At 71.6% G+C, this 113,386-nt stretch carries 103 protein-coding genes (1 of these 103 cut by a window edge); 56 read left to right on the plus strand and 47 right to left on the minus strand.

From position 1 onward, the window contains the following. Positions 1–97: 97 nt before the first annotated feature. The 3 genes from ACYVOM_RS27085 to ACYVOM_RS27095 all read right to left on the minus strand — a co-directional run bounded on the left by ACYVOM_RS27085 (position 98) and on the right by ACYVOM_RS27095 (position 4,177). Positions 98–973, minus strand: coding sequence for a YwqG family protein (locus ACYVOM_RS27085; protein WP_460306335.1), 876 nt, complete (start codon positions 971–973; stop codon positions 98–100). 171 nt (positions 974–1,144) lie between these two features. Further along, a complete protein-coding gene (locus tag ACYVOM_RS27090; RefSeq protein WP_460306336.1) occupies positions 1,145–3,538 on the minus strand; it encodes a HelD family protein in 2,394 nt (797 codons plus the stop codon). A gap of 108 nt (positions 3,539–3,646) precedes the next feature. Then, positions 3,647–4,177 (minus strand): SRPBCC family protein, encoded by a 531-nt coding sequence (locus ACYVOM_RS27095; protein ID WP_460306337.1) that lies wholly within the window; start codon positions 4,175–4,177, stop codon positions 3,647–3,649. A 31-nt stretch (positions 4,178–4,208) separates the two neighbouring features. Between ACYVOM_RS27095 and ACYVOM_RS27100 the strand changes: the two genes are divergently transcribed. Next, the gene (locus ACYVOM_RS27100; protein ID WP_460306338.1) at positions 4,209–4,823 is read left to right on the plus strand and encodes an HD domain-containing protein; all 615 of its coding nucleotides are present in this window, start codon (positions 4,209–4,211) and stop codon (positions 4,821–4,823) included. Here ACYVOM_RS27100 and ACYVOM_RS27105 read toward each other — a convergent pair. From ACYVOM_RS27105 to ACYVOM_RS27115, 3 genes are all read right to left on the minus strand, one after another. Further along, positions 4,735–5,736 carry a glycosyltransferase gene (locus ACYVOM_RS27105; protein WP_460306339.1) on the minus strand — a complete coding sequence of 334 codons (1,002 nt, stop codon included), beginning with the start codon at positions 5,734–5,736 and terminating at the stop codon, positions 4,735–4,737. The two genes, ACYVOM_RS27100 and ACYVOM_RS27105, sit on opposite strands and share 89 nt — an antisense overlap. Positions 5,737–5,932: 196 nt before the next feature. Continuing rightward, the gene (locus tag ACYVOM_RS27110; RefSeq protein WP_460306340.1) at positions 5,933–6,790 is read right to left on the minus strand and encodes a sulfotransferase family protein; all 858 of its coding nucleotides are present in this window, start codon (positions 6,788–6,790) and stop codon (positions 5,933–5,935) included. Positions 6,791–6,900: 110 nt separating this feature from the next. Beyond that, a complete protein-coding gene (locus ACYVOM_RS27115; protein WP_460306341.1) occupies positions 6,901–8,421 on the minus strand; it encodes an arylsulfatase in 1,521 nt (506 codons plus the stop codon). Positions 8,422–8,600: 179 nt separating this feature from the next. Here ACYVOM_RS27115 and ACYVOM_RS27120 point away from each other — a divergent pair, with 179 nt between their 5' ends. Together ACYVOM_RS27120 and ACYVOM_RS27125 are read left to right on the plus strand one after the other, a co-directional pair. Beyond that, on the plus strand, positions 8,601–9,566 hold the full coding sequence (locus ACYVOM_RS27120) for a hypothetical protein (protein ID WP_460306608.1): 966 nt from the start codon (positions 8,601–8,603) through the stop codon (positions 9,564–9,566). Beyond that, positions 9,563–10,705 (plus strand): DUF6716 putative glycosyltransferase, encoded by a 1,143-nt coding sequence (locus ACYVOM_RS27125; RefSeq protein WP_460306342.1) that lies wholly within the window; start codon positions 9,563–9,565, stop codon positions 10,703–10,705. The genes ACYVOM_RS27120 and ACYVOM_RS27125 overlap by 4 nt, the downstream gene beginning before the upstream one ends. Here ACYVOM_RS27125 and ACYVOM_RS27130 read toward each other — a convergent pair. From ACYVOM_RS27130 to ACYVOM_RS27155, 6 genes are read right to left on the minus strand one after another with little or no spacing between them, the layout of a single operon-like run. Continuing rightward, positions 10,660–11,649 carry a glycosyltransferase family 2 protein gene (locus tag ACYVOM_RS27130; RefSeq protein ID WP_460306343.1) on the minus strand — a complete coding sequence of 330 codons (990 nt, stop codon included), beginning with the start codon at positions 11,647–11,649 and terminating at the stop codon, positions 10,660–10,662. The genes ACYVOM_RS27125 and ACYVOM_RS27130 overlap by 46 nt on opposite strands. Next, complete coding sequence (locus ACYVOM_RS27135; protein ID WP_460306344.1) at positions 11,615–12,841, minus strand: hypothetical protein; 1,227 nt, start codon at positions 12,839–12,841, stop codon at positions 11,615–11,617. Before ACYVOM_RS27135 ends, ACYVOM_RS27130 begins: the two co-directional genes overlap by 35 nt. A gap of 4 nt (positions 12,842–12,845) precedes the next feature. Next, positions 12,846–14,213, minus strand: coding sequence for an alpha-2,8-polysialyltransferase family protein (locus ACYVOM_RS27140; protein ID WP_460306345.1), 1,368 nt, complete (start codon positions 14,211–14,213; stop codon positions 12,846–12,848). Next, complete coding sequence (locus ACYVOM_RS27145; RefSeq protein ID WP_460306346.1) at positions 14,210–15,178, minus strand: glycosyltransferase family 2 protein; 969 nt, start codon at positions 15,176–15,178, stop codon at positions 14,210–14,212. Before ACYVOM_RS27145 ends, ACYVOM_RS27140 begins: the two co-directional genes overlap by 4 nt. Beyond that, positions 15,178–16,062: an N-acetylneuraminate synthase family protein gene (locus ACYVOM_RS27150; protein ID WP_460306347.1), complete on the minus strand. Its 885-nt coding sequence runs from the start codon at positions 16,060–16,062 to the stop codon at positions 15,178–15,180. Before ACYVOM_RS27150 ends, ACYVOM_RS27145 begins: the two co-directional genes overlap by 1 nt. 4 nt (positions 16,063–16,066) lie before the next feature. Then, positions 16,067–17,248 (minus strand): cytidylyltransferase domain-containing protein, encoded by a 1,182-nt coding sequence (locus ACYVOM_RS27155; protein ID WP_460306348.1) that lies wholly within the window; start codon positions 17,246–17,248, stop codon positions 16,067–16,069. Positions 17,249–17,486: 238 nt separating this feature from the next. Between ACYVOM_RS27155 and ACYVOM_RS27160 the strand changes: the two genes are divergently transcribed. The 3 genes from ACYVOM_RS27160 (at position 17,487) to ACYVOM_RS27170 (ending at position 24,427) form a co-directional block, all read left to right on the plus strand. Then, complete coding sequence (locus ACYVOM_RS27160; protein WP_460306349.1) at positions 17,487–19,337, plus strand: glycosyltransferase family 2 protein; 1,851 nt, start codon at positions 17,487–17,489, stop codon at positions 19,335–19,337. A 75-nt stretch (positions 19,338–19,412) separates the two neighbouring features. Continuing rightward, positions 19,413–20,909, plus strand: a complete 1,497-nt coding sequence (mptB, locus tag ACYVOM_RS27165; protein WP_460306350.1) for a polyprenol phosphomannose-dependent alpha 1,6 mannosyltransferase MptB — start codon at positions 19,413–19,415, stop codon at positions 20,907–20,909. Positions 20,910–21,034: 125 nt separating this feature from the next. Beyond that, entirely contained in the window at positions 21,035–24,427 is a 3,393-nt protein-coding gene (locus ACYVOM_RS27170) for a CDP-glycerol glycerophosphotransferase family protein (RefSeq protein ID WP_460306351.1), read from the plus strand. Positions 24,428–24,487: 60 nt separating this feature from the next. Here ACYVOM_RS27170 and ACYVOM_RS27175 read toward each other — a convergent pair whose 3' ends face one another. The 6 genes from ACYVOM_RS27175 to ACYVOM_RS27200 form a co-directional block, all read right to left on the minus strand. Continuing rightward, entirely contained in the window at positions 24,488–25,720 is a 1,233-nt protein-coding gene (locus tag ACYVOM_RS27175; protein WP_460306352.1) for a phospholipase D-like domain-containing protein, read from the minus strand. A 94-nt stretch (positions 25,721–25,814) separates the two neighbouring features. Further along, on the minus strand, positions 25,815–27,086 hold the full coding sequence (locus ACYVOM_RS27180; RefSeq protein ID WP_460306353.1) for an FG-GAP repeat domain-containing protein: 1,272 nt from the start codon (positions 27,084–27,086) through the stop codon (positions 25,815–25,817). Between the two features lie 133 nt (positions 27,087–27,219). Further along, the gene (locus ACYVOM_RS27185; protein ID WP_460306354.1) at positions 27,220–29,412 is read right to left on the minus strand and encodes a bifunctional glycosyltransferase/CDP-glycerol:glycerophosphate glycerophosphotransferase; all 2,193 of its coding nucleotides are present in this window, start codon (positions 29,410–29,412) and stop codon (positions 27,220–27,222) included. 188 nt (positions 29,413–29,600) lie between these two features. Beyond that, positions 29,601–30,644, minus strand: coding sequence for an acyltransferase family protein (locus ACYVOM_RS27190; RefSeq protein WP_460306355.1), 1,044 nt, complete (start codon positions 30,642–30,644; stop codon positions 29,601–29,603). A 101-nt stretch (positions 30,645–30,745) separates the two neighbouring features. Further along, the gene (locus ACYVOM_RS27195; protein ID WP_460306356.1) at positions 30,746–32,179 is read right to left on the minus strand and encodes an LCP family protein; all 1,434 of its coding nucleotides are present in this window, start codon (positions 32,177–32,179) and stop codon (positions 30,746–30,748) included. Between the two features lie 17 nt (positions 32,180–32,196). Beyond that, complete coding sequence (locus ACYVOM_RS27200; RefSeq protein WP_460306357.1) at positions 32,197–32,931, minus strand: TIGR03089 family protein; 735 nt, start codon at positions 32,929–32,931, stop codon at positions 32,197–32,199. 121 nt (positions 32,932–33,052) lie between these two features. Between ACYVOM_RS27200 and ACYVOM_RS27205 the strand changes: the two genes are divergently transcribed. Beyond that, a complete protein-coding gene (locus ACYVOM_RS27205) occupies positions 33,053–35,089 on the plus strand; it encodes a hypothetical protein (RefSeq protein WP_460306358.1) in 2,037 nt (678 codons plus the stop codon). Positions 35,090–35,097: 8 nt separating this feature from the next. Here the strand turns inward: ACYVOM_RS27205 and ACYVOM_RS27210 are convergent, their stop codons facing one another. Beyond that, a complete protein-coding gene (locus ACYVOM_RS27210; protein ID WP_460306359.1) occupies positions 35,098–36,636 on the minus strand; it encodes an LCP family protein in 1,539 nt (512 codons plus the stop codon). Between the two features lie 164 nt (positions 36,637–36,800). Here ACYVOM_RS27210 and ACYVOM_RS27215 point away from each other — a divergent pair, with 164 nt between their 5' ends. Further along, positions 36,801–37,709 carry a glycosyltransferase family 2 protein gene (locus tag ACYVOM_RS27215; RefSeq protein ID WP_460306360.1) on the plus strand — a complete coding sequence of 303 codons (909 nt, stop codon included), beginning with the start codon at positions 36,801–36,803 and terminating at the stop codon, positions 37,707–37,709. Positions 37,710–37,719: 10 nt separating this feature from the next. Next, positions 37,720–38,832: a glycosyltransferase family 4 protein gene (locus ACYVOM_RS27220; RefSeq protein WP_460306361.1), complete on the plus strand. Its 1,113-nt coding sequence runs from the start codon at positions 37,720–37,722 to the stop codon at positions 38,830–38,832. 6 nt (positions 38,833–38,838) lie between these two features. On the opposite strand, the gene trxA is transcribed toward ACYVOM_RS27220, so the two are convergent. Further along, positions 38,839–39,162: a thioredoxin gene (gene trxA / locus ACYVOM_RS27225; RefSeq protein WP_460306362.1), complete on the minus strand. Its 324-nt coding sequence runs from the start codon at positions 39,160–39,162 to the stop codon at positions 38,839–38,841. Further along, a complete protein-coding gene (locus tag ACYVOM_RS27230) occupies positions 39,159–40,124 on the minus strand; it encodes a lysylphosphatidylglycerol synthase transmembrane domain-containing protein (protein ID WP_460306363.1) in 966 nt (321 codons plus the stop codon). Before ACYVOM_RS27230 ends, trxA begins: the two co-directional genes overlap by 4 nt. An 87-nt stretch (positions 40,125–40,211) precedes the next feature. Between ACYVOM_RS27230 and manB the strand changes: the two genes are divergently transcribed. From manB to ACYVOM_RS27245, 3 genes are all read left to right on the plus strand, one after another. Next, positions 40,212–41,279, plus strand: coding sequence for a mannose-1-phosphate guanylyltransferase (gene manB, locus ACYVOM_RS27235; protein ID WP_460306364.1), 1,068 nt, complete (start codon positions 40,212–40,214; stop codon positions 41,277–41,279). Then, positions 41,279–42,142, plus strand: a complete 864-nt coding sequence (locus ACYVOM_RS27240; RefSeq protein WP_460306365.1) for a DNA-3-methyladenine glycosylase family protein — start codon at positions 41,279–41,281, stop codon at positions 42,140–42,142. Before manB ends, ACYVOM_RS27240 begins: the two co-directional genes overlap by 1 nt. Before the next feature lie 86 nt (positions 42,143–42,228). After that, on the plus strand, positions 42,229–44,772 hold the full coding sequence (locus ACYVOM_RS27245; protein ID WP_460306366.1) for a bifunctional FO biosynthesis protein CofGH: 2,544 nt from the start codon (positions 42,229–42,231) through the stop codon (positions 44,770–44,772). Between the two features lie 39 nt (positions 44,773–44,811). Here the strand turns inward: ACYVOM_RS27245 and ACYVOM_RS27250 are convergent, their stop codons facing one another. The 4 genes from ACYVOM_RS27250 to ACYVOM_RS27265 form a co-directional block, all read right to left on the minus strand. After that, positions 44,812–45,282: an NUDIX hydrolase gene (locus ACYVOM_RS27250; RefSeq protein ID WP_460306367.1), complete on the minus strand. Its 471-nt coding sequence runs from the start codon at positions 45,280–45,282 to the stop codon at positions 44,812–44,814. A gap of 87 nt (positions 45,283–45,369) precedes the next feature. Next, on the minus strand, positions 45,370–46,143 hold the full coding sequence (locus ACYVOM_RS27255) for an ABC transporter permease (protein WP_460306368.1): 774 nt from the start codon (positions 46,141–46,143) through the stop codon (positions 45,370–45,372). A 44-nt stretch (positions 46,144–46,187) separates the two neighbouring features. Continuing rightward, on the minus strand, positions 46,188–47,117 hold the full coding sequence (locus ACYVOM_RS27260; protein ID WP_460306369.1) for an ATP-binding cassette domain-containing protein: 930 nt from the start codon (positions 47,115–47,117) through the stop codon (positions 46,188–46,190). 29 nt (positions 47,118–47,146) lie between these two features. Next, positions 47,147–47,809 carry a DUF4097 family beta strand repeat-containing protein gene (locus ACYVOM_RS27265; RefSeq protein ID WP_460306370.1) on the minus strand — a complete coding sequence of 221 codons (663 nt, stop codon included), beginning with the start codon at positions 47,807–47,809 and terminating at the stop codon, positions 47,147–47,149. Between the two features lie 266 nt (positions 47,810–48,075). On the opposite strand from ACYVOM_RS27265, the gene ACYVOM_RS27270 reads away from it, so the two are divergent. Together ACYVOM_RS27270 and ACYVOM_RS27275 are read left to right on the plus strand one after the other, a co-directional pair. Continuing rightward, on the plus strand, positions 48,076–49,218 hold the full coding sequence (locus tag ACYVOM_RS27270) for an AAA family ATPase (RefSeq protein ID WP_460306371.1): 1,143 nt from the start codon (positions 48,076–48,078) through the stop codon (positions 49,216–49,218). Between the two features lie 38 nt (positions 49,219–49,256). Beyond that, a complete protein-coding gene (locus ACYVOM_RS27275; protein WP_460306372.1) occupies positions 49,257–50,450 on the plus strand; it encodes an MFS transporter in 1,194 nt (397 codons plus the stop codon). Here the strand turns inward: ACYVOM_RS27275 and ACYVOM_RS27280 are convergent. Together ACYVOM_RS27280 and ACYVOM_RS27285 are read right to left on the minus strand one after the other, a co-directional pair. Further along, positions 50,447–50,698, minus strand: a complete 252-nt coding sequence (locus tag ACYVOM_RS27280; protein ID WP_460306373.1) for a hypothetical protein — start codon at positions 50,696–50,698, stop codon at positions 50,447–50,449. The genes ACYVOM_RS27275 and ACYVOM_RS27280 overlap by 4 nt on opposite strands. A gap of 57 nt (positions 50,699–50,755) precedes the next feature. Further along, entirely contained in the window at positions 50,756–51,763 is a 1,008-nt protein-coding gene (locus ACYVOM_RS27285; protein ID WP_460306374.1) for an LLM class flavin-dependent oxidoreductase, read from the minus strand. Positions 51,764–51,857: 94 nt separating this feature from the next. Between ACYVOM_RS27285 and ACYVOM_RS27290 the strand changes: the two genes are divergently transcribed. Continuing rightward, entirely contained in the window at positions 51,858–52,403 is a 546-nt protein-coding gene (locus tag ACYVOM_RS27290) for a flavin reductase family protein (RefSeq protein ID WP_460306375.1), read from the plus strand. 143 nt (positions 52,404–52,546) lie between these two features. Continuing rightward, a complete protein-coding gene (locus ACYVOM_RS27295; protein WP_460306376.1) occupies positions 52,547–54,058 on the plus strand; it encodes a class I adenylate-forming enzyme family protein in 1,512 nt (503 codons plus the stop codon). Positions 54,059–54,124: 66 nt separating this feature from the next. Here the strand turns inward: ACYVOM_RS27295 and ACYVOM_RS27300 are convergent, their stop codons facing one another. Further along, positions 54,125–54,736: a TetR/AcrR family transcriptional regulator gene (locus ACYVOM_RS27300; RefSeq protein WP_460306377.1), complete on the minus strand. Its 612-nt coding sequence runs from the start codon at positions 54,734–54,736 to the stop codon at positions 54,125–54,127. Positions 54,737–54,911: 175 nt separating this feature from the next. On the opposite strand from ACYVOM_RS27300, the gene ACYVOM_RS27305 reads away from it, so the two are divergent. The 5 genes from ACYVOM_RS27305 (at position 54,912) to ACYVOM_RS27325 (ending at position 59,552) form a co-directional block, all read left to right on the plus strand. Then, positions 54,912–56,294, plus strand: a complete 1,383-nt coding sequence (locus ACYVOM_RS27305) for a 4-hydroxyphenylacetate 3-hydroxylase N-terminal domain-containing protein (RefSeq protein ID WP_460306378.1) — start codon at positions 54,912–54,914, stop codon at positions 56,292–56,294. Positions 56,295–56,296: 2 nt separating this feature from the next. Then, positions 56,297–57,532 carry an acyl-CoA dehydrogenase family protein gene (locus ACYVOM_RS27310; protein WP_460306379.1) on the plus strand — a complete coding sequence of 412 codons (1,236 nt, stop codon included), beginning with the start codon at positions 56,297–56,299 and terminating at the stop codon, positions 57,530–57,532. Then, the gene (locus tag ACYVOM_RS27315; RefSeq protein ID WP_460306380.1) at positions 57,529–58,620 is read left to right on the plus strand and encodes an acyl-CoA dehydrogenase family protein; all 1,092 of its coding nucleotides are present in this window, start codon (positions 57,529–57,531) and stop codon (positions 58,618–58,620) included. Before ACYVOM_RS27310 ends, ACYVOM_RS27315 begins: the two co-directional genes overlap by 4 nt. A 179-nt stretch (positions 58,621–58,799) precedes the next feature. Next, on the plus strand, positions 58,800–59,240 hold the full coding sequence (locus ACYVOM_RS27320) for a DUF6325 family protein (RefSeq protein WP_460306381.1): 441 nt from the start codon (positions 58,800–58,802) through the stop codon (positions 59,238–59,240). 12 nt (positions 59,241–59,252) lie between these two features. Next, positions 59,253–59,552, plus strand: a complete 300-nt coding sequence (locus tag ACYVOM_RS27325; protein WP_460306382.1) for an SHOCT domain-containing protein — start codon at positions 59,253–59,255, stop codon at positions 59,550–59,552. Positions 59,553–59,627: 75 nt separating this feature from the next. Here the strand turns inward: ACYVOM_RS27325 and ACYVOM_RS27330 are convergent, their stop codons facing one another. Both ACYVOM_RS27330 and cofD read right to left on the minus strand, forming a co-directional pair. Then, on the minus strand, positions 59,628–60,899 hold the full coding sequence (locus tag ACYVOM_RS27330) for a coenzyme F420-0:L-glutamate ligase (RefSeq protein WP_460306383.1): 1,272 nt from the start codon (positions 60,897–60,899) through the stop codon (positions 59,628–59,630). After that, positions 60,896–61,855: a 2-phospho-L-lactate transferase gene (cofD, locus tag ACYVOM_RS27335; RefSeq protein WP_460306384.1), complete on the minus strand. Its 960-nt coding sequence runs from the start codon at positions 61,853–61,855 to the stop codon at positions 60,896–60,898. Before cofD ends, ACYVOM_RS27330 begins: the two co-directional genes overlap by 4 nt. Before the next feature lie 77 nt (positions 61,856–61,932). Here cofD and ACYVOM_RS27340 point away from each other — a divergent pair, with 77 nt between their 5' ends. From ACYVOM_RS27340 to ACYVOM_RS27355, 4 genes are all read left to right on the plus strand, one after another. Next, on the plus strand, positions 61,933–62,775 hold the full coding sequence (locus tag ACYVOM_RS27340) for a hypothetical protein (protein ID WP_460306385.1): 843 nt from the start codon (positions 61,933–61,935) through the stop codon (positions 62,773–62,775). Positions 62,776–62,926: 151 nt separating this feature from the next. After that, complete coding sequence (locus ACYVOM_RS27345) at positions 62,927–63,193, plus strand: WhiB family transcriptional regulator (RefSeq protein ID WP_123669020.1); 267 nt, start codon at positions 62,927–62,929, stop codon at positions 63,191–63,193. Between the two features lie 341 nt (positions 63,194–63,534). Then, positions 63,535–66,783: a glycosyltransferase family 2 protein gene (locus tag ACYVOM_RS27350; RefSeq protein WP_460306386.1), complete on the plus strand. Its 3,249-nt coding sequence runs from the start codon at positions 63,535–63,537 to the stop codon at positions 66,781–66,783. After that, positions 66,780–68,447 (plus strand): DUF5719 family protein, encoded by a 1,668-nt coding sequence (locus ACYVOM_RS27355; protein ID WP_460306387.1) that lies wholly within the window; start codon positions 66,780–66,782, stop codon positions 68,445–68,447. Before ACYVOM_RS27350 ends, ACYVOM_RS27355 begins: the two co-directional genes overlap by 4 nt. A 29-nt stretch (positions 68,448–68,476) precedes the next feature. Here the strand turns inward: ACYVOM_RS27355 and ACYVOM_RS27360 are convergent, their stop codons facing one another. Then, on the minus strand, positions 68,477–68,809 hold the full coding sequence (locus tag ACYVOM_RS27360; RefSeq protein WP_460306388.1) for a metallopeptidase family protein: 333 nt from the start codon (positions 68,807–68,809) through the stop codon (positions 68,477–68,479). Positions 68,810–69,319: 510 nt separating this feature from the next. Between ACYVOM_RS27360 and ACYVOM_RS27365 the strand changes: the two genes are divergently transcribed. The 9 genes from ACYVOM_RS27365 to ACYVOM_RS27405 all read left to right on the plus strand — a co-directional run bounded on the left by ACYVOM_RS27365 (position 69,320) and on the right by ACYVOM_RS27405 (position 76,633). Continuing rightward, on the plus strand, positions 69,320–69,682 hold the full coding sequence (locus tag ACYVOM_RS27365; protein ID WP_460306389.1) for a DUF3499 domain-containing protein: 363 nt from the start codon (positions 69,320–69,322) through the stop codon (positions 69,680–69,682). A gap of 118 nt (positions 69,683–69,800) precedes the next feature. Next, positions 69,801–71,159, plus strand: coding sequence for a phosphomannomutase/phosphoglucomutase (locus tag ACYVOM_RS27370; RefSeq protein WP_460306390.1), 1,359 nt, complete (start codon positions 69,801–69,803; stop codon positions 71,157–71,159). Next, the gene (locus tag ACYVOM_RS27375) at positions 71,156–71,329 is read left to right on the plus strand and encodes a Trm112 family protein (RefSeq protein ID WP_460306391.1); all 174 of its coding nucleotides are present in this window, start codon (positions 71,156–71,158) and stop codon (positions 71,327–71,329) included. Before ACYVOM_RS27370 ends, ACYVOM_RS27375 begins: the two co-directional genes overlap by 4 nt. Then, positions 71,326–72,399: an SIS domain-containing protein gene (locus tag ACYVOM_RS27380; RefSeq protein WP_460306392.1), complete on the plus strand. Its 1,074-nt coding sequence runs from the start codon at positions 71,326–71,328 to the stop codon at positions 72,397–72,399. The genes ACYVOM_RS27375 and ACYVOM_RS27380 overlap by 4 nt, the downstream gene beginning before the upstream one ends. Then, positions 72,400–73,377, plus strand: a complete 978-nt coding sequence (locus tag ACYVOM_RS27385; RefSeq protein ID WP_460306393.1) for a cation diffusion facilitator family transporter — start codon at positions 72,400–72,402, stop codon at positions 73,375–73,377. Between the two features lie 271 nt (positions 73,378–73,648). Beyond that, positions 73,649–75,064 (plus strand): sensor histidine kinase, encoded by a 1,416-nt coding sequence (locus ACYVOM_RS27390; RefSeq protein ID WP_460306394.1) that lies wholly within the window; start codon positions 73,649–73,651, stop codon positions 75,062–75,064. A 136-nt stretch (positions 75,065–75,200) separates the two neighbouring features. Further along, positions 75,201–75,866, plus strand: coding sequence for a response regulator transcription factor (locus ACYVOM_RS27395; protein ID WP_460306395.1), 666 nt, complete (start codon positions 75,201–75,203; stop codon positions 75,864–75,866). 81 nt (positions 75,867–75,947) lie between these two features. Beyond that, on the plus strand, positions 75,948–76,310 hold the full coding sequence (locus tag ACYVOM_RS27400; RefSeq protein WP_460306396.1) for a type II toxin-antitoxin system RelE/ParE family toxin: 363 nt from the start codon (positions 75,948–75,950) through the stop codon (positions 76,308–76,310). Then, positions 76,310–76,633, plus strand: a complete 324-nt coding sequence (locus ACYVOM_RS27405; protein ID WP_460306397.1) for a helix-turn-helix domain-containing protein — start codon at positions 76,310–76,312, stop codon at positions 76,631–76,633. Before ACYVOM_RS27400 ends, ACYVOM_RS27405 begins: the two co-directional genes overlap by 1 nt. An 84-nt stretch (positions 76,634–76,717) precedes the next feature. Here the strand turns inward: ACYVOM_RS27405 and ACYVOM_RS27410 are convergent, their stop codons facing one another. After that, entirely contained in the window at positions 76,718–77,053 is a 336-nt protein-coding gene (locus ACYVOM_RS27410) for a MerR family DNA-binding transcriptional regulator (RefSeq protein ID WP_460306398.1), read from the minus strand. Positions 77,054–77,145: 92 nt separating this feature from the next. Here ACYVOM_RS27410 and ahcY (ACYVOM_RS27415) point away from each other — a divergent pair, with 92 nt between their 5' ends. The 6 genes from ahcY (ACYVOM_RS27415) (at position 77,146) to ACYVOM_RS27440 (ending at position 83,200) form a co-directional block, all read left to right on the plus strand. Then, positions 77,146–78,582: an adenosylhomocysteinase gene (gene ahcY / locus ACYVOM_RS27415; protein ID WP_460306399.1), complete on the plus strand. Its 1,437-nt coding sequence runs from the start codon at positions 77,146–77,148 to the stop codon at positions 78,580–78,582. A gap of 23 nt (positions 78,583–78,605) precedes the next feature. Continuing rightward, on the plus strand, positions 78,606–79,865 hold the full coding sequence (ahcY, locus tag ACYVOM_RS27420; protein ID WP_460306400.1) for an adenosylhomocysteinase: 1,260 nt from the start codon (positions 78,606–78,608) through the stop codon (positions 79,863–79,865). Next, complete coding sequence (locus tag ACYVOM_RS27425) at positions 79,866–80,420, plus strand: hypothetical protein (RefSeq protein WP_460306401.1); 555 nt, start codon at positions 79,866–79,868, stop codon at positions 80,418–80,420. 271 nt (positions 80,421–80,691) lie between these two features. Continuing rightward, positions 80,692–81,297: a superoxide dismutase family protein gene (locus ACYVOM_RS27430; protein ID WP_460306402.1), complete on the plus strand. Its 606-nt coding sequence runs from the start codon at positions 80,692–80,694 to the stop codon at positions 81,295–81,297. Between the two features lie 105 nt (positions 81,298–81,402). Then, a complete protein-coding gene (locus ACYVOM_RS27435; protein ID WP_460306403.1) occupies positions 81,403–82,269 on the plus strand; it encodes a hypothetical protein in 867 nt (288 codons plus the stop codon). Then, positions 82,259–83,200: a hypothetical protein gene (locus ACYVOM_RS27440; protein WP_460306404.1), complete on the plus strand. Its 942-nt coding sequence runs from the start codon at positions 82,259–82,261 to the stop codon at positions 83,198–83,200. Before ACYVOM_RS27435 ends, ACYVOM_RS27440 begins: the two co-directional genes overlap by 11 nt. Here the strand turns inward: ACYVOM_RS27440 and ACYVOM_RS27445 are convergent. The 3 genes from ACYVOM_RS27445 to ACYVOM_RS27455 form a co-directional block, all read right to left on the minus strand. Continuing rightward, positions 83,178–83,408, minus strand: a complete 231-nt coding sequence (locus tag ACYVOM_RS27445) for a DUF397 domain-containing protein (RefSeq protein WP_460306609.1) — start codon at positions 83,406–83,408, stop codon at positions 83,178–83,180. The genes ACYVOM_RS27440 and ACYVOM_RS27445 overlap by 23 nt on opposite strands. Before the next feature lie 155 nt (positions 83,409–83,563). After that, on the minus strand, positions 83,564–84,319 hold the full coding sequence (locus tag ACYVOM_RS27450) for a GntR family transcriptional regulator (protein WP_460306405.1): 756 nt from the start codon (positions 84,317–84,319) through the stop codon (positions 83,564–83,566). After that, positions 84,316–84,849, minus strand: coding sequence for a GntR family transcriptional regulator (locus ACYVOM_RS27455; protein ID WP_460306406.1), 534 nt, complete (start codon positions 84,847–84,849; stop codon positions 84,316–84,318). The genes ACYVOM_RS27450 and ACYVOM_RS27455 overlap by 4 nt, the downstream gene beginning before the upstream one ends. Positions 84,850–85,079: 230 nt before the next feature. On the opposite strand from ACYVOM_RS27455, the gene ACYVOM_RS27460 reads away from it, so the two are divergent. Then, a complete protein-coding gene (locus ACYVOM_RS27460) occupies positions 85,080–85,484 on the plus strand; it encodes an ATP-binding protein (protein WP_460306407.1) in 405 nt (134 codons plus the stop codon). A 38-nt stretch (positions 85,485–85,522) separates the two neighbouring features. Here the strand turns inward: ACYVOM_RS27460 and ACYVOM_RS27465 are convergent, their stop codons facing one another. Continuing rightward, on the minus strand, positions 85,523–85,987 hold the full coding sequence (locus ACYVOM_RS27465) for a MarR family winged helix-turn-helix transcriptional regulator (protein WP_460306408.1): 465 nt from the start codon (positions 85,985–85,987) through the stop codon (positions 85,523–85,525). 58 nt (positions 85,988–86,045) lie between these two features. On the opposite strand from ACYVOM_RS27465, the gene ACYVOM_RS27470 reads away from it, so the two are divergent. Together ACYVOM_RS27470 and ACYVOM_RS27475 are read left to right on the plus strand one after the other, a co-directional pair. After that, positions 86,046–86,426 carry a cupin domain-containing protein gene (locus ACYVOM_RS27470; RefSeq protein WP_460306409.1) on the plus strand — a complete coding sequence of 127 codons (381 nt, stop codon included), beginning with the start codon at positions 86,046–86,048 and terminating at the stop codon, positions 86,424–86,426. Between the two features lie 122 nt (positions 86,427–86,548). Beyond that, on the plus strand, positions 86,549–86,959 hold the full coding sequence (locus tag ACYVOM_RS27475; protein WP_460306410.1) for a VOC family protein: 411 nt from the start codon (positions 86,549–86,551) through the stop codon (positions 86,957–86,959). 227 nt (positions 86,960–87,186) lie between these two features. Here the strand turns inward: ACYVOM_RS27475 and ACYVOM_RS27480 are convergent, their stop codons facing one another. Both ACYVOM_RS27480 and ACYVOM_RS27485 read right to left on the minus strand, forming a co-directional pair. Further along, positions 87,187–87,465, minus strand: coding sequence for a hypothetical protein (locus ACYVOM_RS27480; RefSeq protein WP_460306411.1), 279 nt, complete (start codon positions 87,463–87,465; stop codon positions 87,187–87,189). A 292-nt stretch (positions 87,466–87,757) separates the two neighbouring features. After that, on the minus strand, positions 87,758–88,636 hold the full coding sequence (locus tag ACYVOM_RS27485; RefSeq protein ID WP_460306412.1) for a helix-turn-helix domain-containing protein: 879 nt from the start codon (positions 88,634–88,636) through the stop codon (positions 87,758–87,760). A gap of 192 nt (positions 88,637–88,828) precedes the next feature. Here ACYVOM_RS27485 and ACYVOM_RS27490 point away from each other — a divergent pair, with 192 nt between their 5' ends. Next, complete coding sequence (locus tag ACYVOM_RS27490; protein ID WP_460306413.1) at positions 88,829–89,752, plus strand: alpha/beta hydrolase; 924 nt, start codon at positions 88,829–88,831, stop codon at positions 89,750–89,752. Positions 89,753–89,834: 82 nt separating this feature from the next. Here the strand turns inward: ACYVOM_RS27490 and ACYVOM_RS27495 are convergent, their stop codons facing one another. After that, positions 89,835–90,848, minus strand: a complete 1,014-nt coding sequence (locus ACYVOM_RS27495) for an RDD family protein (RefSeq protein ID WP_460306414.1) — start codon at positions 90,846–90,848, stop codon at positions 89,835–89,837. A gap of 44 nt (positions 90,849–90,892) precedes the next feature. Between ACYVOM_RS27495 and ACYVOM_RS27500 the strand changes: the two genes are divergently transcribed. Next, positions 90,893–91,888, plus strand: coding sequence for a stage II sporulation protein M (locus tag ACYVOM_RS27500; protein WP_460306415.1), 996 nt, complete (start codon positions 90,893–90,895; stop codon positions 91,886–91,888). Between the two features lie 77 nt (positions 91,889–91,965). On the opposite strand, the gene ACYVOM_RS27505 is transcribed toward ACYVOM_RS27500, so the two are convergent. The 6 genes from ACYVOM_RS27505 to mtrA form a co-directional block, all read right to left on the minus strand. Then, positions 91,966–92,655 carry a response regulator gene (locus tag ACYVOM_RS27505; protein ID WP_460306416.1) on the minus strand — a complete coding sequence of 230 codons (690 nt, stop codon included), beginning with the start codon at positions 92,653–92,655 and terminating at the stop codon, positions 91,966–91,968. 69 nt (positions 92,656–92,724) lie between these two features. Then, positions 92,725–93,429 (minus strand): ribosome hibernation-promoting factor, HPF/YfiA family, encoded by a 705-nt coding sequence (hpf, locus tag ACYVOM_RS27510; RefSeq protein WP_460306417.1) that lies wholly within the window; start codon positions 93,427–93,429, stop codon positions 92,725–92,727. Positions 93,430–93,923: 494 nt separating this feature from the next. Further along, on the minus strand, positions 93,924–94,859 hold the full coding sequence (locus ACYVOM_RS27515; RefSeq protein WP_460306418.1) for a ComF family protein: 936 nt from the start codon (positions 94,857–94,859) through the stop codon (positions 93,924–93,926). Positions 94,860–94,989: 130 nt separating this feature from the next. Continuing rightward, entirely contained in the window at positions 94,990–96,768 is a 1,779-nt protein-coding gene (locus ACYVOM_RS27520; RefSeq protein WP_460306419.1) for an LpqB family beta-propeller domain-containing protein, read from the minus strand. Continuing rightward, the gene (gene mtrB / locus ACYVOM_RS27525) at positions 96,765–98,342 is read right to left on the minus strand and encodes an MtrAB system histidine kinase MtrB (RefSeq protein ID WP_460306420.1); all 1,578 of its coding nucleotides are present in this window, start codon (positions 98,340–98,342) and stop codon (positions 96,765–96,767) included. The genes ACYVOM_RS27520 and mtrB overlap by 4 nt, the downstream gene beginning before the upstream one ends. Before the next feature lie 23 nt (positions 98,343–98,365). After that, positions 98,366–99,043, minus strand: a complete 678-nt coding sequence (gene mtrA / locus ACYVOM_RS27530; protein ID WP_460306421.1) for an MtrAB system response regulator MtrA — start codon at positions 99,041–99,043, stop codon at positions 98,366–98,368. A gap of 248 nt (positions 99,044–99,291) precedes the next feature. Here mtrA and ACYVOM_RS27535 point away from each other — a divergent pair, with 248 nt between their 5' ends. The 6 genes from ACYVOM_RS27535 (at position 99,292) to secA (ending at position 107,350) form a co-directional block, all read left to right on the plus strand. Next, positions 99,292–100,263, plus strand: a complete 972-nt coding sequence (locus ACYVOM_RS27535) for a hypothetical protein (RefSeq protein WP_460306422.1) — start codon at positions 99,292–99,294, stop codon at positions 100,261–100,263. Then, positions 100,260–100,883, plus strand: a complete 624-nt coding sequence (locus ACYVOM_RS27540; RefSeq protein WP_460306423.1) for a DUF4129 domain-containing protein — start codon at positions 100,260–100,262, stop codon at positions 100,881–100,883. Before ACYVOM_RS27535 ends, ACYVOM_RS27540 begins: the two co-directional genes overlap by 4 nt. Then, the gene (locus tag ACYVOM_RS27545) at positions 100,880–102,040 is read left to right on the plus strand and encodes a DUF4350 domain-containing protein (protein ID WP_460306424.1); all 1,161 of its coding nucleotides are present in this window, start codon (positions 100,880–100,882) and stop codon (positions 102,038–102,040) included. Before ACYVOM_RS27540 ends, ACYVOM_RS27545 begins: the two co-directional genes overlap by 4 nt. Beyond that, complete coding sequence (locus ACYVOM_RS27550) at positions 102,037–103,044, plus strand: AAA family ATPase (protein ID WP_460306425.1); 1,008 nt, start codon at positions 102,037–102,039, stop codon at positions 103,042–103,044. Before ACYVOM_RS27545 ends, ACYVOM_RS27550 begins: the two co-directional genes overlap by 4 nt. Beyond that, positions 103,044–104,336 carry a DUF58 domain-containing protein gene (locus ACYVOM_RS27555; RefSeq protein WP_460306426.1) on the plus strand — a complete coding sequence of 431 codons (1,293 nt, stop codon included), beginning with the start codon at positions 103,044–103,046 and terminating at the stop codon, positions 104,334–104,336. The genes ACYVOM_RS27550 and ACYVOM_RS27555 overlap by 1 nt, the downstream gene beginning before the upstream one ends. 272 nt (positions 104,337–104,608) lie before the next feature. Beyond that, positions 104,609–107,350: a preprotein translocase subunit SecA gene (gene secA, locus ACYVOM_RS27560; RefSeq protein WP_460306427.1), complete on the plus strand. Its 2,742-nt coding sequence runs from the start codon at positions 104,609–104,611 to the stop codon at positions 107,348–107,350. A 61-nt stretch (positions 107,351–107,411) separates the two neighbouring features. Here secA and ACYVOM_RS27565 read toward each other — a convergent pair whose 3' ends face one another. Together ACYVOM_RS27565 and ACYVOM_RS27570 are read right to left on the minus strand one after the other, a co-directional pair. After that, positions 107,412–107,843 carry an Rv3235 family protein gene (locus tag ACYVOM_RS27565; protein ID WP_460306428.1) on the minus strand — a complete coding sequence of 144 codons (432 nt, stop codon included), beginning with the start codon at positions 107,841–107,843 and terminating at the stop codon, positions 107,412–107,414. A 117-nt stretch (positions 107,844–107,960) separates the two neighbouring features. Beyond that, positions 107,961–108,689: a GntR family transcriptional regulator gene (locus ACYVOM_RS27570; RefSeq protein ID WP_460306429.1), complete on the minus strand. Its 729-nt coding sequence runs from the start codon at positions 108,687–108,689 to the stop codon at positions 107,961–107,963. A gap of 197 nt (positions 108,690–108,886) precedes the next feature. Here ACYVOM_RS27570 and ACYVOM_RS27575 point away from each other — a divergent pair, with 197 nt between their 5' ends. From ACYVOM_RS27575 to ACYVOM_RS27595, 5 genes are all read left to right on the plus strand, one after another. Next, complete coding sequence (locus ACYVOM_RS27575; protein ID WP_460306610.1) at positions 108,887–109,918, plus strand: SIS domain-containing protein; 1,032 nt, start codon at positions 108,887–108,889, stop codon at positions 109,916–109,918. Positions 109,919–110,121: 203 nt separating this feature from the next. Beyond that, positions 110,122–110,385, plus strand: a complete 264-nt coding sequence (locus ACYVOM_RS27580) for an HPr family phosphocarrier protein (RefSeq protein WP_460306430.1) — start codon at positions 110,122–110,124, stop codon at positions 110,383–110,385. Beyond that, on the plus strand, positions 110,378–112,051 hold the full coding sequence (gene ptsP / locus ACYVOM_RS27585; protein WP_460306431.1) for a phosphoenolpyruvate--protein phosphotransferase: 1,674 nt from the start codon (positions 110,378–110,380) through the stop codon (positions 112,049–112,051). The genes ACYVOM_RS27580 and ptsP overlap by 8 nt, the downstream gene beginning before the upstream one ends. Before the next feature lie 231 nt (positions 112,052–112,282). Beyond that, the gene (locus ACYVOM_RS27590; protein WP_460306432.1) at positions 112,283–112,864 is read left to right on the plus strand and encodes an RNA polymerase sigma factor; all 582 of its coding nucleotides are present in this window, start codon (positions 112,283–112,285) and stop codon (positions 112,862–112,864) included. Then, positions 112,861–113,386 carry the 5' portion of a hypothetical protein gene (locus tag ACYVOM_RS27595; RefSeq protein ID WP_460306433.1) on the plus strand. 248 nt of this gene lie beyond the right edge of the window, so the window shows 526 of its 774 coding nt (coding positions 1–526); it begins with the start codon at positions 112,861–112,863; its stop codon lies off the right edge, out of view. The genes ACYVOM_RS27590 and ACYVOM_RS27595 overlap by 4 nt, the downstream gene beginning before the upstream one ends.

Genomic DNA, 113,386 nt, shown 5'->3' on the forward strand with positions numbered 1-113,386 from the left:
ACGGGAGACTGTGTGGGAGAGTAGGACACCGCCGCAATATCTGTGAGGAAAGGCCCCGAACTTCGGTTCGGGGCCTTTCCGCATTTCCGGAAGTCGGCTATGAGCAGGCGAAGACGGATTCCATCGGGAGGTCCGGGCAGGTTCGGCAGAGGAACAGGTTGAGTTCCCCCATGTCGCCGAGCATGATGCCGACCGGCTCCCGGTCGGTGCGCGTCGTGGCCTCCTCCCGCGGCTCCCAGGTCCGCCAGGACTCGCCGTCGAATTCGCCGCTGGCGATCGTCAGCAGGTACTCCATGGGATGTCCGGCCGCGCAGTCGGGGCGAAGGACGTCCTGGCATGAGGCCGGCCAGCCGCCCACCTTCCAGCCGGGCGCCGTCGACAGGTGGTAGTGGTAGCTCCACTCGTGGGAAGGGTCGTCCTTGATGCCTCTGACGCGGTCCTGCAGGTCGTCGGGGAGTTCGCTGTAGTCGGGGTACTCGCGCACCCTCTCCGGTGACAGGACGCATGGGACGGGCAGGTAGTCCTCCTCGGCCTGCTCCGTGCGTTCCGGCGGGGAGGTGATCGGGCCGGTCACCGCGGCGGCGTCGCGCCATCGCAGCGTGACGGCGGGCGCGTAGTCCTCCCGGTGGTCGTGAGGGCACCACAGCACCTGCAGGACGTCGGCGCCGTCGGGGAAGGGCAGCTCGGGAACGTCGGCGGCGAAGAGCTGGAGGACGGGGACGAGGGGCACGGGTCGGGTCGGCACGGGCGCGCTGAGCTCCTCGTGCCGGTCCAGGTCCGCGCAGTGCGGCCACGGCTCACCGGCGGGCCACAGGAGGGGGCCGCCCGCGGAGCTCTCATGGACCTCCGGCGTGCCCGGACGCGGATGAAGGCGGACCGTGGTCCGCGCGAGTTCTGCCAGCTCCGGGACCAGTTCCTCGACCGCGACGGGTGGGGGCGGCGTGGTCAGGCGCCGTCCGGTCGTACCGCTCATCAGGTGACTCCTTGATCGGATCTCTCCGGCGATCTCCGCCGGCCCGCCATCCTTGCGGCTCCGACCGACAGAACGGCCGGGGAGATCACGAATGCGGAGATCACGAATGACGAAGGCGCGCTCCCGCATCGCCTGCGGGAACGCGCCTTGTCGGTGCGGAATCTTCGCCGGTCAGGCCTCCAGGAGGATCTTCCAGGCCGGGTCGGTGGTGAGGACGGTGAGGCGCTGGGTGGCCCGGGAGACCGCCACGTAGAGGGTGCGCAGGCCGGTGGGGGACTGGGTGGCGACGGTCTCCGGGGAGACCAGGACCGCGGCGTCGAATTCGAGGCCCTTGGCCTCGAGGACGTCGAGGGTCTGGACGCGGTCGGGGACGTCCCAGGTCTCGCGGGGCCAGCCGAGCGGGAGGATCACGCCGATGGTGCCGTCGACCTGGCCCAGGAGGTCGATGACGGCGTCGCGCGCGGCGTGCAGGAGAGCGGGCTCGCCCAGGTGCTCGTGGAGGCCGATGACGGCGTCGTGGCCGCTCCGCCGGACGGCGCGGGCGGGGACCGCGTCGGGGACTGCCTTGGCGAGGACCCGGGTGGCCACCGAGGCGATCTCGACGGAGTTGCGGTAGTTCGTGGTGAGTTCGTAGGCGTGGTGGGGGCGGCGGGGGGTACGGGAGGCTCCCCCTCGGCGGTTCCGGCCGCCTCGGCGGCTCTGGGGGCCGCGGGAAGGGTCGCGGCCCGGCTGGCCGCCCCTGTCGTTCGGGTCGGCGATGCCGAGGGCCGCGGACATGGCCGAGCGGGACGCCTCAAGGTCCTCCCAGGCGGCCTGGGCGGGGTCCTCCACGACGGTCCAGGTGGCCTGGCGGCCGCGGCGGCCGAGCATGCGCCACTGCATCGGGGACAGGTCCTGGGCCTCGTCCACGACGACGTGTCCGAAGTCGGTGGCCTCCTCGGCCTCGTCGTCGACGCGCCGGGCCCGCTCGGACCGCTCGATGGACGTCGACAGCTCCCGGTACTCCGGCTCCCAGTCGGCGACCTCCTCGCCGGTGAGGATGTTGACGCCGTCGACGACGTACGGGTCGTCCTCGCGGACCTTGCCCACGGGGCGCGGCGGCCGGCCGAGGACGGCGTCGATCTCGTCGAGGAGGGCGACGTCCTGGTACGACCAGTCGTCCTCGCGCGCGAACGACGCGGCGAGGCGGCCGATCTGCGCGGGGGTGAGGTCGCGGCCGGCGGACGCGCGCAGCCGGTCGGGGTCGCCGAGGGAGCGCAGCACCTCGGCGGGGGTGCGGATGGGCCACCAGGCGGTGAGGAAGTCGCCGAACTGGTCGCGGGCGTTGGCGGTGAACTCGCCGCGCTTGATGCCGGGCGCGTCGATGAGGCCGCCGATCTCCACGAACCTGTCCCACAGGGCGTCGAGGAGGGTCTCGGCGACCTTGCGGCGCGCGGTGTTGACGCTGCCGGAGACACGCTGGTGGAGCTGGCGGCGGATCTTGTCGAGGCGGGGCCGGTCGAGCCGGACGACGACGCCGGCGTGCACGACCGTCAGGAGGTCGGGCGCGCCCGGCGGGTGGTCGCCGACGGCGCGGCGCATGATCCCGGCCATCGCGCCCGCGCCCTTGATGCGGCTGAGCTCGGGGGTGTCGTGCCGGGTCGCGGCGACGCCGGGGACGAGGTCGCCGAGGGAGCGCAGCGCGGCCGAGCCCTCGCCGAGGGACGGCAGGACGCGTTCGATGTAGGCGGTGAACCGCTGGTTGGGGCCGACGATGAGGACGCCGCGCCCGCCGAACCTGCGGCGGTGGTGGAAGAGCAGGTAGGCGACGCGGTGCAGCGCGACCGCGGTCTTGCCGGTGCCGGGCCCGCCCCGCACGATCACCGTGCCGTCGGCGGGCGCGCGGATGATGACGTCCTGCTCGCGCTGGATGGTGGCGACGATGTCGCGCATCGCGCCTTCGCGGGTGCGGGCGAGGGACGCGAGGAACGCGCCGTCGCCGACGACGGTGAGGCCGTCGGCGCTGCCGGGCTGCAGGAGGTCGTCCTCGATGTCGATGACGCGGTGGCCGCGCGAGTGCAGGACGCGGCGGCGGATGATGCCGCGCGGGTCCTCGGGGGTGGCCCGGTAGAACGCCTCGGCGGCGGGGGCGCGCCAGTCGACGACGAGGGACTCGTGGTCGCGGGTCCGGACGCCGACCCTGCCGATGTAGAGCGGACCGTTCCGCTCCCCGGCCTTGTCCTCTGCGTCCTCTGCGGCTTCGGCGGACGCGGCGGCGGCAGCGGCGGCCGAGGCCTCGGCGTCGAGGTCGAGCCTGCCGAACACGAGCCCGTCGTCGGCGACGTTGAGCGCCTGGGCGCGCAGGGACGCCTGGTAGACCATGGCGTCCCGGTCGACGAGGGAACTGCGCGTGCCGGCCTGGGACTGCCGGAAGCCCTCCCGGATCATGTGCTCGGCCTCGGCGCGCATCTCGTCGAGGCGGACGTAGGCGGCGTCGACCCGGGTCTGCTCTGCGGCGATCTCCGCGTCCTTGACCTGCCCGGCGACCGGCCCGGACGCGGCGGCGCCCCCGCCCACTTCGCTCATACCGCTCCTGTTGGACTGCCCGGCCTCCGGCCGGGCGATGATCGGGCGCTCGGGATCACGCCGTGTGATTCCTCCGAGTGCGGAGCACTCAAAGGGCATCCATGAAGCCTATGCGGTCGGCGGGGTGTTGGTGGAGGCCTGTCCGGCCGGGGTCTCCAGGGCGGCTTTGATCCCGGTGAGGGTGGCGCGCATGCCCGCGCGGTTGAGGGCGGCGCGGCGCTGCGGCGGGGTGCCGGTGAAGATCCGGCCGAGCAGGGCGACGAGCCCGGCGGTGCGGCTGCCGCGGCGCAGGTCCTGCCAGTACTCGGTGAGGCGGGTGCCGGACCCGACGGGCTCCAGCCGGTAGCCCCAGAGCGCGACCTCCATCCGGAAGGTGGTGACGCGGAAGGCGAAGACCCTGCCGGGGTCGTACACGGAGACCTCGCAGGAGGTGAACCAGACGAACGGGCCGCGCCGGTTGAACCCGACGAACCTGCTCCACTCCTCGACCGGCTCGTCGCGGACCCAGACCTTGAACACCTCCGGCGACCACCGGACGACCTGGCGCGGATCGGACACCGCGGCGAAGACCTCGTCGGGGGAGGCGTCGATCAGCACGCTCTCCTCGGCGACCCACTCGCGTTCGGCCTCAGCACCCATGGGGCGATCCTCCCGCACTACGGTGAATCCCGTGAACACCGACCACCCGCATCCCCGGGAGGTGCCCGGCGCCTGGACGGCCTGGCCGGACGCCGCGCCGGAACTCGCCGAGGCGCTGGACCCGGCGCCCCTGGACGTCGTGCGGCGCGCCGCGGAGGCCGCCGCCCGCTGGCACGGGGACCAGAAGAGGCCGACGGGCGAGCCCTACACGGTCCATCTGTTCGAGGCCCTGGAGGTGGCGTTCGCGGGGGCGGGCGAGCGTGATCCGGAGGTGCTGGCGGCCGTGCTGCTGCACGACGCGGTCGAGGACACCGCGGCGACGGTCGCGGACGTGGAGGACGCGTTCGGGCCGGTCGTCGCCGAGTACGTCGACTGGCTGACCAAGCCCCCGGCGGCGAGCAAGCGGGAGAAGCGGACGGGCAAGGTCGCCTACCTGCGGAGGTTGCGGGAGGCTCCGCCGCAGGTGATCGCGGTGAAGCTGGCGGACCGGGCGAGCAACGTGTCGACCCTGGACCGGATGCCGCTGGACTTCCAGCGCCGCTACTACGCGGAGACGGTCACCTATGTGATGCCGCTCGCGGAGGGCGTGCCGTTCTACCAGCCGTGGTTCGCCGCGTGGGCGCGGCGGTTCGCCCATCTGCGCTGACGGAGGCCGTGCCGGCGCCGTCGGCGGCGGCCTCCAGTGCGGCGAGGAAGGCCGGGGCGGCGTCCGCCCAGGCGAAGCGCCCGGCCGCGGCGCGGTGGCCGCGCAGGGCCATGTCGGCGCGCAGGGCGGCGTCCGCCCGCAGCCGTAGGACCGCCTGAACTGCCGCGGCAGGGTTCGGGACGATCAGGCCCGCGCCCGTCTCCTCCAGCAGGTAGGAGGCCGCGGGGTCGGGTCCGGCGATCACGGGGACGCCGTGCGCCAGGTACTCGAGGACGGGCGTGGGCACCTCGGCGCTGACGGGCCGGGCGGGCCGCAGCGGGCCGAGGGCCGCCGAGGCGCCGGAGATGATCCGCAGCGCCCTGTCGTTCGGCACGAACCCGTACCAGCGCAGGGCCCCTTCGCGGACGGCGTCGCGCAGGAGCGGCCGGACGTCCTCGTCGGCGGGCCCGATGAGTTCGACCGCGATGCCGTGCTCGGCGAGGCCCCGGGCCGTCTCGATGATCTCCGCGACGCCTGCGGGCCGGGTCAGCCTGCCGAGGCGGACGACCCGGGGGTCGTCCGGGGGCCGGGGCGGAGCGGCCGGGACGGGCGTCAGCGTCGGGAAGACGCCGCCGAGGACCGCGGGGACGCCGCGGGGGACGGCCCGGCGCAGTTCCGGGTCGTGCAGCAGGTAGAGGTCGGTGTGTTTCGCGCGCTCGGCCAGGGCCCTTCGGGCGTGCCGCAGCGTGGCGAACCTGTGTGCCCGCAGCGGGACGTCGACGGGGGTGATCTCCCGCCAGGGCGTGGCCCGGTGTGCCCGGAAAGGGGCGATGTACGTGACCTTGTGGCCGCCGTCGAGCAGCGCCCGGATCTGCCGGTGCAGAATCCGCGCGTCCTCGGGGTGGTGGCCGACGGTGCAGACGCAGACCCGCATGGGGCCGCCTCCCGATCTTCCGCGATCCGACGATCTTGCTTGCAGATCCGACGATGTTGCTTACATCGGAATCGTGACCAGGAAGCGTGTACGGAGAGTGAACGGCACAAAGAGTTCTGCGTACGGCTGGAAAAGACCGCGGCCCCGCCTCACTGATCGGGAGGCGGGGCCGCGGCCGTGCGATGCGTCGGTACGACTAGTCCAGGTATCCCCAGGCCTTGACGATGTCGAGGAGCTTGGGGTCGATGGTCTCGATCGTGGGCAGGGGCCGGGCGGCCTGGACCTTGCCGGACTTGATGTTGGCGCTCCAGTCGCCGAAGACCGGCTTGATGGGGCCGTGGTCCTGGGCGCCGTAGTCGACCATGCCGGCCTCCCAGGGCAGGCCCAGGTACTCGCAGATCCGCTTGGTCTCGCGCTCGGGGTCGGCGGTGAGGTCCTCGTACCTGACGGTGACGCCGTCGAGGTTCTGGCGGGCCTCTTCGACACCGGCGACGTAGTTGTAGGTCTCCTGGACCACCGCGTCGAGCTCGGCGCCCTTGCGGCGGTTCATGACCGACTCGACGACCGACTGGGGGTGCCGGAGCAGGAAGATGTACCGGGCCTTCGGCCAGGCGGTGTGGAAACGGCGCCACATCAGGGCGTTGGCCGGCGTCTTGTCGACGATGACCTGGGCCTTGCTGCGCTCCATCTCGTGGTGGAGGATCCGGTCCCACAGCAGGTGTTCGAGTTCCTTGCGGGTGAGGCCGAGGGCGCCCATGACGTCGTCGGAGAACTCACGGCTGGGCTCGACCTTGAGGGTGCGCAGGTGCAGCTCGTGCGGCGCGCGGATCTGCGAGTGGCTGTTGAGGATCACTCGCAGCAGGGTCGATCCCGACCGTTGGGAGGACAGGACGAAGACGGGGGATGGGACGAGGCGCTTGGCTCCGTTTCGGCGGGATGGGACCTCGACGCGCCGCTTGGGCTTGACGCCGGGCGGCCGGAGCGCCTCCGCGAGGTGTTCGGTACGGCGGCGGATTGCCCGCTTGACTGCGGTGCTGCGCTGTGCTTCCTGCATCCCTCATGTCCCGGGTCGTTGGCGGTTCGCACGAGACGATAGCGACGAACCTTGCCAATCTGGACTATTGTTGCTGAATATTAACTGAGAAACAGGCAACCTCAGGTCCATTATGGGGCTCGCCACGACTGCTTGATGTACCGAACGCCGCGGCTGACGATCGCTGGGTGGCTCTTGACGAGGTTTTTCTTCTCCCCGGGGTCCTTGCTGAGGTCGTACAGCTCATAGACCCACCTGCCGTTGGGCGCGCTGTACTCCCGGCCCGGCGCCCACCCGATGAGCTTCCAGTCGCCGAACCGCACGGCCGCCGAGCACTGCCTGCCCCGTCCGTGCTCCAGCGCCCGGTGGGTCTTGGTCGATCCGGCGTGCAGCCGGAGCCAGTACAGGTACTCGTGGGTCGGGGCCCCGCCGGCGCCGTTGAAGACCTTGCGCAGCGAGAGCCCGTCGTTCGCCGGGGCCTTGGCGCCCGCGTAGTCGGCCATCGTCGCCATGAGGTCGATGTGGGTCGTCTGGTGGGTCGTGCGCTTGCGGACGGTCTTGCTCAGCAGCTTGGGCGACCAGACGATGAACGGCACCCGGATGCCGCCCTCGTAGAGGTTGCGCTTGATGCCCTTGAACGGGCCTCCCGCGTTGAAGAAGGCGGGCTCCACGCCGTTCTCCTCGTGGGCGCCGTTGTCGCCCGTGAAGATCACGATGGTGTTCTCGTCGAGGCCGTGCCGCTTGAGCGTGTCGAGCAGGAGGCCGGTGTAGGAGTCGAGCCGGGTGATCTGGGCGGCGTGGGTCTTGTTCGCCGGGTTCCAGGGCTTGCTCCCGTAGGCGCCCAGGTCGCTGATCACCGACGGGGCGTGCGGCAGCGGCAGGGTGAGCAGGAGCAGGAACGGCTCGTCCTTGTTGTTCTCGATGAACTCCAGGGCCCGGTCCATGATCAGGTCGGGGCCGTACAGGGCGCCGTAGTCGTCGAAGTTGCCCGGCAGGCTGACCTTGTTGCGGTTGTTCCACAGGAAGCGCGGATAGTAGCTCTTGGCCGCGTGGTGGGTCATGTACCCGAAGAACTCGCCGAAGCCGCGCGCGTTGGGGTGGCTGCCCTCGTCCCCGGCGTTCCGTCCGAAACCCCACTTGCCGAACAGGCCGGTCTTGTAACCCACGGCCTGGAGCATGTCGCCGATGGTGATGGTCCCCGCCGGAATGGGCAGCTCACCCTCCTTCGGGGGGTTGCGCCGCACGGGGTTGTGCCCGGCGTGCAGGCCGGTCAGCATCGACGCGCGGGAGGGCGCGCAGACGGGTGCGGGCGCGTAGGCGTCGGTGAAGCGCAGACCCTCGTTCGCCATCTGGTCGAGGCGCGGCGTCTGGATCTTCGTCTGCCCGTAGGCGCCGAGCTGGCCCCAGCCGAGGTCGTCGGCGTTGATGATGACGAAGTTCGGCTTGCCGGCCACGGGTCCGCGCTGGGCGACGTCGCCCATGGGCTCTACTTCGGCGAGATCGCCGTGCGGTGAGCTGGGCGGCTGTTCGGGCGCGGCCAGGCGCTCTTTGGGCGCGGCGGACCCGTCGCTCTGCGAAGGCCAGACCGCGCAAGCGGCCGAGCCCGCGGCAAGAACGCCCGCGCCGAACAGGAAGCGACGCCTGTCAGTCAAGAGAAGACTCCTGGGGGAGAGTTGGGGGACCGGAGGCAGCTTAGCGAGATCGACGTCCGTAAAGATTGCTAATCGCTTCGGACAGCTCATGTTGGTCGTCCGTTCATGTGCGTCTGGGAAGGTTTGGGGTGACGTTCGGTCACACTGTGTTGGAACCTGACCAGTATTGATAGGTGGCGATGACGGATCTGGCCTGGGTCGAGTCACCACTCCAGTTGCTGTCGGTGCTGGAGGCTCGGCACGCGGGACTGCTCGGTCCGGTGACGGTGCGGGTCCGCACGGGTTCGCCCGCGCTCGCCGCGACCGCCGCGGAGGCGGCGCGGCTGGGACTGCCCTCGGGAACCGCGCTGGAAGACGCGACCCGCGCTTCGGCCGGCCGCCGGGCCTGGGCGCTCGGCGACGCGTTCTCCGGGCAGGCGCAGTCGGCGCTGCTGACCGGGCGCGCCCCCGGGCGCGTCGTGCTCGTCGACGACGGCCTGGCGACCCTGCATCTGCTCGGTCTCCTGTCCGGGCCGTGGCGGTCGCCGCTGATCCGGGCGCGGGCCAAGGCGGGGCTCGTGCGCCGCGGTCTCGGCGCACTCGCCGGGGCGCGGCTGCGCTCGCTCGCCGAGGCGGGCCGGGTGACGGTCTTCACGGCGCTGCCGGTCCCGTCCGCGGTCATGGCGCGGGCCAGCCGGGTCGGCATCTCGGTCGTCACGCACGACTTCCCGTACCTGCGCTCGCTGCCCGCCGACCCTGCCCCGCCCGAGCGGCTGGTGATGCTCGGCACCTCGCTCGTCGCCAACGGGCTGATCGACCGCGGCGCGTACGTGCGGTGGCTGAACGGGCGGGCCGCGGTGGAGCCGTTCGTCTACCACCCGCACCGGCGCGAGTGCCCGCAGGTGCTCGACACGCTGCGGCAGGACCCCCGGGTACGGGTGCACGAGTCGAAGCTGCCGGTCGAGATGAGCCTGCGCGGCCTGACCTCCTGGCACCGCGTGGTCAGCCTGCCGTCGACGGCCCTGTCGTCGCTGCGAGTCCTGCTGGGCGGGGCGGGACCGGCCATCGAGGGCGTCACCGTCCCGCACGAGTGGTGGACCGACGCGGCGGACCCGTCGCTGCGCACCCATCTCAGCCTTTTCACCGTGGGGCCGGAGTTCGCTTGAGGATCCTCGCCGTCGCCGATTCCGATTCCTATCTCAAGTGGGGCGCCGCGCTGCTGCGCGGGCTCCCGGGCGAGCACCGGCTCGTGGTGGTGCGCTCGCCGATCACGCCGTCGGCGCAGCAGCGGGCCGCCGCGGTGAGCGGGAGCGGCCTCGACGTCCCGCGGGTGGTGTCCGCCCGCGGGTACCGGGCGCTGCTGCGCCGCTTCGATCCGGACGCGGTGCTGCTCGCCTGCACCGGGCCGGTCGTGCGCGCGCTCGCGCCCGCGGTCTCGCGGGGCCGCCGCCGCGTCCTGGCGACAGGGCTGCCCGGTATCTCGATCCCGGCCACCCAGCGCGCTTGGGAGCTGCGGGCCTCCGCCGACCTCTTCGTGGTGCACAGCGGCCGGGAGGTCGAGGAGTTCGCCGCGATCGGCCGGTCGCTGGGGCTGCCCGGCAAGGTCGTCCGGACCACGCTGCCGTTCCTGGGCGGCCTGCCCGAGGCGGGCGCGCCCGATCGCGTCGTGTTCGCGACGCAGGCGAAGGTCCCGGTGCTGAGGTCGGAGCGGGAGGACGTGCTGCACGCGCTCGCCGCGCTGGCGCTCGCCCGGCCGGACCTCAGGGTCGTGGTGAAGCTGCGCGCGCTGCCGGGCGAGGAGCAGACGCACCGCGAGCTGCTGAACTACGCCGACCTGTGGCGGGACCTGCCCTATGACCAGGGCCTGCTGGAGTTCGACGCGGGCCCGATGCGCGCGCACCTGAAGTCGGCCGCCGGGTTCGTCACGGTCAGCTCGACGGCGGCGCTGGAGGCGATCGCCGCGGGGGTGCCGCTGCTCGTCCTGGAGGACTTCGGGGTCTCCGCCGAGATGATCAACCTGGTGTTCGAGGGCAGCGGGGTGCTCGGCACGCTCGACGAACTCGCGCGCGGCTCCTTCAAGAAGCCCGACCCGCGCTGGTGCCGGGAGAACTACTTCCATCCGGCAGACGAGGACGACTGGGCCGACTCCCTCGACGACCTCGTGGCCGCCGCGCCCGGACTGCCGCCGAGGCCGCGGGCCGCGGGCGGCCGCAAGGAGCGGCTGCGCGCCCGGCTGCGGGTGGAGCTGCCGCCTCCCGCCTACCTGGCGCTCATGCGCGTCCGCCGCGTGCTGAGCCGGGGCTGATCGGCGAGGCCCGCCACCCCTTCCAGCAGTTCCCTGCGCTCGGGTCCCCAGCCGTGCAGGACCGAGGCGAGGACGTCGGCGGGCAGCGCGCGCAGGGTCGTGGCCGCCCGCGCGCGCTGGGCGGCCCGCAGCTTCGGGGTGAGGCGGGCCTCCGCAGTGATCTGCCGGGCGATGATGGCGCAGTAGTTGCGGATCGCCTTGTAGCGCATCTCCGGGGGCTCGCCGTCGGCGTCGAGGTCGGCGAGGATCGTGTCGAACGCGTCGAAGAAGTGGAGCTGGCGGGCGTCGCCGATGCGGGTGAGCGAGGTCGTCGTCCCGCGCCGGTAGAAGACGCCGCGCAGGGAGACGACGGCGAAGTCGTCGGCGCGCCGGTAGAGCCGCCAGAACCAGGGCCGGTCCTCGGCGGTGTGCAGCCTCGGGTCGAACTCCAGCAGCGGCCCCAGTGAGCGCCGGTAGATCCCTGCCCAGGTGTAGGGGTAGTCGACCATCGACTTGTCGTGCTGGGGCAGGATCGCGGCGCGCGCCGGCAGCGGCTCGCCGAGCCGCGCCTCGGGCGGGACGCGCAGGATCCGCCGCGCGCCGCGCGCCTCGATGTGGTCGGTCATGACGAAGTCGCAGCCCAGCGCCTCGATGGCGGCGACGAGTTCGGCGAGGTAGCCGGGCCGGATCCAGTCGTCTCCGTCCAGGAAGGTGACGTATGCGCCCGAGGCCTCGGCCAGTCCGGTGTTGCGGGCCGCCGACGGGCCGCCGGGCGTCTCGCGCGTCAGGACCTTCAGGCCGGGGACGCGGGCGCGGCGCAGCAGGTCCGCGGTGGCGTCGGCCGAGCCGTCGTCGACGACGAGGAACTCGAAGCCGGGGCGGGCGTTGGCCGACAGGGAGGCGAGGAGGTCCGGGACGTAGCGGGCCACATCACGGACAGGGCTGATCACCGAGAGGACGGGCATGGCGGGGGAGCGCTCCGAGGTGCAGGACCCGGCGCAGCCGCTGCGCCGTGCCGGGGGCGGGCAGGCCGAGCGCCGCGAGCCCGGAGGCAGGGAAGTACCCGTGCGCGGCGTCGGCTCCGGTGAGGTGCGCGACGGCCGCCGGGCGGAGTTCGGGGAGCTGGCCGGGCCGCAGCGTGTAGGAGAGGGCGTCGAGGAGTGGCTGGAGAGGAGGGCGGGCCGGGGGGACGAGCCGGCCGCCGCGGGTGAGCAGCGGGACGGTCAGGTGGGTGAGGGTCGCGGCGACCCGCTCGGAGGTGGGCACGAGGCGGCGGGTGCCGACCGCGGCGACGGTGGCGCCGCCGATCCGGGCGAGCGCGGTGAGCGTCGCCGAGGCGTGTCCGACGGCGAGGACGGGCCGCGCCGACCAGGGATCGGCGACGGTCCCGACGGCCAGGCCCAGCCGCCGCGCCTCGCGCAGGACCGCCCCGGGCACGGTCTCGCCCGCGCAGCGCAGCGAGGTGATGCCGCGGGCGGCGACGGCCCGCACCGCCGAGGCCAGCATGACCTGCTCGGCCTCGGCCGGGAGCACCCCGCGCGCCGCGAGGTCCTCGGGCAGCAGCAGGGCGCCCTTCGCGGCGGGCGCGGGCGCGTCCGGCGGGCCGAGCAGCGTCTGGAGGGGCGCCGCGGGCACCGGGGTGGAGACGAGGCCGTATTCGCGCAGCAGCAGCGGGGACAGCCCAGGGACGAGGTCGAGGTGGAGCAGCCGCGTGATCCGCGAGCCGACGCCGTCCGGCGGCCTGACCTCGGTCGGCCCGTAGGAGTCGAGGCCCGCCGCGCACACGGTGATGCGGGCCGCGGTGAGGACCGCGCCGAGCGTCGCCAGCGCGGCGGGCGCGTCGACGACGAGCCTGATCGGCCCCGCCAGCGACCAGCGCTGGGTCAGCCAGCGTTCCAGGACGGGCAGGTCCTGGGGGCGGGGCGTCCAGCCGAGGGGGCGCAGCGGGGCGAACTCGGCGTCCCAGTCGAGGACGTCGGTGAAGCGCGCGGCGACGGCGGGGCCGGGCGGGACGGACGCCAGCAGGATCCGGCGGGGCGCCGCGGGCAGCAGCCCGAGGTCGAGCGCCGCGGCGAACGCGGCGGCGCCGAGCCGGGTGGCCGCCGCGCACAGCAGGACCCGCCCGCGTACCGGGCCCGGAGGGTACGCGCCGGACACCGGCTCAGTCCCGACGCGGGTCGACCCGGCGCAGCGCGGCGACCGCGAGTTTGCGGCGGCGGCTCGCCCGGGGCAGCGCCGCGGAGACGAGCGCGCGCTCGGTGGCCGGAAGCCCGCCGGGCAGGCCCAGCGAGGTGAGGCGGCGCCGCTTGAAGTACCGCTGGACGTCCGGCCACTTGTCGGCCAGGTAGGCGGCGGCCGCGGAGCGCAGCTCGGGCCGGGTGCCCGCCTGCATGGCGTACGTGACCGCCGTGACCAGGGGTTCCAGGGCGGGGCCGGGGAACTCCGGTTCGGTGAGCGCGCCGTCCTCGCCGAGCGCCGGCACCGTCGCGTCGACGATGGTGACGGGCACGCGGTTGCTGTTCTCGTAGGGCGCGAGCCTGTCCAGCAGCTCGGCGGTGCCGACCGCCGCCGCGGGGACGCCGTAGTAGCGCGCCGCGGTGATCTGCGCCGTGGAGAAGCAGCCGACGATCAGTGCGGGCCGTACCGCCGCGCACCAGGCCTCGGCCGGTACGGGTTGGTCGACGACCAGGAGCCGCGCGCCGAGGCGCCTGGCCTCGTCCGCCAGGCGTTCGGTCGCACGGACCGGACTGGCCGGATGGGGCTTGAAGAGCACGGTCGTGTGCCCATGGGCCACGACTCCACGCAGCATCGCCACATGAAGGTCATCTTCCTCCTGCGCGGTCAGGATTTCCAGAGCGGCCAGGTACTGACCCACGACCAGTGGCGTGCCTTCGGGGACCGAGCCGCCGCCGGGCGCGGTCAGCGAGGGCCGGACGGCGTCGGTCAGCTCGTCCAGCACCTTGCGGAAGGCCGCGTCGGGGATGGTCGCCGAAGGCACCTCGTACTCGCGTAGCAGGTGCGGGACGAGCCCGGGCACCAGGTCGAGGTGCAGGAGCCGGTCGATCCGGCTGCCGACGCCGGACGGCAGGGCGCTGCGGGTCGGCCCGTAGGACATGAGCCCGTCGGAGTAGACGGTCACCGGCGCGTCGAAGAACAACGCGCACAGGGTCCGGGCGGGCGCGACCGCGACCGACTCGACGACCAGCTCGACGTCCTGCCCGGTGAGGCCCCACCTGTCGCGGAGCCACCGCTCGTACAGCGGCAGCTCCTCCTCGCGGGGCTGCCAGCCCGACGGGTGCAGCGGCGCGATCTCGGCGTTCCAGTCGATGAGCGCGTCGAAACGGTTCCCGATGGCCGCCCACCCGGGCTGCTCGGTGAGCCCGGGGGTGAGTTCGGGAATGGCCGCGTTGTTGCTCACGACGAGGACGCGCCTCGCGTGCCCGTCGCCGAGGAGCCCGGCGTCGAGGGCGGCGGCCAGGGTCAGGGCCCCGAACGGGGTCGAGGCCAGGAGGATCTGCGTAGCGCTCAAGCGTCGATGCCCAACAGGTCGGCGAACAGGTCACGGCGTTCCCCGCCGAGCCCCGGCAGGGCCTCGGCGAGCGAGTCGGGGGGGAACCCCTCGACGGTCTTGCGGGCGCGGCGGCGCAACTCCCGGCGCAGGGCCGGGGTGAGCCTGTCGCGTTCGGTCAGGTGGTGGGCGATCATCGCGCAGTACGTCCGCACGGCCTTGCGGCGCAGCTTCTCGGCCTCCGGATCGGACTCCAGCTCCGCCAGGACGAGGTCGAACGCGTCGAAGAAGTGCATCTGCCGGGCGTCGCCGATGCGGGTGAGCGACCCGGCGACCGCGCGCCGGTAGAAGACCCCCGCCAGGGAGGCGACGGCATAGCTCGACGCCTCCCTGTGCAGCCGCCAGATCCACGGCCGGTCCTCGGCGGTGTGCAGCCGGTCGTGGAACCGGAGCAGGTCGCCGAGGGAGCGCCGGTAGACGCCCGCCCACGCGTACGGGTAGTCGACCATCGACCTGTCGTGCACCGGCAGGATCGCCGCGCGCGGGTCGAGGACCTGCCCGCGGCGGCCCATCGGCGCCCGGTGCAGCACGTGCCGCCGCCCGGTCACCTGGATGTGGTCGACCCGGACGAAGTCGCACCCGAGCCCCTCGATCGTGTCGGCGAGCGCCGTGAAGTACCCGGGCGCGACCCAGTCGTCGCCGTCGAGGAACGTGACGTACTCGCCGCGCGCGGCGTCCAGCCCGGTGTTGCGGGCTCCACTCAGGCCCAGCGGGGACGGGTTGGTGAGCACGGTCAGGCCGGGCACCCCGGATTCGGCGAGCAGCCGCGGCGTGTCGTCGCGGCTGCCGTCGTCGACGGCGAGGAACTCGATGTCCGGGGCGGTGTTGCGGCGCAGGGTGAGCAGCATGTCCCCGACGTAGGCCTGGACGTCCCGCATGGGGATGACGACCGTCAGCCGGGGCGCGCCCGTCTTGCTCGCCGCCATCAGGCGGTGGTGCGCCGCAGCCGCTCGCGCGGCTCGGCCTCGCCGGGGAAGACCCGCTTGACGCCGTCGCCCAGAGCGCTCTCGATCACGCGGATGTCGCGGACGAGGTGCTGGAGGCCGGTCGGCTCCAGGGAGGCGGCGTGGTCGGAGCCCCACATGGTGCGGTCGAGGGTGATGTGCCGTTCGATCGCGCACGCGCCGAGGGTGACGGCCGCGAGGCTGATCTGGAGGCCGCGCTCGTGTCCGGAGTAGCCCACGGGGACACCGTAGCGCTCACGGAGCGTGGTGATGGTGCGCAGGTTCGCCTCTTCGGCGGGCAGCGGGTAGGTGGAGGTCGCGTGCAGGATGACCAGCTTCTCCGTGCCGAGGATCTCGACCGCCGCGTCGATCTCGGCGATTTCCGACATCCCGGTCGAGAGGATGATCGGCTTGCCGGTGGCGGCCAGCGCGCGCAGCAGCTCCCGGTCGGTGATCGACGCGGACGCCACCTTGTGCGTGACGACGTCGAACTCCTCAAGGAAGTCGACCGAAGGCACGTCCCAGGGGGAGGCGAACCACTGGAGGCCGCGCTCGCCGCAGTACTTGGCGATCTCGGCGTACTGCTCGTGGTCGAACTCGACCCGGTGCTTGTACTCCAGGTAGGTCATGTCGCCCCACGGGGTGGAGCGCATCTTCGACTGCTGGTCCAGCGGGACGCAGATCTCCGGGGTCCGCTTCTGGAACTTCACGGCGTTGCAGCCCGCGTTGGCGGCGACGTCGATGAGCTGCCGGCAGATGGACATGTCGCCGTTGTGGTTGATGCCGATCTCGCCGATGACGTAGACGGGCCGGCCGTCGCCGACGTGGAGGTCGCCTATGCGGACCGGGGTGCTGATGGGAGACATGCCGTTATTCCTCGCTCTGGGAAGTCTTGTGGGTGAGGACGAGGTCGCAGACCTCGCGGACCGCGCCCCCTCCGCCCGGACGGGTGAGCACCAGTCGGGCCGCCGCGAGGACGTCCGGGTGCGCGCCGGGCACCGCGACCGGCCAGCCCACGAGGGCCAGGCAGCCGAGGTCGTTCACGTCGTTGCCGACGTAGGCGACGCGGGCGGGGTCCCACCCGGCGTCGCGCAGGTATTTCTCGAGCACGGCCGCCTTGTCGGCGATGCCGTGCAGGACCGGGACGCCGAGTTTCTCGGCGCGGGCCCGGACCACGGGGTTGGTCTCGGTGGAGAGGATCAGGAACGGGACGCCTGCCTTCTTCAGCAGCGAGACCCCCATGCCGTCCTCGCGGGAGACGGTGACGGTCTCGGCGCCGTCCTGGCCGACGCCGGCCTTGTCGTCGGTGTGGACGCCGTCGAAGTCGGTGACGACCGCGTCGACGTCGAGGGGCTCAGGGCCGCCGGCCAGGGGGGCGAGGGCGCGGGCGACGGCGAGGTCGGCGTGGGAGTCGATCTCCACGGCGTGCTCGCGCGGCACGGGCTGGGCGGCGATGGTCCCGAAGAACCGGTGGCCGTGCTCCAGCAGCCCGGTGGTCCGCATCACGTAGAAGGCGCCGGTCTCGCGGTAGTGCGGGGCGCGGTCCTGGCGGCGGGGCCGGAACGCGGCGCTGTGGCCCACTCCGGCCAGTCCCTCGGGGCCTTCGGCCCACTGGAACTCGTGGCATTCCAGGGCCGAGAAGACGGTGTCGGCGGTCCCGTCGAGGACGCGCGTGATGGCGGCGTCGAGGTCGGCGGGGTCGAGGAACGGCGACGTGCACTGGATCAGGACGGTCGCCTCGGGCGTCTCGGGCAGGGCCGCGAGGGCGTGCAGAACGGCGGACTCCGAGGTCGCGGTGTCGCCGGAAAGCTCGTCGGGGCGGTCCACGACGCGGGCTCCGGCGGCCCGGGCGACCTCGGCGATCTCCCGGTCGTCGGTGGAGACCAGCACGGTCCCGACCGTCCGGGCGGCCTGGGCCGCGCGGATCGCCCGGGTGATCAGCGGGACGCCGCCGACCCGGGTGAGGTTCTTGCCGGGGACGCCCTTGGAGCCGCCCCGGGCCGGGATCACGCAGACCGCCCGTCCCGTTTCACGTCCGCTGTGGAGTCGCACACATCTTCCTGTCGTCGCCGCCCGGTGGTCGGGCAGAGGACTCCGACGCTAAGAGGCCGATGTGACGCGCTGTGAGCGCGGAGATGAACGACGAAAGACCGAGGTGTGGACACTCACGCGCCGGGTGCGTACCTTATGTTCGCCTTGACCGGGGCATGATCGTTTAGAGGGAGTTCCCTCGCCAAGGCTCCAGGGTCCGGCTAATGTGCATGTGCTCCCTTGTGACAGGAATTCTCGCGTGTCCCATCCCAAAGCCAGCGTCATCGTGCCGGTCTACAACTGCCGGACGAGCCTGGAGCGCTGCGTCGGATCCGTGTTCGCTCAGAGTCTGAGCGACCTGGAACTGATCTGCGTCGACGACGGTTCGACCGACGGCAGCCTCGACCTGCTCCGGCAGATCACCGACCCCCGCCTGACGGTGATCACCCAGCCCAACTCCGGCGGCCCCGGCGCCCCCCGCAACGCGGGCCTGGACCGGGCGACGGGGGAGTTCGTCCTGTTCCTGGACGCCGACGACTGGCTCGGGCCGCGCGCCCTCGAGCTCATGGTCGCCATGGCCGAGGACAACGACACCGACATCGTGATCGGCAAGTACGTCGGCGTCGGGCGCAAGGTCCCCGTCCGGCTGTTCCGCCAGACGGTCGAGCGCACGACGATCTACGACGACAGGCCCGACCTGTACGCCACCCTGGCGCCGCTCAAGCTGTTCCGGCGCGACCTCATCGGCGACATGCGCTTCCCCGAGGGCCTGCTGTCCCACGAGGACCAGGAGTTCACCGCGCTGGCCTACTTCAAGGCCAAGGCCGTCAGCGTGCTCGCCGACTACGACGCCTACTTCTGGGTGGAGCGCGAGGACGGCAGCAGCATCATGCAGCAGGGCGGCGCCGTCGACGACGCGTTCTTCCCGGTGATCGGCCGGGTGATGCGCCTGGTCGAGGAGCACACCGAGCCGGGCAACGCCCGCAACCGGATGCTGCGGCGGCACTTCCGCGAGGAGATCACCTCCCGCTTCGGCCGCGCCTACCTGGCCGCGTCGCCCGAGAGCCGGGCGGTCACCGAGGCATACGCCCGCGACCTGATGGAGCGGCACCTCGTCCCGGAGATCACCGAGGCGAGCGCCCCCTTCTTCCGCCAGTTGTCCTACTGCCTGCTCAACGGGCGTGCCGACCTGCTGCCCGAACTCGTCGCCTACCGGGTGGCCGTGGAGGCCGAGGAGGCCGTCCCGCCGCTCAAGGTCGTGGACGGGCGCGTCTACCAGGCCACGCCGGGCTTCGGCGAGCTCCCTGACCCCTGCTTCGACGTCTCCGACCGGATCCCGTTCCGGGTCGAGCTGACCCGGGCCGAGTGGGAAGGCTCGGGCCTCGTCCTGGAGGGCGACGTGGAGCTGCCTGGGGGCGCCCCGGCAGGGCTCTCGGTGGTGCTGCGCGACCGGAGCGACGATCCCGTCGAGTTCCTGTTCGCGGTGGCCTCGGAGAAGCCGTTCCGGGTCGTGCTGGACTTCGCCCGGACCACGCTCGCCAAGGGCCGCTGGGACCTCGTGGTGCGCGCCTCGCTGGACGGGGTGCCGGTGGCCGCCCGGCCGTCGCTGGGCGAGCTCGACGTGCCCGGCGACAGGTACGTGCCGGTCGCGGACGGCAAGCCCGTGGTCCGCGGGCACGTCACCGACTACGGCAACCTCAGCGTCGACGCCGGATGGCAGTCCAGGACGCCGGAGTGGCCGGTCTCGGCGCGGGTCGAGGGCGGCGTGCTGGCGGTCGCCGGGAGGATGCCGGCGTCCACCCCCGTCAAGATCGTGGCGAAGCTCCGCGGCGAGGACGACGTGATCGAGGCCCCGGCGCTCTTCAGCGGCGACTCCTTCACCGCGGCCCTGCCGCTCAAGCAGATGCGCGACGGCATCTGGCAGGTCGAGTTCGAGGTGGGCGGGATGCGCGGCGCGTTCCTGCCCGACGGGCTCGCCTCGGGCCGGGTCGGGCTGCGCAGGACCGGGCGGCCGTACCGGACGAACGGCGGGCGCCTCGCGGTGAGCCTCGCCCCGGCGCCGGTGCTGCCGCGGCTGCTCGCCAAGGCGGGACTGCGCGCCAAAGCCTGACTTTCGTGGACCCGACTTCCGAGGGCGGTCCGGGTTCGGGTCCGCGGAAGGGCGTCTGTGCATACCCTTAACGACATGTCCGCAAGATCCCGCTTGTTGGGGAACGTCGGGATCATTGCGGCACTGACCGCGGTGGGCCTCGGCCTGTTCGCCTGCCTGCTCGGCCCGTCGAACACGGTGCCCGAGAGCGGCGGCGGGTGGTCGCTCTCGGCCGATCCGAGTGCGGCCCTGATCGTCGCGCTGACCTTCGGCATGGTCGGCTTCGGCACGGTCGGCGTCTGCCTCTGCCTCCTGGCCCTGCGCCTGGGCTGGCTGCCCGCCCCACGGATGCTCCTGTACGGGGGCCTGCTGGCCGCTCTGGCCTTCGCGCTGGTTCCGGTGGGTGGATCCACCGATGTCCAGAGTTATGCCCTGTACGGACGAATCCTCCTGCTGGGCCATGATCCCTACCAGACGGTGCCGCAGCTCCTGATCGATCTGCGCGATCCCGTCGCGGCCTACGCCCCGCAGGCTTGGCGGCAGACCCCCTCGGTCTACGGGCCGGTCTCGAACGCGATGTTCGCCGGGGCCGCCTGGCTCGGCGGGACGTCCATGTTCGCCATCGTCTCGGTGCTCAAGCTCGCCGCGGCGGGCGCGTTCGCGGCGGTCGCGGTGCTGCTGCACCGGCTGGCCGAGGGCCCGGCGGCCAAGGTCAGGGCGCACGTCCTGTGGACCTGCAACCCGCTGATGCTCTGGGCCTGCGCGGCAGGGGCGCACAACGACGTCTTCGGCGCGGCGTTCATGGTCGCGGCCTTCGCCGTCTTCTTCAGGGCCTCCCAGCGCACCCCTGCGTGGGCGGCGGGCATGTACGCGGGCGCGCTGATCGGGCTCGCCGGCGGCGTCAAGGCCCCGTTCTTCATCGCCGGGCTGGGCCTGGCCTGGGTCGCGCGGCGCTCGGCGCCGACGCTGCTCGGGCTGCTCGGCGGGGTCGCGGCGACCGGGCTCGGCTGCTACCTGATGGCCGGGCCGCGGGCGTTCGAGATCCTCATGGAGAAGTCCTCGGACGCCTCGCCCACCAACCCGTGGCGGTATCTGCCGCGCTGGGGGATCGACACCACCCACTCCCAGATGGCCCAGCTCGGCTACCTCTGCGCCGCGGTGATCGTCGCTGCGCTGCTGTGGAAGCTGACCCCTGCGGCCACCCGGCAGGGGCAGGCCGCGCGGGTCGCGTTCGCGGTGTGCGCCGCGGTGCTCATCGCCTCGCCCGTCCAGCATCCCTGGTACGACCCGCTGATCTTCCCGCTGCTGGCGCTGGCCCCGCGCACCAGGATCGACGGCCTGATGCAGATCCGGCTCGCCGTCGGCTCCCTGGGCTTCCTGCCGGGCGTGCCGCAGTTCCGCGGGAACCCGTGGCCGGACCCGATGCCGTTCGTGCGCGACCCGGTGAACAACTGGTGGACGTCCGCCGCGCTGGGAATGATCATGATCATTGTCGTGATCATGATGATGATTCCGGAGCGAACTACCCGTAAGCGCACCGATGAAACGGATTCCCCAGGCGAAACAGGCGTTCTCGCCGCCGCCGGGAGATGACGGACCTCCCACACGGTGGGATGTCCCGGCATGGGGAATGGCTCACGTCGTACACTCCGCTGACCGAGCAATGACGGATAAGCGCATGACCAGTGAACTGCCACCGAAATATGTGAGAACTCCTGATGATCAGTGTCATCGTGCTCGTCTCGGGCGACGAGCCGGATACGCGTGAGAGCCTGGAGTCGCTGGCACGGCAGACGTACGCCGACTTCGAGGCCCTCGTCGTCCATGACGGCGCCCTCCCCGAAGGCGGACTGCCCGACGAGCGATTCAAGGCGCTGGCCGGATCCGGCCTGAGCCGGGGGGCCGCGCGGGAGCTGGGCGTGAGCTCGGCCCGAGGCGAGTACCTGTTCTTCGTCGACGAGGGGGACCGGACCCCCGCCGATGCGCTGGAACTCCTGCACACCGCGCTCGCCGGGTCCCACGCGGACTTCGCGGCCGGCAACGTCGGCGTCATCACCGAGACCGGCGGGGTCCGCAGGTCCTGGCTGCACAAGGGACCCTTCGCATCGCGCAAACACGCGACGTCCCTCCGCAAGAATCCCGGCCTGCTCAACGACAGGCTGGTGACGGGCAACCTCTTCCGCCGGACGTTCTGGGACGCCGCCGGGCTGCGGTTCCCCGACGCCGACCGCCTCCCCGACCTCGCCCCCGCGGTGCTCGCCTACCAGCTCGCCCAAGCGGTCGAGGTGCTCCCCGAGTTCGCCGTCGAACGCCGCGCCCCCCTCCAGGCGGGCCCCACCACCGACCCGAATGACGCCGCCAGCGCCTTCGCCGCGGTCGCCGCCATCCGCGGCGCACTCGACGGCCGCTGGAAGGCCGCCGACCGCCGTGCCCTTGAGCTGTCCCTGCTCGACCGCGAACTGCGGGTCTTCCTCGACGCGCTCCCCGACGCCGAACCCCAGGACCGCGCCCGGACCGTCGAGCTGGCCGCCGAGTTCGCCGAGACCGTCGAGCCCCGGATCTTCCAGGAACTGGGCACGCTCAGCCGGCTGAAATGGCATCTGGCGTCCCGGCGCCTCGTCACCGAACTGGTGAAGGTCGTCCGGTACGAGCGAGGCGGCACGAACCCGTCGATCGTGCGGGACGGGCTGCGGCGCTACGTCGTCTACCCCTACTGGAAGGACGACGCCCTCGCCATCCCCGCCGCCGTCTACCGGGCGGGCTCCGAGGTGCACCTGCGCGGCCGCGTCGAGGAGATCACCTGGCGCGGCGGGAAGATCGCCGTCTCCGCGCAGGCCGACATCGCCTCGGTGCCGATGCGGCGACGCTGGCGCTCCACCAAGGGCGTCACCCTCCGCCAGGGCAAGCGCAGGATCCGCGTGCGGGCCCGGCAGTCGCTGCGCCGCAAGGCCTGGCGCGGCCTGGAGTTCACCGTGGACCCGGCGCGGCTGCGGCGGCGCGGCGGCTGGAAGGACGGCGTCTGGCAGGTCCGGGCCTGGGTCTTCGCCGACGGCCTCCTGCGCGAAGGGCCCCTGCAGGCCGGATCGACCGGGTCCGGGCTCTACCCGCCGTACGGGTATGTGGCCGACGATGTCCGGATCGTCCCTGAAATGGTCGACAAGAAGCTGCGGCTGCGGGTCGAGACCGTCCAGGCGAAGATCACCGGACTGCGGTGGGACGGCGACGTGCTGGAGGTCACCGGGAGCGCGAAGGGCGCCGGGAAGGGCGCAGGCAAGGGCAAGAAGGGCGGCGGGCGGCTCACGCTCATCCGCCTCGACAAGTCCGTGTCCTTCCCCGTCGAGTTCACCGGGGCCGGCGGCAAGGGCGGGCGGGCCTTCACCGCCCGCATCCCCCTCGCCGAACTCCCCGAGGTGCGGCAGGACACCACCAAGCTCGACGACACCGTCGCCTGGCAGTTCCAACTGGACGGCGTCAAGGTCGTCCTGGCCGAGGAGAGCGAGCCGGAACGGCTCCTCACGGGCGAACGCGAGGCGATCGCCGGGCGCAACGGCTCCGGATACACCCAGCTCAGCCTGCGGACCGCCCGCTACCTGGTGGAACGGGCCGAACTCGACGCGAACGGCGTGCTCACGCTGCGCGGCGCCCACGCCGTCCACCGGGACGGCACCGTCGTCCTGCGGGCGCGCGGCCGCAAACAGGACCTCTCCTTCCCGATGCGGGCCGGCGAGACCGTCATCCCGCTCACCCGGATCACCTCACTCGCCGGCACCCTTCCGCTGCGTGCGGGCAAATGGGACGTCCTGTTCCACGTGGGCGACGCGCGGCCCCTCGCCGTCCGGCTCGCCGACGACGCGGTGCTGCCCGAGGCGGTCGAGGTCGGATACCGGCCCTACGCCGTGGAGAGCCAGGGCGGCAAGGTCGTGCTGGAGGTCGGCAACGACATCCTGCCCGAGGAGCAGGGTGCCTCCGCCAGGATGCGGCAGGAGGCCAGGCTCAAGGTCAAGGAGCAGGGGCTGCGCGACGCCGTCCTGTTCAGCTGCTTCAACGGGCGGCTCTACGCCGACAGCAACAAGGCGATCCACGAGGAGCTGGTCCGCCGCGGCAGCACCCTGGAACAGCTCTGGGTCGTCGGCGACGGGCAGGTCGAACTCCCCCCGACGGCCAAGGCCGTTCGGCTCAACGGGCGCGACTGGCACGAGGCCGTCCACACCTCGCGGTACATCGTCACCAACCACCGGCTCGGCGACTGGTTCCGGCGGCACCCCGACCAGACCGTCCTGCAGACGTGGCACGGCACCCCGCTGAAGAAGATCGGCAGGGACGTCAAGGAAGTCCACTTCGCTTACGCGCCGGGCATGCAGAAGGCCCACGCGGCGACCGTCGGCGAGGCGAAGCTGCCGGAGTGGACGCACCTGGTGTCGCCCAACCCGTTCAGCACCGAGATCCTCCGGCGGGCGTTCAAGTACGAGGGCGAGATCATCGAGGCGGGCTACCCCCGCAACGACGTCCTGTACTCGCCCGACGCCGACGCCATCGCCGCGTCCGTCCGCGAGAAACTGGAGATCCCGGACGGCAAGAAGGTGGTGCTGTACGCGCCGACCTGGCGGGACGACCAGTTCTACGGGCAGGGCAGGTACAAGGCCGACTGGAACATCGACCTCGACGTGTTCGGCCGGGAACTCGGCGACGACCACGTGCTCGTCGCCCGGCTGCACCCGAACGTCGTCGACGGCGCCCCGGACGCCCCGTTCCTGCGGGACGCCTCCCTCTACCCCGACATCGCCGAGCTGTACCTGGCGGCCGACGTCATGGTGAGCGACTACAGCTCGGTGATGTTCGACTTCGCGAACCTCCGCCGACCCATGCTCTTCTACACCTACGACCTCTCCCACTACCGCGACAAGCTCCGCGGCTTCTACTTCGACTTCGAGTCCGAGGCCCCGGGCCCCCTCCTGGAGACCACCGACGCCCTCGTCGAAGCCCTGAAGAACCTGGACGTCGTGGCCGAGAAGTACAGCCCCGCCTACGACGCCTTCCACGCCCGCTTCTGCTCCCTGGAGGACGGCCACGCCGCCTCCCGCGTGGTGGACCGGGTCTTCGGCAAGGACTGACCCCCACAGCAGCGGCAAGGCCCGCCTCCCGGAAGGGAGACGGGCCTTGCCGCGTGAGGGCTACTTGCAGTTCGGGGCGGGGATGGGCCGGCCGAGGAACTGGGCGCGGGCCCGGTTGAAGTTGCAGACGTACTTGGCGTGGACCTTCTTGATGCTGGTCTTGCCGAGGTGCTTGATCTGGAGGATCGCCTCGTCGTCCTGGTGGAGGGAGCCCCAGGTCATGTTGGCGCTGCCGGTCCAGACGAACTTGCCGATCTTGGCGCCGAGCTTGCCGGAGATCAGGGTGTACTTGGAGTGCATGGGGTTCGGGCTGGTGTACTCGCCGAAGTCGTACACCTTGATGCCGGCGTTCCGCAGCGTCGGGATGACCGCGGTGCGGGTGCCGTCGGCCGGGTCGACGGTCGTCATGACCTCGACGATGCAGCCCTTGCGGACCAGGCCTGCCAGAGCGGTGACGACCTCGTCGCGCTTGCTGTTGAACGCGCCCGTGGCGATCCGGATGTGGCTCTTGGCGGTCTTGCCCTTCGGCGTCTTGTAGACGCACTTGACCTGGCGCAGCGTCTTGGCGACCGGGTCGTTGGTCTGCTTGGCCTTGGGGAAGAACTGGACGGCGGACTCGGGGCTGGCGATGACGCCGCCGCGCTTCTTCCAGTAGTTCGCGACGGGCTTGCGGGCCCACAGGTCGTTGAAGTACTGGTCGTAGGCGCGGTAGGTGCCCGCGGCGTTGGCGAGGACGACCGCGTCGTTCCAGTCGGTGGTGGTGCCGCCGGTCGCGTTGAGGTTCTGCGAGGTCTGCACGACGACGTTCGCGGTGCCGCGGGTGTTGCTGAAGAGGAAGAACTTCGTGTGGTTCAGCTTCTCGCCGATGCACGCCCGGGTCTCCGGGCAGGTGATCGCCTTGTCGCCGCCGATCGCGTCGCGGACCCGCTCGAAACCGGTCGGGGCGTAGTCGGGGCCCCAGCGCTTGAGGGAGAACTTGTCGGCGACGATCCGGACGTCGACGCCCCGCCGGTCGGCGGCGATGAGCGCGTCGGCGATGCCGTAGGCGTTGGAGAACCGGTAGACGCTGATCCGGATCTTGCTGCCGGAGCGGGCGCCCTTCACCAGTTTGGTGATGCGGTTCTCGATGTTGCGCGCGCCCTTGTCGGTCATCGGGTTGTTGAACACCACGTGCGACTTGACCCCGCCCGCCGCGGCAGCCTGCGCCGTCGGTAGCGCCACGACCGTCCCGGCCGCCGCCACCGTCGCCAGCACCCCGGCGAGCCCACGTCTGCGGGCCTTGCTCCTCAGCACCCCGAAACCTCCCCAGCCACGTACAAGAACATCAGCGCGTGACATTACCGGATCATCACGATGCTTTCTTGAGAAATTCGGACGTTGGCCACTTTTATTCGTCTGGAGTGAGCAACGAGGCCGTCCATCCCCTTCCGGTGAGGCCCCATCCGGCGGGGGTGAGCTTGCGGGGTCCGGCCGGGGTGAACCGCTTTCCGGCGTTGCGCAGCACGTAGATCCGGCCCTCGCCGGAGGCGGCGGCGACGAGTTCGGGGGAGCGGTCGCCGGAGAGGTCGACGAGCGCGACGGCGGAGCCGAACCGGTCGTCGGCGCGCGGCGTCGCGCCGAGCCCCTTCTGCCCCTGGTGGAAGGCCCGCGCCCGGTTCATCCGGATGCCGTTGCGGTCGGCGTACAGGACCACGACCCGCCCGGACGCGTTCGGCCCGCCTCCGGGCTGGCCGAGGACGAGGTCGTCGCGCCCGTCCCGGTCCACGTCGCCGACGGCGAGGGACGACTGCGGGTGCGCGACGAGCGGTCTGCCGGGGAAGCCGGTCTCCTCACCCGTGATGTAGCGCACGGTGTGCAGGAGGCCGCCGCTGTACCCCTGGAGGATCCGGACGGTGTCGCCCCCGTACAGGAGCGCGATGTCGTCCTGCCCGTCCTTGTTGAAGTCGCCGGTGGCGGCGCTGACCGGGGCCGTCCAGGTGACGTGGTGGTGCTCGCGGATCGGCGTGGCGAAGCCCTTGCGGCCGCCGCGGAGCAGGACGTCGGAGTCCGCCGCGCTCGCGAGGTAGAGGTCGTCGTATCCGTCGCCGGTGACGTCGGCGGCGACGGGCGTCACCGGCTGGGTGGCGGCGGGCAGTCGGGTGGTCGACGCGGGGGCGCCGCGCCTCACGTCGAGGAAGACGCGCGTCTCGGCCCCGGCGGTCGCGGCGAGGTCGGGCCGTCCGTTGCCGTCGAAGTCGCCCACGGCGAGGAGGCGCTGGATCCTGGGCGCCGTGTGCGGCACCCGAAGGTAGGCGCGCCTCTTGGACAGCCCCTTGGCGGACCCGTAGATGACGACCACGCCCTGGGAGGCGTTCCCGGTGGCCGCGAGGTCGGCGTACCCGTCGCGGTCGAAGTCCGCCGACACGGAGGTCTCCGCGGCCGATCCGCCGTCGCGGGTGGCCAGGTGCCGGACCTTCCCGTCGGCGTAGCGCACGGTCACGACGCCGAGTTGCGCGTGGCCCTTGCGCAGTTCGGGCGAGACGACGACGAGGTCGCGCCGCCCGTCACCGTCGAAGTCCCCGGCCTTCGCGGGGCGGGGGGCGGCCGAGGCGGCGCCGGCGGGCAGGACGGAGAGCGCGACGGGCAGGAGAGCGGCGCAGGAAAGGAAGCGAAGACGCACGGGAGCCTTCCTCGTCAGGGGAGAAGGCCGCCGCGGGAAAGACGGAACCCTTCCTCCCGGGGGTGTGCTGCGTGGGACGCTGACCCGGGAGGAAGGGTTCGGACTTTTTTCGCTATTTATGCTTTTCCGGTATCTACCGGACGGGCTTGGGAAGCTGCTGGCCCAGGTAGACGCGGCGGACGACGCGCTCGGCGGCGCTGCCGTTGTCCCACGGACAGTACTTGGCCCGGAACTCGACCCGGTCCTTGGCGGCCGAGCCGCCCCAGGCCGCGCCGGTCAGGAACGCCGAGGTGAGCTCCTCCTCGGTCTGCGCGAACACGCCGGGGGGCTGCTGCGACAGGTCGAAGTTGACGCCGCGGGTGCGCTTGTAGGTGTCCCAGTCGTTCGCGTAGATCACGATCGGCCGGTCCTCCAGGACCGCGTAGTCGAACATGATGGAGGAGTAGTCCGTGATGAGCGCGTCGGAGGCGATCATCAGCTCCTCGACGCTCGGGTAGGCCGAGACGTCGATGATCCGGTCCTCGGGCAGCCCGCGCTTCTTCGGCTTGTAGAAGTAGTGCGCGCGCAGCAGCAGGACGTAGTCCGGGCCGAGGGTCTTGGCGAACTGGACGAGGTCGAACTGCGGCACGAACCGCTTCATGTAGTCGCGGTGGGTCGGCGTGTAGAGGATCGCCTTCACACCCGGCTTGATGCCGAGCTGCTCGCGCAGCCGGGCCTTCTCGGCCTCGGTCGCCCGCACGAGGCGGTCGTTGCGCGGGTAGCCGGTCTCCAGCATCTCGTAGGAGCACGGGAAGCCGCGGTCCCACGCCTCGCTGGACAGCGGGTTGGACGACACCAGGTAGTCCCAGCGGTCCGCCCGCATGATCAGCTCGCGGAAGTCCATGTCCCCGGCCGAGACGGGGAACTCCATCTGGTCGAGGCCCATCTTCTTCAGCGGGGTGCCGTGCTGCGTCATCACGTGGACCTGGCCCTTGCGCTTGACCGGGTCGTCGGTGAAGTTCACGTTGTTGACGAAGTACTTGGCCCGCGCCATGAGGCGGGAGTGGGCGCGGCTGCCCGCGACCACGTACGGGATGCCCTCGGGCATGTCCTTGTGGGAGCCCTTGCGGACCACCCAGACGCCCTTGATGTTGGGCGCGAGCTCCCGCTGCTTCTCGTAGATCGCCGCGGGGTTGCAGGCGTAGCCCCGGTACCAGTACGCCGCGTAGACGGCGAGGTTCGGGTCGAGCGGCATGCGGAGCTGGCCGCGGTAGTACAGGCCCTTGGCCTTGCCCTTGGCGAAGTTGATCCCGCGCCGGGCCAGCCGCTTGGTCTTGCGCAGCTTCTGCTTGGCCGACAGGCGCTGCTCGTTGAGCCGCTTGGAGGTCGCGAACGCCCGGTAGTTGTTCTTCTCGATCAGCTTGTACTTGGCCGCGAGCTGGGCGTCCTCGGGCATGACGTGCGCCTTGGGACGGAAGGTGTTGTAGATCTTCGACATGCCGGCGAAGAACTTCGCGCGGTCCTCCGGCAGCACCCGGTCGCCGCGGCCGAGGATGATCAGGAGGTGCCAGATCGTCCTGTCGAACATCAGCGGACGGTACTGGTCGGTCTCGGGGTGCCGGTCCATGAACGCGAAGATGCGCTCGTACTGGGCGAAGGCGTCGAAGTGCTTCTTGCCGCCGGTGCGCGTGATCGCGCCGCGGCGGCGCTGGCGGTAGATGTAGACGACCTCGTCGAGGAGGCTGAGCTTGTCGGCCGCCATGAGGATCGGGTACGTGACGTTGATGTCCTCGTAGTAGCCGCCGCTGAACTTCAGGCCGAGGTCGACCAGGAACTCCCGGCGGATCGCCTTGTTCCAGGCCGTCATCATCAACTGCAGGACGCTGGGGCGGTCCTTCAGCGCGAAGACGTCGGGGGCCGGGGGCTCGCGGAACAGCTTGTTGATGACGCTGCGCTGCACTTTGCCGTGCCAGTACGAGCGCGCGTAGTCGAAGATGAGGACGTCGGGGCGGGTCTCGTGGAGTCGGTCGTAGACCGAGCCCATGGCCCCGTCGGCGGCGTAGTCGTCGCTGTCGAAGAACCAGACGTACTCGCCCGTCGCGAGCGAGAGGCCCACGTTGCGGGCCTCACCGAGGCCCACGTTCTGTTCGAGGTGGACGACGCGCAGCCGCGGGTCCCGCAGCGCGTACTCGTCCAGAATGGCGCCGCAGCCGTCCGGGGACTTGTCATCAATCGCGATCACTTCGAGGTCGGGGCACCCCGGGTAGAGGATCGAGTCGAGGCACTGGCGGAGGTAACCCTGGACGCCGTGCACGGGCACGATGACACTCAGGAACACGCTGCTCATTCCAGATGAATCCGTTTCCAGCAATGGAGGCTTGGCCGGCGGCAGGCCTGCCGCGAGTCTACCGAGGCGTCGACCATGCCCTGATGATCACGATCACGCGCGCGGCATCCGACGACTCTACAGACTTCCGGACAGCGTCAAGCTACGTTCATCTCGCCGATGGGTACCTGTAATAAGGGTGTTCTGTATCACTTTCGGGTGAAAGCCCAGCTTGCCCGGGGTTCTACCGCCCATCGGAACATCTTCTGGATCGGCGGCGTGCACAGCGCGGTGGCCAGAACCACGCAGAACACGACGGTCGCGGCGAGTCCCCAGGGCGTCTGGAAGACCTCGGCGCCGTCCCAGCCCTGGAACTGCGCGTACTTGATGACGAACCCGTGCAGCAGGTAGGAGAAGATCGTCGCCGCGCCGAGCGCGGTGAACCAGTGGCGCCGCCGCGGCACCACCGCGAGGAACGCGGCGACCAGGACGAGCGCGGCGGCCATCATCGCGAGGCGCATCGCGGTGCCGGTGATCCAGTCGACGTTGAAGGCCTTGTGCGCGTCGCGCCAGTAGAACCAGCGGTAGTCCACCCGGTCCTTGATGAGGAACGCCCCGGCGAGCCCCGCGGCGAGGACCGCGTAGCCGACGGGACGGGCCCCGGGCCGGCGGATCAGGTCGAAGTGCTCGGGGCGCAGGCACAGGCCCAGCACGTAGAACGGGGCGAGCCCGAAGACCCGGTGCATCTCCAGGTCGGTGGCCAGCGGCGCGGTGTAGGCCAGCAGGGAGATCCCCGTCGCGACGGCCAGCGGCCAGCGGATCTGCTGCCAGACCGGGGTGGACAGCCGCCACAGGAACAGGGCGAGCAGGAACCAGGTCAGGTAGATCGGGTCGAGGAGGCTGATCTCCAGGTGCTTCTTGTCGTTGAAGTGCCACTCGAACAGCGAGTAGGCGACCTCGAAGACGACGTAGGGCGCGCCGACCGCCGTCAGGAGGCGCTGGGCCTTGCGGCGGCTGAAGGAGAACGACCGCGAGAAGTATCCGGTGATCACGATGAACAGCGGCATGTGGAACAGGTACAGGAACGTGTAGACGCCCTCGGCGACGCCGTAGGCCCGCATCCCGGCCAGCGCGTGTCCGAGCACCACGAGGACGATCGCCAGGTATTTCGCGTTGTCGAAGAACGGATCGCGTGTCTTCGGCGCGGGAGGTGCCGGTGAGGTGGCCTGTCCCGGTACGGCGGTCTGCGTCAAGGTGAATCCCACATGAGAGCCTGCTGAAAGGTGCATGAGAACCTAGCAGCGCGGCGTCTCCGTGCGTGTCACCGAATTAACCCGGTATTAAGGGTCCGGGGTCAGGTCTTGGCGCAGATGTTGTCGTTGGCCTTGATCTCGCCGTCGAGCTTCTTGGGCAGCTTGGTCTTGGTGACCAGGCCCGTCCAGCCGGGGCCGAGGACCAGGTGGACGGTGCCGGGCGCGACCTTGTCCGACGCGGTCGGCGTGACGCCGGAGACCTGCTTGGCCAGCGTGTTGGCCGCGGCCTCCGCGCCCTCGCCGTACAGGATCTGGGTCTCGGTCGGCAGCTCCTTGGGGTTGCCGACGGACAGGACCTGGAACTCCTTGGCGGTGAGCGCCTCGCCGGTGCGGGCCGCGGCGCCCTCGATGCCGCTGCCGTTCAGGACCTTCACCTTGACCTCGGCGGCCGGGACCGTCGCCGCGGCCTTCTTGTTCAGGTCCTCGATCTCGTTGTCGTTGGCGATCTGCGAGAAGAAGGTGTTGGCGTTCGGCTGGGCGAGCGCGACCCGGTTGGGGTCGGGCGCGTAGGCCGTGTAGGGCACCGTCACGAAGCGGATCTTGTCGACCTTGACGCCCTTGAGCTTCGTGCCCAGGTCGGCCATGGCCGAGATGGAGAAGCCGCTGTCCACCTCGACGGTCTTGGTGACCGACTTCAGCAGGCCGTTCAGCTTCGCCGGGTTGGCCAGGACGCCCTGGCTGAGCGCCTTCTTGGCGACCGAGCCGAGGAACTGCTGCTGGCGTTTGACGCGGCTGAGGTCGGAGCCGTCGCCGAGGCCGTGCCTGGCCCGCACGTACGCCAGGGCGGTCTCGCCCTTGACGGTGTGCTTGCCCTTCTTCAGGGTGAGCTTGCTCTGCGGGTCGTCGACGTCGTTCGGCAGGCAGATCTGGACGCCGCCGATCGCGTCGACCACGCCCTTGAAGCCGGCGAAGTCGACGACGGCGGCGTGGTCGATGTGGATGTTGGTGATCGACTGGATGGTCTTCCAGGTGCACTCGACGCCGCCGATGGCGAACGCCGAGTTGATCATCGCGGTCTGCGGGGCGGAGGTGCCGCCGTCGGGGGTGTCGCAGGCGGGGATGTCGACCATGAGGTCGCGCGGGAAGCTGATGCCGGTGATCGCGCCGCCGCCTGGGGACAGGTGCATGAGGATCGTGGTGTCGGCGCGCGGCGTCTCGTTCGCCAGGCTCGCGCCGTACTTCACGTTGTCCTTGCCCTGCCGGGAGTCTGAGCCGAGCAGGAGGATGTTGACGGCTTCGTTGAGCTTCGGCACCGCGTTGGCGACCTTGTCGTCGATGTCGACGCGGGTGATCCGGTGGTCGAGGTACCTGACGTAGCCATAAGCGGAGATGCTGCCCATGACGAGGACACCGGACAGGGCGATGGAGGTCCAGCCGAGTGCCTTCCAGCCCTTGGAGACCCCCTTGTTCTCCAGGGTCTCCGGCTGCGGCGCCTTGGCGTCGTCGGCGTAGTCGAGATACAGGGGGCTGTTCATGGCTCCACGAGAGTAGGTCACGGAAGACGGCGCACGTTGGCGTACGACGTTTCCAGTCCGGCTACTGCGGTCACGCGCTCCGTTTCGATCCTGTGCGACACCAGATCATCGTCAAGGTTGCGACAAAGTATGACCGATCCTTCGGCGCTGAGAGGGGCCAGCAGGCCGGAGATCAGACTCCGCGCGTCGGTGAACGGGGCGGCCACCAGTACCCGATCATCCGCGTGAACCCTGTTTTCCAGGAGGAATGAGGCTATTTCGGTATCTAGCTGTGATGTGGTGAATGTGGCGTTCGTCACAGTCAGCTTGTCGCCGACGTGGACATACGGAGAGAAACGGTCTCCGTACCCTCTGACCTCCACCGCGTAGTCCGTCACCCACGCGGGCGCGTCCTTGAGCGGACCGCCCATCGCGTCGAGGGAGAGGCCGACGACCTCCTCGGGCCACTCCGGCGCGGAGGCCGGATCGTCGGTGACCCAGACGCCCTCCTCCTCGCGGACCGCGTCCCGGCCGAGGACGACCTCCTGGCCCGCCCACCACGAGGCGAAGATCCACACGACGGTCTGCCAGTGCAGCGGCAGGTCGACGACCACCCGGCCGCCCGGCTGCGCGTCAAGGCCCTCCACCAGCAGGTTCGCGGTCTTGGCGATCCAGTTGTCGAGGGTGCGGCGGGAGAACTCCAGCCGCTCGCCCGTGGCGTCGTCGTAGAACGTCACCAGCGGGCGCTGGGCCGAACCGCGCGTGAGATCCATGGCGGAAGGGTACCGAGGCCGGCGGGGAAGGACTGTCCCTCCTCGACCCGCTGTCGAAAGCCCGCCGCACGGCTCTCAGCCTCACGGCCATCACATGAGGCACCCGTTACCCTGCTGCACCGTGACAACCCGAGCGGTACCGCCCAGCGCGTTGGCGCGCCTCAGCGTCGCGCCCGCCCTGCTCGTGACCGCCTGGCTCGTCATCGGGCTTCCGCTGCTGCTGCTCGGCTCCTTCACGATCGGGCCCGCGCTGGCGCTGTTCCCGTTCGCCGCGGCGGCGGCGCTCATGGTGGGCCTGCGCGGCGCGGTCCGCGCGCCGGCCGCCAAAGAGGCGGCGCGTCCCTGGAGTTGGTGGCCGCCCGTCGGCGTCCTGCTGGTCACCGTGGTCTTTCTCGCGGTGCAGCTGAAGTTCAACTCCGAGCAGCTCATCGTCCGGCGCGACCCCGCCACCTACGCCCAGTTCGCGGCCTGGCTGAACGGCCACGGCTCGCTGCCGGTCTCGACCTCGCTGTGGGCGTTCGGCGGGCCGGACCCTGCCCTGCGGTTCGACAGCCCGGGCTTCTACGCCCAAGGCGACGAGGCGATCTACCCGCAGTTCATGGCCGGACTGCCGATCCTGCTGGCCCTGGGCGGCTGGATCGGCGGGACAAGCGCGCTGCTGGCCATCGCCCCCCTGCTCGGCGCCTGCGCGGTGCTCACCTTCGGCGGCCTCACCGCCCGGCTCGTCGGACCGCTCTGGGCGCCCGTGGGCGCGCTGGCGTTCGCGCTGTGCTGGCCGGTGATGTTCGTGTCCCGCGCCACCTACAGCGAGTCGGCGGCGCTGGTGCTGCTGCTCGGCGGCCTCTGCCTGCTGCACGACGTGCGCGACCTGCGCGAAGGCAGGGCGCGCGCCTTCCTCGCGGGCCTGGCTTTCGGGCTCGTGGTGCTGGTCCGGATCGACGGGCTGCGCGACATCCTCCCGGTGATCGTCTTCGCCGGGGTGCTCTTCGCTCGGCGCAGGCCCACCGGACTGCCGCTGGCCGCGGGCGTGGTCGTCGGCGCGGGCGCGGGGCTGGCCGAGGGCTACGTCCTGTCGGGGCCCTACCTCGACTACCTCAGCGGCTCACTGCTGCCACTGCTCGCGGTGGCCGCCGCGACCGTGCTCGGCACCGCCGCGATGGCGGCGCTGTGGCGGTGGCGGCCCGAGTCGTTCCGGCGCGGCGGCGACTGGGTCGCGCGCGGCAGGATCCCCGACGTCGCCGCGGCCCTGACCGTCCTGCTCATGATCGGCTTCGCGGTCCGGCCCTACGTGCAGACCGTGCGGCGGATCCCCGCCAACGCCGACGACGAGTTCAACTCCCAGTACATCGCCTACATCCAGGAGGCGATCGGCCTCCCCGTCGACGGCACCCGGCAGTACACCGAGCTGTCCCTGCACTGGGTCGCCTGGTACGTCGGAATCCCCGCCCTGATCCTCGCCACCGCCGGCGCGGCGCTGCTGCTGCGCCGGATGCTGCGCCGCGCGTCGCCCGAATGGGTGCTGCCGTACGGGCTGATCGCCCTCACGACAGTGGCGACCCTGCTGCGGCCCGGGATCACCCCCGACCACCCGTGGGCGTCGCGGCGGCTGGTCTCGGTCGTCATCCCGGGGCTGCTGCTGTTCGCGGTGTGGGCCCTGGCGTGGGCGACGCGCAGGGTCCGCCGCACCGGCTACGGCAGGGCCGTGACGTTCCTGTTCGCGCTCACCGGGACCGTGGCGCTGACGTTCCCCATCGGCGCGGCGTCGGCGGGCCTGGTGTTCAAGCCGGTCGACCAGGGCGAGCGCGCCGCGGTCCAGGCGCTGTGCCGGGAACTCGGCCAGGGCGTCACCGTGCTCATCGTCGAGCGGGTCACCGCCGACCGGTTCTCACCCGTGCTCCGCGACACCTGCGGCATCCCGACGGCCCGCGTCCACGGCGCGGCCAAGGCCGACGTGGACCGCGTCGCCGCCCGCGTCCTCGACCGGGAGCGCCGGGTCGTCGTGCTCGGCGCGAACTCCTCGGACGTGGCGGCCTACGGCGAACCCGTCCAGGTCGTCGACCTGCGCACCCGCCAGGACGGCCACGCGCTGGAGTCCCGGCCGCGCTCCACGTGGTCCCTGACCATCACCGTGTGGATGGCGGAGATCGTCGACGGATGAGCGCGGGCTCAGGCGTCGCTCGTGCCGCCGGCCTTGCAGATGTCGTCGGAGGCCTTGACCTCGTCGTCGACCTTGGGGATCGACGCGCCGGCCCCGCCCAGGCCCACGTAGTCGGCGCCGAGGTAGAGGTGGACGGTGCCCGCCTCAAGGGATGCGTCGAGCTTGGGGGTGACGTCGGGCAGCAGCTTGCCGAGCAGGGCCGCCGCGGCCTCGCCGCCGGTGCCGTAGGCGATGACCGTCTTCTTCAGGGCGCCGTTCTCGTAGCTGCCGGTGGAGCCGAGGGACGCCTGGTACTTCTTGGCGGTCAGGTCGGTGACGACCCGGCCCGCGAGCCCCTGCCGGTCGGTGCCGTTGTAGACCTTCACGACGACGTCCGCGGCCTTCACCTTCGGCGTGTCGGCCGCCGCGCCGTCGGCTCCGGCCTGCCCGCCCCCGTCGGCGGCCTCGGTCGCCTTCGGGGTCTTGGTGGTCCTCGGCACCTTGTTGTCGCGACGGATCGCGTCGAAGAGGTCCTGGGCGCTGTCCTGCCAGAACACGACGCCGGCCAGAGCGGGGTCGGACGCCCGCTCTGCCTCCGTGGCGTACCGCCAGGGCACGGTGACGAACTTGATGTTGTCGGGCCGCAGGCCCTTGACCTTGCCGGCGAGGTCGGTGATCTCGGTGGCGTTGAAGCCCTCGTCCGTCTTCAGTGACTTGGTGACCGCGTTGACGAAGGACAGCAGCTTGGGCGGGTCGGCGAGGATGCCCCTGTTCGTCACCTTCTGCACGATCGAGCTCATCAGCTGCTGCTGGCGCTGGATGCGGCCGAGGTCGGTGCCGTCGCCGAGCTTGTAGCGGGTGCGGGCCCAGCCGAGCGCCTGCTTGCCGTTGATCGTCTGCTTGCCGGCCTTGGGGATCACCAGCTGGGCCTTGGGGTCCTCGAAGGCGATCGGCGAGCAGATCTGGACGCCGCCGAGCGCGTTGACGATGTCCTTGAAGCCGGTGAAGTCGACCTTCACATAGTGGTCGATGCGGATCTGGGTGAGGCTCTCGATCGTCGCCCAGGTGCAATAGGCGCCCGCGTAGGCGAAGGCCGAGTTGATCTTGTCGGTACGGGCGCCGACGGCCTTGCCGTCCTTGTCCTTGCACTCGGGGATCGCCACCCAGGAGTCGCGCGGGAAGCTGATCGCGATGGCCTTCTCGCCGCCGGCCGACAGGTGCAGGACGATCGCGGTGTCGGAGCGCTCGCCTTCGGTGTGGCCGTAGTTCCCGTTCTTGCCGGCCCGGGTGTCGGAACCGAGGATGAGGATGTTGACGGAGCTGTCCAGCTTCTCCGGCCGCTTGTCGGGATCGAGGCTTCCGGGATCCTTCTCTCCCACGATGTTGTGCATGAACTTGTAGTAGAACCCGTAGGCCGTGAGGCTGCCGATGACCATGCAGGCCGCGAGCGCGATCGACACCCACTGGACGATCTTCCAGGCCTTGCTCGGCGGCTGTGCGTTCTCATAGGCGCCGCTGATCTCCGGAGTCTCCAGAAAGTCCAGCCCGTAGTCGATTCCGCCGCGCATGACCCCTGCCCGAGTCCGGAGTGTTGCAAGATTGTGCAGCAGTATGGCGGAACTGTGTAGTAGTTGGCGGGATGTCCGGTGTTGTTGTCCCGATTCCATGATCTTCGGTGTTTGTTTGTCCGGATTCCGGGGTGGTGACGCGGGGGTCTGTAGGCTTGGGCGCCGTGAGCCCCGAGCAGCAGCCTGTGCACGTCACCGTCGTCCTGCCCTGCTACAACGAGCAGGACCATGTGGTCGACGAGGTCGAACGCATCACCAAGGCCCTGGACGCGAGCGGCCAGACCTACGAGCTGCTCGCCTTCGACGACTGCTCCACCGACGAGACGCTGGCCCGCCTCCGCGAGGCCGAGCCGCGCTTCCCGCACCTGCGCGTCATCCCGTTCCACCACAACAGCGGGTCCGGCACGATCCGGCGGGTCGGCAGCCAGCAGGCACGGGGCGAGATCGTGGTGTGGACCGACGCCGACATGAGCTACCCCAACGAGCGGATTCCGGAACTCGTCGAGATCCTCGACACCGACCCGACCGTCGACCAGGTCGTCGGCGCGCGGCTGACCGAGGAGGGCTCGCACAAGGTGCTGCGGGTCCCCGCCAAGTGGGCCATCCGCAAGATCGCCGAGCGGCTGTCCGGGTCGCGGATCCCGGACCTGAACTCCGGGCTGCGCGCGTTCCGCAAGGAGGTCGCCCGGCCCTACCTGCGGCTGCTGCCGCCCGGGTTCTCCTGCGTCACCACGATCACCCTGGCGTTCCTGTGCAACCAGCACGGGGTGCGGTACCTGCCCATCGACTACGCCAAGCGCGCGGGCAAGTCCAAGTTCCACTTCACCAAGGACGCCTACCGCTACATCCTCCAGGTGCTGCGGATGATCATGTACTTCAACCCGCTCAAGGTGCTCATGCCGGTCGCGCTGTGGCTGCTCGGCCTCGCAGTCGTCAAGGGCGTGATCGACCAGTTCACGCACAACCTGCTCTACCTGTCGAACAACACGATGCTGATGTTCATGAGCGGGCTGCTCACCGTCTCCCTCGCGCTGCTCGCCGACCTCATCGTCCGCTCCCGCGGCGACGCCTAGGCCGCGCCGGATGCGGATCGCGCTCGTCGGCCCTGCCTTCCCCTACAAGGGCGGCGGAGCCCGGCACACCACGGAGCTGGCCCACCGCCTCGCGGCGGCAGGGCACGAGGTCGTCCTGGAGTCGTGGAAGGCGCAGTACCCGGGGTTCCTGTATCCGGGGCAGCAGACGATCGACGTGCCTGAGGGCGACGTTTTCCCGGCCACCTACCGGAGGCTGTCTTGGCGGCGTCCGGACGGGTGGTACCTGACGGGCAGACGGCTGCGCGCCTACGACCTCGTCGTGTTCGCCGTGCTCTCGTCGGTTCAGGTGCCGGCGTACCTCGGGATCCTGCAGGGGCTGGGACGCGCAGGGCGGCGCAAGGCCGTCGCGCTGTGCCACAACGTCCTGCCGCACGAGCCGAAGCCCTACGACAGGCCGCTCATGCGGGCGCTGCTCCGCCGCGTCGGCGGGGTCCTCACGCACACCCCCGCCCAGGCTGAGCTGGCGCGCGCGCTGACGGACGCGCCCGTCGCCGTCGCCGAACTGGCACCGCACCTGCCCGCACCACGCGGCGCGGAGACGGCCCGGCCCGCGGGCTCTCAAAGCGTTCGTGCACCGGGCCCGGAGAACACGACAGGGGGCGGCGGGCTGCTGTTCTTCGGCATCGTCCGGCCCTACAAGGGCCTGGACGTGCTGCTGCGGGCCCTGCCGGACGGCGTCCGCCTCACGGTGGCGGGGGAGTTCTGGTCGGGCCTTGAGGAGACGCGGGAGCTCATCGCCTCCCTCGGCCTGTCCGCGAGGGTGGACCTCCGTCCGGGGTACCTCCCCGCGGAGGAGATACCGGGCCTGCTGCGCGCCGCCGACGCGCTGGTGCTGCCGTACCGTTCTGCGACGGCCTCGCAGAACGTCCTGATGGCCTTCGAGCACGGCGTCCCGGTCGTCGCGACCCGGGTCGGGGGGTTCCCCGGCCAGATCCGCGAAGGCGTCGACGGCGTGCTCGCCGACCCCGGGGACGCCGCGTCGCTGCGCGCGGCGATCGAGAAGCTGCTGGCCGACCCCGACGGGTTCCGGTCCAGGGTCACGCGCCCCGATCCCGAACCCGTCTGGGCGGCCTACCTCGCCGCGCTGACCTCGGCTGGCTGACCTCGGCTAGAGGTGCGGGTCGATCGCGCTGAGCAGGGCCCGCTTCGGCTTCGCCCCGACGATCTGGGCCACCACCTCGCCGCCCTTGTAGAGGTTCAGCGTCGGCGCGCTGAGGATCCCGTACGAGCGGGCCGTCTCGGTGGCCGCGTCGATGTCGACCTTCACGATCTTGAGCCTGCCGGCGTACTCGGCGGCGATCTGCTCCAGGACGGGGGCGATCATCTTGCAGGGCGGGCACCATTCGGCCCAGAAGTCGACGAGGACGGGAAGGTCGGCTTCCAGTACCTCGGCGGCGAAGTCGATGTCGGTCGCGGTGGACGTAGCGCTCACGAAGTCTCCTCAAGACGGTGATCGTCCTTGGAGACAAGGCCGCCGGGCGCCGGTTGATTCCCGTCCGCCGGGATCGCGTCCGCCTGGATTCCCTCGGGGGCCTTCTGGAGCCGTCCCACGCCCGCCCAGATCAGGTCCGCGAGCGTCAGCACGGCACGGGAGGCGAGGGCGAGGACGAGCGCGTCGGCCCGCCCCATGACGGGCCCGAGGGCGAGGACCAGGGCGGCCTCGCGCGCGCCCAGGCCGCCCGGCGCGAGGATCACCAGGAACCCCACCACGTACGCCAGCGCGTACGCGCCGCCCGCCAGCAGCAGTGACCCCGACGGCGCCAGCAGCCACAGGTGGACCGCGAAGAACACCCAGCCCAGGAGGGTCCAGCCGACCGCAGCGGCCATCGCCCGGGCCGGGACGGCGCTGTCCAGCAGTGGCCTCCGCACGATCCGCAGCGCCAGGTTCAGCGCGCGGGTGACGACCCAGGGGTGCAGGCACGCCAGCAGCACGGGGGTGAGCGCCACCGCCCACCAGTAGGTCGCGAGGGCGTCCGCCGAGGTCAGGGGCAGTGCCGCGGCGGCCGTGAGGCATCCCGTGGCGACGGTCGTGGCCATCGCCAGAATCGTCGCGCTGGCCGACGCGGTGCGCGCCACGCCGTAACCCCTGGCCAGTTCCACCTGGCCCACGAGCGCCCAGACGGACCCCGGCACGTACTTGCCGAGCTGGCCCAGGAACATGATCCTGGTGGTGGCGCGGACCGGCAGGGGGGCTCCGCACCCGGCGAGCAGGGCCCGCCAGCCCAGCATCCAGCAGCCGAGGCCGAGCAGGCCCGCGGCGAGGGCGCCGACCAGAGCAGGGGGCGACATCCGGGACAGGGCGTCGACGATCGACGGCCACTGCGACGCGATGCCGTACAGGCAGCACACCAGCGCCGTCAGAACGAAGATCGACTTGAGCCGGCGGGAGTTCACTCGGCCACCCTATGGGGGAGAAAGCTCCGAGTAGGCTCTGTGATCTGCTCTGGACGGCCGGGTCAGACGCTGTAAGAAAGGTGTGGCGTGGAAGCGATTCTCCTTGTCGGGGGTAAGGGCACGAGGCTGCGGCCGCTGACGATCTCCACCCCCAAGCCGCTGCTGCCCACCGCGGGCGTGCCCTTCCTGGCCCACCAGCTGGCCCGCGCGAGCGCGGCGGGGGTCACCCGGATCGTCTTCGCCACCTCATACCGGTCGGAGATGTTCGAGGCGGCCTTCGGCACCGAGGCGTACGGGCTCGAACTCGTCTACGTCGACGAGAGGCGCCCGCTCGGCACGGGAGGCGCGATCCGCAACGCGGCCCAGGCCCTCATCAGCAAGCCCGACGATCCGGTGCTCGTCCTCAACGGCGACATCCTGTCCGGCCACTCGATCCCCGAGCAGGTCCAGACGCACCTCGCCTCCGAAGCCGCGGTCACCCTCCACCTCACCGAGGTCGACGACCCGTCCCGCTTCGGCGTCGTCCCGACCGCCCCGGACGGCAGGGTCACCGCGTTCCTGGAGAAGACCAACAACCCGATGACGAACCGGATCAACGCCGGCTCCTACGTCTTCCGCCGCGAGGTCATCGACACGATCCCGTTCAACGAGGTCGTCTCGGTCGAACGCGAGACGTTCCCGGGGCTGATCGCGTCCGGCGAGACCGTCATGGGGTTCGTGGACGGGCACTACTGGCTGGACGTCGGCACGCCCTCGGCGTTCGTGCGCGGCTCGTGCGACCTCGTCACGGGGCTGCTGGAGTCGCCCGCGCTGCCCGGAAAGCCGGGTCCGATGCTGGCGCTGGAGGGCGCGCACGTGTCGCCGCGCGCGGTCGTCACCGCGGGCACGGTCGTGGGCTGCGACGCGACGATCGAGGCGGGCTCGACCGTCAGCGGCAGCGTCCTGTTCGACGAGGCGGTCGTCGCCAAGGGCGCGTGGGTGCGCAACTCGGTGCTGGGCCGGGGCGCGCGGGTCGCGTCGGGCGCGATGCTCGACGGGGCGATCCTGGGCGACGGCGCGGTCGTCGGCCCCGGCAACGAACTCGGCGACGGCCTGCGCCTGTGGCCGGGCATCGAGCTGCCGCCGACGGCGGTCCGCTTCTCCAGCGACGTGTAGTGCCCGTTCGCGTCTGGGAGGCGCCGTGGCCGGTAAGGCCGCGGCGCACCTTGGCGGTGTTCCGGCGCGGCCCGCACGACCCCGCCTACCGGGTGACGCCCGACGGCCGCGTCTGGCGCGCCTCGTACACGCCCGACGGCCCCGGCACGCTCGTGGTCGGCGCGTCGGGCGGACGGGCGGAGGCCGAGGCGTTCGGCCCTGGCGCGGACTGGCTGCTGGAGTCGCTGCCCGCGCTGCTCGGCGCCGAGGACGATCCGGACGCGCTCGTGCCCGTCGACGACGTGGTGCGGGACGCGGCCCGGCGCTTCCCCTTCCGGATCGCGAGGTCGAACCGGGTCTTCGAGGCGCTGGCCCCGGCCGTCCTGGAGCAGAAGGTGCCGGGCGCGGAGGCCTGGCGGGCGTGGGGGTACCTGCTGCGGCGGTTCGGGGAGCCCGCGCCGGGCGTGCCGGAGATGCGGGTGCCGCCGCCGCCGGAGGTGTGGCGGTCCATCCCGTCCTGGGAGTGGCACAGGGCGGGCGCGGAGGCGGCGCGGGCGCGGACCATCATCGGGGCGAGCCGGGTGCGGCTCGAAGGGCATCCCGAGCGGCTGCCGCTGCTGCCGGGCGTCGGCCCGTGGACGACGGCCGAGGTGCGCCAGCGCGCGCTGGGCGACCCGGACGCGGTGTCGGTCGGCGACTACAACCTGCCCGGCATCGTCGGCTGGGCGTTCCTCGGCCGCAAGGTGGACGACGCGGGCATGCTCGAACTCCTGGAGCCGTACCGGGGCCAGCGCTACCGCGTGTCGGTGCTGCTGCAGCTCGCCGGGTACTCCCCGCCGCGGCGCGGGCACCGCCTGAGCGTCCGGGACTATCGCCGGTTTTGAGGGACTTTCTTTAAGTTCGCATGACTTTTGGTTCTTGCGGGGGGTCTGCACTGTTCCCACTATGACGCTTGGCATAGAGTGCGGCCATGGAGAGCGCAGTGAGTGAATCCGGGCTGCGCCGCGCACTGGCGCGCGCCCGCGACGGCAAGACCCTGGACCAGGCCGAAGCCGCGGTCCTGCTCCACGCACGGGGCGAAAGCCTCGACGCGCTGCTGACCTACGCCGCCCGGACCCGCGACGCGGGACTGCGCGACGCGGGGCGTCCCGGCGTCATCACCTACAGCCGCAAGGTGTTCATCCCGCTGACGCGGCTGTGCCGCGACCGCTGTGGATACTGTACGTTCGCCACCGCTCCGCACAAGCTCCCGGCCCCGTTCCTCAGCCCCGACGAAGTCCTGGAGATCGCCAGGCAAGGGGCCGCCATGGGCTGCAAGGAAGCGCTGTTCACCCTCGGCGACCGCCCGGAGGACCGCTGGCACCAGGCCCGCGAGTGGCTCGACGAACAGGGCTACGACGACACGCTCTCGTACGTCCGCGCGATGGCCATCCGCGTCCTCGAGGAGACGGGCCTCCTTCCGCACCTCAACCCGGGTGTCCTGTCATGGCGCGACTTCCAGCGGCTCAAGCCCGTCGCGCCGTCCATGGGGATGATGCTGGAGACGACGGCCACCCGGCTGTTCACGGAGAAGGGCGGCCCGCACTACGGCTCGCCCGACAAGGACCCCGCAGTACGGCTGCGCGTCCTGGAGGACGCGGGGCGCTGCAACGTCCCGTTCACCACCGGCATCCTCATCGGCATCGGCGAGACCGTCGAGGAGCGCGCCGACGCGCTGTTCGCGATCCGCCGGACCATGCGCGAGTACGGGGCGATCCAAGAGGTCATCGTCCAGAACTTCCGCGCGAAGCCCGACACGGCCATGCGCGGGACACCGGACGCCGAGCTGGAGGAACTCGCCGCGACGATCGCGGTGGCCCGCCTCGTGCTGGGCCCGAAGGCGCGCATCCAGGCCCCGCCGAACCTCCTCGACGACGAGTACGCGCTGTTCGTGCGCGCCGGCATCGACGACTGGGGCGGCGTCTCGCCGCTGACTCCCGACCACGTCAACCCCGAGCGCCCGTGGCCGCAGATCGAGGAACTCGCCGCGCGGACCGCCGCCGCCGGGTTCACGCTGCGCGAGCGCCTCACGATCTACCCGGAGTACGTGAAGAAGGGCGAGCCGTGGCTCGACCCGCGCCTCCTCGCGCACGTCCGGGCGCTGAGCACCCCCGACGGCCTCGCCGACGAGAACGCGGTCGTCGAAGGCCGCACCTGGCAGGAGCCCGACGGCGGCTTCGCCGAGGCGGGCCGGACCGACCTGCACACCGCGATCGACACCGAAGGCCGCACCGCCGACCGCCGCGACGACTTCGACGAGGTCTACGGCGACTGGGACGCGCTCCGCGAGCGGGTGAAGGCGCCCGAGCGGTTCGACGCCGACGTGAAGGCGGCGCTCACCGCCGCCGAGGCGAACCCGGGCGGGCTGTCCGACACGCACGCCTTGGCCCTCCTGCACGCCGACGGGCCCGAACTCGCCGCCCTGGCGAAGATCGCCGACGACCTGCGCAAGGACGTCAACGGCGACGACGTCACCTACGTGGTGACGCGGAACATCAACTTCACCAACGTCTGCTACACCGGCTGCCGCTTCTGCGCCTTCGCCCAGCGCCGCACCGACGCCGACGCCTACAGCCTCTCCCTCTCCCAGGTCGGCGACCGCGTCGACCAGGCGTGGGAGGCGGGCGCGACCGAGATCTGCATGCAGGGCGGCATCCACCCGGACCTGCCTGGAACGGCCTATTTCGACCTCGCCCGCGAGGTGAAGAAGCGGCAGCCCGACATCCACCTCCACTCCTACAGTCCGATGGAAGTGGTGAACGGCGTCGCCCGTACGGACCTGTCCCTGCGGGAGTGGCTCATCGCCGCGAAGGAGGCGGGCGTCGACTCGCTGCCGGGCACGGCCGCCGAGATCCTCGACGACGACGTCCGCTGGGTCCTGACGAAGGGCAAACTCCCCACCTCGGCCTGGATCGACGTGGTGAAGACGGCCCATTCGGTGGGCCTGCCCACGACGTCGACGATGATGTACGGCCACGTGGACACCCCGGCCCACTGGGTCGCCCACCTGAAGCTCCTGCGCTCCATCCAGGAGGAGACGGGCGGCTTCACCGAGTTCGTCCTGCTGCCTTTCGTCCACCACAACGCCCCCATCTACCTGGCCGGCATCTCCCGTCCGGGCCCGACGGTCCGCGAGAACCGCGCCGTCCACGCCCTGGCCCGCATCCTGTTGCACGGCGCCATCGACAACATCCAGACCAGCTGGGTGAAACTCTCCGACGATCTCTGCACCGAGGTCCTCCAAGGCGGCGTCAACGACCTGGGCGGCACCCTCATGGAGGAGACCATCTCCCGCATGGCCGGCTCCGGAAACGGCAGCTTCAAGACCATCACCTCCCTGGAGGAGATCGCCGCCCGAGCAGGCCGCCCCGCCGTCCAACGCACCACCACCTACGGCCGCCCCACCCAGGAACGCCTCACCGCCGCCCGCAAAACCGACGGCGTAGGCCACTTCCTCCCCTTCGTCACCCGCTGACCAGAAAGGGCCTCGGCACCCCCGCCGAGATCCTCCCTCCTACGTCTTCGTCGTTTCGTCGCCTGACGTCAGGGCGTGCCACAGCTCAGGGACCAGGGCGCCGTGGCCGGCTGAAAGGACGTGCGCGTTTTGTAGGGGGATCCAGAAGCATTCGAAGCGGGTCGGCTCGGCGAGGCCGTCGTGGAGTTCGGCGCTGGGCCATCGAGGGGGGCGGGGGCCGGGGGCGCGCAGGTAGAAGAAGTGGCGGTGCTGGACCTCTTCCCGGAGTGGCGTTATGTCGTAGTTCGTCTGTCCCAGGGGGGAGATGAGGACCAGGCCCTGGAGGGAGGTCTCCTCGTGGGCCTCGCGGAGGGCCGCCGCCTGTGGGGGCTCGCCCGGGCGGACGGTGCCTCCGGGGACTTCGAGACCCACTCGCTCGTACGAGTGGTCCACGTGGCGGATGACGAGGAGCTCGTCGGCGTCGTTGAGTATGTAGGCCAGTGCCTTGAGGGTCGTTGCCTTCTGCGCCATGGGATGTCCTTCTCACGGAGATCGGTGGAAAAGGGCCAGGGCCGTCGGACCGGGGTCCGACGGCCCTGATCGGCCGGGGCTTGGGGGTCAGGACTTGTTGAAGGTGGCTTTGGCCCAGAGGTAGGAGAGGGCGGTGAGGGCGACGCACCAGCCGGTGGCGATGTAGGCGCTGTTGCCGATTTCGGTGCCGAGGAGGAGGCCTCGGGTGGTTTCCATGATGGGGGTGAAGGGCTGGTATTCGGCGAACCAGCGGAGGGCGGTGGGCATGGTGTCGGTCGGGACGAAGCCGCTGCCGAGGAAGGGGAGGAGCATGAGGAACATGGGGCTGCTGCCGGCGGATTCGGGGGTGGGGGAGGCGAGGCCGAGGGCGACGGCGATCCAGCTGATGGCGAAGGCGAAGAGGGTGAGCAGGCCGAGGGCGGCGAGCCATTCGATGGCGGTGGCGTTGGGGCGGAAGCCGAGGGCGGTGGCGATGGCGAGGAGGGCGGCCATGCTGAGGAGTTGCTGGATGACGCTGGCGGCGACGTGGCCGGTGAGGATGGAGGGGCGGGAGATGCGCATGGTCTTGAAGCGGGCGACGATGCCTTCGGTCATGTCGGTGGCGACCATGACGGCGGTTCCGGCGACGGCGGTGGCTGCGGCCATGAGGAGGATGCCGGGGACGATGTAGGCGATGTAGGCGGTGCGTCCGCCGCCGATGCCTTGGCCGAGGGTTCCGCCGAGGACGTAGACGAACAGGAACAGGATGATGATGGGGGTGATGACGAGCTGGATCGTCATGGCCGGGTAGCGGACCAGGCGCTTGAGCTGGCGGCGGACCATGGTCGAGTTGTCGCGGACAGCGAGGGTCAGGGCACTCATGGGGGGATCTCCCTAAAGGGGTTCAGGCGGAGGGGGGTTGGGGGTCAGGGCTGGGGGTGGCCGGTGAGGGTGAGGAAGACGTCGTCGAGGTCGGGGGTGTGGACGTTCATCTCGGCGACGTCGATGGCGTGGGTGTCGAGGGTGGCGAGGAGTTCGCGGACGGCTCGGACGCTGCCGTCGCTGGGGACCTGGAGGGTGAGGGTCTCGGGGTCGGGGATGCCGGCGGCCAGGAGGGTGCGGGCGTTGCCGAGCAGGTGCGCGTCGGTGAACTTGAGTTCGATGTGGCCGCCCGGGATGAGGCGCTTCAGTTCGTCGGCGGTGCCTTGGGCGATGAGCTTTCCGTGGTCGAGGAGCGCGATGTGGTCGGCGAGTTCGTCGGCCTCTTCGAGGTACTGGGTGGTGAGGAAGATGGTGGTGCCGCCTGTGACGAGGTCGCGGACGATCTGCCACATGCTGCGGCGGCTGCGGGGGTCGAGGCCGGTGGTGGGCTCGTCGAGGAAGATGAGGCGGGGGTCGCCGAGGAGGGTCATGGCGAGGTCGAGGCGGCGTTGCATGCCACCGGAGTAGGTGGAGGCGGGCTTGCGGGCTGCTTCGACGAGGTCGAACTGCTCCAGCAGGTCGGCGGTCTTGCGCTTTCCGTCCTTGCGGGACAGGTGGTGCAGGTCGGCCATGAGCAGGAGGTTCTCCTCGCCGGTGAGGAGTTTGTCGACGGCGGAGTACTGGCCGGTGACGCCGATGGCTCCGCGCACGTCGTCGGCCTGGCGGGCCAGGTCGAATCCGGCGACCCGCACCTGGCCGCCATCGGCCGGGATGAGGGTCGACAGGATCTGGACGGTGGTGGTCTTGCCCGCGCCGTTCGGGCCCAGCAGGGAGAAGATGGTGCCTTCGGGGACGTCGAGGTCGATGCCGTCCAGAACGGTCTTGTCGCCGTAGGACTTGCGCAGACCGGTCGCGGTGATGGCCGAGTTCGTCATGAGGGGTGCTCCGTGGGGGTCGAGGAGGGTCAGAGGCTGTAGGCGGCGATGTCGCCCTGCGAGGTGGTGGCGTGGATGTCGAGCGCGGGGGCGCCGTCGTTCTTGAGGCCGTTGCCGATCCGGCCGTAGGAGGTGCCGGCGTCCAGGGAGGCGGAGACCCCGGCGGCGGCGTGGACGGTGATGTCGCCGGACCGGGTGGTGAGGACGACCTTGCCGCTCATGGCCTCGGCGATCCGGATGTCGCCCCGCTCGGTGCTGATCTCGGCGGGGCCGGCGAGGCGGCCGATCTCGACGTCGCCGTCGGTCGCGGCGAGGCGGACGCTCGCGGCCTCGTCGACCTTGATCTGCCGGTACGCGCCTTCGAAGGCGACGTCGCCGGCCCGTCCGACGACGCGGAACTCGGCGGCCGACGCCCTGCCCTCGATCCGCGAGCCGGCGGGCAGCTGGACGGTGATCTCGACCGAGCCGGACGTACCGAGGAGCTGGTTCTTCTCGGCGGTCTCGATCCGCAGGACGCCGTCGGCGAACGCGACGCTGGTCTGCTCGGCGGCCTTCACGTCGCGGCCCTTGGCGGCGTCGGCGGGCAGGATCTCGACGACGGTGTCGGCCCGGTCGGCCGCGATGAAGCTGACGCGTCCGGCGGCGACGGCGAGGACCGCGGTGATCGGGGCGGGGGTCTGGAACTTCTGCATCGTGTGCTCCTCGGGTTTCTTCGAGCTTCTCGTTGTCGGCTACGTGTTGTTTCCGACATCGCAAAAGCTACGTTGCGTTCGCGAGTATGGCAACAGCTAAGTTGCGTATGGAACGAGTATTCGCAGGTAAATACGCGAATTTCAGTGCAATGGGCTTGCAGGCTAACGCAACACCCATCGGCGTTGCGTTGCAATGGGATGGAGGTTAACGCTCCGCCGGGCCGGGGACGCAGACTCCGCGGCGTCGGCCGGGGCAGACTGGGGGCATGTTGACGACGGTGGCGGTGGAGAACTATCGGTCGCTCAGAAGGCTCGTGCTGCCGCTGGGGCCGTTGACCTTGGTGACGGGCGGCAACGGAAGCGGGAAGTCGAGCCTGTACAAGGCGTTGCGGTTGCTGGGGGAGGCGGGGACGGGCGGCGCGGTGGGGGCGCTGGCGCGTGAGGGCGGGCTGCCTTCGGCGTTGTGGGCCGGGGAGCGGGGCGGCCGGGAGGGCTCGGTGAGCCTCAAGCTCGGCTTCGCGGGTGACGAGTGCGGTTACGCGCTCGATTTCGGGTATCCGATCGCGACGGCCGGAGCGCCGGGCGCGCCTTCGCTCTTCAACCTCGACCCGGAGATCAAGCGCGAGGTCGTCTGGCACGGGGAGCTGCTGAGGCCCGCGGCGCTGCTGTCCGACCGCGCCGGGCCCCGCGTGAAGATCCGGGGCGAGAACGGCAGGTGGGAGACCGTGCCGAAGGGGCTGCGGCCCTACGACAGCATGCTCGGCGAACTCGCCGGAAAAGCGCCCGAGCTGGTGCGGGTGCGGGAACTGCTGCGGTCGTGGCGGTTCTACGACCAGGTGCGCACCGACGCCGACGCGCCCGCCCGCGCCGCCCGCGTCGGCACCCGGACGCCCGTGCTCGCGGCCGATGGGTCGGACCTCGCCGCCGCGCTCCAGACGGTGCGGGAGACCGGCGACCACGAGGCCCTCGCCGACGCCGTGGACGCGGCCTTCCCCGGCAGCGCCGTCGAGATCGGCGTCGACGAGGACGGGCGCTTCCTCCTGCGGCTCCGCCAGCCCGGTCTGCGCCGCCCGCTGGGCGCCGCGGAACTCTCCGACGGCACCCTCCGCTACCTCCTCTGGTCGGCCGCCCTCCTCACTCCCCGCCCCCCGTCCCTCCTGGTCCTCAACGAACCCGAGTCGTCGCTGCACCCGTCCCTGCTGAAGCCCCTCGCAGCCCTCATCGCCACAGCCGCCCGCCGCACCCAGGTCCTCGTCGTCACCCACTCGGCCCCGCTCGCCAAGGCCCTCGCCGTCCGCCCTCACCGCGCCACCCTCGTCGAGCTCGTCAAGAACGACGAGGGCGCCACCGAGGTGGCGGGCCGCGAAGGCCCCCTGGACGAGCCGCCGTGGCACTGGCCCAAGCGCTGACGGATCGGCGACCCGCCGGACCAGGCATGATGGGGATCATGATGGGGCTGGGGACGGCGCGGCGGGACAGCCTGCTCGTGGCGTATCTGTTCACTGTGGTGATGGTGGCCACGACGCTGCCGACGCCGCTGTACGCGATCTATTCGGGCAGGTTGCAGCTGAATCCGCTGATGGTGACGGTGGTCTACGCCGTCTACGCGGTGGGGGTGCTGGGGACACTGCAGTTCCTCGGGCGGCTGTCCGACCATGTGGGGCGGCGGCCGGTGCTGCTGGCGGCGGTCGGGTTCTCGGCGGCGTCGGCCGTGGTGTTCGTGGCCACGAAGGGGCTGGCGGGGCTGTTCGTCGGACGGCTGGTCTCGGGGGTGTCGGCGGGGCTGGTGACGGGGGCGGCGACCGCCTACATCGCGGAGCTCGAAGCGCCGCTGAAGGAGCGGAGCAGGGCGGGCGTGATGGCGACCGTCGCGAACATGGGCGGGCTGGGGCTCGGGCCGCTGCTCGCGGGGGTGCTCGCCGACCACGCGCCGCATCCGCTGGACGTGCCGTACGTCGCGGGGGCGCTGCTGCTGCTCCCGGTGGTGCTGGTGTTCGTGTGGCGGCTGCCGGAGACGGTTTCGGTCCGGGACGGCTTCCGGGCCGGCATCGGGTTCCAGCGGATCGGCGTGCCGCCGGAGATCCGGGTGCCGTTCCTCGCCGCGGCGATCGCGGGTCTCGCGTCGTTCGCGCTGCTCGGATTCACGACGGCGCTGGCCGGCCAGGTGCTGTCGGAGGGGCTCGGGAACCGCAGCCACCAGACGGCCGGAGTGGTCGCGTTCCTGCTGTTCGCGGCGGCGGCGGCCGCGCAGGTCGCCGCAGGGCGGTTCATGCCGCGGACGGCGAGCCTGCTCGGCCTCGCGCTGATGACGGCGGGCGTCGTCGTGGTCGTCTCGGCGGTCGCCGCGGCTTCCCTGCCCGTGCTGATCGCGGGCGTGCTCGTCGGCGGCGTGGGCGTCGGCCTCGCGTTCCGCGCGGGCCTGTCGACGGTGACCGCGATCGCGCCCGAGGCCCGCCGCGGCGAGGTCATCTCGGCCTTCTTCATCGCCGCCTACGTCGGTCTGACGATCCCCGTCGTCGCCTCCGGCGTCCTGGTCACCCTGACGACCCTCCTCGACGCCGCGATCGCCCTCGCCGTCTTCATCGCCGTGCTCGCCGCCGCCTCGGCCGCCATCATCGTCCGGACGGGCCGCCCCGCCTAGGCGAGGTGCGCCCGGATCGCGCCGGAACCGTCGAGCCAGCCGTTCTTCGACGCGTGCGCGAGCATCGCCGCGAGGCCGTCGTTCCACTCGGGTGACGCGGCGAGGTCGCCGGCCAGGGCGCGCAGGGTGTCCGGGGTGACGAACGCGTGGGTGGCCTGCGCGATCCGGACGGAGAAGGCGGCGAAGTCGTCGGGTTCGTGCAGTTCCACGGCGGGCGGAACGGACGAGAGGTCCACGGTGAGGTACATGGGGGCCTTTTCGGGAGGAGGGCGGGCGTCCGGGTCCCGGACGCCCGGACCGCGGGGTCAGCCGTGGAACTTGGGCATGACGTCGGAGGCGAACAGCTCCATGGAGCGGACGACCTGCTCGTGGGGGAGGCCGCCCGGGTCGAAGACCGAGAGGTGGACGTCGGGGCGCAGGAGCTCCTCGACCTCCTGGAGGCGGTCGGCGACCTCGGCGGGGCTGCCGCAGACGGCGGGGCCGTCGATGAGGGCGGGGTAGTCGGCCTGCATCATCTTGCCGGTGAGGCTGTTGACCCACTCGACGTACTGGATGAGGTAGGGCTCCCAGTTGTCCTTGGCTGTCTGGCTCGTCTCCTCGACGTGCACGTAGGAGCAGCAGCCGACGAACGCGCGGTCGCCCCAGCCCTTCTCCTCCATGAGCCGCCGGTAGAGCGCGACGGGTTCGGCGTACTTCTGCGGGGCCATGAGGATGCTGGGCAGGAACAGCGGCATGCCCGCCTCGGCCGTCCGCTGCACGGAGCCGGGGCTGAAGCCGCTGCCGAGCCAGATGCGCGGCATGCGCGAGGGCCGCGGCTGGACGGTGACGTTCCGCAGCGGCGTGCGGAAGCGGCCCTCCCAGGTGACGGGCTGCTCGTCCGACCACAGCGCCTTGAGCAGGGCGAGCTTCTCGTCCATGTTGTCGCGGTCTTCGGCGGGGTCGTAGCCGAAGGCCCGGTAGTCCTTGGAGGAGATGCCTCGGCCGACGACCATCTCCAGGCGTCCGCCGGAGATGAGGTCGAGGGTCGCGAAGTCCTCGGCGACGCGCACCGGGTCGGCCATGGGCAGCAGGGTGACGGCGGGGGCGAGCCTGATGCGGCTGGTGCGCGAGGCGATCGCGGCGAGCACGACGCTCGGCGAGGAGACGATGTAGTCGTTGAAGTGGTGTTCCCCGACGGCGTACATGGTGAAGCCGAGTTCCTCGGCGCGCACGCCGGCCTCGACGATCGCCCGGTGCCGCGCGGCCTGCGAGACCTGCTCGCCGGTGCGCGGGTCGGGGAGGTGGTCTCCCAGGCTGAGGATGCCCAGTTCCATGTCTTTGCCCCAATCAGGGAGAGCTTGTAACATAACTGGAACTGATGTTAGTTTCAGTTTTAGGTCGGGTCAAGACAGGGAGAGAGGGGTACCGATGACGAACTCCACGGAGCTCCGCGCGGCGGCCGCCGGGCCGGGCGCCGGGATCGACGCGCGCCTGTTCCGCGATGTCATGGGCGGATTCGCGTCCGGCGTCGTGGTGGTCAGCGGCATGGTCGAGGGCGAACCCGTCGGGCTGACGTGCCAGTCGTTCACGTCCCTGTCGATCGACCCGCCGCTCATCGCGTTCTGCCCCGCCCTGTCCTCGGTGACGTGGGCGCGGATCCGTCCGTCGGGGGCGTTCTGCGTCAACGTCCTCGCCGCGGAGCAGCGCGACGTCAGCGGCCTGTTCGCGCAGCGGCGGGACGACAAGTTCGAACGGATCTCCTGGCGCGCGGGCGCGTCCGGCACGCCGCTCATCGACGGCGCCGCCGCGCACGTCGAGTGCGAGATCGCGGCGATCCACCCGGGCGGCGACCACGAGATCGTCGTCGGCCGCGTGACGGCTCTGACGGGTGACGCCGAGCGGATGCCGCTGCTCTACCACCGCGGCCGATACGGCGTCATCGCTCCGCACTTCGGGACCGCATCGGAGGGCTGAACCGGAGGGGGCCTCTGATTCGGCGGTGGCGAATCTCTTGTGGTGGACTTCACAGCGAGGTCTTGTCCTCGCCTGAAACTGAACCTAGTATCAGGAAAATCCGGAAGAGCACCCACCCCCTTCCTGGTACTGAGGAGACCCCCTTGCCCAGAAGCGTCCCCCACCCCGCCGTGGACATCGACGCGGCGGTCCGCCGCCACGCGGCCGCCCGCCCGGACGCCCCCGCGGCCGCCGGCGTCCGCACCCTGACCTGGCGGGAGCTCGACGAAGCCGCCGACAGGGCCGCCGCGCACCTCGCCGCCCAGGGCGTCGGCCCCGGCGACCGGGTGGGCTGGCTGGGCCAGAACGGCCCCGGCCACCCCGTCGTCCTGCTCGCCGCCTGGCGCCGCAGGGCCGCGCTGGTCCCGCTGAACTGGCGGCTGCCCGCCACCGGACTGCGCGACGTCGCCGCCGCGCTCGGGCTGAAGCACGTGGTCGCGGGCGGCGAGTCCGCCGCGGAGGCCGCGCAGGTCGGCGCCGCGTTCTCCGTCCTCGACCAGGCCGCCCCGTGCTGGCCGGACGTCGCCCCGATCGCCCCCCTCGAAGCGGACGGCGGCGACGAGGCGGTCATCTACTTCACGTCCGGATCGACCGGCGAGCCCAAGGGCGTCCCGCTGACCCGCGACGCGGTCGACGCGATGATGCCCTACGCCGACGTGCACAAGTTCGACGAGGAGTCCCGCGTCCTCATCGTCCCGCCGACGTTCCACGCCGCCGGCGCGTGCTGGACCCAGTACTGCCTCGGCATCGGCGCGACACTCCTGTACCCGGCTGACCCGAGCCCCGCCGGGCTCGTCCGCACCCTCGCCGAGCGCGCGGCGACCCACACGATCCTCGTGCCGACCCTGATCCGCATGATCGTCGACCAGCTCAAGGCCGAGCCCGTCCCGCTGCCCGCGCTGCGGCACATCGGCTACGGCGCCTCGCCCATCACCCCGACCCTCCTCGCCGAGGCGATGGAGACCCTCGACTCCGGCCTCTGCCAGGTCTACGGCATGACGGAGGCGGGCGGCGGCCTCTGCTTCCTCACCGAGGAGGACCACCTCCCCGGCGCCGACCCGGCCCGCCTCTCCTCGGCCGGACGGCCCGGCGCGGGCATCGACCTCGGCGTCCGCGACCTGCTGACGGGCGAGGAGGTCCCCCAGGGCACCGAGGGCGAACTGTGGTTCCGGGCTCCCTCGATGACCCTCGGCTACCTGGGCGCGGACCCGTCCCGGGGCGTCCTGGTCGACGGCTGGTTCAACAGCCGGGACATGGGATATGTCGACGAGGGCGGCTACGTCTTCGTCCGGGGCCGCTCCGACGACATGATCGTCACGGGCGGCGAGAACGTCCACCCGGGCGAGGTCGAGAACGTCATCGCCCGCGTCCCCGACGTCGCCGACGCCGCCGTCTACGGCGTCCCCGACCCGCACTGGGGGCAGAAGGTCTGCGCCGCCGTCGTCCTGCGCCCGGGCGGCACGGCGACCGCCGAGGCGATCCAGGACCACTGCCGGGCCCACCTGCCCGGCTACAAGATCCCCAAGCTCCTCCGCATCCTCCCCGACCTCCCGCGCACCGCCACCGGCAAGACCTCCCGCCCCCAGCTCGTCAAGGAGACCCTCGACGAGTCCTAGGCGGACCTGAGGAGGCCCCGCCCGTGGAGGGGCGGGGCCTCTTCGCGCGTTCTGCGGACGGGGCGGCTAGGCCTGCGGTGCGCGGTCGAAGAAGACCGTGCGATACCAGACCGTGGCGATGGCCTCGATGGCCTCTTCGTCGGTGGGGGAGGGGATGCCGGGTTCGCCGCCGCTGGCCAGCCAGGTCCAGCAGTACGAGTCGATCATTGCGGCGATCGCGGAGGCGACGAGGTCGGGGCGGGGGCCGTGGCGGTAGCCGGACTGCTCGGCGGCCCTGATGCCGGCCAGGACGGCGCGGACGCCCGCGCTGCGGACCTCGCGCCAGCGGGCGGCGAAGGACTCGTCGGTCATCGACATCTGGAACATGCCGATCATCTCGGCGAGGTACTCGCGGTAGGTGTTCCAGTAGACCCGGACCGCCGCGCGGATGCCCTCCTCCGGATCGTCGCTCTGCGCCTTCAGCGACTGGACGAGGACCTCGGTGGAGAACTGGTCGAGCAGCGCCTGGAGCAGCTCTTCCTTGTTCTCGTAGTAGTTGTAGAAGGACCCCGACGACTTCCCGGCCGCCTGCGCGATGTCGGAGATCTTGGCGTTGAAGTAGCCCTTCTCGGCGAAGACCCGGCGCGCGGCGTCGAGGAACGCAGCTTCGGTCCGCCTGCCCTTCGGGGTGGGTGGCATCGCCAAGGTCCTCCGTCTCCGTGGCGGGCGTGTCGCACCCGCGTCCAACGGGATCAGAGTTTAGGCCCGCCGCCCGGCAGGCCACACGCCCTTGACTGAAACTGAATTTAGCATCAGAATTTTTCCCGGGCCGCCCCCACGGACGGATCCGGCCCGTACCGAAGGGAAAGACGCGATGGCGATGATGAGCAGGGAGGCCTACCTGGCCTCGCTCGACGACGGCAGGCGGATCTTCGCCGAGGGCGAGGAGGTCAAGGACCTGTCCTCGCACCCCCAGTTCGTCCGAGCGATCGAGCTGGTGGCCAAGGGCTACGAGACCCACTACCGGCCCGGCGAGGACGCGGTCGGCCCCTACTTCGCCGTCCCGCGGAGCAAGGAGCAGCTCAAGGAGATCCTCGAAGAGCTCCTCGCCTGGGACATGGTCACCGTGACCACGTCCCAGGGCCTGCTCGCGCTGCTCACCGCCGCCGCCCGGATCCGTTCGGCCAGCGCCGCCTACGCCGACCGCATAGAGGCGTACTTCCAGTACTGCAAGGACAACGACCTGCGCTGCGTCCAGGCGATCACCGACGCCAAAGGCGACCGCCGCCTCTCCCCGAGCGGCCAAGACGACCCCGACGCCTACGTGCGCATCGTCGAGCGCCGCCCCGACGGCATCGTCCTGCGCGGTGCGAAGCTGCACATCTCCTCGGCGGCGGTCAGCCACGAGCTCGTGGTCATGCCGACCAAGAAGATGAAGCCGGGCGAAGAGGACTGGGCCGTCGCGTGCGCGATCCCGGTCGGGGCCCCGGGCGTCAAGATCGTGAACACCAGCTTCGCGCCGCGCGACCGCCACCAGGACTTCCCCGTCAGCTCCCGGCACAACATGCCCGAGGGCTTCGTCATCCTCGACGACGTGTTCGTGCCGAACGAGCGCGTGTTCCTCGCCGGCGAGGTCGAGCACTCCGCGACCTTCGCGCACTCCCTCGGGCTGTGGGAGCGCCTCGGCGCGACCGCCCACCTCGCCGAGTACGGCGACACCCTCGTCGGCCTCGCCCAGCTCATCGCCGAGGCCAACGGCACCGAGCGCGTCTCGCACGTCCGCGAGAAGATCGCCGAGATGGTGATCTACGCGACGCTCGTGCGCGCCGGCCTGGAGGCCGCGATCGCCAACGCCGAGGCGAGCCCCGAAGGCTGGTACTTCCCCAGCGAGCTGTTCACCAACGCGGCGAAGCACCACGGCGCCGCCGAGTTCAGCACGATGGTCCGGCACCTGCACGACATCGGCGGCGGCTCCATCGTCACCGCCCCGTCGATCTCCGACCTGGAGCACGCCGAGGTCGGGCCGTTCATCCACAAGTACATGGCCACCAAGGAGGGCATCGGCGGCGAGTACCGCACCCGCCTCTTCCACGCGATCCGCGACTTCACCGCCGACGCCTACGGCGGCTGGCAGCTCGTGACCATGCTCCAGTCCGGCGGCGGCCTGTACGCGCAGCGGCTCGTCGCGCGCAAGCACTACCCGATGGACACGGCCAAGAAGCTCGCGCTCAGGCTCGCCGGGCTCGCGGAGGCCTGAGCATGAGCGAGACCACCGACGGCCTCGAAGGGTTCCGCGCCGAGGCCGAGGCGTTCCTGCGGTCGATCGCGGGGGAGTTCGCCGGGACCGACACCGAGCGGGAGCGCCGGTCCTCCGACCGGATCGCGTCCGTCGAGGAGCTGGGCGAAGGACACGAGGCGCAGGTCGAGGTCGTTCGGCGGCTCCAGGCCCGGCTGTTCGACGCGGGGCTGGCCTGGCCGAGCGGCCCCGCCGACTGCGGCGGACGCGGCCTGCCGCGCGAAGCCGACGAGATCGTCGACGACCTGCTGGCCGAGCTGGGCTTCCCGTCCCGCGAGGTGCTGTTCGTCGGCCTGCACATCGTCGCGCCCGCCCTCGACCGGCACTCCGCCCCCGAGCTGCGGATCCCGCAGGTGCGGGCGCTGTACCGGGGCGACGCGATCGGCTGCCAGCTGTTCTCCGAGCCCGGCGCGGGCTCGGACCTCGCGGGCGCCGCCACCCGGGCCGTCCGCGACGGCGACGACTGGATCCTCACCGGCCAGAAGGTCTGGACGTCGATGGGGCACCTCGCCGACGTCGGCGAGGCCCTGGTCCGGACCGACCCGGACGCGCCCAAGCACGCGGGCATGACCATGTTCCTCGTGGACATGCGCGCCCCCGGCGTCACCGTCCGGCCGATCCGCCAGATGACGGGCGGCGCGGCGTTCAACGAGGTGTTCCTCGACGGCGTCCGGGTGCCCGACGCGCACCGGATCGGCGCGGTCGGGGAGGGCTGGAAGGTCGCGGGCACCAGTCTCGGCAGCGAGCGCAAGACCATGGTCGGCGACGACGGGCCGGTCAGCCCCTACGCGCTGGAGCGCCTCGCGACCCTGGTCGACAGGCTCGGCGCGGCCGACGACCCGGTGACTCGGCCGGAGATCGCCCGGACCGTCGCGGCGGTCGTCGCGATGAAGGCCGCGGCGGAACTGCCCGAAGGCGCGTGGGGACCGCTCGGCCCGGCGGCCGGATCGGTGCTGAAGATGCTGATGACGCGGGCCGTCGACAAGATGGCCGGGCTCGCCGGCGAGGTGCTCGGCGACCGCGCCTTCACCGACTCCGGCGAGACCGACACGCACGCGTGGGCGGAGTTCGTGCTCGGCGCGCCCGCACTGCACCTGGCGGGCGGCACCGACGAGATCCAGCTGAACATCATCGCCCAGCGCGGTCTCGGGCTGCCCCGGCCGCCCAGGCCCGCGGCGCAGCAGAGGAAGGCGTCATGAGCGAGGAACTGCTCAGCCAGGACGAGGTCAGGGCGGCCCTGCGCGGCTACCTCGCCGACACCGGCGGGCTCGACGAGGCCCGGCGGCTGCGCGACGCCCCCGTCGCCGACCCCGGCTACGACGCCGACCGCTGGAAGTCCCTCGCCGGGGACGTCGGCCTGGTGTCGATGGCGGCCCCGGAGTCCGCGGGCGGGCTCGGGCTCGGCCTCGCCCACCTGACGGCGGCGGCCGAGGAGGCCGGCGCGGTCCTGTACGCGGGGCCGCTGCGCGCCTCGGTCCTCGCGGCCTGGCTGCTCGGCCCGGCCGCCGCGGATTTCGAGGGGGTGCTGAGCGGAGCCGAGATCGTCGGGCTGCCGCAGGGGTTCGCGGCGCTGCGCCCAAGGCTCGTCCTCGAAGCGGACGGCACCCTGCGCGGCTCCGTCCCGGACGTCACCCACGGCATGACCGCCGACGTGCTGCTCGCCGTCGCCGACACCGGCCAGGGGCCGTGCGCGGTCCTGGCCCGGCTCGGCGAGGGCGCCGTGGACCGGACGCCCGCGGCGGCGACCGACCTGACGGCCCGGCCCGCCGCCCTGCGCCTGGACGGGGTCCCCGCGGTGCGGCTCACCGAGCCGGGCGACCGGGCCGCGCTCGGTCGGGCCGCCGACGCGGCGCGGCTGCTGCTGGCCGCCGAGCAGGTCGGCGGCGCCCAGGGCTGCCTGGACGGCGCCGTCGCGTACGCCGGGATCCGCACGCAGTTCGACCAGGTGATCGGCTCCTACCAGGCGATCCAGCACCGGTGCGCCGAGATCGCGATCGCGGTGTCGGCCGCGCGTGCCCTCGTCTGCACCGCGGCGGTCGCGCTCGACGCGGGCGAGGCCGAGACCGCCCACCAGCTCGTCCTGCTCGCCAAGGCCGAGGCCTCGGAGGCGTTCGAGGCGGCCGCGGCAGCCCTCATCCAGGTCAACGGAGGCATCGGGTTCACCTGGGAGCACGACGCCCACCTGTTCTTCAGGCGGGCCAAGGCGACGGCGGCCCTCGACGGCCGTCCCTCCCGCCTGCGCGACGAGGCGGTGGCGGCGGGCGCACTGGCGCTGCTCACCCGCTGACCCTCCGGCCGCTCGGCGGCGCGGACTCCGGTCCGCGCCCGCCGGGGCGCGGTTGTTGGGGATCTGGGAATCTGGGGATATATGGGGAAAAGCTGGGTTCCCCGAAGGGATTCCGCGGTCAGACCTCACCAGAAGGCCTGTCGAACACCGGAAGGCCTGTCGAATGCGGGGGGACCGGTATGCCCGAGAGCATGAAGGCGGAGTCCATGGGGCCCGTCGACGTCGCGGTGATCCTCTTCAGGGGGAGCCGGTTCAACGGGGACGTCGCGCCGTCGCTGCTGGAACTCCAGGACGCGGGGACCATCCGGATCCTCGACCTCGCGTTCGTGTCCAGAGCCGCCGACGGCTCCGTCGTCGCGACCGAGGTCGTCGACACCGAGTTCGCGGCGCGGTTCCTCGGCCTCACCAGCGAGCAGCTCGACCTGCTCAGCGAGGAGGACCTCGACAAGGTCGGCGAAGGACTCGATCCGGGCGACTCCGCGCTCGTGCTCGTCTGGGAGCACGCGTGGGCCAAGCGCATCAGCGACGCCGTACGCGCCTCGCACGGCGAGGTCAGGTCCTGGGAGCGCATTCCGCGCGACGTCGTGGCGACCGCGATGGCGGCGCTGAGCCAGAGCTAGAGGGGGCACCGCATGATCAGGGCAGGACGGCCCGGACTCCTGGGCACCATGGCGCGCACCGCGGTCATCACCGGCACGGCCACCGCGGTCTCCGGCCGCGTCCAGCGCAGGCAGGCGCGCCGAGATATGCAGGACATGCAGCAAACACAGGAGACGCCGCAGTACGCGCAGCCGATGCAGGCCCCGCAGGCCCAGCCCGCGCAGGCGGACGACCGCATCGAGCAGCTCCAGAAGCTCGCCGACCTCCAGGCGAGCGGCGTGCTCACGCCCGAGGAGTTCGCCGCGGAGAAGGCCCGCATCCTCGGGTCCTGAGACGCGTCCCCGCGCCCGGCCCGGCCCCGGACCCGCGGACGGGGACGGGGCCGGGGCCGGGCCGTGTGCCCGGGTTCAGCGCACTTCGAGGAAGGCGTCCGGGAGGCGCGGGGCGCGGGCGCGCGGCTCGGCCGCGGCGTGGCCGACGGCGACGGCGCCCATCGGGTCCCAGGAGTCCGGCAGGCCGAGGACCTCGCGGACGGTCGGGCGGCAGAACATCGTGCTGGACACCCAGCAGGACGCGAGATCCTCCGCGGTCAGGCCGACCAGGAGGTTCTGCACGGCCGCGCCGGTGGAGACCAGGAACATCTCCCGTTCGGCGGCGTTGCGGCGCGCGTCCGGGTAGAGGTGCTGGCCGGCCTCGGTGTCCAGGCAGGGGACGATCAGGTAGGGGGCGCGGCGCAGCACGTCGCCGCGCGCGAGCCGCCTGCCGATCGACTGCTCGGTGAAGCGGTCGGCCTCCAGGTCGGCGCGCCAGGCGTCGCGCATGGCGTCCAACAGCTTCACCCGGATCTCCGGGGACTCCAGCAGCACGAACCGCCACGGCGTCGTGTGGTGCGGGGCCGGCGCGGTGATCGCGGCGGCCACCGCGCGGCGCACCTTCTCGCCGTCGACCGGCGCGTCGGTGAACTCCCGGATCGTCCGGCGGGCGTACAGGAGCTCCGCGCCGCCCCAGCGGAACATGTCATCGGCTGAGCCGCGCACGATGGCGCGCGCGCCCGGCCCGTCGTCCTCGGTGACGAGATGGGCGAGGCCCCGGATCACCGCGACGGGCACGCCGTCGAGCTTGCCCTTGGCCAGTTCCGCGGCGGCGGCCAGCTCGTCGGCGATCGCGGTGACGGTCGCCTCCAGGAGGTTGCCGTGCGGGTCGGTGCGGCCGCGGAAGTCGTCGAGGGGCTCCAGGCCCGCCGCGCCGATCGCGACGTCCGTCTGCCCGGCCCGCCAGGGGCGGCCGAAGGTGTCGGAGATGAGGACCGCGACGCGCCGGGGAAGGGCCGCGCGCAGTGCGCGGGCGGAGGCGTCGGGGTCCTCGGGGAGCAGGAGCACGGTGCCGGGAGGGGTGTTGGAGGCGTCGACCCCGGCCGCGGCCATGACCAGGCCCTGCCGCGTCTCCACGATGCGGGTGCGGCCCCGGCGCGCGACGACGCGGACGGCCTCGGCGTCGATCGCGGCCTCCCTGTCGTCGGCCTTGACGATCCGGCCCTCGGCCTTGGAGACGATCTTGGACGTGACGACCAGGATGTCGCCGTCGCGCAGATCCGGCAGGGCCGCGGCGACGAGCGCGGCAAGATCGTCGCCGGGCCGCACCTCGGGGAGGCCCGCGACGCCGCTGATCTCGATGCTCATGCGCCCGCTCCGGCCAGTTCGACGGCGAGGTCCACGGCCGCGGAGGCCAGCTCCCGGGTCGCCTCCGGGTCGGACATCAGCAGCGGACGCGCGCGCACGGCGACGTCCTCAAGGCCCGGCGAGGTGAAGTGCGGGCCGTCCTCGGTGGCCACCAGCCAGCCGTTCAGCAGCGCGGGCCCGTAGAAGCCGGCGACGGCCGCGGCGGAGGTCTCCACCCCGATCGCGCTCAGGCAGGCGTCGGCCATGCCCCGCACGGGCGCGCCGCCGATGATCGGGGACACCCCGACCACGGTCTTGGCCTGCAACGCGTCCTTGATGCCGGGGATCGCGAGGATCGTCCCGATGCTCACCACGGGGTTCGACGGCGGGAGCAGCACGAAGTCGGCCTCCTCGATCGCCTTCAGGACGCCCGGGGCCGGCTTGGCCTCGTCGGCGCCGACCGGGGTGATCGCCAGGGCGGGGGAGGAGGCCCGCATCTTGACCCACCACTCCTGGAAGTGGATGGCCCGCTTGCCCCGCTCGTCCTCGATGACGACGTGGGTCTCGACCCGATCGTCGGTCATCGGGATCAGCCGCACGCCCGGCTGCCAGCGCGCGCAGAGCGCCTCGGTGACCTGCGACAGGGGGTAGCCGGCGTCCATCATCTGGGTGCGCACGATGTGCGTGGCGAAGTCGCGGTCGCCGAGGCCGAACCAGGTGGGTTCGACGCCGTACGCGGCGAGTTCCTCCTTCACCAGAAAGGCCTCGTCCGCACGGCCCCAGCCCTGCTCCTCATTGATGCCGCCGCCGAGGGTGTACATGACGGTGTCCAGATCGGGACAGACCTTGAGTCCGAACAGGTGGATATCGTCACCGGTGTTCCCGATGACCGTCACCTCGGCGTCCGGAGCCGCCGCCTTGAGTCCGCGCAGGAAGCGCGCCCCGCCTATCCCTCCGGCCAGAACCACGATTTTCACGGTTCAAGTCTTCCATCCCTGCGATACGCTACGCGCCCGGGATGAGCCGCCCAAATACCCATTTATGGAGTGATCCAGTGAACACCGAAGCGCTGCAGCGGCTGCGCGAACCGGCCGCTTACCTGCTGCTCGGAGCCGCCGCCCTGCAAGTCCTCGCAGGACTCATCTGGTTGTTCTCCGGGAGCGGATTCACCCAGAGCGCCTACGGCGAGACCTCCAGCTCAGGCAACTTCACGGGCCTGATCCTGTCGGTGCTCCTCGTCCTCGCCGTGCTGTTCGTCACGCGGCCCGCGCCGTCCGCCGCGGCCAAGAACGTGGTGACCGGCGCGCTGGCGATCGCGGGCATCGGACTTCTCCTGGGCGTCATCTCCCTGTTCTCGGGCCTCCTCGCGGAGTTCGCGACCGGCGGCGGCAAGGCCGCGGCGTTCTTCTACGGACTGAGCAAGCTCGCCATCTCCGGTGGCACCGCCTACTTCGTCTTCCTCAACTTCAAGACCTTCCAGCCGGTCCGTCCCGCTCCGGTGCCCGGCCAGGTCTACGGCCAGCAGCCCTACGCCGCCGACCCGTACGGCCAGCAGCAGTACGGCCAGCCGCAGTACGGCGTCCAGGACCCGTACGCGCAGCCCGCTCAGCCCGCGGCCCCCGGCCAGGACCCCTACACGCCGCAGCACTCGGCCCAGCCCGGCCAGGACCCCTACGCCCCGCCGCAGCCGCAGTACGGCCAGCCGGGCCAGTACGGGGCCCCGCAGGACCCCTACGGCCAGCAGCAGCCGCAGTACGGCCAGCAGCCCGCGCAGCCTCAGCCGCAGCAGCCGCAGGCCGACCCGGGCGGCTGGACCCGCCAGTTCGGCGACGACCAGCCGCAGCAGCCCCAGCAGAATGACCAGAACTGGTATCGCGGGGATCAAGGTCCGCAATAATCCCTCCCAGGAGCCCAGGGCTTCGCCCGGATAACCCATAGTTCACCCCACCTGTGGCCCCTACCGCTTGACGCACAGGGGACCACACACGTGTAATTTCACGTGTGTAGTTCTGACCGGGGGGCTCTACGGGGGCGGCTAGGAGGTGCGCGTGGGCGAGATCGTGATCCCGCTGGCGCACGGCACAGACGAAGGTGAAGAGTCGGGCTGGCAGGAGCGCGCCCTGTGCGCGCAGACCGATCCGGAAGCGTTCTTTCCGGAAAAGGGCGGCTCGACCCGCGAGGCCAAGAAGGTGTGCCGGGCTTGCGAGGTGCGTGCGGAATGTCTGGAGTACGCACTCCAGCACGACGAGCGATTCGGGATCTGGGGGGGCCTGTCGGAACGGGAGCGGCGCAAACTGAAGCGCGCCGCCGTCTAACGGACTGTGTCTATCAGCCCGATGGCCGGACGCTTGAGAACCCGGCTGCGCCGGGGCGTCCGCCCATCGGGCTGTGTCTATCGGCCCGGTGGCCGGACGCTTGAGAACCCGGCTGCGCCGGGGCGTCCGCCCATCGGGCTGTGTACATCGGCCCGGTGGCCGGGCCGTCGATCCGGCCGTGACTCGGGCGGCCTGCGACAATCCGCCCGGATCGTGTGCCGCGCCGGACGTGGATCGTCCCGGCGCTGACCGAGACCGGATGGTCACAGTAGAGTGAGCAGCCGCGTGGACCCCAGGTCCGCGCGGCTGTCGTCTTTCCCACCCACCCGAATGAGCAGCCTGTGGCGCCTGGACTCGACCGGCACGTGGTCACCGCCGTGCTCGTCATGCACGACGGCGCCCGCTGGCTACCCGACACGTTGAAAGCCGTGCTCAGCCAGACCCGCCGAATCCAGCGGCTGGTCATCGCCGACACCGGCAGCACCGACACCGGGCCCGCGATCGTCGCCGGCGTCGTCGGCCCCGGCAACCTGCTCACCCTCGACCGGGACGTCCCGTTCGCCTCCGCCGTCGCGGCCGCGCTGGAGACGCCCGCGGCCACCATGGAGGTCGACGTCGAGAACGCCGTCGAGTGGCTGTGGGTCCTGCACGACGACTCCACCCCCGCCCCCGACGCGCTCGAAAGCCTCCTCAGGCACGTCGACTCCGACCCCAACGTGGGCCTGGCCGGACCGAAACTGCGCGACTGGGACGACCGCCGCCTCCTCCTGGAACTCGGCGTCGCCCTCGACGGCCAGGGCCGCCGCTTCACCGGAGTGGAACGCGGCGAGTTCGACCAGGGCCAGCACGACGGCGTCCACGACGTCATGGCCGTCAGCTCCGCGGGCATGCTGGTGCGCCGCGACGTGTGGCGCCAGACCGGCGGCCTCGACCCCCGCTTCGGCCTGTTCCGCGACGACGTCGACTTCGGCTGGCGGGTCCACGCCGCGGGGCACCGGGTCGTCGCGGTCAGCGACGCGCTGGTCTACCACGCCGAGGCCGCCGCGCGCGGAGTGCGGGCCGCGCCCGTCGCGCCCCGCCGCCTCGACCGGCGCAACGCCATGTGGGCGCTGCTCGCCAACCTCCCCGCCCGCCGTGCCGCCGCGTCCTACCTGCGGCTGGTGTTCGGCTCGCTGCTGCGGATCGCGTTCCTGGCGCTGGGCAAGAAGCCGATGGCCCTGCGCGACGAACTCGACGCGCTCCGCGACGTCGTGACCGGACCCGGCACGCTGCGCAGGCTCCGGACGGGCCGCGCCACTGGAAGATCGCACGTCTACCGGTCGGTCCGCAGGTTCCAGCCCCAGTGGGTCACCCTGCGCAGGCTCACCGAACGCCTCGGCGTGCTCATCGCGCCGACCGAGTACGGCCTGGACGCGGTGGAGTCGGAAGAGGAGCACATCCCGCTGCGGGAGCGCGGCTTCGGCGTGGTCCGCCGGGTCCTCGCCCATCCCGGCGCGGTCGTCCTGCTCGTCCTGTCCTGCGTGGCCTTCCTCGCCGAACGCTCGCTGATCGCCGCGGGAGGACGGCTCGGCGGAGGCGCCCTCGTCCCCGCGTGGGGGAGCGCAGCCGACCTGTGGGCCACATACGCGGCGGGATGGCATCCCGTCGGCTTGGGCTCGGCCGACGCGTCGCCGCCTTACCTGGCGTTCTTGGCCGGGCTGTCGATCATCACCCTTGGACAGCCGTCCTTGGCCGTCACGGCTCTGCTCCTCGGCTGCGTGCCGCTCTCCGGGCTGACCGCCTACCTCACCGCTAAACGGCTCATCCCGACCAGCCTTCCCGCCGGGAAGCGGACCGCCCGCCTTCTGCGGCGCAGCCGGGTGCCGGCCGGCGCCATCCGGGTGTGGGCGGCGATCGCCTACGCGGTGCTGCCCGTCGTCAGCGGCGCGATCTCCGCCGGCCGGGTCGGCACCTGCGTCGTGTACGTGCTGCTGCCGTTCATCGGCCTCCTCGGCGCACGGGTCCTGCGGGAGCCGGGCGGCCGTGTGGACGCCAGGCAGGCGCGCCGGGCCGCGTGGGGGCTCGCGCTGCTCCTGACCATCGCCATGGCCTTCGTGCCTTTGACGTGGCTCCTCGTGCTCATCCTCGGCGGGCTGTCCTACGTCGGCTCCAAGGCCGTCAGCGGGATCGACCTGGCCATCGCGCTGGCCGTCCCGCCGCTGCTGCTCCTGCCGACGACGCTCCAGCTCCTCGCGCACCCGTCCCGGTTCCTGCTGGAGGCCGGGCTGCACCGGCCCGAACTCGTCGACCAGGGCCTGACCGGCCTGTCGATCCTCACCCTCGACCCGGGCGGGCCCGGCACCGACCTCGGCTGGGCGACGGCGGGGCTGCTGGCCCTCGCCGTCGCGGCACTGCCGCTGCGCAGCCGCCGCACCGCCGTCATGGGCGGCTGGATGCTCATCCTCTTCGGCTTCCTCGCCGCGATCGCGGTGTCGGCGGTCATCGTCACCGAGACGCCCGGCGAGGGCGCTCCCGGCTGGCCGGGCGTGCCCCTGGCGTTCGCCACCGGCGGCCTCATCCTCGCCGCCTGCGCGGGCCTGCAGCGGTCGGTGGAACTGGTCTCCACAGGCACCTGGAAGTACCGCTTCGGCGCTGCGGCGGCGGTCCTCATCGCGCTCTCCACGCCCGCGCTCGCCGCCCTCGCCTGGATCGGGATCGGCGTCGACGGGCCCGTCGGCAAGGCACCCGGCGCGACCCTGCCCGCGTTCATCACCGCGGTCAACGAGGAGACGCGCGCGCGGACCCTCGTGCTCTCCCACGACGGAGGCGCCGACATCTCCTACAGCCTGCTGCGGGGGCCTTCCCCAGAGGTCGGAGACGAGGAGTTCCAGGCGGAGGAGAAGGCCGCCGTCCGCCTTGACCGGCTGGTGGCCGACCTCACCGCGGGCCGGGGGACCGAAGGACTCAACCGGTACGGCGTGCAGTTCCTCTACCTGCGCTTCCCGGGGGACAAGCGGCCGGAGAACGGCGAAAGGCTGCTGCGCCGCCTCGACGGGCTTCCCGGGCTCGTCCGGATGAGCCGCAGCGACGACTTCGCCGTCTGGCGCCTCGCCGAACCCGGCGCCCGGCTGATGCTCTTGGACGGCGAAGGCGCGATCACCCCTCTGCGCTCCAGCCTTCCAGATGGCGAGACCGCCGCTCGGGTCGATCTTCCAGCCGGAGAGGCGGGCCGCAGGGTGCTGCTCGCCGAGCCCGCCGGAGGCTGGGCCGCGACCATGGCAGGGAAGGCCGCCAAGGCCGTCACCGTCGATGGGTGGGCCGCGGGATGGGACGTCCCGGAGAGCGGCGGGACCTTCGCGGTGGAGCGGAGCCAGAGGCTGTGGACGGCCTGGACGGCCGTCCAGGGGCTGGCGTTCCTCGTCGTGGTCGTGCTGGCGCTGCCGGGCGGCGAGGCCCCGGTGCGGGGCAGGCGGCGCGGACGCCGGGCGGAACCCGCCGCCGAGCCGGACGAGTCCGGTGCGTCGGCCGAAGGACAAGAGGACGGCGCGCGGGACTCCGCGGCGCCCGATGAGCCCGCCGAGTCCGCGGCGTCCGTGGGAGCAGAGCCGTGAGCCGTGCCAGAAAGCGCATCTCGCCCCTTTCGGGCGCCCTGGGTCGGCGTAGGGCGGCCGTCGAGGAGACGGCTCTGCCCGAGCCGGTGCCTTCCACGTCTGAGGAAGGCGCCGAACCCGTCGCTGAGGTCCCCGAACCGCGCGTGGGCACCCGCCGGGCCGCCCGCGCGGGCGCCCCGACGCGGCGACTCCCGCGGCGCCTGCCGCGGCGGCCCGCAGCGGGAGGCGCGCTCGACAAGGTCGTCGACGTGGCGACCGTCGTGGCGGGAAACCGGTACGGGGTGGCCGCCCTGATCCTCGTCGCCGTCGCCGCCCTCTACGGAGCCGCCGCGCTCACCCGTCCGGGGGCGCCGGCGGAACTCAAGGGCACGAGCGTGCCCATCACGACGGCGCTCGCCGCGTGCCCCACCGCCGAACAGACCGCCCGCCTCTCCGTCGTGTCGGGCGGCGAAGGCGAAGGCGCCGGCTCCGTCACTTCCCTCGACGGCAAGTCCGTGGCCGACCTGCCCGCGCCTTCCAAGCTGTACACCGGCGAGGCCAAGCGCGGGGCGGCCCTGGAGGTCCGGGCCGACGGCGCCGCCGCCGCGGGCCTGGAAGCCGCCCAGACCGTCGCCGGCAAGCGCTCCCTCGCCTCGGTGCCGTGCACCGCGCCCGCGACCGAGCACTGGTTCGTCACCCCCGGCCCCGGCGCCGGCGCACTCGACCTGCACGTCACCAACGTCGACGACGTGCCCGCCACGATCGACCTCGAAGCCGTGTCGGACGACGGCTCCCTCGACACCACCGACGGCAAGTCCCTCGACGTGCCCGCCCGCAGCACCCGGATCATCAAGATCGGCCAGAGTCTCGACGGCCTCGGCATGATCGCCGCCGACGTCCAGGTGCTCGCCCTGCGGGTGACCGCGACCGGCGGCCGGGTCGCCGCCGCCCTGCGCGCCGACGCCGGGGCCAAGGGCGCGGACTGGGCGACCGCCACCGCCGAACCCGCCACCCGGGTGATCGTGCCCGGCGTACCCGGCGGAAGCGGCAAGCGGACGCTCTACGTGGGAGCGCCCGGCAACCGGGACGCCAAAGTGCGGATCCGCGTGCTCACCGCCGACGGCCCCAGCGCGCCCGAAGGCCAGGAGACCCTCGACGTTCCCGCGCGGACCGTCATCCCCCTCGACCTCGAAGCCGCGCTCGGCGGACGGCCCGCCGCCATCGAACTCACCGCGAACCGCCAGATCCTCGCCGGATTCGCCGCCACGGGCTTCGAACTCGCCCTCGGCGCGGCCGGAACCCCCCTGGACGGCGGCACATCAGCCCTGGGAGCGGCCCCCGCCACCGCAGGCGCCGAAGGGGTGCGCAAGCCCCGCGAAGCCGCCACGCTGCTTCTCACGGCCCCCGACAAGGCCGCGAAGATCCAGATCACGCCCATGACGGCCGCAGGCCCCGGAACCGCCACCCGACTCGACATCCCCGCAGGCCGGACCATCGAGATACCCCTCGACACCCCGGCCGTCCGCGTGACACCCCTGCCGGGCTCCGGACCCGTCTACGGGACCCGAGTGCTCACCATCAAATCCGGGCAACGAGAACAACTCACCGTACGGACCCTCACTCCGGCACCCCTCGAAGCCGCCCTACCGCCCGTCTCGGACACCCTGACCGCCGTCATCCCCTGACCGCCGTCATCCCCTTACGGGGAAGCGGACTAATCGTCCTCAGGCTCGTCCACGTCATCCGGGTCCAACCCCAGCAACTGAGCCACCTCGTCCACCACCACGTCATGAATCAACCGGACGAGCTCCCGCTCACCCTTCCCGTCCTTGCCCGCCCGCGCCTCCAACGGCCGACGGAAGACCACCACACGCGGCACCCCGCCCACCGTCCGCGTCACCCCCAACCGCACCTCGGAGACCCCCACCTCCGCAGGCGGAATGTCCTCGACCGCGAACTCCACCCCCGCAAGCTGCTCCTGCCAAGGCGCGACGACCCGCTGCACCTCCTCGCGGACAAGATCATCGAACTTCTCCGCGCGTGTCAACGAAATGGGCACCTCAGGCGGCGCCAACGGCCCCCGCAGCCCCCGCCCATGCCGATCCCGCCGCCTCACGCTTGCAGTCTAGGCCAGCCCTCCGGCCCTGGGGGCCTACGGGGCAGCCCAGGGGGGCCCGATCACGTGAGCGGCCGCGCCTTCGGGCGCTCCCTGGGATCACCTCGTGTGTGGCCCCGCCTGGCGGGCTCCGCGGAACGCCCCGTAGGTGTCTGTGTCGGCGGCTCTATCGGGAGCGGTGGGGTGTGGGCCGCGGTCGGCGGCGCTCGGGGGGACCGGTGGTGGGCGGGTGTGGGCGGCGGCTGGTTCTGGGGTCGGGCGGTGGGGGTGGCTGGCGGTGGTCGGTGGGGGGAGGGGCGTGAGGGCGGCTGTTTGGGGGGTTGGGGGCTGGGGTGGGGAGGGGAAACGGGTGGGCCGAATTGTTCGCGTATTGGATGAAACGCGAGACACGATCACGCGGATACTGGCGATGCGGGCCGGAAAGGCGTACGTTCAGCCAACGTGAGCCCCGTCCGCATCTGCTCCCGCACCGCGTGCAAAGCGTCAGCTGTGTTCACGCTCACGTACGTCTACCGGGACTCCACCGCGGTGCTGGGCCCGCTCGCCGCGTACGTCGAGCCGCACTGCTACGACCTGTGCGCCGAACACGCCGACAGGCTGACCGCCCCCAAGAACTGGGAGCTGCTCAGGCTCCCCGCCGAAGAGGCCTCCGACCAGCGCACCAGCGACGACCTCGAAGCACTCGCCGACGCGGTCCGCGAAGCGGCCCGCCCCGCCCACCCCGGCACCGAACCCGTCGGCCAAGGCACCGAAGTGGGGCGCCGAGGCCACCTCAGAGTCCTCCGCTCCGACCAGCAGCCCTGACCCCGGCCCCTTCGTGGTCGAGCGGGCGAACGGCCCTCGGCGCGACCGCGTAACGGCGTTCGTCCCGCGTCCCGGTACGCTCGTAGTCCAGACGGAACGAGCCGGAGGGACACCCGACGTGGGCGATCTCGCCAAGATCTTCAAGGCCTATGACGTGCGGGGCGTGGTCCCCGACGAGTTCGACGAGGAGATCGCCGAGGCGACCGGCGCCGCGTTCATACGGGTGACCGGGGCGTCCCGGATCGTCACCGCGCACGACATGCGCGCCTCCTCGGTGCCCCTCGCCGCGGCCTTCGCCCGCGGCGCGACCGCCCAGGGCGCGGACGTCATCGAGGCGGGCCTGGGCTCGACGGACCTCCTGTACTACGCCAGCGGCAGCCTGGACCTGCCCGGTGTCATGTTCACCGCGAGCCACAACCCGGCCAAGTACAACGGGATGAAGATGTGCCTTTCGGGCGCCCGTCCCGTCGGACAGGACACCGGACTGCGCGAGATCCGCGATCTCGTCGCCGCGGGCGTCCCCGCCCACGACGGCCCCGTCGGCAAGGTCGAGCAGCGCGATCTCCTCGCCGGTTACGCCGCGCACCTGAAGACCCTCGTCGACGTGTCGGGCATCCGCCGGCTCAAGGTCGTCGTGGACGCCGGCAACGGCATGGGCGGCCACACCGTCCCCGCGGTCTTCGCCGACCTGCCCCTGGACGTCGTCCCGCTGTACTTCGAGCTGGACGGCGCCTTTCCCAACCACGAGGCGAACCCGATCGAGCCGGAGAACCTCCGCGACCTCCAGGCCGCGGTCCGCGCGCACGGCGCCGATCTCGGCCTGGCCTTCGACGGGGACGCCGACCGCTGCTTCGCCGTCGACGAGCGGGGCGAGATCGTCTCCCCGTCGGCGATCACCGCGCTGGTGGCCGAACGCGAGCTGGCGAAGTATCCGGGCGCGTCGATCGTGCACAACCTGATCACGTCGGCGGCCGTGCCGGAGATCATCGCCGAGAACGGCGGGGTCCCGGTGCGGACCCGGGTCGGGCACTCCTTCATCAAGAAGACGATGGCCGACGTCGGCGCGGTCTTCGGCGGAGAGCACTCCGCTCACTTCTACTTCCGGGACTTCTGGTTCGCCGACTCCGGGATGCTGGCCGCGCTGCACGTGCTGGCCGCGCTCGGCGAGCAGGACGGAACGCTTTCCTCCCTGCTGTCGTCTTACGACCGGTATGTCGCTTCCGGGGAGATCAACAGCGAGGTCGCCGACCAGGCGGCGGCGGTGGCCAGGGTGCGCGCGGTCTTCGCCGCCCGCGACGGCGTCACCGTCGACGAACTCGACGGCACCACGTTCACGGGCGACGGCTGGTGGTTCAACCTCCGCGCGTCCAACACCGAACCGCTGCTCCGACTCAACGCCGAGGCGGGAGACGGGCAGACCATGGCGGCGATCCGGGACGAGGTCCTGTCGATCGTTCGCACCGAGGAGGCAAAGTGAAGATCGACGCGTGGCTCCTGGAGATCCTCGCCTGCCCCAACTGCCGCGGCGCCCTGCGCGCCGAGGGCGGTGAGCTCGTCTGCACCGGCGAGTGCGGCAACGTCTACCCGGTGACGGACGAAGGCGTCCCGGTGCTGCTGGTGGACGAGGCGAGGGCGCCCCGGGCATGACCCGCGCGGGCGCGCTGGACGACGCGGACGCGCTGGAGGCGGCCGACAGGGGCGGGATGCTCCGGCTCGTGGCCTCCGGCGCCGCACAGATAAGGCAAGCCGCCGTTCTGGCTGAGGAAGCCGGCCTCGCCGAGGCGCTCCAAGGCGCGGGCCGCCCCCGGACCGTCGTCATCGCAGGTCCCGGGTCTGCGGGCGAGGTGGTCGCCGCGATCTGCGGCAACGGCTGCCCGGTGCCCGTGCTGTGCGTGGACGGCGGGGTGCTGCCCGGCTGGATCGGCGCCACCGACCTGGTCTGCGCGCTCGGCGATGAGGCCTTCGACCTGGCCGCCCAGGCCGTCCGGCGGGGCGCCGCGGTCGTCGGGGTCGGCCACGCCGACGCCCGGCTGCGGTCCCTGGCCACCCAGAACCGGCTCCTCTACCTACCGCTGGCGCCGCCCGCGGGACCCGTCCGGGCGCTGCTGTGGGCGCAGGTCGTCCCGCTGCTGCTGGTGCTGCGCGGGCTCGGGCTCGCCGCGGTGCCGGACGACGCGCTGGAGGCCGCCGCCGCCCGTCTCGAAGACGTCGCGCACCGCTGCCGTCCGGCGGGGGAGCCGTTCGTGAACCCGGCCAAGCAGCTCGCGCTGGAGCTGGCCGGCTCGCTGCCGATGCCGTGGGGCACCACCCCGCTGGAGAAGGCCGTCGCCCGTCGTCTGGCCGCCCAGCTGAGCGACAACGCCAAGGTGCCCGTCGCGCTTGCGCTCCCCGGCTCCCTGGACGCCGCGGCCCCCGACGCCGACGACTTCTTCCGCGACCGCACCGAGGACCCCGAGGCCGCCGTGCACCTGGTGCTCCTCTCCGAGGGGACCACCCCCGAAGGGGAGCCCGCGCCGGGCCGCTCGCCCGTCGGAGACACCGCATCGGCACGCGGAGTGACCGTTTCTGAGCTCGCGGGAGAGGGCCTTCACCCCCTGGAGCGTTCCGCCTCGCTGATCGGGTTGTGCGACTATGTGTCCGTTTACCTGGCGTTGGCGCTGGGAGTGGACCCGACACCCGTCCCCGCGCGTACCGAAATCGAAGCGAGGATCTACTAAATGTCAGCAGAAGGCGGAACCAAGGCGATCGTCGCGGCACTCGCGGCGAACCTGGGGATCGCGACGGCCAAGTTCGTGGCGTACGTGTTCACGAGTTCGTCGTCGATGCTGGCCGAGTCCATCCACTCGGTCGCCGACTCCGGCAACCAGGCCCTCCTGCTCGTCGGCAAGAAGCGCGCCACCCGCGCGCGCACGGCCGACCACCCCTTCGGTTACGGCCGCGAGCGGTACTTCTACGCGTTCATCGTCGCGCTCGTGCTGTTCACGGTCGGCGCGGTCTTCTCGATCTACGAGGGCGTCCACAAGCTGCAGGACCCGCACCCGGTGGAGTCCCCGCAGTGGGCGTTCGGCGTGCTGATCATCGCGATCGGCCTGGAGAGCTTCAGCTTCCGGACCGCGATCAAGGAGTCGAACGCGATCCGCGGCGAGCAGGGCTGGTGGTCCTTCATCCGCCGGGCCAAGGCGCCCGAACTGCCCGTCGTGCTGCTGGAGGACCTCGGCGCGCTCGTCGGCCTGATCCTCGCGCTGCTGGGCGTCGGCCTCGCCGTCATCACCGGCGACGGCGTCTGGGACGCGCTCGGCACCATCTCCATCGGCGTGCTGCTCGCGGTCATCGCGGTGATCCTCGCGTTCGAGACCAAGAGCCTCCTGCTCGGCGAGGGCGCGGGCGAGGCCGCCGACAAGCAGATCATCGCGGCGCTGGAATCGGTGCCCGAGGTCGACCGGGTGATCCACCTGCGCACCCAGTACCTCGGCCCCGAGGAACTGCTCGTCGCGGCCAAGATCGCGGTCGGCGGCGAGGACACCGCGGTGGAGATCGCCAGGGCCATCGACGCGGCCGAAGGCAAGGTGCGGGAGCTGATCCCCGTCGCACGGCTGATCTACCTGGAGCCCGACCTCGACAAGCACAAGCCGTCGCATTCCGGCGCGACCGCCGTCGGAAACGGATCTTCCGGAAACGGATCGTCCGGACAGTGATCGTCCGGACAGCGATCGGCGCCGGAGGCCTGAGGCCTTCCGACGCCGAGATCTGAGCGAAGCCCCCGCCCATCGGTTCCCCCGAATCCGGTGGGCGGAGGCTTTTCGGAGACCCCCATCTCCTGCTCACTGTGTCCAACGGTAGAAGCCGGGCATTCATTCCACGTCCCCCTGCGGGGCCGGATCCGGGTCATCCTCAAGGCGGACCGGCCCACCGGGGATCGCACCCTAAGGTGAGGCGAACAGGCGCAAACCCGGCGAGGATGGCAGCGTGAGCAGCGAGAAGACACTCGGGACGGGTGCGGCCGAACACGTGTGGCGGCTGTCCGGACGCGGCGTGGCCGCCGTCGGCCAGCTCCTGCTGTGGGTCCTGGAAGGCATCGGGCGGCTGCTGAAGCCGCTTCTGGACAAGGCCGTGGCCAAGATCCGCGGGCCGCAGCCCGCCGCGCCCGGCCCCGCCTACGGGCCGTACGGGACGATGATCGTGCCGCCCTCCGCGCCCGCCCCGCCCGCGCCGCGGTGGATCGCCGCCTGGCATCGGTTCTTCTCCTCCTGGGTGTACGCGCCCGTCACAGGGCTGCTGGTCACCTTGGCCGCCGTGTACGAGGCCGGCACCAACACCGACGACCTCTTCAGCGTCGAAGGGGCCTTCGCCGTCGCGGCCACGCTGCCGCTGGTCTGGCGGCGCGAGGTGCCCAAACCCGCCGCCGCGCTCGTGCTGGGCGCCGCCGCGGCCGCGCTGCTGTCCGGGCAGCCCTTCCTCGTCACGACCATGGCCGCGGCCCTCTGGATGCTCTACCTGCTCGCGCAGACCCTGCCGCGGGCCTCGGCGGGGGTGCTCGCGGTGACTTCGCTGGCGGTCGTCGGGGTCGTCTACCTCGCGGGCGAGGGCCTCGACGCGATCCCGTGGCCCGCAGGCGTCGCCGCGGTGATCGGCGCGATCGGGCTCGGTGACGCCCGCCGGACCGTCCAGGCGACGGAGGCCGAGGCGCGCGAGCAGCGCACCGAGACCCTCCAGGCGCTCGGCGACGCGCAGCGCGACCAGGCCGTCATGCGGGAGCGGGCCAGGATCGCGCGGGAGCTGCACGACGTCGTCGCGCACTCGGTGTCGATGATCGCGGTGCAGGCCGAGACCGCGCCGTACACGATGCCGTCGCTGTCGGAGGAGGCCAAGGACGGCTACGCGGAGATCGCGCACACGGCCCGTGAGGCGCTCGTGGAGATGCGGCGGCTGCTGGGCGTCCTGAGGTCCGACGCGCCCGCCGACGGGGAGGTGACCCCGCAGCCCCGGCTCGACAGGATCGGCGACCTACTGGACCAGCACCGGGGAGCCGGGGGAGCGGCCGCCCTCTCGGTGCGCGGGCCCGAACAGCCCTTGTCGGCCACCCTTGAGCTGTCCGCCTACCGGATCGTGCAGGAAGCCCTGACGAACGTGCGCAGGCACGCCCCCGGAGCGCCCGTCCAGATCGACCTCACCTACCACCCCGACAGGCTCGCCGTCCGCGTCCACAACGCCGCAGCCGGACCGGCGCAGACGCGCGTCGACGGGTTCCCGGTCCGCGCGACCGGCGGGCACGGGCTCATCGGCATGCAGGAGCGGGCCGCCATGCTCGGCGGCGACTTCCGCGCCGGGCCCGCCCCCGACGGCGGTTTCGACGTGTCCGCGGACCTGCCTTTCCGGACCTGATCGAGGATCTGTCGGCCCTGACCGGTGCCCCGGGACCGATCGGCTGGGACAATCGGGACAGCCCGGCGCGCGGGTGCCGGGTTCGCCGAGCGTCCACGAGCCGGGCCCGTGAGCACGGACCGGCAAGGGAGGCCTCATGATCCGGGTCGTCATCGCCGACGATCAGACGATCGTCCGCGCGGGGTTCGCCGCCCTGCTCGGCGCGCAGGAGGACATCACCGTCGTCGGCGAGGCCGCGGACGGCGTCGAGGCCGTCGACCTCGCACGGCGGCACCGCCCCGACGTCATGGTCATGGACGTCCGGATGCCCCGCATGGACGGCATCGAGGCCACCCGCCGCATCCTCGCCGAACCCGGCATGGAGGCCCTCCGCGTCCTCATCCTGACCACTTTCGACATCGACGAACACGTCTACGACGCGCTCTCGGCGGGCGCCTCAGGCTTCCTTCTCAAGGACGCCACGGCCGCCGACCTGGTGGCGGCGGTCCGCATCGTCGCGAGAGGCGACGCCCTCCTGGCCCCCCAGGTGACCGCCCGCCTGGTCCGCGAGTTCGCCCGCCAACACCGCACCCGCCTGTCCCCGCCCGCCGCCCTCGCCACCCTGACGGCCCGCGAGAACGAAGTCCTCATCCTCATGGCCGGCGGCCTCTCCAACGCCGAGATCGCCGCCCACCTCGTCGTCTCCGAACACACCGTAAAAACCCACGTAGCCCGGGTCTTCACCAAGCTGAGCCTCCGAGACCGAGCCCAAGCCGTCATGCTCGCCTACGAATCCGGCCTGGTAACCCCAGGCCAACCTTGATCGTCCATCCGAGCCCCCTTCTCCCGGGCTGGTGTTCTTGAAAACCCTCGCATACCATCGGTGGTATATATCCTTGAGGGTATGTTCGAGATTGCTCTGGAACCTGAGGTGGAGGACTGGCTGGCGACCCTGCCGTTCGGGCACTTCCAGCGAGTGATGGCCAAGGTCGACCGCTGCCTAGTGGAACGGGGAGGAATTCCCGATGGCAAGCACGTGAAATGCTTGCGGGCCGGCGTGAACGAGCTTCGGCTGGTCCTGGGCGAACGCTCATGGCGGATCACCTTCTGGAGGCCGGGGGGACTTCGCATCGTGCTGCTCACGGTGTTCGCGAAGACCACTAACGGACCGCAACACGACGACGTGGGCAGGGCGGTCAAGGCCATGAGGATCTGCCAAGCTGGGCATGACATGACCGTCACTCATGTTTTTGACAGGAGGTCGTGATGAGCGGACATGGGGCGTGGGAAACGCTCAAGGCCAAGCGGCTTCGGGGCGGTGAGGACGCGGAGCACCCCGCGTACACGCAGGCCGTTCGTGACATGGACCTCGGGGATCGGCTCCGGGAGATCCGCGTCGGCAGAAACCTCACTCAGGCCGAGGTGGCCCGAGACGCGGGGATCAGTCAGCCAGCGCTGTCCCGCATCGAACTCGGGGGCGGTGTGCCCACCCTCGACATGCTCGACCGGATCGGCAGGGCGATGGGCGTCCGCTTCGTCATCACCGTGGGCGACGCACAGGCCGAGGCCATTGAGCTGCTCGCGGGCTGAGCCGCCTCGCCGAGCAGGCCCCGAAGGGAAGCAGCCCCCGGCCCTGAAAGGGGCCGCTTCGGCCGGATGGCGGGCTTCCGCGCGTCAGGGGCGGGGGCGGAGGAGGCGTTGGGCCTTGGCCTGGTCGAAGTCGAGGGCTCGGACGGGGTGGGGCTTGAGGCGGCCCAGGCGTTCGCCGAGGTCCTGGACGCGGGCGCGGGCCTCGGGGTCGGCGAGGACGCGGAGGGCGAAGGCGAGTTCGGAGGGGCCGACGTCGTAGCGCTGCTCGACGGCCAGGCCGGTGGCGACGGCGCGGAGGTCGAGTTCGGTGAACTGGCGGTGGGACCTACCCGATCTTGGGGGGAGAAGTCCTAGTTTCTCCCGGTATCGCAGCATTCTCGGAGACGTGCCAAGGCGCTGTGCGGCCTCCGTGATCCTCATTCTGACAATTCTATGTCAGGTTCACCCTCTTCGGCGTGCCTCAGGGAGGTGAGCGGCCCTAGACTTCACAGCGGAGCTATCCAGAGGAGTCGTTGAAGATGGATTACAAGGTCGCCGACCTTTCGCTCGCGGCGTTCGGCCGCAAGGAGATCCGGCTCGCCGAGCACGAGATGCCCGGCCTGATGGCGGTACGCAAGGAGTACGCGGCCGCCCAGCCGCTGCGCGGCGCCAAGATCATGGGCTCGCTGCACATGACCATCCAGACCGCCGTGCTCATCGAGACCCTCGTCGCGCTCGGCGCCGACGTCCGCTGGGTGAGCTGCAACATCTTCTCCACCCAGGACCACGCCGCCGCGGCCGTCGTCGTCGGGCCCGAGGGCACCGTCGAGGAGCCCAAGGGCGTCCCGGTCTTCGCCTGGAAGGGCGAGACGCTGGAGGAGTACTGGTGGTGCACCGACCAGGCCCTGCGCTGGCCCGACGGCACCCCGCCGAACATGATCCTCGACGACGGCGGCGACGCCACCCTCCTCGTCCACAAGGGCGCCGAGTACGAGAAGGCCGGAGCCGTCCCCGCCGCCACGGAGGACGACCCGGAGGAGTGGCACATCATCGTCGACACCCTCAAGCGCACCATCGCCGAGTCTGACGGTCGCTGGACCGAGACGGCCGCCGCGATCAAGGGCGTCACCGAGGAGACGACCACCGGCGTCCACCGCCTGTACGAGATGCACAAGAACGGCGCGCTCGCCTTCCCGGCGATCAACGTCAACGACTCGGTCACCAAGTCGAAGTTCGACAACAAGTACGGCTGCCGCCACTCCGTCATCGACGGCCTCAACCGCGCCACCGACGTGCTCATCGGCGGCAAGGTCGCCCTCGTCGCGGGCTACGGCGACGTCGGCAAGGGTGTCGCCGAGGCGCTGAAGGGCCAGGGCGCCCGCGTCATCGTCACCGAGGTCGACCCGATCTGCGCGCTGCAGGCCGCGATGGACGGCTTCCAGGTCGCGATCCTGGACGACGTCGTCGGCATCGTCGACATCTTCGTGACGACCACCGGCAACTTCAACATCATCACCGCCGACCACATGGCGAAGATGAAGCACCAGGCGATCGTGTCCAACATCGGGCACTTCGACAACGAGATCGACATGGCCGGCCTGGCGAAGATCCCCGGCATCGTCAAGGACGAGATCAAGCCGCAGGTCGCCACCTGGACGTTCCCCGACGGCCACAACATCATCGTGCTCGCCGAGGGCCGCCTGATGAACCTGGGCTGCGCCACCGGCCACCCGTCGTTCGTCATGTCGAACTCGTTCACCAACCAGGTGATCGCGCAGATCGAGTTGTTCACGAAGACCGAGCAGTACCCGGTCGGCGTGTACGTCCTGCCGAAGCACCTCGATGAGAAGGTCGCGCGCCTTCACCTCGACGCCCTGGGCGTCAAGCTCACGACCCTCACCAAGGCGCAGGCCGAGTACATCGGCGTGGACGTCGAGGGCCCGTACAAGCCGGACCACTACCGGTACTGAGCCCCGATCCGATCCGAACTGACTTGATCGACTCGGACATCGCGGACCCCGGCCTGGCGCAGGCCGGGGTCCGGCGCATCGACTGGGCGGACCGCGCCATGCCGGTGCTGCGCGCGATCCGTGAGCGGTTCGCCGTCGAACGGCCCCTGGACGGCCTGCGGATCACCGCGTGCATGCACGTCACGACCGAGACGGCGAACCTGCTGCGCACCCTTCAGGCGGGCGGCGCGGAGGTGGCCGTCGCGGCGTCGAACCCGCTGTCCACCCAGGACGACACGGCCGCGGCCCTCGCCGTCTCGTACGGGGTGAGGGTGTTCGCGCGGGCGGGCGTCGACATGGACACCTATTACCGACATATCCACCATGCCCTGAATCTCGCGCCCCATCTCGTCGTCGACGACGGGTGCGACCTCGTCAACATCCTGCACACCGAGCGGCTCGACCTGCTCGAAGGCGTCCTCGGCGGTTGCGAGGAGACGACGACCGGTGTCCTGCGGCTGCACCAGATGGCCCGCGAGGACGCGCTGCGGTTCCCCGTCGTGGCCGTCAACGACACCGCGACGAAACGCCTCTTCGACAACCGCTACGGAACCGGTCAGTCCACCCTCGACGGGATCATCCGGGCGACGAACACGCTGCTCGCGGGCAAGACCGTCGTCGTCGCCGGGTTCGGGTACTGCGGGCGCGGCCTGGCCGAGCGGGCGCGCGGGCTCGGCGCGCACGTCGTCGTCACCGAGATCGACCCGGTGAAGGCCCTCGACGCGCTGCTCCAGGGCTTCCGCGTGCAGACCATGGCAGAGGCCGCGGCGCACGGGGACGTGTTCATCACCGCGACCGGCAACCGCGACGTGGTGAACGCCGACCATTTCTCCGTGATGAAGGACGGCGCGATCCTCGCCAACTCCGGGCATTTCGATGTGGAAGTGGACGTGCGGGCCCTCGCCGGGCTGGCCGCCGACGTCCAGCGGGTCCGCCCGCACGCCGACGAGTACCTTTTGGAGGACGGCCGCCGCCTCGTCCTGCTCTGCGAGGGCCGCCTGGTGAACCTGGCCGCCGCCGAAGGGCATCCCGGAGCCGTCATGGACATGTCGTTCGCCGACCAGGCCCTCACCTGCGCGTGGCTCGCCGCCTCGCACGGCGGGCTCGCGCCGGGCGTCCACCAGGTGCCCGAGCACATCGACGCCGAGGTCGCCCGGCTCAAGCTCGCCTCGACGGCCGTCGAGATCGACGTGCTCAGCCAGGACCAGGAGGACTACCTGTCGTCTTGGCGCTCGGGGTCGTAGATGCCGCGCGGGGTCTATCTGCACACGGCGACGGGGGCGCGCGAGGAGTTCCAGTGCGCTCCCGGGCCCGCCGGATGGCGTTATGTCTCCTCCGGGGCGACGCGGGTCGACCTGACCGTCGACTCCCGGTGGCGGCCCGCGCGGCTCGACCTCGCCTCGGGCGCATCCGTGCTGCGCGGCGGATGCGCCGGACGTGAGGTCATCTGGGTGCGGGACGGCCGCGAGCACGCGGCCGAGGCGCACGGGTTCCTCGGGGAGTCGCCCGGGTTCCTCGTCGCGGTCGCCCGGTCGCTGCGGCTCGCGGAGGGCGGCAGGGCCGACGTCCCGCTCGTCGCGGTCCACGGCCCGGCCCTCGCGGCCCGCCGCACCGTCCGGCGGTTCGACCTGCGCTCGGTCGACGCCCACGAGACGGACCTGGGGCCGCTGCCCGTCGAGTACTGGACGTCGGTCGACCTGGACACCGCCGAGGAGACGGAGTTCCATCTCGCGGGCGACGTGGTCCTGGCCGCGGAGGGCATCGAACTGGAGTCGCTGGAGTCACCGCCCTCGCTGTGAGCGGACGGGCGAGGTCGGCGCGGGGCATCGGCGGGGCATGCGCCGGGCAAGCCTCGGGAAAGTTCGGCCTCCCAGGGGTGATCCTGCCCGACCATCGCGGAGACCGAACGTTTGCCGACCGGTTCGGGGGAGCATGCCCACCCGGTCTGATACTGGGAGTGAGGTGTCCGGGGAGCCGCGGGATCGTCGCGAAAGACCGGATCATCACGCACTCGGCTCGACATCCTTCCCAGGCATCAGACCAGAAGCCGCATATCGGGGAGACCTTCTCATGTTCCGCATCAGTCATCTGGCCCTCGCCGCCGTCGTCGTGGGGGCGGGCGGGGGCGCCGCCGCAGCGGCCGCGGCGTCAGGCGAGGCCGCGCCTGCGCAGGAGACGCCGTCGGCGAAGGCCGAGATCAAGACGGCCGAGGGCACCACCGTCGGCACGCTGACGATCGAGGGCGCGAACGGCCCGGCCAAGGTCACCGTCAAGGGGCAGGGGCTGCCGCCCGGCTACCACGGCCTCCACCTGCACCAGAAGGGCCTCTGCGATCCGAACTCGAAGGACCCGGACACCGGCAGCCCGTTCTTCAGCGCGGGCCCGCATCTGGACACCGGGGGCCACGAGCACGCCAACCACACCGGCGACCTCCCGGCCCTGCTCGTCAACGCCGACGGCACCGGCACCGTCACCGCGCTCTCCGACCGCTTCCAGTCCACCCAGCTCTTCGACGCCGACGGCACCTCCGTCATCCTCCACGCCAAGCCCGACAACCTGGCCAACATCCCCGACCGCTACACGGCCCCCGACGGCAAGAAGGGCCCCGACGCCGAGACCCTGAAGGCCGGCGACTCCGGCCCCCGCCTGGGCTGCGGCATCCTCACCAAGCCGTGACGCCGCGGTACGGGAGTTTTCGTCGTTCCCCAAGTGAGCGGGCCGAATTGTCGATATTTCTATAAAGAGAGACTTCTGGCGTTCCCCGGCCGCATACTCGGCGCCATGGCGAACTCACGGGGGCGTGAGCTGGTGGTGGCCGCGACGGCCCTCCTCGCACTCGCCGTCGCCGGCTGCGGCACGGACGGCCCCGAAGGCGAAGCAGGCGCCACCCCGTCGAGCGGGGTGGTGGACACCGCGCCGTCGTCCGGCTCACCGGGCCCGGGCGGCCAGGGCCCGGGAGGCGGTGAAGGCGAAACCGCGCCTCCCGTCGGGCCCTCGGCACAGCCCTGGCAGACTCCGCAGGTCCCGGTGTCCGGGGGAGCGGACCTGAAGAACGGCTCGCCGCGCGACGACTGCACCTACATCGTCCCGTCAGAGGGCGACGTCCGCATCGTGAGCTACGAGATCGAGGTCGCGGAGGAGCCCTCCGCGCTCCCGCCGGAGTCCTACCTGGCCGAACACGGAGTGCCCGCGGCGACCACGGTGCCCTCCCTCACGCTCACCGAACAGGTGCCCGTGAACGGAGAGGTGCCCGACGACGGCACCTGCCGGGCCGCGATCGGCGAGCCGGAAGAGGGCGATCCGCCGCCGCCTCCGGAGGAGTACAGCACCAGGCCGTGCGCCGTGGACCTCGTCCTCGTCAGCGACGGGGGCTGCACGCTCTGGGCGAAGGCCGTCGGCGGGGAACTGCCCGGCGACTCCGCGCCCGGGGAGTACCGGATCATGACGCACTGGCGGCTGACCAAGCTGTGCACGAGCACGGAGCCGCTGCCCTGCCGGAACGTCGACGACATCGTGCCCACTGCGGAGACCCCGGTGCGCGTCTACTGGAACATCGACCATGAGGTGCGCCTCTACGTCGTGTGGCTGGGCGAGGCGAGCACGAGCGCGCCCGCCCTCCTGTTCCACTCGAACTGGAATGGCGAGTAGGCCCAGATGGGCGCGGAATCCGCGCCCCGAGCCACCGGACGCGGGCGCCCCGGACACCGAGGCCCGCTGGACCGAGCGGCTCACGCTGCTCAGCACCTTCGGCCCGCCGACGACGCTCGCCGCGGGCCTCCTCATCTGGTACGGATATGTCGCGACGCTCCAGCAGTTCCGCTACTTCGGGGTGGAACTCCAGCTCACCGGACTCGCCAACCAGGACCTGCTGCTGTTCGGCCTCGAAGTCGCCTACCCGGCCGCGGTGCTGCTTCTCGTCATCGTGCTCGTGTGCCTCGCCCTGCATGCCGGCCTCGGGCTGCTCCTGTCCGCGAGGCCGCGCCTGGTGCGGTGGATCGCCCCCGCGATCGGGGCGGCCGGGGCCGTGCTGCTCGTGCGCGCGCTCGTCGGGGTCCTCGTCCAGGACGTCTCCGAGCACGAGACGCCCGGGATCACGCCGCTGTCCCTGACGCTGTGCGCGCCCCTGCTCGTCTACGGGTTCCGGCTGGGGAGGCTGGCAGGGGAAGGCGGCTGGCGGGAGAGCGCGGAAGCCGAGGCCCTGGAGCGGCGGGGCAGGATCCTGGCGATCGCGCTGGCCGTCGTGGGTCTTTTCTGGGCGGCGAACACCCTGGCGGCCGAGGTGGGGATAGCCCGCGCCTACGAGAGCGCGCGCAGCCTGGACAAGCTCCCCGAGGTCGTCCTCTACACGAAGGAACCCCTCGTGGACGCTCCCGCGGAGGCCCGCCAGTGGGACTTCGGCAAGAAGGCCGCGTTCCGCTACCGCTACCAGAACCTCCGCCTCCTCCTGGCCTCCGGCGACCGCCTCTTCCTGATCCCCCTCACCTGGAAGCCCACCGACAAATCAGTCCGCCTCTCCACGTTCGTGATCCCCTACGACACGAACATCCGCCTCCAACTCATCCCCCGCGCCCCCCGCTGAGTCCCCTACGCGCCCTTGATCCCCGCGACCAACCGCCCGAAGGCGACCGGCGACAACGCAAGGTGCCCACCCCGAGGACTCTTACTGTTCGCACCCCCGCGCACACCCCCAAGACAGCGGCCTCAACACAGTCGCCGTTCCCTCCGCTGTAACGGCTCTTCCGCCAAACGACGGCGTTTTCCCTCGGTAAGCGGTTCTCCGGCGTCAGCTCCCAGCAGCGACCCCCAGAGTCGCGGCTGTCTTACGAGGCTCGATGCCCCCGCTCGGAGATGGTCGAACGCGGTCCTTCCGGCTATGTCCGGCGGGTAGCAGGAGTCGGTCGACTTGAAGGCTTGACCGTTCAGGCAGATGACACGGCCCCGGCTAGGGCCTGTGGTCATAGCGGAGTTCGTAGAGGTGGCCCGCTTTGACCAGGGTGGTGGCTTCGATGGGGCGGTCGTTGTGGGAGAAGACCACACGGAAGGTGCGAAGGACCGGGAGGTCGCCTGGGAGGCCGAGGGCCTGATACTCGGCTTGGGTCGGGATGCGGGCCGAGACGAGGTCGACGGCGTGGAGGGGCGGGTGGCCGAGCGCGTCCAGGAGAACGGGGACGCCGCCCTTGATCTTGCGATGCTCCATCATCGCGGTGCCGCGTGCCAGATCGAGCGGATAGTAGCTCGTGACCAGCTCGGTGGGCTCATCGTTGATCTGCAGGAGTTGGGAGCGCAGGAGGGCGGGTTCGCCGGGCTGGAGACCCAGGGCCTGGGCGGATTCGGTCGGCGGGACCGCCTCGCAGACGTCGAGGAGTCGGCCCGCAGCGGTCTCGCCAGGGTCGGCGACCGTGGTGAGCCAGGGGTAGGGCTCGCCGGGAGGCGCGGGCTTGAGGAAGTCGGCCGGGCGGATGGTGCGTTGGCGACGCGGGCGGACGGTGATGCTGGCGCCGGGGCGGCCGATGAGGAGGCCTTCGTCCTTGAGGAGTTGGACGGCCTTCTGGATGGTGGCGTTGGCGGCGCCGAAGCGGTCGCGGAGTTGCTGGGTGGAGGGGAGGGCGGTGCCGGCGGGGAGGGCGCCGTTGAGGATTTCGTCGCGGAGGTCGGCGGCGATGCGCTGGTGGAGGGGGCGCGGGTCGGTGCCGGTCATCGGGCCGCCTTCAGGTTGTAGCGCAGGCGTGCGGAGCGGGCGGGCATGGTCATGACGTCGGCTTCGATGGGGTGGTCGTCGGCGTCGAGGATGAGGCGGGTCAGGGCGAGGACGGGTTCGACCTCGGTGAGGCCGAAGAGGTCGCGTTCCTCTGGAGTGGCAGGGCGGGCGGTGACGTCCTCTTGGACGTGGGCGCCGACGTGGCCGAGTTCGGCGAGGAGAGTGACGGCACCGCCTCGGATCTTTCCGAGCTCCGCGAGGGCGGTGCCCGCGGCGATGGCAGGCGGGTAGTAGGAGTCCGTCAGCTCGACGGCCTGATCGTCGAGGTAGATGACGCGGCGGCGGACGATCGCCTTGCCGTCGTTCTCCAGGCCAAGCAGGCTTGCGACCTCCTCGGGCGCGTCGACCTCGCCCGCGTGGACGATCCGCTGGCTTCCCTTGCCGCCGCGCGCTGCCGCCTCGGCACCCCAAGCGTCCCCGCCTCCCGGAGTGATGTACGGCATCGACGTACTGGTCCACTCACCGGTCACTGCCCTTCCCCTTTCGCCAAGGCCTCAGGACCTTACTGCCTTACACGATAGGTAATCGGCATCCACATACTAGCTTTCGCGAAAAGTAGTACGGTTGGCGGTGTCGATCCGTTCTTCGAGGAGGTGAGCATGGCGAAGCTGTCGTGCCCTGGTGGGCACCTGGTTGGGCGGGGTGCCGGGTGACGGGGCGGGTGAGCCAGCCGTCGATGGGCGGGGGGCTTTGTCAGGACATGGTGGCCTCCAAAGCGTGTGCGGGGCTGGCCTGGAGCATGGTCGAGCAGCGGCTCATCACGTGGCGTGTTCCGGAGGAGGTGCGCTATGACGTGCACCTTGTGCTGGCCGAGCTCGTTGCGAACGCCGTCGCGGTGACGCCTCGGGGCGGCATGATCCAGGTGCGGTGCGACCGGGAGGACGGGGCGGTGCTCGTTGGAGTGCGCGACCCGCGTTCGGAGCTGCCCGCCGAGCCCGCTCTGGTGGTGCCACTGGAGCCTGAGGGCCTCGACCTCCGCGAGGAGAACTTCGACGTCAACGGGGGCTGGGGGCTCAGCATCGTCAAAGCGCTCTCCGAGGCGTGCGGTGTCACCCCGTGGGCCGATGGCGGCAAAGTCGTCTGGGCCCGTCTTCGCGCCGCCTGAGGACCCGCGCCGCGCCCTCGCTCGGGGGCGCGGCGCGGTCAGGAGAACCAGGTGGGGAAGTCTAGGCGGAAGGGTTCGGTGTCGGTCATGGTGCGGAGGGTGGACTCGAAGTCGGAGAGGCGGGTGGGGCCGAGTTTTTCGGACCATTCGGTGCGGAGGGCGTCGAAGATTTCGGCGGAGGTGCGTAGGGCGTCCGCGCCTAGGGGGGTCAGGTGGACGGTGCGGGCTCGGGCGTCGGCGGGGTCGGGGACTCGGGTGAGGTAGCCGAGGCGTTCCAGGGAGTCGACGGTCTTGGCCGCCGCCTGTTTGGTGACGCCGAGGCGGCGGCCTAGTTCGGCGGTGCTGCATCCGCCGGGGCCTACGGCCTGGAAGACGAAACCGTGCATGGGGCGCATGTCGGGGTGGCCGCGGTCGGCGATCCGCGTGTGCAGTTCGTCGATGATGGCGCGGAAGGCCAGCAGGAGGCGGATCGGGAGTTCGAAGCCGGGCGGATCGCTTGACATAAAAGACAACCTGGTTGACTATATGGACAACTTAGATGTCTATCTTAGGGGTGTGCCCATGAAGATCGTGCGTTCCTCGGAAGTCCGGCGGACCAGCACGCCCGCCGCGACCATGACCACCCTCGCGTCCCCGACGCTGGGCGGGGCGGCCACCTCCGTCTGGAGGGTGGACGTCGCGCCGGACGCGCCCGAAGGCCCCCTGCATGTCATCGACGCCGAGCAGGTGTGGACCTTCCTCTCCGGCGGGGCGACCGTCGAGGTCGGCGGGCGCGCCGAGGCCCTCGGGGCGGGCGACACCGTGGTGATCCCCGCCGACGCCGTCCGGCAGGTGCGCGGAGACCGCGCGACGGGCTTCGCCGCCCTCGTGACCGCCCCGGCCGGCGCGGGCGCGGGCCTGGCGGGGGCCGCGGACCTCCAGACGCCGCCGTGGATCACCTGACGCCGTCGCCGGACGCGGGATCGCCGTCGTGGCAAGGGCTGCGGCGGCGGCCCCGTGAACTGTCGGTGGCCCTGGGTAAGGTCCTGGCGACGGCAGGGACGCCTGGGGAGAGGACCACGAAGATGCGCATAAAGCCGTTCCTGATGTTCGAAGGGCGGGCCGAGGAGGCGATGACGTTCTACGTCTCGCTGTTCCCGGACGCCGAGATCATGCGGATAGCCCGGTACGGGGCTGAGGGGCCGGGGCCTGAGGGCTCGGTCTTCCAGGCGGTGTTCCGGATCGCCGATCAGGAGGTCATGTGCATCGACAGCCACGCGCACCACGAGTTCACCTTCACCCCATCGTGGTCCCTGTACGTCGAGTGCGATTCGGCGGAGGAGGTCAACCGGCTCGGGTCGGCGCTCGAAGTCGACGGCATGGCGCTGATGCCCGTCGGCTCCTACGGGTTCAGTGAGCGGTTCGCCTGGGTGGCCGATCGCTTCGGGATCTCCTGGCAGCTCAACTACCAGGGGGATGTCGCGCCCGCGCCCTGATGCACTTACCGGCTGCCCGCCTCCCGCCGACCCCGCGAACCGAACCCGATCCGCCACCGGATCGCGCTGCCACCCACCCGAGTCCCTCGCCGAGGGGTTCGGGCCGCGGGGCGTGCACGGTCGCCGTCCGCACCGCGATCCGGACCGCCTCGACGGCTTCGGCGCGAAGGTCCTTGCCAAGGTCTGTCGCCACCGTCGGAAGGCCGCGTCGGCGGGTGCGGAGCCGCTCAGGCGACGTGGAAGCCGCCCCGGTCGGCCGCGCCCGCGCTGAACTCGGCGAGGGCGCGCACCTCGCCGAGCAGCCCGTCGGGCGCGCCGTCCACGTAGCTGAGGTACTCGGAGACGAGGTGGTCGGCCTTCACACCGTCGAGCAGTTCGGCGATCACTCGGCACTCCCGCGGCGTGACGTGCCAGCGGTCATTGGAGGAGAACTTGTGCATCTCGACGACGCACTCGGGCCCCGCGTGGGAGACGGCGAGCCGCAGCACCTCCCGCACATCGGTCATGACATATCCCGGAATATCCATCCCGGCCCCGTCCTCAACGCGAGAAAAGTAGTAACCCATCCGCCCTCCGATCTCCTCGTCCAACGAGAGGGATCCTCGGGGACGGCCCCATCCCCCCGACAGGGACCGGTGTCCCGCCCGAGTCCTGCCCGCACCCCGCCCGGCACAGACGCGACCAGGACGGCCGAGCCGGACGGTGCTCGGCAGAGCTGGACCCACCACGTCGCCCGCGCGAAGGAGCTCGCCCCGGGGCCGCCGCCGAACAGGCCGGGATCCCGGGGAGCCCAGACGGTCATCGAGGCTGATCCCGCCTCCGGCCGGCGTTCTCGGGCTCGGACGTCCACGAGGTGAGGATGCGCAGGGCGTCGTGGGAGGAGCTGCCCGCTTCGGCGGTCAGGATCATCAGGCGCTGCCCGGACCCGTCGTTGCCGCCCCAGGTGTCGCAGTCGAGGGTGAGGTCGCCGACCAGGGGGTGGCGGTAGTGCTTGGTGCCGTAGGTGGCGCTGTTGACCCAGTGCTCGGCCCACCAGGTGCGGAAGTCGGGGTCCTGGACGGACAATTCGCCGACGAGCCGGACGAGGTCGGGGTCGTCGGGGTCGGCCGCGGCCTCCATGCGCAGCGCGGCGACGGCCTCCCGGGCGTCGTGATCCCAGTCCCGATGCATCCGCCGGACGTCCGGGTGGGTGAACAGCAGCCGCAGGTAATTGCGCCGGTCGGGCGGGAGGGCGGCGAAGTCGGTGTAGAGGGCCGAGGCCGCGGCATTCCAGGCGAGGACGTCCAGGCGTCTGCCCAGGACGAGCGCGGGGGTCTCGGTGAGCTGGTCGAGCAGGCGCCGCATCGCCGGACGCAGCCGCTGGGCGGGCCGGCGGCGGCGCGGACGGGCGTCGGTCCGGCCGGCGAGCTCGTACAGGTAGGTCTGCTGGTCGTCGTCGAGGCGCAGGGCGCGGGCCAGGGTGGCGAGGACGGGCGCGGACGCACGGACCCGGCCCTGCTCCAGACGCGTGTAGTAGTCCACGCTGATGGCGGCGAGGAGGGCGACCTCCTCTCTGCGCAGCCCTGCCACTCTTCGGGCGGAGTCGCTTTCGGGAAGCCCGCACTCGTGCGGTGCCAGCTGGGCCCGGCACGCCTTGAGGAAGGCTCCCAGCGCCCGGGAATCGGGATCTGACGTCATGCCCTCAGTGTGAGTCACACCGCGACCGAAAAGCCGCATCGGTGAGGGGGCACGTTCTTTCCCAGGCAGAAACCCGGCTCTCCCGCTCGTCCGGAGGCGGGCCGAAAGTGGGGGTGTGCCCATCGGGGTGAGGGCCGCGAGGTCCGCAGCCCGGGCCGCGACACGTCGTCACCGTCTCAAGGAGAGTGCCTCATGGCCAGGACCACCGTCAGCTTCGACAGCGCCGGCATCACGATCGCCGCCCACCTGCACACCCCGGATGCCCCGGCGACGGGTCCGCGGCCCGCCCTCGTGGTCGGGCACCCCGGCACCGGCGTGAAGGAGCAGACCTCCGGCACCTACGCGCAGCGGATGGCCGAACGCGGGTTCGTCGCCCTCGCCTTCGACGCGGCTTACCAGGGCGAGTCCGGCGGCCTGCCGCGCGGTCTGGAGGACCCGGCCCAGCGGGTCGAGGACTTCAAGGCCGCCGTCTCCTACCTCACCACCCTCGACGAAGTCGACGCCGACCGGATCGGCCTGCTGGGCATCTGCGCCTCCGGCGGCTACTCGCTGGCCGCCACCGGCGGCGACCACCGCGTCAAGGCCGTCGGCACGGTGTCCACCGCCGAGCCCGCCCGCCAGTTCCGGCTCGGCGCCGACGGCACCCAGGATCCGGCCGTCTACCAGGCGCTCCTGGACGCCGCGGCGGCCGCCCGCACCGCCGCGGCCCGAGGCGAGGACCCGGGCGCGATGACCATGTTCCCCGCGACCGCCGAGCAGGCCCGCGAACTCGGCGGAGAGCACGGCTTCGAAGGCTTCGAGTACTACTGCACCCCGCGCGGCGGGCACGAACGCTCCGCGAAGACCCTCGCCTGGGAGAGCATCGACAGGATGTCCCTCCATGACGCCTTCGCCGCCGTCCCGCTGATCGGCCCCCGCCCCATCCTCCAGATCATCGGGGAGCGCGCCGTCACCGCCTGGATGGCCGTCGAAGCCCACCAGCGCGCCACCGGACCGAAGGCGATCCACTGGATCAAGGGTGCCAGCCACGTCGACCTCTACGACAAGAAGGAGTACATCGACCCGGCCGTCGACGCGCTCGCCGACTTCTTCGCCGCCCACCTCGCCACAGGCTGACGAGCGTCGGGAAGCCGGGTCGGGGTGCGCGCGACGAGCGCTCACCCCCCGCTCGGCCGCACAGCGGGTGCGGCTGCCGACGCTAAGGCCGCGGCGGGGCGTAGCCGGGAGGAGCGGGCGGGGCCGAGGAGGGAGCGTGGCCGGGCACGGCGGGTGGCGCGTAGGCCGCGGGCGCGGGGCCGGGCGCGTAGGCGGGGGCGGGTGGGTGGAACGGGGGCGGGGCGAGGACCGGGTGGAAGGCGGAGCCCGCGGGGAGGTAGGGGTGGGCGGGGAGGGCGGGTTCTTCGGGGATGTGCTGGCCGGTGCGGTGCAGGTGGTCCAGGCGGCGGGCCTTGCGGACGGCCAGGCGGCGCTCCTCGCGGGCGCGGCGTTCGGCGAGGACCGCCGTCAGGAGGAGCTCCGGGGGGTTGCCGGGGGGTGGGGGCGGCGACAGGAGGGGGGCGAAGCGGGCCATGAGGGAGGCGCCCATGGTGACGCGGACGTCCGGGAGGAGCTCCCAGTAGCGCAGAAGGTACTGGCGGGCGCTGAGGGCGAGGTCGTCGGAGATCTGCGAGAGCTCCAGCGAGGACGCCCACGCGGCGAGGTGCGGCGGCATCAGCGCGGGCGGCGGGAGCGCCGCGGTCGCTGCGGTGCGGTCCTGGATGACGAGGGTGCCCGCGAAGATGTCGCCGAGGCGGCGGCCCTGCCGGTTGAACAGCGAGCAGATCAGCGCGGGCGCGCCGAGGAACATGATGAACTCGACGAACCCGGTGAGCGCCCGCATGAGCGCCTGCCGGAAGCGGACGACACCGCCGTCCTCGGCGACGACCCGCAGGCCGAGCGCCATCTTCCCGATGGACTTTCCGCGCGACAGCGTCTCGGAGATCGCCGGATATCCGACGAGCGTGCCGACGGTGACGAGAATGGTCAGCCCCACGACGACCGCCTCGTCGGCGAGCAGCACGGCGAACTGGACGACCTGCATCAGCGTGGCCATCATCGCGAACATGATCGCCAGGTCGAGCAGCAGCGCCGCCGCGCGGCTGGCCAGGCGGGCGGGCCGCAGGTCGAGGGCGACCGCCTCGCCGGTGACGAGTTCTGCCGAGGTGACCGTCATGGTGCCCAGTATGCCGGGCTCGCCGGGCCGGTAGATTCGCCGCTGTGGATGTCGACGCCTACGCTGCCGCGCACAACGCCGAATGGCTCCGGCTGGAGAAGCTCATCAACAACGCCGGCAAGCTCCGCGGCGCCGAGATCGACGAACTCGTCGAGCTGTACCAGAGGGCCGCGACGCACCTGTCGGTCGTCCGGTCCTCTTCGCCCGACCCGGTCCTCATCGGCCGGCTGACCTCGCTCGTCGCGCGCGGCAGGGCCGCCGTCTCGGGGGCGCGGGCGCCGTTGTGGCGCGATGCCGCCCGGCTCATCACGGTGTCGTTCCCCGGCACCGTCTACCGGCAGCGCTGGTGGTGGCTGGGCTGCGCCCTGTTCGGCAACCTGATGGCCCTGGCCGTCGCGCTGTGGGTGGCGGGCGACCCGCGCGTGCAGGACACGCTCGGCACTCCGTACGACATCCAGCAACTCGTCGAGCACGACTTCGCGAACTACTACACCGAGCACGAGGCCGGCGCGTTCGCGTTCCAGGTGTGGGTGAACAACGCGTGGGTGTCGGCGCAGGCGATCGCGTTCGGGATCCTGCTCGGCATCCCGACCCTGTACGTGCTGGCGATGAACCAGCTCAACCTGGGCGTCACCGGCGGGCTGATGGCCGCGCACGGCAAGACCGACATCTTCTTCGGCCTGATCCTGCCGCACGGCCTGCTGGAGCTGACCGCCGTCTACGTGGCGTGCGGGGTCGGCCTGCGGCTCGGCTGGACGATCATCGACCCGGGGCAGCGGCCGCGCGGCAGGGCGCTGGCCGAGGAGGGCCGCGCCGCGATGAGTGTGGTGCTCGGGCTGGTGGGCGTGCTCCTGGTCTCCGGCGCCATCGAGGGTTTCGTGACCGGCTGGGTGCATACGACGTGGCTGCGCGTCAGCATCGGGGTCGTGGCCGAGGCGGCCTTCCTCGCCTACGTCTGGTACTTCGGGCGCAAGGCCGTCGCGGCCGGCGACACCGGTGACGCCGTCGACGTCCCCGACACCGCCCCGGCGTCCGCCTGAGGGCGTCCCCGGAGGTCCCCGGGGACGCCCTCAGACCGCGCTCACCGGGCGCCGACGCCCCGCGGGAGCGGCCGGAGTCAGGTGATCTCCAGCAGCTTCTCGCGGACCGCGTAGACGACGGCTTCCATCCGGGAGTGGAGCTGGAGCTTCTCCAGGATGTTCCGGATGTGGTTCTTGACGGTGTTCTCGGAGATGAAGAGCTCCTTGGCGATCTCCCGGTTGCCGAGACCGCGGGCGACGAGGCGGAGGACCTCCATCTCCCGGTCGGTCAGCCGCGGCGCGGGGACCTGCTGCTGGCGCTCCTCGGACCGTCGGGCCAGCGAGGTGAACTCGCTGATCAGCTTCGAGGCCATGGACGGGCTGATCAGGGACTGCCCGCCGTGCACGGCCCGGACGGCCTGCGGCACCTCGTCGATGGCTATCTCCTTCAGCAGATAGCCGCTGGCCCCGGCCTTGAGCGCCTCGAAGAGATCCTCCTCCTCGTCGCTGATCGTCAGCATGACGATCTTCGCGCTCGGCACCGCCTCCTTGATGGCGACGCAGGCCTCGATACCGCCGCGGCGCGGCATCCTGATGTCCATCAGGATCACGTCGGGCAGCAGGTCGCGCGCCTTGTCGACGGCTTCCAGCCCGTCTCCGCCCTCGCCGACCACTTCGATCCCGGCCTCGCCGGTCAGGACCATCTCCAGACCCCGGCGGAACAGGGCGTGGTCGTCCACGATCAGGACTCGGATCGGATCGGTGCGAGGTTCGGGGATCTCGCTCACTCTTCCTCCCCCATATGGGATACCTAGATCATGGCATGCGAGGGCGGGTGACGGGTTGTTAACGCCGCATCACTCGTCAATGAGACGGATGACGCCGTAGTCCCAACCCCTCCTGCGGTAGACGACGCTGGGCAGGCCGCTCTCCCTGTCAGAGAACAGGAAGAAGTCGTGGCCGACAAGTTCCATTTCGTAGAGAGCCTGGTCGATGTGCATCGGCTCGGCCTTGTGGGTCTTCTCCCGGACGACGACGGGGCAGTCCCCGTCCTTGTCGATGGTGACGAGCTGCTCTTCCAGGTCGGGCCGCTCGAAGCCGTCGGGCCTGCGGTCGGACACCGCGACGCCGGTCGCGGCGGCGACCCGGGCGAGCCCGGCTCGGGCGGGCGCCGGAGCGGGGACGGGCTCCGGGGTGGGCGGCAGGGTGGAAGGCATCGCCTCCATGCCGTTCATCTTGGCCGGGGTGCGGGCGCCGTAGTGGGTCTTGCGCCGGTCGGAGACCCGCCGCAGGCGGGAGTCCAGCTTGTCCAGGGCCATGTCGAGCGCTCCGTAGCGGTCGTCGGACGCCGCCTCGGCCCGGATCACCGGACCCTTGGAGTGGAGGGTGAGCTCGACGCGCTCCTTCTGGCCCGCCATCCTCGGGTTGCGCTCGGAGCTCACCTCGACGTCGACTCGGATGATCTTGGAGTCGAGCTTCTCCAGCTTGGCGAGTTTGCTGTCGACGTGCCGCTTGAAGCGGTCGTTCACGTCGGTGCGTCGGCCCTTCACGATGATGTCCACGTAGGGACCCCCCTTCTCATAGAGATAACGGACAGTCCGGAATTCGAAGTTCCAGATGTTTCCGTTGGTGGAGGAGCACCCGCCCGGCCGACCTGGTCTTCGACCCCACAATCGCCTGCTGAGAGGTTCGCAGCCCATGCCACTACTGCTCTTCTCCCGTAACGGCGGATATCTGATCCGCCGGCGAGGCAGGACTTACTTCTAAGCCGCACCGTGATCACTCGACAAAAAGTCGGCTTACGTGGACCGCTTCGCCTGCGACTGGCATCGGCTAGCTCGGTACGCCGTCCCCCTGGGGGGACGAGCCCACCGGCGCAACCACGGACCCGGGCGGGTGCCATGTCAGAACGCTAGCCCCTTCAGGCCCGAATGTCATCGGGGAGGAACGCGGCAAATCTCACCTACGGTGATCGACTTCGCGGGCGGAGCGCCCTGGTGCAGGGGTTGGGGCACAGGTCACGGCCTTGTGGCGCGCCGGTGAGTTTCCCCGATTCTTAGGATTTCCCTAACCACGCGTTACCTTTTGTGGTGATTCTCCCGTTGAGGGCGCTGGTGAGAAGGACGGCGCCTTCAACCCGTGCGCCCGCTTCCGTGAGCGCGCGGAACGCCTCGCGCAGGGACGCCCCGGTGGTCACCACGTCGTCGACCAGCAGGACCCGCGCGCCCGCGACGGCGGGCACGGCCCGCAGCGCCCCGCGGAGGTTCCGCCTCCGCTCCGCATGCCCCAGCCCGCCCTGGTCGGCGGTGCCCGCTCTGCGGGTCAGCGCCGCCACCGCCCGCGCGGGCCTGCCCCGCTCCCGCAACGCGTCCGCCGCGGCCTCCGCGAGCTCCCCCATGGCGTCCCGCCCCCTCCTGCGCACGGCACGCCGTCCCGAAGGCACCGGCACCACCCAGACCTCTCGCTCGTCCCCCGGAGCACCCCCGCGGCCGACGTCCGGCGGGCGGGTGCCGGGGGACGGGCCGGGGACGAGGGCCGCGTCGGCGGCCAGGCGGGCCAGGGCGGAGCCGAGAGGGGCCGCCAGAAGGGCCCTGCCGCGTTCCTTGTGCGCGATGACCAGGCGGCGCAGGACGCCGTCGTGCTCGCCCAGCGCCCAGACGGGCGGGGCGGCGCGGGCGCGCTCGGCCCGGGTGAAGACCGGGACGGGAAGGCCCGCCGAGCCCAGGGACGCGGCGCAGCCGGCGCACAGGACGCCTCCGGGGGCGCGGCAGGCCGTGCAGCACGGCGGCAGCAGCAGATCCACCAGCGCGGGCAGGACCCCGAGCCCGCCGGCGACGCCGGGGACCGCTAGGGCGCAGAGGCCGGCCAGGCACACGAGGCCGAGCAGGCCGGGAAGATCGGCGCCGGACACACCGAGGAGCCCGGACGGCAGGGCGACGAGCGAGAAGAGGGCGAGGGAGACGAGAACGGCGAGCACACGTGAGATGACCATGCGCACATGATCCGTCGCCGTGAGCCCCCGAATCGGGCCCCGCCCGCATCTGTGGATAACTTTTCTCGGCCCGCCGCACGCGCCCCGCTGCACCCAACCCCCAGGGGGCGACCTGCCTAGCGCGCTGGTCTCAGCCCGGATAGGTGGGGGAGGAGCCGACGATGTCGCAGTCCCAGGTGCTGAACCGGGGTTCCTCGTTGGGGGACTGGACGCAGGTCGTGGGCCCGGTGCGCTCCTTGGACTCGACGCCCAGCAGGATCTCCTCGCCGGGAGCCGCGCTGATGCTGACCGGGGTCCCCTCGAAGCTGCCGCCCACGGGGCTGATCGCGCCGCCGCTGATGGGCACCTCGTAGGGCAGGACGCTGCTCGACGGCTCGGACTTGCCCAGCACCGCGAGGGTGTCGGCGTCGCGCCAGGCCAGGTCGACGAGGTTGGACAGCTCCGCGTTGATCGGGTGGAACTCGTCGAGTGCGTAACCCGTGGCGGTCGGCGCGATCCGCGCGATCTGGATCTCGGTCTTGGCCGCGCCGGACACGAGCGCGGCGACCCGGACCCCGTCGTGCGCGACGCGCAGCGCCTTGATCTGCCCCCCGACACTCGGCAAGGGCACCTGAACGGCCTTGACGGCGCCGGGGGCGCGCAGCCACAGCGTCGAGGCAAGTCCCTTGTTCTGCACGATCCACAGGTAGCCGTGCCGGTCCCAGGACGGCCTCAACAGGGTCGCGCCCTGTTCGGCCTTGAGCACCTCCGAGACCTTGCCCGTCGAGGAGTCCCCGACGAGGAGGGACTTGCCCGAGATGGCCGCGAACTCGCGCCCGTCGAGTGCGACGGCGGGCTCCCGGAAGGTCCGCTTCTGGAGCGACGGGATGGGCATCGGCTGCTTGCCCTGGAGCATGGACAGGTGTCCGGTCTCGTCGAGCAGGAACTTGCTGGCGGCGACCTCGTCGAAGGGCGCGTCCGGTCCGAGGGGCTGCCACCGCTTGAGGGTCTGCACCTCCATGCCGTCGCTGGTGCGCTGGGTCCTGCCGTCGATCTGGAGCCGCAGCGACTGGACCTCGGTGAGCTGGCCGAGGGTCCACATGAGCTGCGCCGACATCCGGTCGACGTCGCCGGAGGCCGCGTCGGCGCTCAGGTTGACGGTGACGACGTCGTCGTCCTCCAGCCTGACCTTCCCGCCGAGGAGCCGGGTGCCGGGCGGGAACGAGGAGATGACGGCGTCCCGCAGCCACGGCGTCGTCTGGCTGAGCAGCGACTTGACGAGCTGGCTGGGCAGGTCCGAGCGGTTGAGCTGCGGCAGGAAGACCGCGTCGGGGACGAGGCTCTTGCCGTCGGGCGCGAGGTAGTACAGGTTCGTGGTGCGGAACGCGCGGTCGACGTCGCTGCGTTTCAGGACGAGTTCGACGGACGCGGTCGGCGCATACGAGATGCGCCATTCACCCGACTTGTTCTTCCGCAGGGTGAAGGTCACCTCATGGGCGTGCTGCGCCGCCGCGAGGTACTGCCCGGAAGGCGTGATCTGCCCGATCTGGTCGCCGATGATCTGGACCAGGGCCAGGTCGCCGCGCTCCGACACCGAGATGGGCCCCTGGAAGGCCTCGTCGTCGAGCACGTTGACGTTCGGGCGGACCGCGGTGTCGAACTCGACGTTCTCGGCGAGGTACGAGCGGAAGGCGGCCCGGTCGTTGTCGAAGTTGGCCATGGCGACCAGGTAGCCCTCGACGACGTCGACGGGGGTCCAGCCCTGCTTCGGCCGGGTCGGTTCGATCCGGACGTACGGCTCGTCGAACGGCTCGGTGCGGGCCTCGTTGGTGTGCGTGTACACGCGGCCGCCGGTGGGCAGCGACGCGCAGCCCGCCAGCAGGGCGAGCCCGGCGAGGCCCGCGGTGAGGGGCCGTAGGAGGCGGGTCATTCGGCGGCCTCCAGGTCGGTGATGATCGTCCGGTTCAGCTCGACCTCGGCCGGCACCAGCGGCAGCGGGGAGCCGCGCAGCTCGGTCCCGGCGGTGCGCGGCAGCGACAGCCGGAACTGCGATCCGACGCCGGGCTCGCCCCACGCCTGGAGCCAGCCGCCGTGCAGTTGCGCGTCTTCGCGGGAGATCGACAGGCCGAGACCGGTGCCGCCGATGGTCCTGGCCCGCGACGGGTCGGCCCGCCAGAACCGGTCGAAGACCTGCTGGGCGTCGCCCGGCCGCAGGCCCGTGCCGTGGTCGCGGACGGCCAGTGCCACGGCGTCGCGGTCGGCCGCGACGGTGACGACGATGTCGCCGCCCTCCCCGTGCTCGACCGCGTTGAACAGCAGGTTGCGCAGGATGCGGGCGACGCGGCGGCGGTCCACGTCGGCCATGCAGGCTTCGCCCGGCAGCTTCAGCACGATCTTGCTGCCGCGCCGCTCGGCCACGTCCTCGACGTCGCCGACGGCGTTGAGCACCAGTTCGCGGACGTCCAGAGACTCCGCGTCGAGGGTGGCCGCGCCGGCGTCGTGGCGGGAGATCTCCAGAAGGTCCGAGAGCAGGGACTCGAAGCGCTCCATCTGGCTCTGCAGCAGCTCGGTGGAGCGGCTCACCCCGGCCTGGAAGTCCTCGCGGTGCTCGTAGAGCATGTCCGCGGCGATCTTCATGGTGGTGAGCGGCGTGCGCAGCTCGTGCGAGACGTCGGAGACGAACTGGCGCTGCACCTGGGAGAGGGTCTCCAGCTCGTAGATCTTCTCCTGGAGCGTCTCGGCCATGTCGTTGAAGGACCGGCCGAGCTTGGCCAGGTCGTCCTCGCCGCGGACCTTCATCCGCTCTTCGAGCCGTCCTGCCGCGAGGCGCTCGGCCGACTGCGCGGCGAGCCGGACCGGGATGACGATCTGGCGGGTCACGACCGAGGCGATCGCGGCGAGCAGCAGCGCGAGCGCGACCCCGACGCCGACGAGGGTGCGCTGGACGATGCTGATCGTCTTCTGCTCCTGGTCGAGCGGGAACAGGTAGTACAGCTCGTAGGGCCCGTCCTTGCCGCCGATGATCAGCGCGGGCTCGGGGTCGTGGTACTGCCGGGACAGCTCGCCGATCGTCCAGACCTTGTCGCCTTCGGCGGCCTCGCCGAGCGAGGCGGCCAGACGACGGGGGATGCTCGCGGGGTCGAGGTCGTTGGTCGGCACGCCGCCGCTGGTGACGACACGGACGTCGCGGAGGTAGACCTCGTACAGGCCGGAAGGGCCGCTGCGCGCGGCGAGCTCCTTGGCGACCTTCTCGGCGACGCTCCCGTCGGCCGGGGTGCGCTTGAGGATGCCCAGGCCCTCGTTGAGCTGCTGGGAGGCGGCCTCGGCCTTGCCGTCCAGCAGCGCGGTGGTGATCTGCTGCATCAGGAAGACGCCGAGCACCACCGCGACGATCGTGGAGATGAGCAGGGTGGAGGTGACCACCCGCACCTGGATGGAGCGCCGCCAGCGGACGTAGGAGCGCCGCCAGATGCCGGCGACGATGCGCCGCAGGGTGGTCTTCATGGGGGGTGGTCCTCCGGGGGAGGCTAGGCGGGCCCGGCCTTGTAACCCACGCCTCGCACGGTCACGACGATCTCGGGCCGCTCGGGGTCCTTCTCGATCTTGGCGCGCAGCCGCTGGACGTGGACGTTCACGAGCCGGGTGTCGGCCGCGTGGCGGTAGCCCCAGACCTGCTCCAGCAGCACCTCGCGGGTGAAGACCTGGCGCGGCTTGCGGGCCAGGGCGACGAGGAGGTCGAACTCCAGCGGGGTGAGCGGGATGTGCTTGTCGCCGCGCTTGACCGAGTGGCCCGCCACGTCGATCGCGATGTCGCCGATCTGGAGGGTCTCGGGCGCGGGCTCGTCGGTGCGGCGCAGCCGGGCGCGGACGCGGGCCACCAGCTCCTTGGGCTTGAACGGCTTGACGACGTAGTCGTCGGCGCCGGACTCCAGGCCGAGGACCACGTCCACGGTGTCGCTCTTGGCCGTCAGCATGACGATCGGGACACCGGACTCGGCACGGATCTGCCGGCACACGTCGATGCCGTCGGCTCCGGGCAGCATGAGGTCCAGCAGGACAAGGTCGGGCCGCGCCTCCCGGAACGCCTCAAGAGCCTTGTCCCCGTCATGGACGAAGAACGGCTCGAAGCCTTCGCCGCGCAGGACGATGCCGAGCATCTCCGCGAGCGCCAGGTCGTCGTCGACGACCAGTACACGTCCCCTCATGAGCCCTCTCAAGCAGTTCTTCAAGGAGGCCGAGCCGCCGTCGCGCCGCCACCGGATGCCAGGTGAGCCACAGGTTACCCGCGTTTTACCGGTCGCAGTGCCGCTAATCACCGAAAGCCCGACGATCTGGCCACGAGACCGGTACTCTGCGTTCCGATTCGCCTACAACGAGCGATATTTGCGGGGAATCGGGGAGGGGTGGATTTGGCGATCTCGTGGATATAGGGACACGTGGCAGGATGGCCCCCGTGCGATGCGACCGGGCCGAACTGCTCGGCGGGGAGATCCCGCTGCGGCCGCTCAGCGCGGCCGAAATGCTGGACGCCGCCCTCGCCCTGCTGCGGCGCTCTCCACGTGCGGTGCTCGGACCCGCGCTCGCGGTGGTGGCGGTCGTCCAGGTCGGGGTGACCCTGGTGGGCTATTTCCTCGCCGGCGGCGACGCGACGGGCGAGGTGACCCCCGGCGTCCTGCTCCGCTCGTTCGGGTCCCAGTTCATCGCGGCGGTCGCGGGCGGCGTCGTCGCGTCGGTCGCGGTACTGGTGCTGGCCGGGGTCTACGGGCCGGCGATCGCCCGGGGCTACTTCGGGCTCAAGATCACGCCGGGCGTGCTGTGGCGCGACACGCGGCCGCATCTGGTCCGCCTCCTCGCGGTCTCCTGCCTCGTCGCGTTCGGCTCGCTGGCCGCGGGCGGCCTGCTGCTCGTCCCGTTCGTGCTGCTGGCCGTCGCCGACGGCCCGGCCGCCGCGGGGATCCTCTTCGGAGTGCTCGGCTTCCCCGCCGCGTGCGCGGTGGCCGTCTGGGTCTACACGCTGGGCGTCCTCGCGGCGCCCGCCCTGGTGCTGGAGCGCCGCGGGATCCGGTCCGCGCTGTCCAGGGCGCGCCGGCTGGTGCGCGGCCAGTGGTGGAAGACGTTCCTGGTCCTGCTGCTCACCGCGATCATCGTCTTCTTCATGGGAAGCGCTCTGCGGCTGCCGTTCGTGGCCGCCGAGTTCCTGTTCTTCGGCGAGGACGCGCAAGGCTGGGCGGCGGCCGCGGCGCTGGCCCTGGACACGGCCGGGCGGATCTGCGGCGCCGCGATCACCACGCCGTTCCACGCGGGCGTCGTCGCCCTCCTCTACCTCGACCGGCGCCACCGCAGGGAAGGCCTCGACCTGGAGATCCAGCAGCAGGGCGAAGTGCCCGACGAGGATCCGCTGGCGCCCTGGGCGGTGCCCGCGTGAGCGCCGCCGAGCCCGTGACGCGGGAGCAGGCGCGCGAGCTCGCCGAACGCGAGCTGGAGAAGGCGGTCTACCACCGGGACCGGCCGTCGTTCCTCGACAAGATGCTCGACCAGATCCGCGAGTGGCTGGAGAAGGTCCTGCCGGACGTGCCCTCACCGGGCGCCGGGCACGGCGACGGCGGGCTGACGATGGTGATCCTCGTGGTCCTCGCCGCCGTCGTCATCGCCGCGGTGCTGTGGTGGATGCGCGGCCGCGGCAACCCGTCGGGCGCCAAGAAGGCCCTGCTGGACGACGTTCCGACGCGCGCGGCCGACCACAGGTCCGACGCCGAGAGGATGGCCGCCGAAGGGCGCTATGCCGAGGCGATCCGGGAAAGGCTGCGCGCGATAGCGCGCGACCTGGAGGAACGCGCGATCCTCCTGCCCAGGCCCGGCCGCACCGCCTTGGAGCTCGCCGTCGAGGCGTCCGACGCCCTGCCCGTGGACCTCATGCCGGGGGCGCGCGTCTTCGACGACGTCTGGTACGGCGACCGTCCGGGCACCCCGGAGGGCTATGCCCTGCTCGTCGCCTTGGACGACGCCGTGCGCGCGGCCAAGCCCCGGCCCCTGGAGGCGGTGTGACGGCCGCCGTCGAGGTGGAGAGCGCGGGACAGGTCGCGGGGCGACGGTTCAAGAAGTGGCGAGGGATCGCGGGCGCCCTTGCGGCGGTGGCCGTCCTCGCCGTTCTCCTCGCCGTCCTGCGGCCCGCGCAGACCAGCGGCCACCTCGACCCCGAGGACGTCACGGACGTCGGGAGCAGGGCCCTCGCGGAGATCGTCCGGGAGCACGGCACCGAGGTGACCGTCGTGCGGTCGGCGGCGGAGGCCGCGACCAGGACGGCCGCCGACGGGCTGCTCGTGGTGACCCGCGACGAGCGGCTGACCGCGGACGATCTCGACCTCCTCGCCGGATCCCGGGCGCCGCTGCTGCTCGTCCAGCCGGTCCCGGAGGTGCTGGAGGCGCTGGCCCCGGGCGTCGAGGAGACCACGACGGCCCCGGGAGGCGCGGTCGAGCCCGGCTGCCCGCTCGCCGCGGCCGCCGGAGCCGTCGACTTCGGGACGGCCCACGTCTACTCGGCGCCGTCCGGCGCCGCCGCCTGCTACCGGGACGGGGAGTTCGCTCGCCTCGTCAGCGTGCGGGGCGCGCACGCGGTGACGGTCATGGGCTCCGGCCTGCCCCTCACCAACGGGGCCCTGGCCGAAGGCGGCAACGCGGCCCTCGGCATGAACCTCCTGGACGTGCCGGGCGGCGTCTACTGGCTGGTCACGCCCCTTCCCGGGGAAGACGAGGACATCGTCGGCCAGGAGTCCTTCTTCGATCTCGTCCCACCGGGCGTACGGCTGTTCTTCTGGCAGCTCGCCATCGCCGTCGTCCTTCTGGCGCTGTGGCGGGCCCGGAGGCTGGGCCCCGTGGTGATGGAACGGCTGCCCGTCGTGGTGCGTTCGGCGGAGGCCGTCGAAGGCAGGGCGCGGCTCTACCGGGCCGCCCACGCCCGCGACAGGGCGGCGCTGGCCCTGCGCGGTGCGGCGCGGGAGCGGCTCGTCCCGCTGCTCGGGCTGCCGCGCAGCGCCGCCGGAGATCCCGGAAGGGCCGCGGAGGTGAGCGCGCTGGTGGCCGCGCGCAGCGGCATCGAGGAGCAGACCGCGCGCTGGGCGCTGTACGGTCCTGACCCGGCGGACGATCGGGAACTCCTTCACCTGACCGACCTTTTGGACGAACTCGAGAGACGGGTGCGATGAGCGACGAGACTGTGCTGGACACGGCATTCCCGGGCACGGGCGGCGCGGGCAGCACGGGCGCGGCCGACGCGCGGCGGGCCCTGGCCGCGCTGCGCGGCGAGGTGGCCAAGGCCGTCGTCGGCCAGGACGCGGTGGTCACCGGCCTGGCGATCGCCCTGCTGTGCCGGGGCCACGTGCTGCTCGAAGGCGTCCCCGGCGTCGCCAAGACGCTGCTCGTGCGCACCCTCTCCCGCGCGCTGGACCTCGAGTTCAAGCGGGTGCAGTTCACCCCCGACCTGATGCCCGGCGACGTCACGGGCTCGCTGATCTTCGACGCGCGCACCTCGGAGTTCGAGTTCCGGCACGGCCCGGTCTTCGCCAACCTCCTGCTCGCCGACGAGATCAACCGGACGCCCCCCAAGACCCAGGCCTCCCTTCTGGAGGCGATGGAGGAGCGCCAGGTCTCGGTGGACGGCACGTCGTACGCGCTGCCCGACCCGTTCGTGGTCTGCGCGACCCAGAACCCGATCGAGTACGAGGGCACCTACCCACTGCCCGAGGCGCAGCTCGACCGCTTCCTGCTCAAGCTGACGGTCCCGCTGCCCACCCGCGAGGAGGAGATCGGCGTCGTGCAGCGGCACGCGCTCGGCTTCGACCCGCGCGACCTGTCCCAGATCAACGCGGTCGCGGGGATCCGGGAGCTGAGCGCGGGCCGCGAGGCGGTGCGCACCCTCCACGTCGATCCGAAGATCATCGCCTATGTGGTGGACCTGTGCCGGGCGACCCGGGAGTCGCCGTCGCTCCAACTCGGGGCCTCCCCGCGCGGGGCGACCGCGCTGCTGAACACCGCGCGGGCCTGGGCGTGGCTGTCGGGCCGCGACTACGTGACGCCCGACGACGTCAAGGCGCTGGCCCGGCCGACACTCCGGCACCGGGTCCAGCTCAGGCCGGAGGCCGAACTCGAAGGCGCGACCGCGGACGGCGTCCTCGAAGGCGTCCTGGCCACCGTCCCCACGCCCCGGTAATGGCGCTCACGGGACGGCTGGCGCTGCTGGCCCTGGCCGCTTGCGCGCTCCCCCTGCTCTTCCCCCACGGCTGGGTCGTCCTGGCGGTCGTGGTGGTGCTCGCCTTGGCGGTCGCCGTCGACCTCGCCCTTGCGGGCAACGTACGCGGCCTCGGCCTGCACCGGACGGGCGACACCGCGATCCGGCTCGGGGAGACCGGACAGGTGGGGCTGATCGTGGAGAACCCCGGCACACGGCGGGTGCGCGCGGTCGTCCGCGACGCCTGGCCGCCCAGCGCGGGGGCCTCGCCGCGGACCGCCGAGCTCGACCTGCCGCCGGGCGAGCGGCGCCGCATCGACCTCACCCTCACCCCGACGAGGCGGGGGGACCGCTCGCCGGCGTCGGTGACGATCCGCTCCAGGGGACCGCTCGGGCTCGCCGCACGCCAGCTCACCCGGCCCTCGCCCTGGACGGTCCGGGTACTGCCGGGCTTCCCCTCGCGCAGGCACCTGCCGGCGAAGCTGCGCAGGCTGCGCGAGCTGACGGGCCAGCAGGTGGCCCTCATCCGGGGCCAGGGCACCGAGTTCGACTCCCTGCGCGAGTACGTCGCGGGCGACGACGTCCGCTCGATCGACTGGCGGGCGACGGCCCGGCGCGGCGACGTCGTGGTGCGGACGTGGAGGCCCGAGCGGGACCGGCGGATCTTCCTCATCCTCGACACCGGGCGGACCTCGGCGGGCCGGGTGGGGGACATCCCCCGCCTCGACTGCTCCATGGACGCCGCCCTGCTGCTGGGCGCCCTGGCCTCCCGGGCGGGCGACCGCGTCGACCTCCTCGCCTACGACCGCGCCGTACGCGCGCGGGTGGAAGGCGTCTCGCGCACCGATCTCCTGCCCGCCATGGTCCGCGCGATGGCCCCGCTGGAGCCCGCGCTGATCGAGTCGGACGCCGCGGGCATGGTCTCGGCGCTGCTCGCCGGGTCGCGCCAGCGCTCCCTGGTGGTCCTGCTCACAGAGCTGAACACCGCGGCGATGGAGGAGGGGCTGATCCCTCTGCTGCCCCGGCTCACCGCCCGCCACCTCGTGCTGGTGGCCGCGGTCACCGACCCGAGGGTCGGCGAGATGGCCGCCGCGCGCGGAGACCTCGCCGCCGTCTACGACGCCGCGGCGGCCGAACGCGCGATGGCCGAACGCCGCAGACTCACCGCCGAACTCCGCGGCTACGGCGTCGAGGTCGTCGACGCGGGCCCCGACCAGATCGCCCCCGCCCTGGCCGACGCCTACCTCGCGCTCAAGGCCGCCGGGCGGCTGTGATCAGCACGCGGTCCGGTGATCTCTGACCGCAAGCGGCCACCTTCGGGAAACCTCGTGGTCGGCCTCCGGGAACCACGCGGAAATCCCCGACGTTACGAATTGCGCGTGAGGGTGACCTGCACCATCCTTGACCTCGCCTAGGATGGACAGGCTACGAGTGGTATGCGTGGGAGGCACCCGACTCGTTGAAGGCGCGTTCCGTTCAAGGCCGCCTCACTAACGGGACAGGTCGCGATCCGCGCGGCTATCCGATCTGCAAGGAGCTTCCGAGAGTGCCAGCTGTCATTGACAAGATTCTTCGCGCAGGCGAAGGCAAGGTCCTGCGCAAGCTCAAGCGGATCGCCAACCAGGTGAACTCCATCGAAGAGGAGTTCACCGAGAAGACCGACGCGGAGCTGCGCGAGCTGACGGACACCTACCGTGAGCGGCTGGCCGAGGGCGAGACCCTCGACGACCTGCTGCCCGAGGCGTTCGCCACCGCGCGGGAGGCCGCCCGCCGCGTGCTGGGCCAGCGCCACTTCGACGTCCAGGTCATGGGCGGCGCCGCACTGCACTTGGGCAACATCGCCGAGATGCGCACCGGTGAGGGCAAGACCCTGACGTGCGTGCTCCCCGCGTACCTGAACGCGCTCGCCGGCAAGGGCGTGCACGTGGTCACGGTGAACGACTACCTCGCCAAGCGCGACGCCGAGTGGATGGGCCGCGTGCACCAGTTCCTCGGCCTGGAAGTCGGCGTGATCCTCGGCAACATGACCCCCGAGGAGCGGCGCAAGGCCTACAACGCCGACATCACCTACGGCACGAACAACGAGTTCGGCTTCGACTACCTGCGCGACAACATGGCCTGGACCCTGGACGACTGCGTCCAGCGCGGCCACTTCTTCGCGGTCGTCGACGAGGTCGACTCGATCCTCATCGACGAGGCCCGCACCCCGCTGATCATCTCCGGCCCCGGCGACCAGAACTCCAAGTGGTTCGCCGAGTTCGCCAAGATCGCCCCGCGCCTGCGCCGCGCCTCCGCGGCCGACGCCGACGACGGCGACTACCAGGTCGACGAGAAGAAGCGCACCGTCGGCATCCTGGAGTCCGGTGTCGAGAAGGTCGAGGACTGGCTCGGCATCGAGAACCTCTACGACGCGACGAACACCCCTCTGGTCGGCTTCCTGAACAACGCCCTCAAGGCCAAGGAGCTGTACAAGAAGGACAAGGACTACCTGGTCGTCAACGGCGAGGTCCTGATCGTCGACGAGTTCACCGGCCGCGTCCTGCAGGGCCGCCGCTACAACGAGGGCATGCACCAGGCGATCGAGGCCAAGGAGGGGGTGGCGATCAAGGACGAGAACCAGACCCTCGCCACGATCACCCTCCAGAACTACTTCCGCCTCTACGGCAAGCTCGGCGGCATGACCGGCACCGCGCAGACCGAGGCGTCGGAGTTCAACAAGATCTACAAGCTGGGCGTCATCCCGATCCCGACGAACCGGCCGGCGCGCCGCGTCGACATCGCGGACGTGGTCTACAAGACCCAGCTCGCCAAGTTCGAGGCAGTGGTCAAGGACATTCTGGAGCGGCACGAGAAGGGCCAGCCGGTCCTGGTCGGCACCACCTCGGTCGCCAAGTCCGAGATGCTCTCGAAGATGCTCAAGAGCGAGGGCGTCCCGCACCAGGTGCTGAACGCCAAGCACCACGAGAAGGAGTCGGCGATCATCGCCGAGGCGGGCCGCAAGGGCGCCGTCACGGTGGCCACCAACATGGCGGGTCGAGGCACCGACATCATGCTCGGCGGCAACCCCGAGTTCCGCGCCGACCTCGAACTCCAGTCCCGCGGCCTGTCGCCGCTGGAGACGCCGGACGAGTACGAGGCGGCCTGGCCCGAGGCGCTGGAGAAGGCCAAGGAGGCCGTCAAGGGCGAGCACGAGATCGTCGCCGACGCGGGCGGCCTGTACGTGCTCGGCACCGAGCGGCACGAGTCCCGCCGGATCGACAACCAGCTGCGCGGCCGCTCCGGCCGCCAGGGCGACCCGGGCGAGTCCCGGTTCTACCTGTCGCTGGAGGACGACCTCATGCGGCTGTTCAACTCCGCCCGGGTCGAGGCGATCATGACCCGGCTGAACATCCCGGACGACGTGCCCATCGAGGCCAAGATCGTCTCCTCGGCGATCCGGTCGGCCCAGCACCAGGTCGAGCAGCAGAACTTCGAGATCCGCAAGAACGTCCTCAAGTACGACGAGGTGCTGAACCGCCAGCGCCAGGTCATCTACGCCGAGCGCCGCCGGGTGCTGGAGGGCGCGGACCTGCACGAGCAGGTGCGGCACATGATCGACGAGGTCGTCGACGGCTACGTCGCGGGCGCCACCTCCGAGGGCTTCGCCGAGGACTGGAACCTCGACATGCTCTGGAAGGCGTTCAAGCAGCTCTACCCGATCAGCGTCAGCGCCGAGGACCTCATCGAGGAGGCCGGCGGCGAGGTGCAGAACCTGTCGGCGGAGTTCCTCGCCGACAAGATCCGCGAGGACGCCCAGGCCGCCTACGACAAGCGCGAGGAGGAGCTGGGCGCGGAGGTCATGCGCGAGCTGGAGCGCCGCGTCGTGCTGACGGTCCTGGACCGCAAGTGGCGCGAGCACCTCTACGAGATGGACTACCTCCAGGAGGGCATCGGCCTGCGCGCGATGGCGCAGCGCGACCCGCTGGTGGAGTACCAGCGCGAGGGCTACGACATGTTCGCCTCGATGATGGAGGCGATCAAGGAGGAGTCGGTCGGCTACCTCTACCACCTCGAGGTCGAGGTGGAGGAGCAGCCCGCGGCGGTGTCCGTCGGCGCCAAGCCCGTCGCGGTGGCGGCGAGCGCGCTCGGCCAGCCGGAGGCCAAGAAGCTCGACTTCTCCGGCCCGACCGCCGAGGGCGAGGTCGAGCACCACACCGAGGGCACCGACCCGTACGAGGGCGTGTCCCGCAACGACCCCTGCCCGTGCGGCAGCGGCAAGAAGTTCAAGCGCTGCCACGGCGGGGCCTGAGCGGTTTCGCCGACGCCGCCCTCCCCCCGAGCGGGGGGAGGGCGGCGTCGCCGTTTCCGGTTCACCAGTGCAGAGCGGTCTCCACCGCGGCGCACCGCCAGATCCCGCGCCTGCGCACGAGCCGGACCGCGACGGGCTGGATCCGGCCGCCGATCACGACGGTCGCGCTGACCTCCGCGACGCCGGGCCCCGGCCGCTGGACGCGGCGGCCCCTGATGCGCGGGACGGTCCCGCGGGCCTTGCCCGCGGGGTGCCGCTGGCGGGAGAGCACCTCGGCGAGCTCCAGCGTGGACAGCCGCGCGAGCTGGGGGAAGGGCCGCAGCCCGGCGAACACCTCGGCGGCCACCCAGATGACGCGTTCGGCGGCTTCCTCCAGGCCGTCGGACTCGCACGGGTAGTCCTTCAGCGCGAGGTTCCCCTCGGTGCGCGGCTCGTCCGGCCCGTCGTCGTCGGCGATCGCCGGCACCAGCCGCAACACCCTGACCCGTCCCATGCCCCTGCCTCCTCTCGGGCGCGGCCCTGCGCGGCGCCCGATCTTGCAGAGCGGCGAGACGGTCAGCGGATGTCCCCGGCGAGGTAGATCGTCGGGAAAGCCGCTCGGGGGTGCCGACTACCGGGGGAGGTCCAGGCTCGTGTGCAGCTGGTATCTGTCCGCGCGGTACGTCGACTCGGTCAGCTCGGCGCAGGTGGCGCGCAGGTACGACCTGCGGCGCAGCAGCAGGACGGGGCTGGGCTGGGGGAGCTGGAGCAGCTCGGCGTCGAGCGGGGTGGCGATGGCCGCCTCGACGGTCTGGTCGCCGGAGTCGAACGAGATCCCGTAGCGGCGCTCCAGAAGGTCGTAGAGGGACTGTCCGGCCAGCCGGGTGGTGAGGAGATCGGGGGCCAGGGCCGCGGGGATGTGGCAGCGTTCCACGGCCATGGGGGAGCCGTCGGCGGTGCGCAGCCGCTCCAGGACGTGCACGTAGGCCCCGGGGCCGAGACCGAGGGCGCGGGCGATGTGCCCGGAGGCCGGGACCGTGCGGTGGTCGAGGTCGATCGCGCCGGGCGTCATGCCGCGGGCCTTCATCTCGGCGGTGAAGGACGAGCTGAGCCGGAGCGGCATGTCTATCTTCGGCCGGGCGACGAAGGTGCCCTTGCCCGGGACGCGGTAGAGGCGGCCTTCGGAGACGAGCTGGTCGACGGCCTGGCGGACCGTCATCCGGGACAGGCCGTAGCGCTGGCACAGCTCGCGCTCGGACGGCATGGGGGCGTCGGGCTCGGCCCCGGCCTCCTCGATCAGGTCGACGAGGAGGGCGCGGAGCTGAACGTACTTCGGGACCGGGCTTGTCGCGTCGATCACTGCGTGGCACCGCCTCGCTGAAAGGGCTGTGTGGGGGAGAACAGCCCGCCTGGGGGCTGTTCTCTCATGCTTTCACAAGGGTAAGGTTCGTACTGGTCTAGTCCAGACTGGACCAATGCTTGGGCCATGCTCTTTTCGGGGCTGTCTTCCGGGCTATCTCCCCCTATCCGTCCAGGGAGGACGTGTTGACCAGCCGTATGCGGCACGAGATCGGTGAGCAGCCCGAGGCGCTGCGCCGGACCGTCGCGGACCTGCTCCCCCAACTCGACGCCGTGCGGGCCGCCGCCGCGCGCACCCGCCAGGTGCTCTTCATCGCCCGCGGGTCCTCCGACAACGCCGCCGTCTACGGCCGCTACTTGGCCGAGGCGTACGCGGGACGGCTCGGGACCCTCGCCGCACCCTCGATAGCCACCTCCTACAAGCGGCGGCTCGACCTCGACGGGGTGCTCGCGGTCGCGATCAGCCAGTCGGGCCGCACCGAGGAGATCGTCGAGACGCTGGAGTGGGCCAAGGCGTGCGGCGCGGTCACCGTCGGGGTGACGAACGGGGAGGGCTCCCCGCTGGCCGAGTCCGCCGACGTGGCGCTGCTGACCAGGGCTGGCGACGAACTGGCCGTCCCGGCGACCAAGACCTACACGACGCAGCTCGCGGCCCTGGCCGTCCTGGGCGTCGGGCTGGGCGCCGAGGTCGACCCCGACGACCTGCGCCGGGTGCCGGACGAGGTGGAAAGGCTCATCGCCGAGACCGAGGGCTCCGACGCGCTCGCGGAGATCACCGCGGAGCTGGCCAAGGTCCCCGGGACCGTCGTGTCCGCCCGGGGCATCGCCTTCGGCACCGCCCTGGAGCTGGCGCTGAAGCTCAAGGAGGCGTGCTATCTGCACGCGATGGGGCTGTCGTACGCGGACCTGCTGCACGGGCCGATCGCCGTCGTCGACGAGGACACGCCCGCGCTCGTGCTGGGCGCGGAGGGAAGCCCGACCCTGGAGGGCACCGTCTCCCTGGCCGCCCGGGTCACCGGCGCGGGCGCCCGCGTCTACGGGATCGGCGGGGGCGCGGAGCTGGCGTCGGCGGCCTCGGTGGCGCTCCCCGGGCCGCGGCTGCCGGAGTGGGTGGCGCCGCTGGGCCTGATCGTCCCGGGGCAGCTCCTGGTCGAGCGGCTGGCCAGAACCCTCGGTATCGATCCGGACAACCCTCGCGGCTTGCGTAAAGTAACCCAGACCGGAGCATAGGCCGGGAATGCCTCTGGCAAAGGGCAGTGTTGGAAGTAGTGAGCCCTTCACCAGGGTCAACTCCAGAAAGTCCCATCGAGCACCTGCCGTTCACCTCACTCGATCAAAATCGAGGACGGTGGGAGGTTCGCATCGAAGCGGGTGAGCGATCAGTCGATCGTCTGGAACAATTCACCCGCGAAGGAGGATCGAGGATCATGACTATGGCTGAGCGACACGTGCGGGTCGAGTCCCTGGTCGGCCTGCACTCGAGGCCGGCCGCGGAGTTCGTCAAGGCCGCCGCCGAGGCTCCGATGGACGTCACCATCGGGCGCTTCGCGGAGGTGCCCGTCAACGCCAAGAGCATTCTCGGCGTGCTCGCGCTGGACGCCCGGCAGGGCGAGCAGCTGAGGCTCTGCGCCGAGGGCGAAGGCGCCGACGAGGTGCTGGACTCCCTCTGCACGCTCTTCACGGAGCCGAATGCGTGAGTTCACGGGGACAGGAGTCAGTCCGGGCGTAGGCGTGGGCCGCGTCCGGGTGATGACCGGTGCCGTCCCCGTGCCGCCCGCGGAGCCGTTCACCGGCGACCGCGTGGCCGAGACCGCACGGGCGCTCGCCGCGCTCGAAGAGGTCGCGCAGGAACTGGAGTCCCGCGCCGCCGCGGCCGGCGGCGAAGCCGCCGACGTGCTGTCGGCGCAGGCCCTGATGGCCCGCGACCCCGACCTCGCCGGCGAGGTCACCGTCGGCGTGTCCGCGGGACTGACCGCCGCCCGCGCCGTCTACGAGTCGTTCGGGTTCTACCGCGAACTGCTCGGCGGCTCCGGCGCCTACATCTCCGCGCGCGTCGCCGATCTCGACGACGTCCGCGACCGGACCGTCGCCCGGCTCATGGCCTTCGCGGTGCCCGGCATGCCCGAGACCGACGAGAGCTACGTGCTCATCACCCAGGACCTCGCCCCGGCCGATCTCGCGCTGCTCGACCCCGCCCACTGCGTCGCGTTCGTGACCGAGGAGGGCGGGCCGATCGGCCACACCGCGATCCTCGCCCGGGCCATGGGCATCCCCGCGATCGTCGCCTGCGCCGGCGCGCTCGAAGTGCCCGAAGGGGCCTTCGTCCTCGCCGACGGCGCCTCCGGCACTCTCGTCCTGGAGCCCGACCCCGCGCGCATCGAACGCGCCCGCGCCGCCGAGAAGGCCCGCGCCGAGGCCGTCGGCAGCGCCATCGGGCCGGGCCGCACCAAGGACGGCCATCAGGTGCCGCTGCTGGCCAACGTCGGCGGCCCCGCCGACATCGAACCCGCCCTGCGCAACGGCGCCGAGGGCGTCGGACTGTTCCGCTCCGAATACCTCTTCCTCGACGAGGCGGTGCCGCCCAGCGAGGAACAGCAGATCGCCGCCTACCGGGCCGTCCTGGAGGCGTTCCCGCGCGTCGTCGTCCGCGTGCTGGACGCCGGAGCCGACAAGCCCCTGTCCTTCCTGCCGCCCGCCGCCGTCGAGCCCAACCCGGCACTCGGCGAGCGCGGCCTGCGGCTGCTGCGACGCCACCCCGACGTGCTCAAAGGCCAGCTCAAGGCCCTCGCCAAGGCCGCCGAAGGGCTGCCCGCCGACAGGCTCCGCGTCATGGCCCCGATGGTGACCGACGCCGAAGAGGCCCGCGTGTTCACCCGCGCGTGCCGCGACGCCGGGATCCAGCAGGCCGGGATCATGATCGAGGTGCCCGCCGCCGCCGTGCGCGCCCACGACATCGCCGAAGAGGTCGACTTCTTCAGCCTCGGCACCAACGACCTCGCCCAGTACGTCTTCGCCGTCGACAGGCAGGTCTCCAGCCTCACCCGGCTGCAGAACCCGTGGCGGCCCGCCCTCCTCGACCTCATGGCGCACGCCGCCCGCGCCGCCACCGAGGCCGGCAAGGGCTGCGGCGTGTGCGGCGAAGCCGCCGCCGACCCCGTCATGGCGTGCGTCCTCGCCGGACTGGGCGTCACCAGCCTCAGCATGAGCTCACCCTCGCTGCCGCTCGTCCGCGCCGCCCTGGCCGCCCACACCTACGCCGAATGCCAGGAAGCCGCCCGCGCCGCCCGAGCCGCCCGCATCGCAGGCGACGCCCGAGCCGCCGCCCGAGCAGCCCTCCCCGCCCTGGAGACTCTGGGCCTGTAGCTGTGTTCGCTGGCCAGACCTCCGGCCCTAGGTGGCCTGCGGTCTGGCGGGTGATCGGGCGCTTTCGCGCCCTGGGCTGCCCGATCACGTGACCGGCCGCGCCTTCGGCGCTCCCTGGAAACGACTCGAGCGTGGATGCGCTGGTGGTGCTCTCTCAATCGACCCGTGTGGGTGCGCTCTTCTGGGAGCTCTTCAGTGGAACCTCTTTGGGGGGTTCGGGGAAGAGCGGGTGTGGAGCTGTTGACGGAAGTGGGCGACGCGGAGCTGATTCGGCTTTCGCGGGACGCGCCTGAGCGGTTCGCTGAGCTCTTCGACCGGTATGCACGGGATGTTCACGGGTACGTGGCGCGGCGGCTCGGGCCGCAGTACGCCGACGACGTGGTGGGCGAGACGTTCCTTGTGGCGTTCCGGCGAAGAGATCGGTACGACACCGCCCGGGACAACGCGCGGCCCTGGCTGTACGGGATCGCGACGAACCTCATCGCCCGGCACCACCGGGCCGAGAAGCGGTTCCTGCGGGCGTTGGAGCGGACGGGCGTCGACCCGGTCGCCGAGGCGTTCGACGACGGGGTCGTCAGCCGGGTCGACGCGAGAGGGCAGCAGCGGGCGCTCGCGGGGGCGCTCGCGCGCCTGTCGCGCGGTGAGCGCGACGTGCTGCTGCTCATCGCCTGGGGCGGGCTCAGCTATGACGAAGTGGCCGGGACCCTCGGGATCGCGATCGGGACCGTGCGGTCCCGGCTGCACCGGGGCCGGGCGAAGGTGCGCGCCGCGCTGGGCGGCGCCGATCCGACGGCGAGTGAGGACGGGACATGAACGAGACGAACGAGCTGGACCAGGTGAGAACGCTGCGCGCCGACCTTCCCGCGCTCGGCGCCGCGGCGGAGGCCGCGGCCCGGGCCGACCTGCTCGCCGTGATCGCCACGACGAACACGGCTCCGCGGCCCCGGTGGCGGGTCCCTGCCCTGCGACTGGGCGTGGGCCTCGCCGGAGTCGCCGCCGCCGCCACCGCGGCGGCGCTGGTGCTCGCGCCGGCCTCCGAGCCCGCGCCCGCGGCGGCCTGGGAGATCAAGCGGACCGGCGACGGCTGGGAGATCGAGGTCAAGGACGGCAGAGCCGACCTCGGCGGGGTCTTCCAGCTCGTCGGGACGCTGACGGCCGAAGGCGGGCCGCGGCAGCCCGCCGCGACGCCGAAGGACCCGGCCGACCGAGGGGGCGCGCCGATGGAGATCCGCATCGAGGGCTGCGGTCCGGACGTTCCGCTCGAAGAGTGCGACGTCAGGGCGGTGATCTCCGGTGAGGTGGGTCCCGACACGGTGCTCAACGGCGGCGAGGAGC

It is taken from the genome of Actinocorallia aurea, from assembly GCF_054783995.1.

Bases quoted from the DNA above. Each gene is read 5' to 3' on its own strand.
- ACYVOM_RS27430 (WP_460306402.1), top strand. From the start codon at position 80,692: ATGTTCCGCATCAGTCATCTGGCCCTCGCCGCCGTCGTCGTGGGGGCG.
- ACYVOM_RS27200 (WP_460306357.1), bottom strand. From the start codon at position 32,931: ATGGATCTCACGCGCGGTTCGGCCCAGCGCCCGCTGGTGACGTTCTAC.
- ACYVOM_RS27290 (WP_460306375.1), top strand. From the start codon at position 51,858: ATGACGAACTCCACGGAGCTCCGCGCGGCGGCCGCCGGGCCGGGCGCC.
- ACYVOM_RS27310 (WP_460306379.1), top strand. From the start codon at position 56,297: ATGAGCGAGACCACCGACGGCCTCGAAGGGTTCCGCGCCGAGGCCGAG.
- ACYVOM_RS27150 (WP_460306347.1), bottom strand. From the start codon at position 16,062: ATGTCTCCCATCAGCACCCCGGTCCGCATAGGCGACCTCCACGTCGGC.
- ACYVOM_RS27330 (WP_460306383.1), bottom strand. From the start codon at position 60,899: ATGAGCATCGAGATCAGCGGCGTCGCGGGCCTCCCCGAGGTGCGGCCC.
- ACYVOM_RS27325 (WP_460306382.1), top strand. From the start codon at position 59,253: ATGATCAGGGCAGGACGGCCCGGACTCCTGGGCACCATGGCGCGCACC.
- ACYVOM_RS27105 (WP_460306339.1), bottom strand. From the start codon at position 5,736: ATGCGGGTCTGCGTCTGCACCGTCGGCCACCACCCCGAGGACGCGCGG.
- ACYVOM_RS27450 (WP_460306405.1), bottom strand. From the start codon at position 84,319: ATGACCGGCACCGACCCGCGCCCCCTCCACCAGCGCATCGCCGCCGAC.
- ACYVOM_RS27555 (WP_460306426.1), top strand. From the start codon at position 103,044: ATGGCGCTCACGGGACGGCTGGCGCTGCTGGCCCTGGCCGCTTGCGCG.
- ACYVOM_RS27405 (WP_460306397.1), top strand. From the start codon at position 76,310: ATGAGCGGACATGGGGCGTGGGAAACGCTCAAGGCCAAGCGGCTTCGG.
- ACYVOM_RS27385 (WP_460306393.1), top strand. From the start codon at position 72,400: ATGTCAGCAGAAGGCGGAACCAAGGCGATCGTCGCGGCACTCGCGGCG.
- ACYVOM_RS27425 (WP_460306401.1), top strand. From the start codon at position 79,866: ATGCCGCGCGGGGTCTATCTGCACACGGCGACGGGGGCGCGCGAGGAG.
- ACYVOM_RS27440 (WP_460306404.1), top strand. From the start codon at position 82,259: ATGGCGAGTAGGCCCAGATGGGCGCGGAATCCGCGCCCCGAGCCACCG.
- ACYVOM_RS27475 (WP_460306410.1), top strand. From the start codon at position 86,549: ATGCGCATAAAGCCGTTCCTGATGTTCGAAGGGCGGGCCGAGGAGGCG.
- ACYVOM_RS27110 (WP_460306340.1), bottom strand. From the start codon at position 6,790: ATGCAGGAAGCACAGCGCAGCACCGCAGTCAAGCGGGCAATCCGCCGC.
- ACYVOM_RS27490 (WP_460306413.1), top strand. From the start codon at position 88,829: ATGGCCAGGACCACCGTCAGCTTCGACAGCGCCGGCATCACGATCGCC.
- ACYVOM_RS27565 (WP_460306428.1), bottom strand. From the start codon at position 107,843: ATGGGACGGGTCAGGGTGTTGCGGCTGGTGCCGGCGATCGCCGACGAC.
- ACYVOM_RS27575 (WP_460306610.1), top strand. From the start codon at position 108,887: ATGCGGCACGAGATCGGTGAGCAGCCCGAGGCGCTGCGCCGGACCGTC.
- ACYVOM_RS27260 (WP_460306369.1), bottom strand. From the start codon at position 47,117: ATGACGAACTCGGCCATCACCGCGACCGGTCTGCGCAAGTCCTACGGC.
- ACYVOM_RS27315 (WP_460306380.1), top strand. From the start codon at position 57,529: ATGAGCGAGGAACTGCTCAGCCAGGACGAGGTCAGGGCGGCCCTGCGC.
- ACYVOM_RS27280 (WP_460306373.1), bottom strand. From the start codon at position 50,698: ATGTACCTCACCGTGGACCTCTCGTCCGTTCCGCCCGCCGTGGAACTG.
- ACYVOM_RS27255 (WP_460306368.1), bottom strand. From the start codon at position 46,143: ATGAGTGCCCTGACCCTCGCTGTCCGCGACAACTCGACCATGGTCCGC.
- mptB (WP_460306350.1), top strand. From the start codon at position 19,413: ATGTCCGCAAGATCCCGCTTGTTGGGGAACGTCGGGATCATTGCGGCA.
- ACYVOM_RS27195 (WP_460306356.1), bottom strand. From the start codon at position 32,179: ATGAACAGCCCCCTGTATCTCGACTACGCCGACGACGCCAAGGCGCCG.
- ACYVOM_RS27210 (WP_460306359.1), bottom strand. From the start codon at position 36,636: ATGCGCGGCGGAATCGACTACGGGCTGGACTTTCTGGAGACTCCGGAG.
- ACYVOM_RS27485 (WP_460306412.1), bottom strand. From the start codon at position 88,636: ATGACGTCAGATCCCGATTCCCGGGCGCTGGGAGCCTTCCTCAAGGCG.
- ACYVOM_RS27435 (WP_460306403.1), top strand. From the start codon at position 81,403: ATGGCGAACTCACGGGGGCGTGAGCTGGTGGTGGCCGCGACGGCCCTC.
- ACYVOM_RS27465 (WP_460306408.1), bottom strand. From the start codon at position 85,987: ATGTCAAGCGATCCGCCCGGCTTCGAACTCCCGATCCGCCTCCTGCTG.
- ACYVOM_RS27185 (WP_460306354.1), bottom strand. From the start codon at position 29,412: ATGAGCAGCGTGTTCCTGAGTGTCATCGTGCCCGTGCACGGCGTCCAG.
- ACYVOM_RS27470 (WP_460306409.1), top strand. From the start codon at position 86,046: ATGAAGATCGTGCGTTCCTCGGAAGTCCGGCGGACCAGCACGCCCGCC.
- ACYVOM_RS27305 (WP_460306378.1), top strand. From the start codon at position 54,912: ATGGCGATGATGAGCAGGGAGGCCTACCTGGCCTCGCTCGACGACGGC.
- ACYVOM_RS27275 (WP_460306372.1), top strand. From the start codon at position 49,257: ATGATGGGGCTGGGGACGGCGCGGCGGGACAGCCTGCTCGTGGCGTAT.
- ACYVOM_RS27145 (WP_460306346.1), bottom strand. From the start codon at position 15,178: ATGGCGGCGAGCAAGACGGGCGCGCCCCGGCTGACGGTCGTCATCCCC.
- ACYVOM_RS27220 (WP_460306361.1), top strand. From the start codon at position 37,720: ATGCGGATCGCGCTCGTCGGCCCTGCCTTCCCCTACAAGGGCGGCGGA.
- ACYVOM_RS27515 (WP_460306418.1), bottom strand. From the start codon at position 94,859: ATGGTCATCTCACGTGTGCTCGCCGTTCTCGTCTCCCTCGCCCTCTTC.
- ACYVOM_RS27085 (WP_460306335.1), bottom strand. From the start codon at position 973: ATGAGCGGTACGACCGGACGGCGCCTGACCACGCCGCCCCCACCCGTC.
- ACYVOM_RS27270 (WP_460306371.1), top strand. From the start codon at position 48,076: ATGTTGACGACGGTGGCGGTGGAGAACTATCGGTCGCTCAGAAGGCTC.
- ACYVOM_RS27095 (WP_460306337.1), bottom strand. From the start codon at position 4,177: ATGGGTGCTGAGGCCGAACGCGAGTGGGTCGCCGAGGAGAGCGTGCTG.
- ACYVOM_RS27550 (WP_460306425.1), top strand. From the start codon at position 102,037: ATGAGCGACGAGACTGTGCTGGACACGGCATTCCCGGGCACGGGCGGC.
- ACYVOM_RS27130 (WP_460306343.1), bottom strand. From the start codon at position 11,649: ATGCCCGTCCTCTCGGTGATCAGCCCTGTCCGTGATGTGGCCCGCTAC.
- mtrB (WP_460306420.1), bottom strand. From the start codon at position 98,342: ATGAAGACCACCCTGCGGCGCATCGTCGCCGGCATCTGGCGGCGCTCC.
- ACYVOM_RS27170 (WP_460306351.1), top strand. From the start codon at position 21,035: ATGATCAGTGTCATCGTGCTCGTCTCGGGCGACGAGCCGGATACGCGT.
- ACYVOM_RS27300 (WP_460306377.1), bottom strand. From the start codon at position 54,736: ATGCCACCCACCCCGAAGGGCAGGCGGACCGAAGCTGCGTTCCTCGAC.
- ptsP (WP_460306431.1), top strand. From the start codon at position 110,378: ATGCGTGAGTTCACGGGGACAGGAGTCAGTCCGGGCGTAGGCGTGGGC.
- ACYVOM_RS27460 (WP_460306407.1), top strand. From the start codon at position 85,080: ATGGTGGCCTCCAAAGCGTGTGCGGGGCTGGCCTGGAGCATGGTCGAG.
- ACYVOM_RS27245 (WP_460306366.1), top strand. From the start codon at position 42,229: ATGGAGAGCGCAGTGAGTGAATCCGGGCTGCGCCGCGCACTGGCGCGC.
- ACYVOM_RS27395 (WP_460306395.1), top strand. From the start codon at position 75,201: ATGATCCGGGTCGTCATCGCCGACGATCAGACGATCGTCCGCGCGGGG.
- ACYVOM_RS27400 (WP_460306396.1), top strand. From the start codon at position 75,948: ATGTTCGAGATTGCTCTGGAACCTGAGGTGGAGGACTGGCTGGCGACC.
- ACYVOM_RS27120 (WP_460306608.1), top strand. From the start codon at position 8,601: ATGACGGATCTGGCCTGGGTCGAGTCACCACTCCAGTTGCTGTCGGTG.
- mtrA (WP_460306421.1), bottom strand. From the start codon at position 99,043: ATGAGGGGACGTGTACTGGTCGTCGACGACGACCTGGCGCTCGCGGAG.
- ACYVOM_RS27480 (WP_460306411.1), bottom strand. From the start codon at position 87,465: ATGACCGATGTGCGGGAGGTGCTGCGGCTCGCCGTCTCCCACGCGGGG.
- ACYVOM_RS27265 (WP_460306370.1), bottom strand. From the start codon at position 47,809: ATGCAGAAGTTCCAGACCCCCGCCCCGATCACCGCGGTCCTCGCCGTC.
- ACYVOM_RS27285 (WP_460306374.1), bottom strand. From the start codon at position 51,763: ATGGAACTGGGCATCCTCAGCCTGGGAGACCACCTCCCCGACCCGCGC.
- ACYVOM_RS27410 (WP_460306398.1), bottom strand. From the start codon at position 77,053: ATGAGGATCACGGAGGCCGCACAGCGCCTTGGCACGTCTCCGAGAATG.
- ACYVOM_RS27380 (WP_460306392.1), top strand. From the start codon at position 71,326: ATGACCCGCGCGGGCGCGCTGGACGACGCGGACGCGCTGGAGGCGGCC.
- ACYVOM_RS27580 (WP_460306430.1), top strand. From the start codon at position 110,122: ATGGCTGAGCGACACGTGCGGGTCGAGTCCCTGGTCGGCCTGCACTCG.
- ACYVOM_RS27090 (WP_460306336.1), bottom strand. From the start codon at position 3,538: ATGAGCGAAGTGGGCGGGGGCGCCGCCGCGTCCGGGCCGGTCGCCGGG.
- ACYVOM_RS27320 (WP_460306381.1), top strand. From the start codon at position 58,800: ATGCCCGAGAGCATGAAGGCGGAGTCCATGGGGCCCGTCGACGTCGCG.
- ACYVOM_RS27250 (WP_460306367.1), bottom strand. From the start codon at position 45,282: ATGGCGCAGAAGGCAACGACCCTCAAGGCACTGGCCTACATACTCAAC.
- ACYVOM_RS27495 (WP_460306414.1), bottom strand. From the start codon at position 90,848: ATGACGGTCACCTCGGCAGAACTCGTCACCGGCGAGGCGGTCGCCCTC.
- ACYVOM_RS27520 (WP_460306419.1), bottom strand. From the start codon at position 96,768: ATGACCCGCCTCCTACGGCCCCTCACCGCGGGCCTCGCCGGGCTCGCC.